Below are 115,343 nucleotides of genomic sequence, written 5' to 3'. Positions count from 1 at the left end.
CAGTTTTTACTTTTCGTTGTTATTAGCATGGTGGTTTATTCAAGACCAATGAGTGACCACCATGAAATTATTAACACCTTGGGAACCAGGTTCTCAATTATTAACAGATTTTGATATTAAATTAGGCAAGCTTGCATCAAGTATAAAAAATAAATCTTGCACAGATATAGAAATAAAAAATGCTTGTCAGACTGCCGACTTGTTAATATCTAATATGATGAGGCAAGACCGAAATGAAAACAGACGTATGCGTAGAACGCAAAACAAAAAAAGAAACGACAAATATCCCAGATAACGTTAAAAACAAAGAGTATGAAGATGATGATATGTTAACTCCTGAAGAGGCTTGTATTGAACTAGGAGGAATTAGCACTAAAACATTATGCGATTGGAATAATAGACATCGTCACAGAAAAATACTCGCACCAATCAAATTTACCAATAAAGTTGTTCGATACGAGTACAAAAATATAAAAGCATTTATTGAAAAATGTAGAAGCACTTATTAACTAAGTTTACGACGTAATAGCGCTACTTGAGTCAAGATACTATTTTCATGTGCCTCAAATGCTTGACGCTTTAGCGCTATCTCTTCCTGCAGTATCTCATCAGAAAAGTCATAATGTTCAGCCATTGGATCTTCACTTTTATCAGAGTGATGTAAACATAGCATGCTAATTTCTTTAGTATCAGAACGTGAAAAGCCTTTTTGACGCATTTGTGCAATTATATTACTTTTAAAAAACTTACGGCACATAGTATTAAATGCTCCGGACTTTCCCTTCACCGTTCCCTCATGCACTACACCCTTCACCGCCCCTTCAGGGCTATATGTTTTAACTAATTTATCCAATGAACGTTTAGAAAACGCTAATTGTGGATCTCTAGGTTGTAGGAAAACATATTCTTTATTGCAATTAACAGTGGAATTTTTCCAAGCTAATTGTTCCTCGAGTAAGCTTTTCATTGCCTTTGTAATTGGCACTCTAAACTCTTTTTGAGTTTTCATTGCACCACGCATACCAATTAAACCAGCTGGATAAGTTATTTCTAAGTTATCTAAATCAACATATTCCCACTTTAAATTGACAACATTGATTGGTCTAACTCCGGTGAGGATCATATATCTAACTGCATTTTTTTGATGCACAGAGGTGCTTGAAGCAACGTTCATCCATAAAGTGGCAATAGACTCAATATCAGTATATCGTTTCGTTGGCATGGGTTTCTGCACCCGTGACGACACATAATCATCAGGAATGCTCGACGCAATATTTCTTCCATTAGAATAAATGGGGGATGCATATTTCCAAAATCGGCGCATCTCAGCAAATAACTCTAATGCATGATTATTTGATTTTGTTTGTATCCAATTATCCAATATTTCTATTAATCGTGAGTATTTCACATCACTAAAAACTTCACGCGATCCGAACGTCAGCTTCAGTTGTTTTACTCTGCAACGATAAGTATAAAAACTATTTTCACTTAACTTTGAGCGTTCGACTTTCCCTGCTAAATCTTTTTCATAAAGATCTAATAGTTGATGAACAGATTCAGCTCTTAGCCCTTCTTCAGCTAATGCTTTCGCTTTCTCTCTTGCTATCGGTAATGATAGTTCTGGCCATTCCCCTAATTTCTGGCCTTTTATATCCATGTGTTTAGGATATTCCGCGTATATGGTAACCTTACCCGCCTTACTAAAATCAATACGCAAGTAGTGCTCTTTTTCATATTTAGAGCGACGTGGTTTATTGATATGCTTTAAAATGGTTTTGACGGCAGTAACACAGATTCTTATGTGTGTACTTGTGTAAGGTGGCTTACACGACTCCCAACGACTAAGAGCGTCTGTATATTCATCATTATCTGGTGTTTTTTGCTTTTGTGTTGCTATATTTGACATTGAAATACTCCGTTATTTCAACACATTAAACTTAAAGCTCACACATTAGGTATTTTAAGAGCAGTAAAAACAGTATGTGTTGCGGTTTTGTGTTACGGATTTGAGTTACTCAATGTAAATCATACTGTATAAAAACACAAGTAACAGACGATAGTAACTAATAGGTGCAAGATATAAGTTACTGATTATTAACTTAATTAAATGTAAATTATTGATATGTCTTTATTAATTACAAAACGCTGTATCAACTGCGATATGTGTGAACCAGAGTGCCCAAATGATGCTATTTCAATGGGGGATGATATTTATGAAATTAATCCTGATCTTTGCACTGAATGTGTAGGACATTACGATAAACCAACTTGCCAATCGGTTTGTCCGATTACCAATACGATCATCACTGATCCTACTCATATTGAATCTCAAGATGAATTATGGGAAAAATTTGTGTTGATCCACCACGCAGATAAGATCTAAATCTTAATCGATGATTTTGTGGGTGATAAATCTAAGAGAGCTATTTTTCTAAAATAACTGTCGCACAAGCATAACGCTGTTCATCAGCAAGTGTTACGTGAACAGAGTTTATCCCCGCTTTCTCTGCCATCTCTTTTGCAACTGCTAAAAAATGCAATGTGGGTTTACCTAACTCATCATTACGCACTTCAAAATGATTAAAAGCCAATCCTAAACGGATACCTGTTCCTAATGCTTTTGCCGCGGCCTCTTTTACTGCAAACCGCTTAGCTAAAAAGCGAATTGGCTGTTTATGGGTTTGATAGATTTCCCATTCCGTTTCAGTAAGGATGCGACGAGCAAGGCGTTCACCAGAACGCCCTATAATATCTTCAATGCGTGATATCTCGACGATATCCATACCTAAGCCAACAATAGCCATTAACGACGCGCTTCTCGCATTAAGCGTTTCATTTCTTCAACCGCTGGTGCTAATCCACTAAATACGGCTCTACCAATAATTGCATGGCCAATATTCAGTTCATAAAGTTCAGGTAATGCAGCAATACGTTGTACATTGTGGTAATGCAAGCCATGTCCTGCATTCACTTTTAAGCCTTTAGATGCGGCATAAGTCACTGCATCACGTATACGCATAAACTCTTTTTCTTGAGCCATTTCATCTTCAGCGTCAGCATAAGCACCAGTGTGGATCTCAATAAAAGGCGCGCCAACACGGTCGGCTGCATTAATTTGTTCATGGTCAGGATCAATAAACAGAGAAACTTTGATACCTGCTAAAGATAAGCGTTTAATGGCATCAGCAACTTTTGCTTCATTGCCAACAACATCTAAACCACCTTCTGTTGTCACTTCTTGGCGTTTTTCAGGTACTAAACAGCAAAAATCGGGCTGAGTTTGACAAGCTATCTCGATCATCTCTTCAGTGACTGCCATTTCCAGATTTAATCTTGTCTGCACTGTTTGGCTTATCAGCATTAAATCGCGATCAGTGATATGACGTCTATCTTCACGTAAATGAATAGTAATACCATCAGCACCAGCTTGTTCTGCAATAAAAGCCGCTTGAACAGGATCGGGATACGTTGTGCCTCGGGCATTACGAAGGGTGGCGATATGGTCAATATTAACACCAAGTAGAATATCAGACATGCTCTTCTCCTGAAAAATAACGTTGCATTACCTTAGTTTACACATTCCATTGAGAAGAAAAAGACAATATTACTATTCTGCCTTCAATGCTTTTTCCTTTGGGGATTTTTTAATGGCAAATTGTCTAAAAAGTTCTCTACTTTTTAATGGTTTTCCGCCTAAGTAAGGCTTCAATGCCATTCGAGTAAACCTTTTTGCCGCTTTTAATGTTTCAACAGTAGGAAATTCTCGACTAGCTAAGGATTTTAATTCAAATCCAGTAAAACTATTATGATCAACCACCAAACTCGCAATAAAACCTTTTTCTTCCCGATAACGATAGGTCATTGAATCGGAAACAGGCTCTCCACTTCCGGCACAATGCAGAAAATCTAAGCCATAGCCAAGCTGTGTTAATAACGCAAGTTCAAAGCGTCTTAGTGCGGCTTCGGGTGTGGTTTCGCTAGCAGCAAGAATTTGCAAGCAGGAGAGGTATTCAAAAAAAAGTACACTGTAAGACGTACCATTTTCTAAAACCCGAGACAATAACTCATTAAGATACAAGCCACTGTATAGTACAGAGCCTGTCAGTGGTAATGCTAAAGAGATAGGTTCAGCATCACGAAGTGTTTTTATTTCTCCTCGCCCACTCCAACGAATGAGCAGAGGAGTAAAAGGTTGTAGCGCCCCTTTTAAGGGTGAACGACGGCCTCGCGCACCTTTTGACAAGATGCGTACTCGCCCTTCATTTTCAGTGAAAAAATCGAGTAATAAACTTGTTTCACTGTAAGGTCGAGCATGGATAACGAATGCACGTTGCCAGCCATCCACTTTAGTTACCTACTTTAAATCGTCCACATAGCCGAGACTACGTAAAGCACGCTCATCATCAGCCCAGCCAGCTTTGACTTTCACCCAAAGTTCTAAGTGAACTTTGTTTTCAAATAAGTCTTCCATATCCATACGGGCTTCAGTGCCAATTTTCTTGATTTTCGCACCTTTATTACCAATAACCATTTTCTTCTGGCCTTCACGCTCAACCAGAATTAATCCGTGGATATCATAACCACCACGCTCATTGGTAACAAATTGCTCAATTTCAACAGTGACAGAATAAGGTAATTCTTCACCCAAAAAGCGCATCAATTTCTCACGAATAATTTCTGAAGCCATAAAGCGCTGAGAGCGATCAGTAATATAATCTTCTGGGAAATGATGCGTAGCTTCTGGTAAACAATTACGCACGATTTTGGCTATCGTATCGACATTCATGTCTTTTTCAGCACTGATTGGTACGACATCAAGAAAATCCATTTGTTGGCTTAAAAAACCAATGTGTGGAAGTAACTTGGTTTTATCAATCACGTTATCCACTTTATTAATTGCTAATAAAACAGGGCAACGTAATGATTTTAATTTGTTCAATACCATTTCGTCGTCAGGCGTCCAGTTGGTGCCCTCAACAACGAAAATAACTAATTCAACATCACCAATCGAGCTGCTTGCTGCGCGGTTCATTAGTCTGTTGATGGCTCGCTTTTCTTCAATATGCAAACCTGGTGTATCCACATAAATTGCTTGGTAAGCACCATCTGTATCAATACCCATAATACGATGGCGCGTAGTTTGCGGTTTACGTGATGTAATAGAAACTTTCTGCCCCAGTAATTGGTTCAGTAGTGTTGATTTTCCCACATTTGGGCGACCGACTATCGCAATAAATCCGCAATAGGTTTGTTCTTCGCTCATTCAAGCTCCAGTTGTATTAATGCCTGTTCAGCAGCGGCCTGTTCAGCTTTACGACGACTCGTACCCATCCCTTTGACAGGTTGTTCGATACCGCTTATCTGACAATGGATCGTAAACTCTTGATCATGGGCTTCACCACGAACCTGTACCACATTATAAGAAGGTAATGGTAAGTGACGGCCTTGCAGATATTCTTGCAAACGAGTTTTAGGATCTTTTTGCTTATCGCCTGGACTGATTTCAGCCAAACGATTTTCATACCAGTTTAAAATGATTTTTTCGATATTTTGAATATCACTATCAAGGAAAATTGCACCAATTAAAGCTTCCACCGTATCCGCTAAAATTGATTCACGACGAAAACCGCCGCTTTTTAATTCCCCAGGGCCTAAACGTAGACATTCGCCCAGTTCAAATTCACGCGCTAATTCAGCGAGCGTGTTTCCACGAACAAGCGTTGCTCTCATTCGACTCATATCCCCTTCATCAACACGAGGGAATCGATGATAGAGTGCGTTAGCAATCACATAGCTTAGAATTGAATCACCTAAAAATTCTAAACGTTCATTATGTTTACTGCTGGCACTACGATGCGTTAAAGCCTGTAGTAATAATTCATTTTGCGTAAAAGTATAGCCCAGTTTTTTTTGTAACTGGTTTACTAATAAAGTATTCATGTGCGATCAATTTCCATAACTTAATTTGAAGCACACGCAACAAATCTGTTTAAGACAACGAGATATTACCGGGTTGGATAACAGAACTGTTGCGTTTGCACTGGCTCCTGTGAATAACAGGAGCCAATCATATTAAAGAAGTGGCATATTCTACACTGAGATAGAAAGGAATGCTGTAGCTATTTTGTCAATAGTTACTTAATGCCACCGATACGACTGAGACGAACACCAGTTGGCCATTCATTCTCTACTTTTTCGAAGCTCATCCAGATTGTTGTTGCTTTACCGACTAAGTTTTTCTCTGGAACAAAGCCCCAGAAGCGACTATCTGAACTACCGTCTCGATTATCCCCCATCATGAAGTAATGACCTTCAGGAACAATCCACGTACCGACTGGTAATCCTGGTTGGATAAACTCGGGCATTGTCATATCACCCGGTATTGTCATAATACGGTGAGAGACTTTATCAATAGTTTCTACCCTTTCCTCTTCACGTAATTGAGTTGCTGTTGAAATAGGCTCCTCAATTGGAATGGATTTCATACCATTAATACGCTGGCCACCTGGTACATTTTGTAATAATAGCGTCCATTCACTTGGGTACGCAGTACCATAAGTTACTGATATTTCGTCATTACAAATGGCTTTATCACAATTTGGATAGATATGAAGTTTTTTCGACATCATATCATAAACAATTTTATCACCTGGCAATCCTATAACACGTTTAATAAAGTCAGTAGAAGGATCACGAGGATACTTAAATACTGCGATATCACCTCGTTTTGGCTTCCCTGTATTAATTAATGTGGTTTGCGTAATTGGATCTTTTAATCCATAAGCAAACTTTTCAACCAAGATAAAATCGCCAACTAACAAGGTTGGCATCATGGAGCGAGAAGGTATTTGAAACGGCTCATACACAAATGAACGCAGAACCAAAACAATAATCAAAACTGGGAATAAGGAGCCTAATGTCTCTGCCCAGCTTGGTTTATTAATTGATTTTGCTAACTCTTGCTGATCCTCGGACCCTTGCGTCATCTCTTGAAGACGCTTTAGTTTTGCTTTTCGGGCTGGCTTGAGCTTAAAGCGCTCAATTCCCCAAAAAACGCCTGTTATTAGCGTTGCCAGCGTTAGGATCAAGGCAAACGTGTTAGCCATGTTTTCTCCTTAAATTATTTATCTTTACCAACATGAAGAATGGCTAAAAACGCTTCTTGTGGTAGCTCTACGTTACCAATCTGCTTCATACGTTTTTTACCATCTTTCTGTTTCTGTAACAGTTTCTTCTTACGGCTAACGTCACCACCATAACATTTGGCTAATACGTTTTTACGTAACTGTTTAACAGTTGAACGAGCAATAATATGGTTGCCAATTGCCGCTTGGATGGCGATATCAAACTGTTGGCGTGGAATAAATTCTTTCATCTTTTCCACCAGCTCACGCCCACGATAAGGTGCATTATCGTTATGTGTAATCAATGCCAAAGCATCAACGCGATCACCATTAATCAAGACATCTACACGTACCATGTTAGAGCCTTGGAAACGAATAAAGTTATAGTCTAAAGAAGCATAACCGCGTGATGTTGATTTTAAGCGGTCAAAGAAATCTAATACCACTTCAGCCATCGGAATTTCATAAGTCAATGAAACCTGATTACCATGATAGACCATATTGGTTTGAACACCGCGTTTTTCGATACATAAAGTAATTACATTACCTAAGTATTCTTGCGGTAATAACATATGACATTCAGCAATAGGTTCTCTGATTTCTTCAATATTATTTAGTGGAGGCAATTTAGATGGGCTATCCACTGATATAATATCGCCGTTAGTCATTTCAACTTCATAAACTACGGTTGGGGCCGTTGTAATCAGATCAAGGTCATATTCACGTTCTAAACGTTCTTGAATAATCTCCATATGAAGGAGACCCAAGAAACCACAACGGAAACCGAAACCTAACGCGGATGAGCTTTCTGGCTCATAAAATAATGACGCATCGTTTAAGCTTAATTTACCTAATGCATCGCGGAATGATTCATAGTCATCAGAGCTAATTGGGAATAACCCCGCATAAACCTGTGGCTTAACTTTCTTAAAACCTGGTAAGGGTTTATCTGCTGGTTTTTGTGCCGCAGTTAAGGTATCCCCAACCGGCGCACCTAAAATATCTTTAATACCGCAAACAACCCAGCCGACTTCACCACAATTTAATGATGTAGTGTCGATTTGTTTTGGCGTAAAAATACCAATACGGTCAATGTTATAAACCTGTCCCGTACTCATTACCTTAATTTTATCGCCCTTGCTGACTTTACCGTTTTTAACGCGGATCAGTGAAACAACCCCAAGGTAGTTATCAAACCAAGAGTCAATAATCAGTGCTTGCAATGGAGCTTCAGGATCACCCTCAGGTGCGGGAATTTCTTTCACAAGGCGTTCGATAACTTCTTTAACACCTATACCTGTTTTTGCGGAACAACGCACCGCATCTGTAGCATCAATCCCCACAATATCTTCAATTTCTTCAGCAACACGCTCAGGCTCTGCTGCTGGTAAATCTATTTTATTTAAAACTGGAACGACGGTAAGATCCATATCCATCGCGGTATAACAGTTTGCTAATGTTTGCGCTTCAACCCCTTGTCCTGCATCAACGACCAATAAGGCGCCTTCACACGCAGCAAGTGAACGAGATACTTCATAAGAGAAGTCAACGTGTCCTGGGGTATCGATAAAGTTAAGCTGATAAACTTCACCGTCATCAGCGGTGTAATTCAAGGTTACGCTTTGCGCTTTGATTGTAATACCACGTTCACGCTCAAGATCCATAGAATCAAGAACCTGCGCAGCCATTTCACGATCTGATAAGCCACCACAAATTTGAATAATTCGATCTGATAACGTCGATTTACCGTGGTCAATATGTGCGATAATGGAAAAGTTACGTATGTTTTTCATTCTGAAATTATTTTTCTCTATTGCTTTGCTCTATAAATCTGGCTTTGGAGTCATTCATGGACACAAAGCGAAAACTCTATATTGCAGGAGTTATTATTGATGACGCATTCTACACACTAGAGACATTATACTCAAAGAAACGTTCATCAAACACAAACATTTATGCTAAGACTTGCATTTATTTGTAATTTTTTGCGGGTAATTTCCAGATATAGAAACGCGTTAATTTAAGATAGATATTATTACAAAAGCAACATGGCAAAAATAATGGGGCAAATGCCCCATCTGTTTAATCAACCCATTATTTTTGAAATTGAACGCTAAGTTCATTCGGTGGAAGCCCTATTTGCAATACAATAGGTTCAAAACCTTCATCTTTACTCCACCAGGTCGCCACTTTTTTAGCAAATAAGAAACCAAGGACACCGCCCATAAGTCCACTGCAAAAAATAGCAAATTCACTGGAAAACCAAAGACCCGCAATGCCTGCAACAATAAATAAGCCAATAAGTGGCGTTAAATACACTAGCATTGCGGAAAGAAGTAGATTATTTTCAGGAATACCCACTTCCACTTTTTGCCCTTCGACTAAAGGTTGTGCGACGGGGAGTTCGAGTTGATGAACTGTCTCAGGCCCTATTTTATTTAATAAATAAGAGCCACATGCAGCCCGAGCTTGGCAACTACCACAGCCAGAAGACGATCCATAGCGTAATAACGCTCTTCCTTCATGCCAATGTATAACTGTTGCCCACTCTTTAACCATAACTTATACCTTTTACTTTTTCGTAAATACAACACTGTTGACTATCTTCTGTGCCGTAGAAAATGGTAATTGACCAATAAAGGTAATTTCATTGCCTTCTTTGTCATAGGTATAAATTGTATTACGACCATACCTCAACATTTTATCGCGTTCGGGCGAATTAACCTGTTGACCACTTTTATTAACATAAATGGAGAAGTCAAATAAACCGTCGCTAAATAAAATAGACTGACTAAACTCGGTTTCAGAAATCTGATGGTGACTACGTTTTACCTCTTTAAAACCCTCAGGCAATTGACTAACCGACCAGTTATAAACCAGAGGTTTAGCTTTTGGTACAAGTAATAAAGGTGGCATATTGACGGTACGTAACGAATTAAGTTCAGTTTCGACTTCACTCCCTTCATTAACTGTGATCACTCGAAATTGTTCAATGATGTCATTATTCTTATCTAATAAATCGACTCTTAACGGCAGATATCTCTCTTCATCAATAAACAAGACATAATCATAACGGTCATTATTTTTCGATAGTACTCGAACAACTCGGCTTGGAATATCACCAATATGCGTTCTACCTGCATCAATAAAATTATAATAATCTGATAATTCATTGAAATCTTGGTAAATGATAGAAGGGATATAATCAACGATATGATCATTTCTTAAGCTAAAAGCATCTAAGCCTGGTTCAAAGTAACTGATTTCATCACCACGTTGAACTATTTCACGGCGAGTACTATCCATTTGCATTAGTTGTGCAAGGGGTTTGCCATCAATAAGAGTATGACGATAGCGAATAGGAACAATACCTTGAGAATTGATATTGATAAAAGATAATTCATAGGTAGAAGTTTGACTTGTATGACCCATCTTTTGCAACAAAGCCTTGACACTACCTATTTGCGGTTGTGCCAAGGCTTGTATCGGCATTGACAGGCTGCCCACCAATAATAAGGTGGATAACCATGATTTTTTCATTACGACTGTTTCATTCCCACACGTTATTTATACATTCACATCTATTATTACTGTGTTACTACAGATTGAGTTTCACCTTGAGCACTAACTGGTGCTTCATTTTGTGGTGCATTATAGATACGACGATCTAACTCATACTGTTGCAACATTAATCCAAGGCGTTGATTACGCTCTTGTAAACGTGTTTGTTGGTCTTTACCTAAAGTATCGTTTTGAAGATTTAGGCTTACTGGTGAACCCGCCCCCATAATAGGTTGAGTATTAAATACTGGCGTATCTACTTGGAAATCTTCAGAACCACTTTTTCCATTATATTGCTGAACACCAACAATAACAGCTAATGAAACACAAGCCGCAACACCGATTTGAGTTAACTGACTTGCCCAAGGACGTAACGTTTGTAAGAAAGAGTGCTGACGCCATTGTGATGGCGCAGGTTGCTGCTCTTGTTGTTGTTCAGGACTTATGCGAACAGGTTCATTCTCTAAAGCGAGCGCAACGCGACTTGCGATATCAAAGTGGACTACTTCACCTACATCACCACGCATTGTGTCACGAATTAAATGGTAGCGTTGCCATGTCTCTTTCATGGAGTCATCACGAGCAATAGCACCCATTAATTCTTTATCAAGAACTTCGCCATCCATAAATGCAGAAAGTTTTTCTTTTTGCATGTAAAAGTACCCTTCAGTCAATGATGGTTCACCCACAATTAAAACTCTTGTATTAATGGTTGAACCTTATTATCAATAGCTTCTCGCGCCCTAAAAATACGTGAACGAACTGTTCCGACAGGGCAATCCATAATGACTGCTATCTCTTCATAGCTTAGTCCGTCAAGTTCCCGAAGTGTAATAGCAACCCTTAAATCTTCAGGTAATGACTCTATGGTGTGAAAAACCACTCTCCGTAACTCTTCAGACAACATTAAATTCTCAGGGTTCGAAATTTCTTTTAGTGCGTTTGGTGATTCGAAATTTTCCACATCACTTGCATCTAAATCATTCGAAGGCGGACGTCGCCCCTGTGCAACCAAATAATTTTTTGCTGTATTCACTGCAATTCGATAAAGCCATGTATAAAAAGCACTATCTCCACGGAAAGAACCGATGGCTCGATAAGCTTTAATAAAGGCTTCTTGCGAAACATCTGGCACATCACCCTGTGGTACATAACGGGAAATCAGGCTTGCTACCTTGTGTTGATAGCGGATAACCAGCAAATTAAACGCTTTCTGGTCACCATTTTGTACCTTTTCAACCAACATTTGGTCCGTTAACTGCTCGCTCATTAGAGATGGACTCTCCCGAAGTCAAGCTTCGCACTATTTTTAAATGACTCCGTCATATTTACTCTCGTTATTCCTTCTCGTTTTTATGAGCTACAAGACTTAGAGCGAAAAAATAGTATGAAGTTCAATTCAATCATTATTTTAAGAGATGAATCACAAAAAAAATATCATGGTGATCACCAACCAAAATGCAATTTGCCAATAAAAAAACGATAACACAATGATATTATTTAAATATATACAATTACTTACAACAATATATATTATCCTAAATAATATATTATTAAATATAGATTTAATAATATAAATAAAAGTCAGTCACCCAAGATTGGAACTTATCGGTATAGTGCCCGTCATTATGACGAATAATAAGTTCATCTATACTGCATTCAACACAGCCTTGGTTTTGTCTTTGAAATGCTAACAAAATTCGATGATAAGGTTTATCTGCGCTGTCTTTAATATTAACGCGTTTTACAACATTCCACTCTTTTTTTTCTGCAATTTCAATAAATTGCTCGCCAATAGAATAAGGCAATACAACACAGAATAAACCATCTTCGGTGATAAGTAATTGCGCACTATCCAATAATCCCTCATGCGTTAAGGTTTTGGTATAACGCGCTTGCTCACGAACATCATTACGACAAGCAATTGCTGGCTCAAAATAAGGAGGATTACTAACAATCAGATCATACTTATTTTGTGCTTGCTCTGCATAATGATGAATATCACTATGATAGATATGAATAAGTGAATGCCATTGTGACTCTTGGGCATTTTCCGTAGCTTGTAATGCCGCCTTTTCATCAAGTTCAATGCCATCAATACACTCAACTTTATTCGCTCGTTGAGCTAGCATTAATGCAATTAAGCCACTCCCAGTACCAATATCAAGTGCTCTTTTTATATTATTAATAGGCGCCCAAGCCCCTAATAAAACACCATCTGTACCCACTTTCATTTCACACTTATCATGAGCAACAAAAAATTGTTTAAATGTAAAACCACCTTTGCGTAATCCCGCTTTTTTCACTTTCTTTTGATTCATCTATAGACTCTATTGATTCGTCTTACTATCTCTTTTTATTACTTATCATTCATGTCATTGAAAAAGAGATATATGGTATGATAACGCTTCTGCAACCCCTATCTTAACATTAAACTATTTGTATACGATGCACGCTTATTTAGATTAAGCCTAAAAACAACAAATACCTTCGTCTATCGGTAATATATAATGTGATAGCGGTAAATCCTCTGGCTTTTAGCGGGGGATAATGTCAAAATCCGCGCCCTAAACAGAGGTATACAATGACAGCCACGACATTTTCCAGTCTTGAACTTGATGAAAGTTTATTGACCGCATTAGAAGAAAAAGGATATCAACGTCCTACTGCAATTCAAGCAGATGCTATTCCAGCAGCAATGGATGGACGTGATATTTTAGGCTCTGCGCCAACAGGCACAGGGAAAACTGCGGCATTTTTACTTCCGGCAATTCAACACTTGCTTGATTATCCACGTAAAAAATCAGGCCCGCCGCGTATTCTTATCCTAACGCCAACACGCGAACTTGCTATGCAAGTTGCCGAGCAGGCAAAAGAATTATGTGCGCACACACATTTAGATATCGCCACAATCACCGGCGGTGTTGCTTATATGAATCACGCTGAGGTTTTTAGCGAGAACCAAGATATCGTTGTTGCAACTACAGGTCGTTTATTACAGTACATCAAAGAAGAAAACTTTGACTGCCGTGCGGTAGAAATGCTGATTTTAGATGAAGCAGACCGCATGTTAGATATGGGTTTTGCTAATGATATCGAAACTATTGCAGGCGAAACTCGCTGGCGCAAACAGACATTACTATTCTCAGCAACACTAGAAGGTAATGCGGTTATTGATTTTGCACAGCGTATCCTCAACGAACCGGTTGAACTAAACGCCGATCCATCTCGCCGCGAACGTAAAAAAATTCAGCAGTTCTATTATCATGCTGATAATCTTGAACATAAAACCGCATTACTTGCTGCATTACTGAAGCAAAACGATGTTAAAAAATCGATTGTCTTTGTTCGTAAAAGAGAGCGAGTAAGAGAGCTTGTCACTGCATTAGAAAAACAAGGTATTAAATGTAGCTACCTTGAAGGTGAAATGGCGCAAACACAGCGTAACGATGCGATCAAACGTTTAGAATCAGGCAAAATGAATGTGCTTGTTGCCACCGACGTTGCTTCTCGTGGACTTGATCTAGATGACATCACACACGTTTTCAACTTTGACTTACCTCGTACTGCCGATGTTTACTTGCATCGTATTGGTCGTACAGGACGTGCGGGTCGTAAAGGTATCGCAATTTCATTAGTTGAAGCTCACGATCACCCATTATTAGGTAAAATTGGCCGTTATGTTCAAGAACCCATTAAATATCGTGTTATTGCTGAACTACGTCCAGAAACCAAAGCACCAAGCCTGAAAGCAACATTCAAACCTTCTAAAAAAGTGCTTGCTAAACGCAAAGCGAAAAAAGAAGAAGAGAAAAAAGCAGTTAAAGAAAAAGTGCGGACTCGCGATCGTAAAAATATTGGTAAACGTCGCAAAGCAGTTGCTAAGCATACAGAAAAAAACGTTGCTCCTACTGCACCAGCAAAAGAAACGAATACTGATAACGAATAATCTGTATTCTTTATGATGTTATAAAAAACCGTAGCTATATAATAGTTACGGTTTTTTGTTATTTTATCTTTCTTCTTATTTTATATAAAAAAAGCCCGATATTTTCATATCGAGCTTATTATTAACTTATTACTTTAGTGAAAATTACAGGCTTTCTGTGAAAGTACGAGTAATAACATCACGTTGTTGTTCTGGGGTCAGTGAGTTAAAACGCACTGCATAACCAGAAACACGAATAGTTAATTGCGGATATTTCTCAGGATTGTTAACAGCATCTTCCAGTGTTTCGCGGCTTAATACGTTAACGTTAAGGTGTTGACCACCTTCTACACGAACAACCGGTTTAGATTCTACAGGTACTTCACGGTATTCGATATTGCCTAACTCTTTACGGTTAATCACTTGGCCTTCTTCAAAGCCTTTTTTAGCACAGATGCAACGAGCTTCGCCGTTTTCATCATCTAACAACCAGAAAGAGTGTAATAAATCGTCGTTATCAGCTTTAGTAATTTGGATACCAGTAATCATTTCGACCTCCAATTTGGGCGCAAAATCAAATTCTAATCTCATATCAGAACTTGGGTATTTGGTCTAACCAATGTTTCTGTCTACTTATATACCAGTATAAATGGTGCCATTCTTTGATAAATATCAATAAAATTCATAAGCACTTTACCTACCAAGGCGCAAAGTGTTGTTTTAAATCAATTATTATTAAAAGCTAACTTGCAATTTTTTTTGTAAATTTTCAAAGAAAAGTTGAGGAATCAATTAATTTTTTATTTTTAGTCCGTAATATTTTCATTCCCCTGATGAAATCGGTAAGCTTAGACACGATAAGATATCAACAAGGATTTTAGGTTATGACTGCACCATTAACTTGGCATGATGTGATAGGCGCTGAAAAAGAAAAGCCTTACTTTCATCAAATTATGTCTCAAGTCGCACAACAAAGAGCCGCAGGTAAAATTATTTATCCTCCTCAAGAAGATATTTTTAATGCTTTTCGTTTTACGCCTTTTGATAATGTAAATGTCGTTATTTTAGGACAAGATCCTTATCACGGCCCCAATCAAGCTCATGGGCTCTCTTTCTCAGTACGACCAGGCGTACCAGCCCCTCCTTCATTAGTCAATATGTATAAAGAGCTTGAAAAAGAATACCCTGATTTTAAACGCCCTAACCATGGCTATTTAGAAAGTTGGGCAAAACAAGGCGTTTTATTGCTTAATACCGTATTGACCGTAGAGAAAGGCCAAGCACATTCTCACGCTAATTATGGTTGGGAAATATTTACAGATGCTGTTATTGAGCAGATTAATCAACGTAGAGAAGGTGTTATTTTCCTACTTTGGGGCGCACATGCTCAGAAAAAAGGCCGTTTTATTGATACAAATAAACACGTTATTTTAAAAGCACCTCATCCATCACCACTTTCTGCTCATAGAGGCTTTTTAGGCTGTGGTCATTTTAAACAGGCTAATGATATTTTACAGCAACAAGGCCGAACACCAATCAATTGGCATCTTGATCCTATTGAATAAAATCACTCTATAAAATATAAAACCGCACAATAACAAGAATATTAAATAATCTTCGTGTTGTGCGGTTTACTTTATCTACATGTAATAGCACATGTGATAACTAATGTTTTATTGATATTATTTAGAAACGATAACCATCGCTGGGCGCAATAAACGACCGTTTAAGGTATATCCTTTTTGCATAACATCGACAACATGATTAGATTCATGCTCAGGGCTATCGATTAAAGTCATCGCTTGGTGAACTTCTGGGTTAAATGCCACATTTTTTTCTTCAACCACTTCAATGCCAAATTTACGAACGGCATCTAAGAATGACTTCAGTGTTAACTCTAACCCTTCAATCATTGGCTTTAATGATTCATTTTCATGATCAGCCGCAGATAACGCACGCTCTAAATTATCAAGTACCGGCAATAACTCATTAGAAAATTTTTCAAGTGCAAATTTATGTGCTTTCTCAATATCCTGTTGAGTACGGCGACGCACATTTTCAACTTCTGCTAAAGCACGAGCCATGGCTTCACGCTCTGTTTTTTGAGATTGCTCTAGTTGTTTTTCAAGAGAATCAATACGCGCTAATGCTTCCACTAACTCCGCTTGAGCATTAAAGTCCGCTTGTGCTTCTTCAGTTGTTACTTGCTCTTGAGACTCATCCATTACAGATCCCATTCCTTCTTTTTCTTTTGAGACTTGCTCTTCATGTACATTTTGTTCTTTACTACTCATGAACATCTCCGCGTAGTTTTAGTATTCATCTTCATATTTAGTTTATTATGGGGATCAATAAACGGGTTTCAAGGAATTGGCGCAAAACGAGGGTAAAAAAATGCCAGATAATACCGTAACGGAAGAAAAACACTTTAAATGTATTGGCATTGTTGGTCATCCACGCCACCCCGAAGCAATTTCAACTCATGAAATGCTCTATCATTGGCTATTGGCTCAAGGCTATGACGTTATTATTGATACACAAGTTGCTCAAGAACTAAAGCTAGAAAATGCACAAACAGGTGATCTAACTCAAGTTGGTAAAGCAGCCGATCTGGTCATTGTTGTTGGTGGCGATGGCAATATGCTTGGGGCTGCACGTGTTTTATCTCGTTATAACATCAAAGTGATTGGTGTTAACCGGGGTAATTTAGGCTTTCTTACTGACCTTGATCCTGATAATGCCTTACAGCAATTAACCAATGTATTGGCTGGGCACTATCGTGAAGAAAAGCGTTTTTTACTTGAAGCACGCGTCTATGCAGAAGGTCAAAGAAATCGCATTGGTACAGCAATCAATGAAGTCGTGCTTCATCCTGGTAAAGTGGCTCATATGATTGAGTTTGAGGTTTATATTGATGATCGTTTTGCTTTCTCTCAACGTTCTGATGGCTTGATTATTGCAACACCAACAGGATCAACAGCCTATTCACTTTCTGCGGGGGGGCCTATTTTAACTCCAAATCTTGATGCTATTGCACTTGTCCCTATGTTTCCACATACCTTATCAGCACGGCCTTTGGTTATCAGCAGTGATAGCCAAATTCGCTTAAAATTCTCACAAACAAATATCGATTATGAAGTCAGTTGTGATAGCCAATTAGTGTTACCAATTAAAGAGGGTGATGAAGTTATTATTAAAAGAAGCCGTCAAAAGCTCAACTTAGTTCATCCGACTGATTATAATTATTTTAATACACTCAGCTCAAAATTGGGTTGGTCAAAAAAAATGTTCTAATTTTTGTGCCTCACTACTTTACTGTATAAAAAACCAGTTTATACTGTATGTAATTACAGATATGTTTTTATACACAGGAGAGGCACTATGCTGACTCAATTAACCATTAGTCATTTTGCCATAGTCCGTGAACTTGAAATCGATTTTTCAGGTGGCATGACCACCATTACAGGCGAAACTGGCGCAGGTAAGTCTATTGCAATTGATGCTCTAGGTTTATGCTTAGGCAACCGTGGTGATGCTAATATGGTGCGCCCAGGTGCAACTAGAGCCGATTTATGTGCACGATTCTCACTCTCTGATACGCCATCAGCACAACATTGGCTTGAAGAACATCATCTTGATAATCATAACGAATGTCTATTAAGAAGGACTATCTCTGCTGATGGGCGTTCTCGTGGTTTTATCAACGGTACTTCCGTACCTCTTTCACAATTAAGAGAGCTTGGTTCCTTACTTATCCAAATTCATGGGCAACATGCTCACCAGCAACTTCTAGAGCCTCGTTATCAAAAACAACTACTAGATATCTATGCCCATGAACCTACTTTATTAAAAAACATGAAGTCGGCTTATCAAACATGGCATCAAAGTTGCCAAAATTTAGCCGCATTTCAACAACTCTCTTTAGAACGAGAAGCAAGGCAGCAACTGGTTGATTACCACTTAAAAGAACTCAATGAATTTCAGCCAGTACAAGGCGAATACCCTGAATTAGATCAAGAATATAAACGTCTTTCTAACTGCGGTCAGTTTTTAACGCTAAGTCAAAATAGTTTGCAAATTTTAAGCGACAACGAAGAGCAAAATATTTTAAGTATGCTCAACGTGGCTAAACATGAAATTACTGAACTAACCTCTATGGAAGGTCAATTCAATTCATTATTAGAGATGCTAGAAGAGGCTACCATTCAGATTAGTGAAGTGAGTGATGAACTTCGTCATTATAGCGATCGCTTAGAGATGGATCCTAATCGCTTATTTGAAGTCGAAAAACGTATGTCTAAGTACATTAGTTTGTCACGCAAACATCGCGTTGCACCTGAAGAACTTTATGATCTTCATCAGCAATTAATTGAAGAAAAAAATGCCTTACTTCGTCAAAATGACGACTGTGATGCCTTAATAGAACAAGTCAAAGCTGACCATTTAATTGCATTAGATGTCGCCAAAAAACTGCATCAAGTTCGCCAACAATATGCAAATGAGTTAAGTCAACTTATTACTAATAGTATGCATCAGTTATCAATGCCACATGGTTATTTTACTGTTGATACCTATTTTGATGACAGTTCACTGCAAATTGATGGTGCCACAAAAGTTGAATTTAATGTCACCACCAATCCAGGACAACCTCATCAAGCGCTTTCTAAAGTGGCTTCTGGTGGTGAGTTATCTCGCATTGCGCTCGCAATCCAAGTGATCACAGCAAAAAAAATGGATACACCAGCACTTATTTTTGATGAAGTTGATGTGGGTATCAGTGGTCCAACAGCAGCGATTGTGGGCAAATTGCTCCGTGAATTAGGTGAGTCAACTCAAGTGATGTGTGTCACTCACTTACCTCAAGTTGCAGGTTGTGGTCATCAACACTATTTCGTTAATAAAGAAACCAATGGTGAAGAGACAGAAACCACAATGAAACTATTATCGAAAAAAGAACGATTACAAGAGCTTGCCCGTTTATTAGCAGGAAGTGAAGTCACCAAAAATACCTTAGCAAATGCGAAAGATTTGTTGGCTGCATAACGATTAACAAACTTTTATTGATATTTAAGGTCATAGGCAGAGCGTGAAAGGTTTTCAATTGCTGCGTTGTCGATTATCATCGTCACTATGACCCTAAAAGGAATGTAATAACCATGCGTTTTAAACTGTTAAAAGTTGCCGCCTTATCTTTAGTCGTAATGACTTCAGGTTGCTCTATGTTCGAGAGACTGGTTTATCACCCAGATATCAATCAGGGAAATTATTTAACACCAGCCGAAGTCGCAAAAGTTCAGCAAGGAATGACACAGCAGCAAGTTCAATTTGCCCTTGGTACGCCAATGCTTAAAGATCCTTTCGGAAGCCAGACTTGGTATTATGTTTTCCGTGAAGAACCTGGTCATCAGAAAGTACGTCAAGAGACGCTCACCCTGACTTTTGATAGCAATGGCATACTGACTAAGATTGATAAGCAAGGCAATATGCCTAACTTCGCAGCACCTGAAACAAAATCGTAATACGATTACTGTGCTAAGAAGGCTTAGTTTTGTATAAGATTGGCAAAAACGAATTGCACCCCATACGTTAAATTTGACGTTGGGGTGTGTTTTTATAAAGAGGAATTGCTTTATAACAGTGTTGTCTTTTTATTGTATCTGACTGTAACCAAATGGCCTATCAACGTAGTATGTGACGCCCCTTTTATTATTGGGCAAACATAATATTAGTCCGCTTTTTGTCGTGCTTTTTCAGCACGCTTACGGCGCATTTCTTTAGGATCAGCAATTAAAGGTCGATAAATTTCAACTCTATCACCGTCTCGCACATTATCGCTTAACTTTGCTGGTCGACTATAAATACCCACTTTATTCTTAGTTAAATCAATATCATTACAAATCGTTAAGATATTTGAAGCAATAATAGCTTGTTCAACAGTATCCCCTAATGTTAGTTCAACAGGGATAAGGTACTGTTTGTCGGGCAACGCATAGGTTACTTCTACCCATATTTTAGTCACGATAAATCTCTTTCGCTCGGTGAGTAAATGCTTGAACCATATTGTTCGTTAAATCCTTAAAAATACGCCCAAAAGCCAACTCAATTAATTTATTAGTGAACTCAAAGTCTAGCTGAAATTCTATCTTACACGCATTATCATCAAGTGCGGTAAACACCCATCCTCCAGTCAATTTACGAAAGGGGCCATCAACAAGACGCATATCAACACGTTCATTAGTCTTTAAAAAGTTATGGGTAGTAAATGTTTTACTAATTCCCGCTTTTGAAACATTTATTGATGCAATCATTTCTTCTGGTGTGCTTTTGATCAGTTTACTTCCAACGCATCCTGGTAGAAAATCAGGATAAGTAAGAACATCATTAACCAGTTTAAACATTTGCTCTGTACTAAAAGGGACGAGAGCAGATCGACTAATCTGAGGCATAGTTATTCCTGTACGACAACACTGTGTGGATCATATCATTGAACAGTGACTAATTAAAAATCTAATGGAATATAGCTTAAGTTTTATGCAATTGAAAAGAAAACAGTCAGTTAAATGATTTCTTTCTATTGCTCATACAGTATAATGTGGAAATTATGACAAAGAAAAAATCACACAAACCTGGTTCTGCGACCATTGCGTTAAACAAACGCGCTCGCCATGAATATTTCATTGAAGATGAGATAGAAGCGGGCTTGGCTCTCCAAGGTTGGGAAGTTAAATCACTGCGTGCAGGAAAAGCCAACATCAGTGATAGCTACGTTGTCATGCGTGACGGTGAAGCTTATCTTTTTGGTGCAACCATTACACCTTTAAATGTTGCATCAACTCATGTGGTTTGTGATCCGACACGTACCCGTAAATTATTATTAAAACAGCGTGAACTTGATAACCTTTATGGTCAAATTAACCGTGATGGTTACACCGTTGTTGCTCTCTCCCTTTATTGGAAAAACGCTTGGTGCAAAATCAAAATTGGCGTTGCAAAGGGTAAGAAAGATCACGATAAACGTGAAACGATTAAAGATCGTGAATGGAAATTAGACAAAGCACGTATTATGAAAAATGCTAACCGCTAAATTGCGTTAAGTACTAGCTATTACAAGTATTTTTCTGATATACTCGCTTTTAACAACTTGGGGCTGATTCTGGATTCGACGGGATTTGCGAAACCCAAGGTGCATGCCGAGGGGCGGTTGGCCTCGTAAAAAGCCGCAAAAAAATAGTCGCAAACGACGAAAACAAACTAGCACTAGCAGCTTAATAACCTGCTCAGAGCCCTCTCTCCCTAGCTTCCGCTCTTAAGACGGGGATCAAGAGAGGTCAAACCCAAAAGAGATCGCGTGGATGCCTAGCTTGGGGTTGAAGCGTTAAATTTAATCAAGCTAGCTTATTCATGGCGTGTCTGTCCGCAGTGGGTAAGTGAAATCAAAGACTAGACTAAGCATGTAGTGCCGCGGATGTAGAAATTTCGGACGCGGGTTCAACTCCCGCCAGCTCCACCACTATCTAACGACCTGATTCTTAACAAGTTTCAGGTCGTTTTTCTTTCTATTATGTCGAAATTGTGCCGCAGGAATGTACCGCATGACGACATTAAAACTCCCCCACTACCTTTACCTACGTGCTAATATACAATGATATGGAAACATGTAAGCAAGCTCAAAGCCAGCTGACCGTTGCAGGTACGAAAGGAATGTCCATAAAATCCACCTGTAGAGAAACACCTATGTACTACCCTTCAGGGCCTTATCTCAGCGGTGTTCTTGCTGGTGGAAAAGGCACCCAAGCAGGTAAAACCCCACCTTATTCAGAACTTCACGTATTTGAAGATGATGAATATGAAACTTGTGTAGGTGCTATAAAAGAAATGGCTAAGAATATGGAAAATGAACCCGCAATGCATGCCGTGTTTTTCTGCGTACCAATACAAAAGAAAGTGTGATTAATTCCCAATTAAAACAGCAAGTCCAAAACATAATGGGCTTGCTATTAGATTCGGACAATATGGGTTTTATACAAATCACAACATAATTACAATTCAAACCTAAGCATAACTAACATTTGTATTATTTATCAAAGAATGATACGTAAAATTGCCATGCAAGCTGAGCAGCCAAAACAGGGGGAACTGCATTCCCTACTTGAGTAAACTGCCTTGAATGTGTTCCGAGAAACTCATAATCATCAGGAAAAGTCTGTAATCTTGCAGATTCCCTAACAGATAGCGTTCTAGGAATCATTGGATGCAAATGTGAACGTCCCCCTCCTGATGCCCCTCCAGCAATAACTGTTTTAGATGGAAGAAGTGGATCAAGTCGATCAACCCTACCCAATTTATCTCTTCCACCTAATGGCAATTTTACATATCGAACAATAGATGAAATTTGATGCTTCCTCGTCACATGGTTAGGCAATAGATTCATATTTCCCTTTAATGCCACACCACAGGGCACCAACTGTTCAGATGGTTCAGGTTCAATAAAAGACTTATTGAGCCGATTACCAACAAGAAACATTCTATTTCGATTTTGGGGTACTAAGTAATTGGCAGCATTTAATATTAATGGCTTTTCTACTGTGTAACCATTTTCAGTTAATAATTCAATTGCCTTATTTAATTGAACTCCGTTATCAACATCTATTAAGCCAACAACATTCTCTACAAGAAAAGCCGCTGGTCGAAACTTTAGAATTAACCTTATGTAATCAAAAAGTAAATTCCCGTTTTTTTCATGAGAAAAACCAACTCTTTTAAAATTCACATCATTTTTACTAAATCGTTGATTCGCTGCAATAGAAAAAGGCTGACATGGTGGTCCTCCAATAAAAACCCCGGGGTAATCAATAGATACCCCTCGTTGCTCTAAAGTCAAACATATATTTTCAAAATTGGAAACGTCCCCATTATCTAATGGGGGACCTATGACTGTCCACTGAGGTCTGTTATATCTTAATGTGCTGCAAAAAATAGGATTAACTTCAACTAAAGCGTCATGAGAGAATCCAGCGGATTCAAACCCTAAATCTAACCCCCCCGCACCAGAAAAAAAACTTACAACCGGAACTTTATGGTTTTTTTTTCTTAAATCATTTAATGTCACATACTTAGCATTTGATAGTTTCTCATTCCCACTTATCTCAATATTACTTTCATAACGTAGGTCATCGTAAGTCCAACCGTGTTGGCATAGTATTTCATCAAGCTTAACACCCGCTTGCTCTGCTTCCCTTAATATGGAATTTTGCTCTAAAGTTTGTTTAAGTGGATTTTTCATACAGTATATTGAGAATTACCTTACTTTAAGTTATGCGTTACTCTGTGGAAGTATACAGTGCTTTAGCTTGTTCATAAACAGCAAAGGCCTCTTCTTTAGAAGAAAAATCCGATTTATTATTTACTTTTAAATAGTTACGATAGAATTGATGTACCGCCTTATGACATGAGGGGCATAGACCAATGATATCTTCCAATAAAGTAAAGTTACCTTGCACTCGTATTGAAGAAGATAATGGCAATTTGTGATGGATTTCGATTAAATTAACTACCCAAGGATACTGAGTTCGCATAGTTTTATGGCACATATCACATTTGGAAGGTTCTTTTGATGCATTCAAATAATGTTGACGTAGCTTACTATTTCTCTCCAATCGTATATGGTTGCTCATCCTCCTTTGACCTTCTTCATACGCAACTACATGGTCATTATCTATATGGTCAATAACATCAATCTCAGATTCTCTTAGGGTTAATAGCTCAAGGTAATCACTTGAAAAATCTGATTTATCTTTCTTCTTCCCTAAAGCAATTATTGCTAAATCAGCGTTATTAGGTATATTCGTGCAAACTATTTCAGGTTTCAATGTTAAATATAGCTTCTCTATTTCATCTAGTTTATACAATACATCAATATATAAATGATTTTTATTCCAAAATAGAAAACTAATTTGACTCATAACTTTCAGCATTTCATTAACTTGCCTGCGTTCATCGCCTTTAGCAATATGACTTGTAGCCCTTATTTTTGAGTAAAAAATAAAATCTTCAAGACCAGTAACATTATTTCCTACTAAAAAAGTGAATACATCATCGACAGTAATCCCCTTTTCAATGAAAGGCACTGTCAAAAGTAGCTTAATTATCGCCAGCATAGGATATGTAGGCGTAGCAGAACTATCATACTGATCAAACACTGGTGATGGATAGTAAAAACGCCGGGCTAGCGTAAGGAAATACAAGTCTGAATCACTAGCCATTTCTCCAAAGGATAAAGATTTTGCAATATCAGTACAATGAAATACTCCATCAACTCTTGATGCAATTAAACCTAATTTAACTACTCGAGCGTAATTACGCCATACTTTATAAGTACTGGGAGAAAATGGTAACTCTGTGGCATTTTGTAGAGGAATCCTTAAAATATCAATAGATGTTTTTGTATCTTTACACCCATTCATTTCAACAAAAACCGAAGCTATTTTTCTAATATTTTCAATTGTAAAATATTCAAGCCTACCTTGATCCCAACGCCACTTATTCATTATATTATCTCCTTTTGTCACATAACTGGATCCTATTGCCAAAATTCAATATAGCAAGAAGAAGATTAAATATTTACCCATCTAGCTAAAAAAGCAGCCATAAATTGATGGATCGGGAGTTGAATTCAAAGAGATAATATATTGATATTGTGATAATAAACCGACTGTGCCACACTATTGTGCCATTAACCTCATCGACATAGATAGAAGAATCAAACAGTTATATTGGGGAGGAGCTTCAAGCCAGCTCCACCAAATTTGGTGGGTCAGTGATAGGACAACGGTTTCAAAAACAAGTAGTTAGCGAAATTGGCAAGACTACACACTGACAACAAAAGGACTTTAAAATGCACGCGAAATGCACGTGCATTTTAAAGTTTAGAAAAGCTCACTTCGGTGGGCTTTTTTAGTTTCAATGACCAAGCAAATACTTTTATCCTCTTCAACTTTTATAGCATATTCATCAATAAATTATTGCTAAACCCTAGCCGCATACATATAAGTTTTACAATTTTTTATTAAGAATGAGAATACAAAAACGAGTGAATTTCTGGAATAAAATTAGTTACTTACTCTTTTACATAAAAGCTATTTAATAACAATGTAATGAGTCTCTGAAATCTATTATTACAAGGTCATTTTTAGTAAAAACTATCATATTTAATTAGCTCTATTAATCCTATATATGACTAGTTTAAAATAATACAAAATACCTATTCTAAAGAGTTTAAGAGGATCATAATGAAAATACTCTTAATTGAAGATCACGAAAAAACGGCCAATTGGGTTAAAAAAGGGCTAGAAGAAGCTGGATATACTATTGATATTACGAATGATGGTCGTGATGGCCTCTATTTAGCATTAGAAAATGATTACAAATTGATTATTCTTGATATCATGCTTCCCGGAATGAACGGTTGGAATATTTTAAAAATATTACGCACATCAAAGTCAGTCCCTGTGATTTGTTTAACAGCAAGAGATGCTATAGATGACCGAGTTAAAGGATTAGAATTAGGTGCAAACGATTATTTAGTAAAACCTTTCTCATTTTCAGAATTATTGGCAAGGGTCAAAAATCAATTAAGAGTTCAACAAAATATTTCAACAATTATTGAAATTGCTGACTTAAAAATCAATTTATCTCGTCATGAAGTGGAGCGTAATAATATACAGATCCCAATGACTCGCCAAGAATATTCTTTATTACTTTTTTTTGCTTTACATATTAATGAGATATTACCTAGGACATTAATTGCAAGCGAGATTTGGGGAATTAACTTTGATAGTGATACTAATATTGTAGATGTTGCTATCCGTCGTTTACGAAAAAAAATTGATGATGGATTTGAAATCAAATTAATCGAAACGGTTAGAGGAATGGGATATAGGCTAAATGGAGTCAATAATGAAAACAAAATCACTGAGATTTAAAATTATCTCTTTATTTATCATATTGATGATTGCAAATGCAGGTTTTATGTCTTTAACGCTTTATCAATCGCTTAAAAATGAATTAATATCTCGTGATAATACCTTACTTGTAAATCGTGCAGACCAATTAGTAAAGTTAATTAATAGTGGAATTGATATCAAAACATTACCTATCTATTTTCAACGTATGATGGATATGCAACAAGATATTATTTATATTACGGATGCTAATAATAAAATTTTAGTTGATACTAATTCAGATATTTTATTTACAGATCATCTAAAAACCACTGATACAAAGAATATAGATTTAAACATGATTACCTCCTGGGAAACAGAATCAGGAGTTCCTGTTTCGGCTATTAACTTTACAATAGAATCACCAATAGGCGTGTTAAATGTTGTGATCGCCAAAGCATCCTTTGTGCGCATCAGTATGCTAAGCGAATATTTAAGTAAAATATTAATTATCTCATTGGCTTCTATTTTATTTATGGGAATATTAAGTTTTTGGTTAATTAAACATGGATTGAGAGATATCCGTTTTCTTAGCCAAATTACGGCTAAAACAGATATACATACTCTTAGTCAAACCATAAATATCTCACAACTTCCCAATGAACTGAAAAGTTTAGGTGACTCATTAAATATAATGAGAAAAAGGTTAAAAAATGATTTTATAAAGTTAACTCAATTAGCAGATGACTTGGCTCATGAACTCAGAACCCCCATTAACGCTATAAAACTTCAAAATGAAATTATGTTACAACGTTCTCGTAGCGTAGAAGAATATGAATCAATTATCATTAGTAATATTGAAGAATTGGATAAACTTGCAAAAATAATTGAAAATGTTTTATTTATCGCTCGTGCTGAAAATAAAAATATCATTTTAAATAGAGAAAGCTTGAATTTATCGGATCTAATTGATGAAATTTATAACCTATTTTCCTTTTATGCAGAAGAAAAACAGATTACCTTATTAAAAGAGCCTACAACATTAACAGTTAGTGCAGATCACTTACTTTTTACTCGCATATTAATGAACCTCATATCAAATGCAATTAAATATTCTCCTGCTAATACACAAGTCGTTACTCAATGTAAAAAAGAAAAAAATCAGTTACTGATTTGTATCAGTAATATTGGTGATGAATTGAATCAACATGAACAAATATTTACTCGTTTTTGGCGTGGTGATAATGCAAGAACAACAGAGGGAAGTGGCTTAGGTTTATCAATTGTACAAGCGATTATGACATTACATGAGGGTAAAGTCAGTTACGAGCGTATTGGAAAACATAATGTATTTATTTTAGCCTTTCCATGCTAATTACGCGATATGACAAAATTGTCATCTTTTTGTCAGCTTTTTTATAAAACATATCTGCATAATTAACTTATCAATCAAATATCTTCTTAATTATGTAGAGGTAACATCATGAAAAAAAACAGGAAAAATAATCTATCAGAAATTACACCTGAATCTGTTTTTATGATGAAACGACGTAATTTACTAAAATTATTAGGCATCGGCGCTACTGGAATAGCGGTTTCATCCACTGTAAAAGCCGATTTATTTTCATGGTTTACTGAAGATAACAAACCAACGACACCAAAATCATCCCGTAAAGAATTACAATTTATTCAACCTGAAGAATATCAATCTTCATTACAATTAACTCATGAAGATAAGGTAATCGGATATAACAATTTCTATGAATTTGGCCTTAATAAATCCGATCCTGCTAAGTATGCACACACAATGAAAACAGAAGAATGGACATTAACTATTGATGGTGAAGTTAATCGCCCACTTACTTTAAACTTAGACGATATTAATCATAAATTTCAATTAGAAGAACGCATCTATCGTATGCGTTGTGTTGAAGCATGGTCGATGGTCATTCCTTGGGTCGGTTTTCCATTAGCGAGCTTACTTTCTTTGGTTGAACCCAATAGTCGTGCAAAATATGTTGCCTTTGAAACGCGTTATGCACCACTGGAGATGCGCGGACAAGATAGTCGCTTCATTGGCGGCGGTTTGCAATACCCGTATGTCGAGGGATTAAGACTCGATGAAGCAATGAATCCACTCACATTATTGGCGACAGGAGTATATGGAAAATCCTTGCCAAACCAAAATGGCGCACCTATTCGCCTTGTTGTTCCGTGGAAATATGGATTTAAGGGGATCAAATCCATTGTCAAAATTCGCTTAACTGAGTCAATCCCACCAACAACGTGGAATCTTTCGGCACCACATGAATATGGTTTTTATGCAAATGTTAATCCAGATGTTAGCCATCCTCGTTGGTCACAAGCAACAGAACGCTTTATAGGCACAGGTGGATTAGGTCAAGTTACAAGACAACCAACACTATTGTTCAATGGCTATGGCGACCAAGTCGCGCATTTATATAAAGATTTAGATTTACGGAGAAATTTCTAATGAAACCAGTATATGGAATAGAAGTTAAATTATTAAAAACCATATTCCATCTTATTGGTTTATTGGCTTTCACTTGGCTTATTTATACAATTTATACGCAAAATTTCAGCGCAGATCCTTCAAAAGATATTCAGCATTTTACTGGAATTACAACGTTACGTTTATTAATTATATTAGCTCTGATCCCTATGGCTGCTTTTTGCTTAAAATTAAACACATTATTTCAAGTAAGAAAACTATTAGGGTTATGGTGTTTTTTTTGGGCTAATTTACATTTAGCAAGTTATCTGCTACTTGAAATAGGTTGGGAAAATATTACTTTCTTTTTTAGCGAAGTTTTTTCCCGTACTTATCTTATTATAGGCGCTTTATGTTGGATAATTTTATTATTGATGGCTATAAGTTCATTTGATTGGTTAAAAAATAAATTTAATCAAGAATGGAAAAGAATACATAGTCTATTTTATCCACTCTTATTATTAGTCTGTATTCATTATTTTTTATCATTAAAATCGCCAACACCAGAGCCTATTATTTATCTAATTATTATTGGATTAACTTACCTTTTTCGCTTTTGGCAACAGAAAAAAAACAAATCAACTAATATATAAAATAATTTACCCACCAATTTAATTCTAATATTATATAAATGAGCTTATTAAAGCCTCATTTAAGAGGCTTTAATAAATTGTAATAAACCATTTACATTATAGTAAACCGTTGTATCAAATACATTTTAAAAATCAATATGATATAGCCATTCACAGCCATTCCGTATTGCTTGATTACCTTCTTTTCGTGCTGAATAAGTCATAAATATCCCTGCACCATATTTTTTATCCGCATTATCATAAGATAAGGAAGAAACCCATTTAACAGGTTGTATAGAAAGTAATAATCTTCGAGCCTATCATTGTTGCTTTTCCTCCCACTCTCACTCGACTAATTGTATTTTCTGTTGAATCAATAATAACGTGAATAAGAGAAGAACATTGCATTGCACGCCCCTGCTCTAATAGAAAATGCGTTTTATGAGGGAAAACATGCTTAACAAGATAGCAGCCTAAAGCGCCACTAGAACTCCCTGTAGCAGATTCTTCATTGATGCCATATAAAGGTGCAAAGTTACGGCAATGAGCTGTAATTTCTTTATCTTGGCTAAGCTCAAAAACATGAAAGCCAATAGTATTAAATTCACGACTTAAGTCTGCAATCGCATCAAAATTCGGTTTTAGCGTATCTAATTGCCCAAATTGTACGGGGATCAAAATATCAGATAATCCTGTTGAAAATATCTCAATAGGTAAGCCTGTTTCTGAAATAACTTCGCAATTTACTCCCAATGCAGCAGCCACTGCATCGATCTTTGGAGCTTGTCGTGAAACAGGCAGTGTTTGCTCCATAACAACATTTTCAGTATCAATTGCTACGCTTAAAATACCTGCCTTCGTTTTTTGTGTGTAATGGCCAGAAGCCAATAAATTGAGTGAAGATAAAGTGAAAAATACCGCTAATGTAGCATGACCACAAAAATCGACTTCTCCTTCAGGAGTGAAAAAATTAACTTCAAAATCAGTCTCATCACCTCGATAGACAAAAGCTGTTTCAGAAAAGCCGACTTCTTTAGCGATAGCTATTTTCTGTTCATCACTTAATTGAGGGGGATTTAGTACTACGCCAGCAGGATTCCCCCCTGTATTATTCCGAGTAAATGAGTTTACAAGGTATACTTTGATCTCGTGCTCTACTGAGCGTATAGCTTCATTCTGCATATATTTTCCGTATTACTTCAAATCGCATTAAGCTTGTGTGTAAAAAAATAGAATTGTCTAGATCTATCTTGTATTACTCCACTTTAAATATATTTTTTTAAGTAGTAGATAAAATTCTCACTAATTAGGACAAACTTCTGACACGCTATCTAAGCCTTGCTGTCTTTGTTCAAATGTGACACTTTTATTATCACCTTCTCGGATAATTTTTAAGATATAAATACTATCAAAATCATTACTTTTCCATTTAGGGATTAATTTAGGATCGCCCCCCACTCGCTTCATAATATCTCGTGCCACTTTAACTAAATTGTCATGCTCCCATGCAATAAAAATAACTGCATTTTCATATTTCTTACTTAACAGGGCTTCACGCAATTCTTTTACTTCTTTAGCATGAAATTGAAGATGAATAGGCAACGAGGTTTTAATAGCAATAGGAGAAATTGTTTGGAGTGAACGCAATGAATTGCCTAATTTACTCTGTTTAGGTGCAGCGGCAAATAATGCATCAGGTTTGCCAAATTGATTTATAAGTACATCAGGTAGGGCTAATGCTCTATTTAATCCCTTACAGGTCAATTGCCCACTATCATTATCAGGTTTTTCACCATGCCTTATAAAGACAAGTGTTTGATCGGAGTACGCCATATGACTAAATCCTAAAATAAATATGCTCAAAAATATAAATACACTGCGCATACAGCGTTGCCTTTAAGTCAATTAAGTATAAGAAATATAGAAAATTAAAACATACCTAATATTAACCATAAACTCACCTATTTGATGCCATTAAGTCTATCATAGACCAAAGTATTTTAGCGGTGAGCGAGTCTTAGATAACGTACATTTAGCCACTCTTATAATTTATTGACCTTTATTCTATCTTCTAAACACCCCAAAATTAATTAACAAATATTAAAATCGAACAAACAATTGTTAACGAAAAATAAAGAATATCTTTAATTTTTTATTACTTTACGTCCAAGTTTATAAAATTGGATTAAACTTAAATACTCAGAACTCTTAGATAAAAAAGAGAGGAAATCTCTTTTTTAAAATAAAAACAATGTGTTAAAAATCAATGCAAGCCTTTTTATCTCCCTTTACTTAGTTTAATGACTAAAGTTCTGCCACTACTTACCGATACTGTTTGTTCTTAAATAAGTTACCAATACTTATTAATTTTTATTTATCCAGGGTTAAGCATGTTCTTTAAAAACTTTAAAATTCGTACAAAGTTAACCATCGCATTTACAACTTTTGTGATGTTAATTATGTTGGGTTCTAGTTTCGCATTAATGGGTTTAAATAGTGCGAATCAAGATATTCATGATGTCGTTGATGATATCTATCCAACCACGGTCAAAGCCAATTTACTGATTAATAATTTCAATGAGTTTATTATATTTCAGCAACTCACTATGCTTGATGAGCAAGAAAGTTTAGCAACTGAACAAGAGAGCAAAAAAGCAGAGATCACCGCTAAAGTTGCGCAATTGCTGAAAGAGTTAGATGAAACTACACACGATGCTGAGTCAAAAAAAATCTTAGCAGAAGTTTATGACATTCGTCAGCAATATATAACCTCTCAAAACTTTGTAATAAAGGCATTTAATGAAAATAACAGACACGCCGCAGTCAATGAACTGATCACAAAAACCTCCGCTATCCAATTAAAATATCGCGATAAAATATTAGAGTTTATCGAATTACAAAATCAAAAAATGGAGGAGGCAGGTGACGCTGTTGAACGTAATTTTATTGAGAAAAGAACATTTTTAATATTATTAACTCTTGTCAGTATTATTGTGGGCAGTATTTTAGGATGGTTTATAACTAAAGGCATTACTCTCCCATTAGAGAAGGCAATAAACTTTGCAAAAGCCATTGCAAATGGTGATTTAACACAAGAAGTGAGTACTGATTATCATGATGAAGTAGGGATATTATTACGGGCCCTCGCTGAAATGAAAAAGCGCCTATTAGAGGTTGTGCAAAATGTACAAAATGGCGCTGAAAATATTTCATCGGCAGCAGAGCAAATTACTGCTGGTAGCCAAAATTTAGCAGCAAGAACAGAAGAACAAGCAACCTCAGTAGAAGAAACGGCAAGCTCAATGGAGCAAATGACGTCAACCGTTAAAAACACAACGGATCATACTCATAATGCAATTAATGTTGCTGAAAAAACTGAAGTCGCCGTACATCACAATGGCAAAATGATGCTTCAGCTAACTGAAAAAATGAGAGCAATTAATAGCTCATCATCTCAAATGACAGATATTATTAACTTAATTGATGCCATTGCATTCCAAACTAATATTCTTGCACTAAATGCTGCTGTTGAAGCCGCCAGAGCAGGTGAACATGGTAAAGGTTTTGCAGTTGTTGCTGGTGAAGTCAGACTACTGGCACAAAAAAGTGCAGATTCCGCTAATAATATACGCACTCTTATCGATAACTCATCAACTCAAACACAGGAAGGGATGGAATTAGTTGAGCAAGCAGGCTCTCAAATCAAAAAAATGATCACCGATGTTGAAGAGATCAGCGCATTATTACGAGAAATTGGGCAAGCAAGTAATGAGCAAAGCGCTGGTATATCACAAATAAACAATGCTATAAGTCAGCTTGATTCGACAACTCAACAGAATGCAGGATTAGTTGAAGAATCTGTCGCAGCCGCAAATTCTCTTAACGACCAAGCCTTAAATCTAACCAAACTCGTTAATTACTTTCAGATTAAGTGCATCTAATTCGTTATTGTATTAGATAGTGTTGTTCAAGGTCACTCAGTGGAAACTGTCGTGACCTTGAAATCATATTTAGATGAAAGAATAACCTTTTATATCAACCAAAAACGTGAGTTAAATGTGCTTTATATTCAGCAATATCATTATCAATTTTTGGCTCTTTAATAACGTCATTGACCATAAAAGTTGGTAATTGAGATAATCCTAAAAATTGTTGTGATTTGTGAAAAGCAAAATAAACACCATCAACACCTCTGCCATCAAAAAAATTGCCAAATTCATTAAAGGCTTCAACAGGAGCATTCCATGTTACGGAGAGCATATATTTTTTACCTTGTAATAGTCCCCCTGTACCGTATTGCTTTTTAGGATCACGACGAGTACGTCCATCATTCTCATATAACTTGCCATGACCAAATGTATACACATCATCCATATATTTTTTTACTTTCCATGGCATCATCATCCACCAGCCAGGCATTTGATAAATAATGGTGTCTGCCCATAGAAATTTTTCTATTTCATCATCAATATCATAGCCTTCTTCTATTTGAGTCTCTTTAACACCATGACCTAATGTGACTAAATGTTCAGTAGCAACATCATGCAATGTGCGGTTTAATTGACCAGCAGAATGACCAAATTTTTGGCCACCATTAATCAGTAAAATATTCATGCTAACTCCTAAATTTTTTCTTGCGATGTGTCTAATGGAGTTAATTTAACAGGAAATAAATAAGTTCGCACACGACAATAAAATTACAAAACAAACAAAAAGCAGAATTATAATCTTTATTTTGACTAAAAAAATCAGTTTTAAAAACAAAAAACCAGAAAAAATCACTTTTACGATTACGTATATTAATAATAGCGATTATTGCTTTTTAGGTAAAAGTCTATTGTTTCTTAGGCTATTTTTTTAATGACTGGCTGTTATAACATTAATAGGAGCACCTTCTAGCCAGATAGGATTGTATTACTATCACATTGAGATAAATTGTAAGAAATAAAGCACATCAATGTGCTAAAAGTTACAGCTTTAATGTATCTGATAGATATTGAGTTAAACTATCAATAAAAACGCGAATGCGCTGGCTCACCACACGATCACTATAATAAACAGCATGAAAAGGTAATGGCATAGATTGTATTTTATCGCTAAATAGTTCAACTAGTTTGCCTTCTTGAATATCTTTATTCACCACAAAATCAGATAAACAAGCTATTCCTTCACCACTCATACATAGTTGCCTTAATGTTTCGCCATTGTTTGCAGATATCCCTTCCGTTACCGTAATGAATACATTTTTTTCGATTTCTAAAGGCCATGTATTTAATGAAACAGGCTCAGTAAATGTTAAACAAGTATGTTCGCTCAACATTTGTGCTGTTGTCGGAAATCCTTTTTGCTCAATATATTTTGGCGAAGCAATAATTTTGCGATGGCTATTAAATAAAGGACGAGCACGTAAACTTGAATCGGTTAAATGACCAACTCGTATAGCCACATCCACTTTACGTTCAATTAAATTAACAAAGGTTTCAGAAGAGACTAATGACAAAATAATATCAGGATAATGTTGGCGAAAAACAGAAATAAAAGGGATCAAAAGATGCAATACCACAGGTGTAGCAGCGTCAATACGCAATAAGCCTTTAGGGGAACGTTGTGTACCATGTAACTCATTTTCAGCGGCTTGCATTTCTTGCAATATCACTTTCATTCGCTGAAAATAAAGTTCACCTTCTGAAGTAAGAGCTATTTGGCGGGTTGTTCTATTCAGTAAATTAACCCCTAATTTATCTTCTAGTTTTTTTACAGTACGACTTACCGCTGAATTAGCGAGATTCAATTTATCTGCAGCTTTTGTAAAACTTTTATGTTCAACGACTTCAACAAATACTCTCGCTTCTTCTGATGTTGCTTTCATATCATAAACCTCGGTAGCATTAAGTAACGCACTGAAATTTAAGAATACGAGTATCTTTTCATTATTGCAATTAAGTTAATAATAGAGAGATATAGTGAGTTACTAGTCATAATCTACTATAAGTAATGTATATATCAAAAAAATAAGCAGGTAATCCTTAATGAGATACCTGCTTAACTCACTGTGGAAAAAATAACATTAAGCCAATTTCTCAATAAATTTAATCTCTAGTGAATCAGTTTTATCTTTTAAATTTTCGATAAATGTTTTCATATGTGCCGTTTCATTATGTTTATCAATGGCACTTTGGTTCTCCCATATTTCAAAGAAAATAAAAGTTCTTGGTTGAGTGGTATCCTTATGAAGTTCATACTGGATACAACCTTCGTCTTGATGACTTGGCTTTATCATCGCCAGACAAGCAGACAAAATATCGCTCTCATAATTTTCTTTTGCCACAATAGTGGCTATTAATCTGATATTGTTCATATAAAATCCTATCGCTCGGCTATGAGATTGTTAAGTACATTGATTAATAAACTCAAATTACTCTAACACAATTCTTATCTCATTCTTCATTCCAATTATTTCCATTTAAGCAAAAGTATTTTCCATTTAAGCAACTGGATCTACCTCAAAGAAATGGTGATTAATCCTTGTCTCTAAGTAAAACTTCTCAATCAAAGTAGTGAACAAATAATCCCTACTTTGTCACGAGTGTCATTACAATAGCTTTTATAATGGCATTCGATTTATACATTAACACGCATTTATCCCAATGAAAAAAAGCAACCTAGCTCACACTTTTGTTCTTTTTTTTATGTGTAACAACATCGCCAATGAAATGTAAACAAATTTACCAATATCAGACAAACTGTTTGTATTTGCAAAATTATTTCAACGGTAATGGATAGCGTCAAATGTTAAATCCTAAAACATCGCTAACATAATCGCTGATTTCTGTTATCAAAACAGGGCTATTTAATGATGAAAATAATCTTTTCACTATTAATACTTCCATAATAATCTCAACGTAATATCACTTATTGTAAGTGAAGCTTATCGCGCTAAAAAATATCCTCCCCCCTCCCTCACACTAAAGAAAACATTTCGCGAGAGATTATTACGTAGTTAAAACAAAAATAATTATCTGCAAACTTATTTTTCAATCATTTTTTCACTTTCAATATTTGTGTGACAATTTTCTAGGTAAAATGAATATCTCATCTAAAAATGAGACTATTACATCAAAATTATTTCATATCTTATCTTTGCTCTATAACAGTTAACTTAAACACTTCAAATAATGTATAGAAAAACCATTAAATAAATATTTTTCTCTTATTACATAGAATTTATTTTATGCTTTTTCAGTCATAAAAAATAAGAAAAATAAATTTTTTTACTTTTAAAAATACGATCAAGATCACTTAAATTATGTCTTTAACTGAAAATCATTAAGAATAACCATTCTCATTTTATATTTATTTCACACATTACATATCCATTATCCCTCTGATTTGTATTACAATTAAATCTAGTGTCAAAGCGAGTCATTGTGCCTATTAAGAGACAAAAAGAAGTCAATCATTGATGAGAAAATCATATTAACATCTACTTAAACAGTTAATATAAAAATATTAATTTTGTATAATTAACATTGTTATATAAAAAAACAAAAAGAAACCAATAATAATAAATTATATTCTTAGACTAAAATAAAAACATCTATAATCATAATAAAAAAACACCGTTCATTATAAATAAAAAAACAATAAAAAAACAACATAAAGAAAACAATTAATATAAAAACAAAAAATAAAAACAAACATAAAAAACCCAAAGAAAAATAAATTTAATAACAAAACACATTATTAGAGAAATAAAACTAACGATAATTTAAATAATAAAAAAAATAAAAACTTTTAATAATTTAAAATTGAAGAAAATAATTTTCAGCCTATTTATTAATAAAATAACCCTCCCGCAAATACATTAATTTAATTTATGCTTTATCAAAGAATAGATAATCATTTCTATCCTAAAAAATAGCATTTTAGACTTAAATTCATCTTTTTATTACATAGCTAAAACCATCAGTATCGTTCTTTTTTTCATCAAAAACCAATTTGATAACAACATTAGCAATCCAATTACATTGATGAACATCAAAAAACACGACAATTAACAAGCAAATAATGAGAAAAAAGGAATTTTTTTATATTTGTCACACAATTGATTTTATTCTATTACATCTCAATAAATATTCCCTACAATAGCCAACCAATCTAGCCTAACAATTTCATGAGTGATAATGTTTTTCATTGTTTAGGCTGGTAACTATCTTTTTTTATTTATGATTTATCGTTTCAGCAAAGTAGAGCATTAATAAAACCTAGTACCCTACACAATTATATGATGACCAATTTATAGGTTTGCCAACGCAGTTATAAACGATAAAAATTGCAAACTTAAGGATAAAAATAATCATGTCCGACTATCTATCATTCTTATTAGGTATTGTGCCTTTAGCGGTTTTGATTTTTATGATCTTAAAAATGAAATCAGCCGTTCACCATGCCGTGCTTGTGTCTTTAGTGATAACGGTTGCGCTGGCCATTTTCCATTGGAACAACACCATTCAATTTGCTTCAGTCTCGGTCCTTTATGGTGCAGTTAAAGGATTGTGGCCAATCATCATCGTCATTCTTGCCGCTATTTATAGTTATAACTTAATGCTAAAGACAGGTGGCATGGATGTACTGAAAGATGTACTCGCGGGTATAAGTGATGATAAGCGCGTGCAAGTTCTGCTTATCTCATGGTGTTTTGGTGGCTTCCTTGAAGCAGTTGCGGGTTATGGTACTGCGGTTGCCATTCCTATCGGCATTTTAATCGCACTTGGATTTGATCCTTTTAAAGCAGCTGTTGCCTCTTTAGTTGCCAATACGGTTCCTACTGCTTTTGGTGCAGTCGGCATTCCTGTTTCAATTTTGGCACAAAACACTGGGCTTGATGTATTAGTGCTAAGTAAAACGATTATCATTCAGTTGGGATTATTTAATATCGTCTTGCCTTTTGTCATCGTTGCCATTGCTGGTGGTGGAATTAAAGCAATTAAAGGTGTCGGATTTATTACTTTAATGTGTGGTATCAGTACACTGATCCCTCAATATATCGTTGCTGCTAATTTAGGTGCTGAATTACCGGCGTTTGCTGGTAGCTTAGTCAGCTTAATTGTGGTTATTTTCCTTGCTAAACGCATGAAAAACAGTGGTGATAAACAACAAAATATCAAAAAGCACACGGGCAAAGAGTTGTTAGTAGCAAGTTCTATTTACTTGTTTACCTTTATTTTTATTTTAGCGTGCTCACCTTTATTCCCTACACTTCAAAGCATGGCGGGTTCAATATCCACAAAGATCCCATTTGTATTAAGTGAGACACAAACGGAATATCAAACCATTGCTTGGTTAAGTACACCAGGTGTATTAATTATTCTCGCCAGCTTTGTAGGCGGCGCCATTCAAGGTGCAAGCGTTTCAACACTTATCTCTGTTCTGGTTAAAACGACGATCCAACTGAAAAACTCTATTATTGCCATCACAGCAATTGTAGCGATGGCAACTGTCATGGATTTCAGTGGCATGATTGGCAGTATCGCCGAAACCTTAGTTGATTTCACAGGTGCAGGATTTATCTTTATTGCGCCAGTAATCGGTGCGTTGGGAACCTTCGTAACCGGTAGTGACACCAACTCTAACGTACTGTTTGGTAAGTTACAAACCAGTGCGGCCGCTAAACTCAATATCGATCCATTTATTCTGGCTGCTGCAAATACCTCTGGTGCTACGGGCGGTAAAATGATTTCACCACAAAGTATCGCCATTGCTGTTTCAGCGACCAAAATGGATGGTCAAAGCAGTGCCATCATGCGTGAAACCTTAAAATACTGTATCGCCTATATCATTATTCTCGGGGCGAAGATCGGTATTATTTATCATCTAATGAACTAATTAATAAGGAGAAGGGAGTGTGTTCATTCCCACTCTTCTCCTCTTATAACAAATCAATAAAAGAATTTTATCTTTAGTAAAAATGACAACATCTGAGCGATGTTTTGGAGTTCGATTAATGAAAGTTAATTTTTATGCGACCTGTCTTGGTGATGTGCTGAAAGCAGATTCAGCTCGAGACACCGTCCTGTTACTTGAAAAATTAGGCTGCGAAGTCTTGTTTCAAGAACGCCAAGGTTGCTGTGGTCAGCCAGCGCTTAATAGCGGTTATGTAAATAACGCAAAACCAGCCATGAAATCGTTAATTGAAACATTGGAAGTGAACGACTATCCCATTATTTCACCCGCAGGCTCCTGTACTTATGCCATTAAAGGCTATCCAACTTACCTTGCTGATGAACCTCAATGGGCATTACGGGCACAAGGTGTTGCCGATCGCCTGATTGATTTAACCAGCTTTATTGTTAACAAACTTGGTGTTGTTGATGTTGGCGCTCGCCTTCCTGGTAAAGCGGTTTATCACCCATCTTGCAGTTTAACCAGAAAATTAGGTGTCGTAAGTGAGCCTTTAACATTATTAAAACATGTTGAAGGTCTTGAAATGTTGCCATTTGCAAACTCAGAAACCTGCTGTGGCTTTGGGGGGACATTCTCCGTGAAGATGTCTGAAATTTCAGGCGAGATGGTGACCGAAAAAGTAAAACATATCATGGATGTGAGCCCTGATTATGTCATTGGTGCCGATACAAGTTGCTTAATCAACATTCAAGGTCGCTTAAGTCGTGAAAAGCGTCCTGTAAAAGTGTTGCATATTGCACAAGTTTTAATGAGCCAATAAGGGAGCTTGCTTATGTCTATCAAAACCAGTGATATAGATTTCAGACCTCGTCTAGAACATGAAATGAAAGACACAATCATGCGTAATGCGGTTGTTATGGCGCAAGAACGTATTGGGGCTAACCGTCAAATCATGGTCAAAGAGCTGGGAGATTGGGAAGAGTGGCGTGATCGCGCTGAACAAATCCGTAACCATGTTCTTGAAAACTTAGATGCTTATCTCTATCAATTATCTGAAAAAGTAACAGAAAACGGAGGTCATGTTTATTTTGCTAAAACAGCAGAAGATGCCTCTCGTTACATTTGTGACGTTGCCAAAAAGAAAAACGCGAAGAAGATCGTAAAATCTAAATCAATGGTCACCGAAGAAATTGGGATGAATAAGGCCTTACAGAATGAAGGCATTGAGATCATCGAAACTGACCTTGGTGAATATATTCTTCAATTAGATAACGATCCACCGTCTCATATCGTGGTTCCTGCGATCCACAAAGATCGTTATCAAATTCGCAAAGTCTTAAATGAAAAACTCAATTATGAAGGCAGTGAAACGCCTGAAGATATGACGCTTTTCATTAGACAACGTATAAGACAAGATTTCCTTTCTGCAGATATTGGCGTTACTGGTTGTAACTTTGCAGTAGCTGAAACAGGCACCGTCTGTTTAGTCACTAACGAAGGTAATGCCAGAATGACCACCACATTACCTAAAACCCATATTGCAGTCATGGGCATGGAACGTGTGGCACCGACATTTGAAGAAGTTGATCCATTAATTACAATGTTATGCCGTAGCGCGGTTGGTTCTCGTTTAACCAGTTATAACACTTGGGTAACTGGCCCACGTGAAGCTGGCAATGTTGATGGTCCTGAAGAATTCCATTTAGTGATTGTCGACAATGGCCGTTCTGAAATTTTAGGCTCACAATTTAAAGATATTTTACGCTGTATCCGTTGTGGTGCTTGTCTTAATACATGCCCTGCTTATCGTAATATTGGTGGACATGCTTATGGTTCAATTTATCCAGGTCCAATTGGTGCGGTCATTTCACCACTGCTAGGGGGCTATAAAGATTTCCATGATCTCCCTTACGCTTGTTCATTATGTAATGCATGTAATGTGGTTTGCCCAGTCAAAATTCCTTTAGCACAACTCATTTTAAAACATCGCCGAGTGATGGCAGAAACAGGTCTTACACCCAAAGCTGAACGTCGAGTCACCGGTATGTTTAACTACCTCAATTCACACCCTGCTCTTTGGAAAGTGGGTATGAATGTTGGTGCGAAAATGGCGGGATTAATGATCAAAAATGGTTCTACACCAATCAAAATCAGTGTTCTTAACGATTGGATGGAATCGCGCGATCTCCCTGAACCGGATGGTTATAGCTTCCGTAGTTGGTTTAAACGCCATAAAGCAGAAGGAAAAAAATAACATGTTAAACGAACAAAACCGTAATGAATTTCTGCAAACTATTGCTGAAAAATTAGGGCGTCCTATCGCTCATAAACCACAGCCACAACCTACACCGGTAAATAATTTAGCAAAAACACGGTTAACTAATTTAACTCAAGATGAATTGTGCAAAGAATTTACCGATTTTGCACAAACTCAAATGGTGAAATGTGTTGTTAGTAAACCAGAAGAGCTTATCAATAGCTTAATTGATCTCTGTGAAAGTTATGATTGTAAAGGCTCAGTGGTAATAAGTGGTGATGATCGCCTAGATGCACTAGGTGTGACAAAAGCGATTAGTGAAAAATACGAAACCTATATTTGGAACCCAGAACTTGGTCATGAAAATATTATTCATGCTGAACGCTCTCAAATTGGAATTGTCTTTGCTGAAGCGGGCCTAACTGAATCAGGAGGGATTGTCTTATTTTCTTCACCAGAAAAAGGACGTGCCGTTAGCTTACTACCTGAAACATCAATTGTTATTCTACGTAAAAGTGATATTTTGCCTCGTGTGGCTCAAATTGCTGAGCGTTTACATAAGATGGCTCAAGAAGGTGTAAGAATGCCGTCTTGTATCAATTTAATTGGTGGTGCAAGTTCTACTGCTGATATTGAGTTGATTAAAGTGTGGGGGGTTCATGGCCCTGTTCATGCGGCTTATTTAATTATTGAAGATTGCTAATTCAAGATAAAATAACGTTAAAACGATAACAAAATAACTAACAGTCTGAGTCAATCATCGACTCCTAAATCAAACCCAAAAGATAAGTTAATGGCTTTTGGGTTTTCTCTATTGTTTACCAATTAATTATTTAATAAAACTTTTGCTCTCCATTGATTCAATTTTATTTCACATGCGAGTAAAACATCTCCTGCCCCCGTTCCCCCCATTAGTAACGCAGATTGTCGTTGGCATTCAGCGCTTCTAAATTGAATAAAATGCTGTTGAGAACTGGCTAATGCATCAATGGCACTTTTCGCTGCAATAGAATCAGTATCTTCAAGATCACTCTTACTTTTGTCATAAATGACATTCATTTGCTGTTCTGCCAGTTTTAACTCATCCAATAAACAAGCTTGCACTGCTGTTCTTGGCTCGTTTGCAGTCACTTCATAACATTTTGCTAAAGGATCGTATTTGTTTTGTGCCAAAGAAAAAAAACTAACTGTCAGTAAGCTACAGAAGATCATAAATAAACTTATCTTCACACGAACTCCTTATAGATATTTATAATAAAATTTATGCTCAACATAATGTATAAAATAGCCAATATTACATCTATTAGTGTGAACAGTATCATTTTAATGATATATCGCATATTACTTGATAACTTTAAATTTCAATCAAGTAATTATAAAAAAACATTATTAATGCCTTTTAAATTTAAACCTGTTTTTTTTCTTAGTATAGCAATAGAAAATCCACTTTTTTTGCAGTAATCTCATACCATTCTTATTGGCAATTTTTAACTAAAAACGACCAGTGGTATCACCAATATGCTCTACAAATTCACTCCCATTATTCTTCTCATCATTTCCAACGTTTTTATGACATTTGCTTGGTATGGACACCTAAAATATGGCAATAAACCCCTTATTGTTGTCATTATTTTAAGCTGGTTGATTGCCTTTGTTGAATACTGTTTTGCTGTACCCGCAAATCGCATTGGTCATAATTATTACAGTGCGGCAGAATTAAAAACCATACAAGAAGTGATCACATTAACTATTTTCGCTATTTTTTCTGTCACTTATTTAGGAGAAAATTTTACATTAAATCACTTTATTGGTTTTCTTTTAATTGGTGCAGGTGCTTTATTTATCTTTAAAGGTCCTTTTTAGAAAAACCAATTAATAGATATTGTTAGCTCATCTTTTCAGCATATTATCTACGCTTATTTATTATCGCCTTATCAAAACTGATAAGGCTTTTTTATTCAAAACTTAACTTTTTGATTACTTTTAATACTATTTATAGTGTGGTTTTTACGGAGGGTTAAATAACACCATCACTTACCATTAAGTTATATAGTCTATTTAGATAATTTTTCCAAAATAATAGTCTGTTTTTTAATAAATACGCTCTACATATAGAAATATTTCTCTTGAAAAATATTTTTCATTCAGCGCATAATGATTGCTCTAAGAGAAGCATCGTTTCTCTGTCTTTTTTGCTTCTCTTAAACTACCGAACACTTAGAACGTGCGTTTTGTCACTTTAACGTCAGATAAAATGGTATCTGGTATGAGCAAACATTCTAACGATTTTATTTATATGCAGGATAACCCCTGTATGCATTGTGGTGCTTGTTGCGCCTATTTTAGAGTTTCGTTCTATTGGGCTGAAATGGTAAGTGGTGGAGGCGTGGTTCCTGATGAACTAACAGAGCCATTAACGCCTTTTCTCTCTTGCATGAAAGGAACAAATTCTAAAAAACCACGCTGTGACAAACTGATTGGTGAGGTGGGAGAGTGTGTAAGCTGCTCTATCTACGAGCAACGCCCTTCTCCTTGCCGTGAGTTCCAACAATCTTGGGTAAATGGCATCCATAATGAAGCTTGCGATCGTGCGAGAGCGGCTTATGGTTTACCGCCATTAACTCACATCACATTACCTCACAGCGCGTAAGACATCAGAGGGGTTAATCCCCTCCTGATCATTTAATACTACCCAATATGCATTTTTTATAAAAAACAAAATAATAGAACAAAAAAGCATTATTAAATAACACGTTAGTTTGACTTTATTTTTAAATAACCTAGTATATAAGAGAATTAATTAATAACTCTTATTTAGTGAGGTTTTTTATTTAAAAGAAGCAACAAACTTGGGGGGCATTATGATCAGTAGCTCTTTTTTTATCCTTTTCCTTTCTTTTATCTGTTCTACTGCTGTCGTTAGTATGTTACTCGGTGGCTTAGAGGAATAATTATGAATATTTCTGATGAAAATATTCTTTCCCAGAAATAATGCCCATACTTTACATAAAATCAGTATGGACATTATTTTTTAAATTTTATATTTTTTACTGTTGTTATTTTTATTCTATTTTTTATAAAAAACTAAACATCTCAATTTTTCCTCACTTACCTATTTAGTAAGTAAAATGCCCGGTTATTTTCCATGAAAATAAGACATCCTCAGCAACTTGCCCAAATCCAATATTATGCATAACGAGATAGCGTTGATTGTCCCAACTTTTTTTATTTACTACAATGCCAATATGAGGCCGCCCATTATCTAGGCGCCAACTAATAATATCGCCTGGTACATAATCTTCTGCATTTTTTGTAATCGGCTTTACTTTTCCTTTTCGTGTAAAAAAGACTTCTAAATTGGGAACTCTACGGTGATCAATGTTCGTATCAGGCTTATTCAATCCCCACAGTCTTTTACTTGGGTAAGCAGAAAAATGTGCTTTAATGTCTTCATGCAGTAATTTTTGTAGATCGATATCAATTCCACGATAACTACGAATAATAACGTCGCTACAAACTCCTTTATAAGCAGGAACATCACCATTTGGGTAATCTATTTTGCGATAATCTGAGTCATAAATTACGGCTCTTGGTAAATCAGTGGCATATTCCACCAGCTTTTTATTTTGCTCTGCCGTTATTGCTTTGGCACTTGAAAAAGGAATAATCAATAAAAGCAAAAAGCTGAGTACCGTTATTCTCATTATATAATCTCCATGAAAAGTTAAATCCATTATCTTTAAAGAAGGGATTGGATGATCTGTTTATACTGATAAAACACAGTATAAAAATATAAGTGGAATCTTAATTAATTTTTAAATATAACATAAAAAACCGAGCGACTTTTTACAGTTAGCTCGGCTGATAATAAAATAAAAGAGAAAGAGATCTAATTAAGAGAAATTGTTAGTTCAACACAATATGGCTTTTGCGTCGTAAACTGGCAAAAAGCATATAAATCGCCGTCACTAATAACACCACAAAGAAGAAGTTCATAATGCCATTATTGGCAGCTTGAGCCATAAACATTCCTGCGCCTAAAGGCCCAATGGCAGAACCAATGCTATAACTTAATAACATTACTTGTGTGATTGCGACAATATAACTTGCATTAACATGATCACACGCCAATGTAATAGCGATAGGATAAAGTGCAAAAGAAGACATTCCCAATAACGCTAGTGCAATAATAAGCACCATATAATCGCTAGAAAGATAAGTCAGTCCCATGGCAAAAACGCCCACTAAACACATCATCGCTAATAACAGTGTCTTACTTATCATCACAGACAATTTGCTAATAATAGGCTGAACCACCATTCCTCCTAAAATAATTGCTGCCATCAACACACCTATTTGGTCTGTTGTAAATTGCCCTTGATTTAAAGCCAATGGCATCATGCCATAAATACTGCCCATCACCACACCAGAGACCATACAGCCCACTAAAGCCGCTTTATTTAATCGGCTCATCTGCTTGAGTGACAAACTTTTATGATCATGTCCTTGTGGTTGCCCTTGTTTAAAAAGCAGAGGCGGTAATACGGCGATTAATAACAAAACTAATATCGCCATAAACGGGATAGCGCCTTGCGTACCAATTGCACCAATTGCCAATTGTCCTAATGTTGTGCCACCATAAAGCGAGGTCATATAAAAACCTAAGCGTTTAGCTCGCTCTTTAGGATTATCGCCAATTAATAGCCATGACTCGACAACAACAAATATCCCTGCGACCGCCATACCACCAATAAAACGGAAAATTATCCATGCTGATAAATAAGGCATGAAAGGCAACACACCGACAGTCACTGCCAGTAATAATAAAAATACAACGAAAGAAAGACGATGCCCTATTCTTGCAATAATAGGTTCTATCATGACTGAACCTATTAATAATCCGATAAAATAAATACTTGCTAACCAACTGGCATAGAGTGTATCCATTCCAAAACTGCTCATAGACAGCGGAATTAAACTCATTAAATAGCCTGACGCGATAGCAAATACCGTTAACCCAGCCACAGGTACTAATGTACTGTCGCCTTTGCGTACCAAAGTAGTGTGCTGTTTCACTACCCTCGTCTCCACAATCAAAACGGTTGATGATGCGCTGTTTTCTCGATGCCAGATAGAGGCGGTTCTTTTATCTAGGAAAGATAAAAGAAACAAAGGTGAAAACAGTGGATGGCGTCCCTAAATTTAGGAGACGCGAATATAACGCTTAAACTGCCATAAATAAAATTATAAAATCTAATGCCAACAAACAATTTTATTTATATCACTCACAATTATCGTCTTTTCCTACAAAAAATAAATAGCTTGATTAAAATATTTATTTTAATAAAAAGATAAACCTTTTTTATTAAAATCATTACGGATAAATACGTATTCAGTAAAATAAGAAATACTTATAGCTATCCTATTATCGCCCTATAGGATAGCTAAAAATAAAGAGATACTTTTGTTTATTCTGCACTTTTTTCTAAAGCAATATTTATGGCATCAGGGATTGAACCACCATGGCCTTTACCTTCAAATAGATAAAATTTACACTGTTTTCCTTCATCCAATAAATATTGGCATAACTGGCGTTGCGTTAACCAACTACTACGTTCTTGATAATTCTTTTGTTGTTCTTCACTTAATTTACTTAAATCTGGTTTTTCTTCTTTTTCACCTAGCGTTATTGTAATAGAAATATCATCAGGAATAGCTTGCCATTGCTCTTTTTTTACCCACTCACCGTTTCCCCACCATAAAGAAGGGCTTGCTGCTATATAACGTTGAAACGTTTCTGGATGATTAAATAAAACATATAGCGTAAATACACCGCCAAAAGAGTGACCAAAAAGAGATTGCTGGGTAACTGAAATATTCTCTTTCGCGAGTTGTTCAAACGCATAAGGCCTGACTTGCATTAGGATAAAATGATAAAAACTCTCTGCATTTCCGCCTTGATTAAATGCCTCTCCTTTTACACTCGGCGTATAGTCATGCGTTCTCTCTGTAATAAAATAAGCTTTATCACCCACATACCCCACACTAATAATTGCAGGTAGCGGTTTATTTTTCTGCTTTATAGCTTCGTTTATCATCAATGGAAACTGCGCATTTCCATCAACACTATAAATTAGCGCTGCCTTAGTGGTATTTTTAGGAATAGCAAGAAAGAGACGATATTGTTTTCCTTCATATGCCACTTCTTTTTGTGTGATTTGATAATAAGATTGTGCTTGTTCTTCAATTTTAGGCACTTCTTGGTTAGGTCTAGCTTGAGCAACCGCAGATAACATAATCATTCCACATAACATTAGTATTCGCATAAATCAGATACTCTGTCAGTAATATAAAAAGGTGAACAGTTAAACTGAAAATAATAGAAAGTGATAAAAAATAAACCCCATATAAAATACGGGGTTTATTTCAATTTAGGCTCAATTAGAAACTATATTTAATGTTCGCCCAATAACGACGTCCTTCATCAACTACCCAGTTACCGCCTTTATCATTTACAGCAGGCCCTGTTTCATCTGTAATATTTAATACTGCGAAGTTAAACATGGTATTTTTATTAAAGTTGTAAGTCATCCCTAAATCAAAGGTTGTGTACCCACTACGATAACGTGCACCTGAATGGCTATTTCGTTGTGCTGCCCAAATTTGTTTGCCCGTATAAGCGGTATTGGCATAAAAACTAGTCGCTTCATCAAACTGCCAATCCACGCGCGCGTTGGCACTGTGTTTAGGCGTCATATCTAGTGGATATCCTTTTAATGACTCACCAGAAGCTAGCTTTTCGTCATCACTTTTACGTTCTGAATCAATATAGGTGTAGTTCGCATTAATATGCCAGCTTTCAGCAATAGGGAAACCAATCGCGGTTTCAATTCCTTTAATATTCGCCTTTCCTACATTGTCATACTGATATAAATCTAATCCAGTGATTGGATCTTTCTCAGCAGTTTTGTAATTCGTTAACTTATCTTTAAAATCCGTATTAAAGAAAGTCACACTTGCAGTAACACCATCGCCGTTATCATAACCAATACCAATTTCTTGACTAACTGAAGTTTCAGGTTTTAAATCACGATTACCATCCATAATTGCATGGCCTTTATCGGTTGAGGTGCCATATTCTGGGCTGATTTCACGCAGGCTTGGCGCTTTAAAGGCTTTCGCTACACCACCTTTTAAAGTCAATTCATCTGTTAAATGATAAACGGCATAGGCTCTTGGGTTCCAGTGATTACCGTAATACTCGTGATCATCAAGACGCACACCTCCCGTCAATGCTAAATCATCCGTAACGCTATATTCATCTTCAATAAATAACGCTTTTTGATCAGCCGTAATGGTCGATTGTTTTATATCTTTGCCACCAAGAGATGATTCATCTTTTAAACGTGAATATTGATATTGACCACCAAAGGTCATCACATTTGAAGGTAAAAACGCGGTAAATTTTGCATCAAAAACGGTATTAGTGATCTCAGGGCGACGAGCTTCGTAATATTTATAGCTATTTCCCGTCGCCTTATCAACGGCTTCGGTTTTTTGAATACGTTTAGTTTGTTCTTGATAAACACTTAATTCAGAGTGAAGAATATCAAACTGATTTTTATAAGTTAATGCCCAATGGTTACGATCATTATTGGTTTCTAACATCTTGTTTTTATCAAGACGCCCACCACGATTGGTAAATTCACTCATGGATTTACCTGGTGTCGTTGTGCGTTGTAACGTATTACGACCTGCTTCTAATAAAATGGTTTGATTATCAGTCGGTGTGAATGCCAATTTTGCCGTAATATTTTTATTGTCATTACGACCTTGCCCATAAGTGATTTTATCTTCTGCACGTAAGTAGCTACTGCCATAAAGCTGTAGGCCTAATTTATCTTCAATTAAAGGCCCCGAAAGATAAAAATCACCATTAATAGAATCACCTGCATCACGGTTATGTTGCAATGTACCGCCAAGTGCAACAGAGCCATGCCACTCTTTTGTTACTGGTTTAGTGATGATATTGATAACACCACCCATTGCATCTGAACCATACAGAGATGACATGGGTCCACGAATCACTTCTATTCGTTCAATCGCATCTGCGGGTGGAATAAAGCCACCTTCATAACCACCACTCCCATTTGGGCGCGACTCGCGGCTATTTTGACGGCGACCATCAACAAGAATAAGTGTGTATTCACCCGGCAAACCACGCATCGTGATTTCTTGTTTGTTGGCATTACCGTTAATGCTAACACCTTCAACACCTTTTACGGCATCGGCTAAATCATGAACCGGTTTTTTTGCGAGTTGTTCTTTGCTAATCACGGTGATACTTGCTGGTGCATCTGTAATTTGTTGAGCAAACCCTGATGCTGATACAACAAGTTTCTCTTCTTTATTTTCTTGTGCATACAGCGGGTAAGAGGCAGATAAAATACAGGCTGTTAAAACACCCATTTTAAAGTTCATAGTGGTTCCCTGAATTGATAACAGTTATAGTAATGAGAATGATTAATATTAACTTAATCAAATATTCATGAGAATGATTTTCTTTTCATATTTGGTGTTTTTTTTTAATCTGTATCAAAGTAAATCAGCACCATTTTCGCTAGACCTCTTTGTAAACAATTCAAACATAAAAAAAGCAGAAGGTATTAACCCTCTGCTTTCTTCTTTTGTAGGATATTTATAGATTTAACGGATCAACAAATCATCACACTGTTATTACCAGAACACAGCATAAAGCACACATAATATGACCATGATGGCATAGGAAGCGATGTTAAATCCGCTTTGTGTTTTAAAGGTTTTATCTGTTAATGTAATCGCCCCTACGCTGTCATCTGTTTTCGTTGAGGTTAAGCTCACTAAACCAATCACGACGGTTGTAAACATAAAGGTGTACATCATTTGATCAAGGAATGGCATACCTAAAGGCATTAATTTTAGGAATAGAGCAAACGGTATAGATAAGACCACACCAATAATCGCACCTTTTGCGTTTGTTTTTTTCCAGAATAAGCCTAATAGGAATACAGCTAAAATACCTGGACTTACTAAGCCAGTATATTCTTGAATATATTGGAATGCCTGATCGATACCACCCAATAATGGTGCGATAAAACAAGCAATAATCAGAGCAATAACCGCACTGATACGCCCCACATTCACTAAACGCGTTTCAGAAGCTTTAGGCCCGACATATTCTTTATAAATATCCATCGTGAAGATAGTCGCGATAGAGTTAAGCATAGAGGCCAAAGATGAAACTATTGCAGCAGCAAGTGCAGCAAAAACAACACCTTTTGCACCTACTGGTAAGAACTGAGTTAACCAAGGATAGGCTTTATCTGCTTGTGACAACGTTGGAATATGCGCTTGTGCCATTGTCCCTAAGCCCGCCATTAATTCAGGGTTAGTTGTAATAACAAATGCAGCAATTCCCGGAACAACCACAAGAACAGGAACAATTAATTTTAAGAATGCAGCAAACACGAGTCCTTTTTGTGCTTCATTGATAGATTTAGCAGCTAAGGCACGCTGAATAATATATTGATTAAAGCCCCAATAATAAAGGTTAGCAACCCATAAACCACCAATTAGCACAGCGATACCCGGTAAGTTCATAAACTGCGGGTTATCTTTTTCTAAGATCATTTTAAAGTGATCTGGCGCGGCTTGTGTCATTTTGCTTAAGCCTTCCATGATCCCGCCATCACCACCGATATAGCTGACCGCTAATACCGAGGTAAATAAACCACCAAGGATAAGGAAGAACACTTGTACTACGTCTGTCCATGCAACAGCAGAAAGTCCACCATAAAGTGAATAGATAACCGCAAATAATGCTAAACCAATAATGGCATACATCATTGGTACACCTAAGATGGTTTCTAATGCCAATGAACCTAAATAAAGTACCGATGTTAAGTTAACAAAGATAAACAATGCCAACCAGAACACGGCAAGAATGGTTTTTAAGTTACGGCTTTTAAAGCGATTCTCGACAAATTCTGGAATGGTATAAATACCTTTTTCGATAAAGACAGGTAAAAAGTATTTAGCAACAATAATTAATGTCAGCGCTGCCATCCATTCATAAGAGGCGATAGCAAGACCAATGGAGAAACCAGAACCTGACATACCAATAAATTGTTCTGCTGAAATATTCGCGGCAATAAGCGAAGAACCAATTGCCCACCAAGGAAGGGTTTTACCTGCTAAGAAATAATCCTTTGTTCCTTTTTTCTCACCATCCTTTGAACGAGAAACCCACAATCCTAGACTAATAATGATGACGACATAGAGGGCAAAAATTGCATAGTCTATTGTGCTTAATCCAACACCTTCTGTATGCATAATATTTTCCTTTCAGACCCATAGAGAGAGTAGATTTTCAATGTAAACGTTTTCACAATCTTTTTCCGTTACTCCGTTCACAAATTTATCGCTTATGTTACGTAAATGGATCACAAAATAAGAAAACAAACGATTACCATGGCGAACAAAGCAGAATTTAAGCTTAAAATACAATGATAGCTTTATTTAATAAATTTCAGACTCTCAAATAATCGTTGAAAAAGGCCTTAAAATGATAACGATTACACAGGTTAATTAAGTTTGACCTCTTAATGTGAAAACCATTAAGAGGATAGACTAGATTAAAAAGTAAATAAGGTTATTTAGAGAGGTGACTAAGATTAAAAACAGAATTACGTTGAACTAATGTGGGTGAAAAAATACGTTGTTTTTGTTCGAGGATTTCACCTTTAGAAAGCCTGATAGCAAGTGTTGCGGCTTGCTCTGCCATCATTTGTACAGGATAACGCACCGTGGTTAAACGAGGGTGAATATAGCGTGCAATTAAGACATCATCAAAGCCAATAACTGAGATTTTTTCAGGTACAGGGATTTCATTTTCATCAAGAACAGATAAAGCCCCAGCGGCCATAAAATCGTTGTAAGTCACTACTGCTGTAAAATCAATTGATTTTGTTAGCAAATGCATCATGGCTTTTTCTCCCCCTTCACCTTCCGGCTCGCCATACTCAATATAGCTTTCAGGCAATGAGATATTATTAGCTTCTAATGCAGCTTTATAACCAGCAAGGCGCTGAGTTGTATCTTCAATATGATGAGTAGATGAAATATACGCGATTTTAGTATGACCTTGACGAATAAGATGCTCGGTTGCCATCCATGCCCCTTTATAATTATCTAAAGCGACACAACGTTCGGCAATTTCAGGAATAAAACGGTTAATCAATACCATGCTTTTAACTTCATGCGCATAAGCCAGTAACTCTTCATCAGAGAGGGCTTTTGAATGAATAACAAGGCCATCGCAGCGGCTATTAATCAATAACTCAATAGCTTGTCGCTCATCTTGAGCATCATGATAACCATTACAGACTAAGATGTGTTTCCCTGATTGTCTTGCAACGTTATCAACCGCTTTAACGAGTGTACCAAAAAAGGGATCAGAAACGTCATGCACTAAAACCCCCAAAGTTTGCGTACTTTGACTAACCAACGCCCTTGCTGCCGCATTAGGTCGATAGCCCAGTTTTTGCATCGCTGCATTAACGGTTTCGATAGATGTTTGACTTGCTTTCGGCGAGTTATTTATGACTCTAGATACCGTCGCGACAGAAACACCCGCTTCTTTCGCTACATCTTTGATAGTCGCCATATCCACTCCTTATGGATCACCTTTATTCATGGTTAAGAAATAACGAGCCGTTAATCTACAAACAAAGAAAAAAGAGAATAATAGAATTTAAGTGGCTTGATTATCAGCGAAGAAGTGAAATTTAAAAAGTAAAAAGATCAAATAAATAGTGAAAAGGAAAGCGTTTACACTTTCCTTTTGTTATTACGAGTAAAACTTATAGATTGTTTGGCTATTCCACGCTGTATTGGCAGGTAAAACACCTTGGTTTTCATGCCATTCAGGATGATTAGGGCCATCTGGAAAATATTGTGTTTCTAATGCCAATCCTGAGTAATTACCGTAATGGCGACTCTTTCCTCTTGTTCCTGCCAGAAAGTTACCTGTATAGAATTGGACAGAAGGCATGGTTGTAAAAACATCCATTTTAAGTTCGCCTTCAGGGGCAATAACGGTCGCAACGGGCTTTTTATCCTCAATCGTTTTTTTATCTAAAATAAATGCATGATCGTAACCATTTGCGGCTTTTTGACATTCATCTGCCATAAAATCAAGGCCAACACGTTTTAATTTACAAAAATCAAACCCAGTTCCAGCTACGCTTGCAAACTCACCCGTAGGAATATTGCCTTTACCATTTTTTAAATAATGAGTCGCACAAATTTTTAAATCATGCTCAAGCGCGGTACGCTCAGTATGTTCGCCCGCAAGGTTGAAATATGCATGATTAGTTAAACTTAATGGCGTAGTTTTATCACTCATCGCCTGATAATCAATACATACTTCATTATTATCTGTCAGTGTATAGGTCACACTTACTTTTACCGTACCGGGAAAACCTTGGTCACCATCACTAGAAATTAGTGAAAAAGTGACAGATTGCGAAGATTGCGCCGTGATCCCCCAGCGAAGATGGCTAAAGTTTTGCTTACCGCCATGTAAGGTATTTTTACCCTCATTAGCACTAATTTTATATTCTTGCCCCTCTAATACAAACTTAGCCCCTGCAATACGATTAGCAAAACGCCCAACCGTTGCGCCAAAATACGCGGTTTGTTGTTTATGGGCATTCATATCCGCAGAGCCTAATAACACATCCCGACGATATCCATTAACCGGTACAATACAGGTTAACCAAGTTGCTCCAATATCCATTAAAGAGATAGACATACCAAAACGATTTTTAAGCACGACCACTTGTGCAGGTTTTCCATCTGATGCAGGTTGTGCTGTCATTTGTTCAGGTTCAAGAAAGCGAAGCTCATTAGTCGCCATTATTTTGCCTCCGAATAGCCCGCTCCTTGGCTTGCAGAGCAGACATAGATAGTTTCTTTTAATCCCGTTTTAGCTTCGTATTGCGCCTTAACAGAGTCAACGACTTTATCAACTAAATCTGGTGTCACTAATGCTACGACACAACCACCAAATCCACCACCCGTCATTCTTACGCCACCACAATCACCAATCACCGATTTCACGATTTCAACCAATGAATCAACCTCTTTAACTGTGATTTCAAAATCATCGCGCATTGAGAGATGTGATTGCATCATTAACTTACTCAATGTACTTAAATCACCATGGCGTAAGGCTTCTGCAGCATCTAATGTACGATCATTTTCAGTGATAACATGACGTGCCCGACGATAAACTACTTCGCTCATTAATGATTTTTTTGCAACTAAATCATCTAATGTGGCATCTCTTAATGCAGCCACATTTAGAATACGAGCAGCTTCTTCACACTGTTGACGACGGGTATTGTACTCACTATCCACTAAACCACGCTTTTTATTGGTATTGATAATCATCACAACCATATTTTCGGGCATTGTTACCGCTGACGTTTCTAATGAGCGACAATCGATTAATAGTGCATGATTTTCTTCACCACAAGCCGAAATAAGCTGATCCATAATGCCACAATTACAACCAACAAATTGGTTTTCTGCTTTTTGGCCATTTAATGCAATCTCTTTTTGGCTAATAGGTAATTGATAAAGTGTTTTAAGCGTTTGGCCAATGGCAACTTCTAATGCAGCAGAAGAACTTAACCCAGCACCTTGAGGGACATTTCCGGATATCGCAATATCCATACCATGAAAAGAGTAGTTATCTTTTTGTAGAAAATGAATAACACCACGAACGTAATTAGCCCACATTTTATTAGGTAAAAACTCAATGGTATTATCGAGGCTAAATTCATCAACATCATTTTGGTAATCAACCGCAATGACACGGATAGTATTATCTTCTCGTCTTGCCGCTGCAACGACCATTTGATAATTAATTGCACAAGGTAAAACAAAACCATCATTATAATCAGTATGTTCGCCAATAAGATTTACCCTACCTGGCGCTTGAATAAAATGTGTAGGCGCGTAACCAAAAATAGTTGAAAATGAACGAGTCACATTATTAATAAGTGCCTGCATAATAAATCCTTAGCTTAAAATTAAGTAATAGAAACCCCATCACATCATTATGTAAATAATGAGATGTTTGATTTAATTTATTTCGTGCTCAATAAAAAGCAGATTAATTAAAATACCTTGCTATATCGCAGATCATTAATGTTGCTCTTTATAATGAATATCACTTACTTGACGTAAATTATTCGCGGCTTGTTCTGGCGTTAGATCTCTTTGTGATTCTGCCAGCATTTCATATCCCACCATAAATTTACGTACAGTGGCTGAACGTAATAGTGGCGGATAGTAAAGCGCATGTAATTGCCAGTGATCGATATTTCTCTCATCTTTAAAAGAAGGCGCAAAATGCCATCCCATTGAATAAGGGAAAGAACAATGGAATAAATTATCATAACGGCTGGTTAATTTTTTCATTGCAATAGCAAGATCATCTCGTTGAGCACTATTTAATTCACTCATTCTTCGAATATGCACTTTAGGTAACAACATCGTTTCATAAGGCCAAGAAGCCCAATAAGGCACTACTGCCAGCCAATGTTCTGTTTCAACTACGGTACGACTTGCATCTTTACATTCAGCATCAACATAATCGATTAATAGATTGCGTCCATATTTTTCAAAATAAGATTTTAATTGCGTATCTTTTCGCGCTAATTCATTAGGCAAGAAATCACTCGCCCAAATCTGTCCATGAGGATGAGGTTGAGAGCATCCCATCGTTTCGCCTTTATTCTCGAAGACTTGAACCCAAAGGTATTCTTTACTGAGCTCTTTTATTTGGTTATCCCAAGTATCAACAATTTTACGTAAGCTACTGACGGGCAATTCAGGGATCGTTTTTCCATGATCAGGCGAGAAACAGACAACTCGACTAATACCTCTTACTGCTTGAGTTTGAAATAAAGGGTTTGATGAAGGCTCAACATCATATTCATCTTGCAACAACGCAGAATGGTCATTATTAAAGACATACGTTCCTGTGTAATCGGGATTCTTATCACCGGAAACACGGATGTTATTTGGACACAAATAACAATGCGGATCATAAGAGGGAAGTGTCGCAATCTGAGGCTTTTCATCTTTACCATTCCAAGGTCGTTTCGCTCTATGTGGTGAAACTAAAATCCACTGACCCGTTAGCGGATTATAACGACGATGAGGATGTTCAACAGGATCAAAAATCAGTTTCGACATAACCTTCTCTCTTATTTATTCAAGATTATCTGAATACTTACTTTAAATCTTATTTCAGATAACCATTTGGGTTTTGTAACTGCCAACGCCAAGCATCCGCAGCCATATCATCAATTGAACGAATAGCTTTCCAATGTAAATCTTTCTCTGCTTTTGCTGGGCTTGACCAACATTCTGCAATATCACCAGGACGACGAGCTTGTAATTGATAAGGAATAGGTTTACCGCTAGCTTTACGAAATGCTTCAATCATTTCAATCACACTAGTACCATTACCTGTTCCCAAATTATAAATATGTAAGCCCGCTTTTTTACCTAATTCATTTAATGCTGCGATATGACCATCAGCCAGATCCATAACGTGGATATAATCGCGAACACCTGTACCGTCTTTTGTTGGGTAATCATTACCAAAAACAGCGACTTGTTCACGACGACCAATTGCCACTTGAGAAATATAAGGGGTTAAGTTATTTGGAATACCTTTAGGATCTTCGCCCATCGTACCTGATGGATGCGCGCCTACTGGATTAAAATAACGCAGCAAACTAATAGACCAACTTTCATCAGCAACAAATAAGTCAGATAAAATACGCTCAACCATATATTTACTGGTGCCATAAGGGTTAGTTGTCCCTCCTACTGGCGAATCTTCAGTAATAGGAACCGTTTGAGGATCACCATAAACGGTTGCAGATGAGCTAAAAATAATGCTTTTTACGCCCGCATCACGCATACAACGCACTAGCACCAATGTGCCATTAACATTGTTATCGTAATACTCGATTGGCTTCTGAACAGATTCACCGACCGCTTTCAATCCCGCGAAATGAATAACAGACTGAATAGAATGCTTCGCAAAAATTGATGCTAGTAGCTGGCCATCACGAATATCACCGTTATAAAACAGAGGGCGTTTACCTGTTAAGGCTTCAACACGATTAAGTACTTCTTCATTCGCATTGCTAAGGTTATCTAAAACAATCGGTGTCATTCCCGCTTCGATCATTTGTACGCAAGTATGACTACCGATATATCCCATACCACCCGTTACTAATATTTCCACATTCACCTCTTTTGATTCAATTCAAAGGAAAAGCGCAAGACGGTTTCTGTTCACTGACATAGAGTTTAGCAAGATCAACAAAATCATTTCGTGATCAAACCGACATTTAGTGTAAACGTTTACACTCTTTTGATACGCTTTAAATTTTAATACAACATCTTAATTTAGGATTGCATTACAGTAAGTTAATAAAATACATAATACATTCCACCTATTTATCTCTAAAATAAACACCCACTTAAAGTAAACGGTTACATTTCAATTAATCAGTGAATTACATGATAAGACTGACATTCAATGGGTTTTATCATACCTTATTAACTTCTCCGCTAATATGTTTAAGCGGAGTAAGAACACTCCCCTTTAAATAATTCGGAGAAAAACGGGTCAACGGCTACATACAATAGTCACCATTAATAAACACATTGAATATATACGCTAAATAATTCAAGGTGTAGCTAGGCGACAAGTAAATGAGTCGCTAGGAGCATACAGTAGTATGTGAGACTAGTGCGAATGAACGCAGTCAACAACGCTGTGATTTGAAGTATGACGAGTATCGAGTATGGAGAACATAATGAAACCGACTGTCTTGCTCTACCAAGATCTGCCCGAAAAACTGTACAACAAACTATCTGATTTTGCTGATATCAGACAATTTAAAACGCTCTCTTTAGACTCTAATGACTTCCGTTTAGCACTTGCTAATGCCTCTGGATTACTCGGTGCAGGTGGCAATATCGATGAAAATTTTATTAACCAAGCACCTCATTTAAAAGCCGTTTCAACGGTTTCTGTAGGCTATGATAATGTTGACGTTAATGCACTCACCAAACGTAATATTAAACTAATGCATACTCCAACTGTATTAACAGACACTGTTGCAGATACCATGATGGGGTTAGTCCTTGCTGTAGCAAGACGTATTCCTGAACTTGCTGATAATGTTAAACAAGGTTTATGGGTTAAAAGTATTACACCTGATTGGTACGGCACTGATGTTCATCATAAAACTATGGGTATTATTGGCATGGGGCGAATAGGCAAAGCCTTAGCTCAGCGCGCGCACTTTGGTTTTAATATGAATATTCTTTATCACTCACGAACGGAACATACAGAAGCAAACAATAAATTTGCAGCAAAGCATTGCTCTTTAGAGGCCTTATTACAGCAATCTGATTTCGTTTGTATCACGTTGCCATTAACACCAGAAACGCATCATTTAATGGGGAAAAAACAATTTTTGATGATGAAATCTGATGCTTATTTAATTAATGCAGGGCGCGGAGCTGTAGTGGACGAATTGGCACTAATCAGTGCATTAGAACAAAAAGAGATCGCAGGTGCTGGACTGGATGTTTTTGAAAAAGAGCCTTTATCTTCATCTTCACCTTTATTAACAATGAAGAATGTGGTTGCTGTTCCGCATATCGGCTCTGCAACAAAAGAGACTCGCTATGCGATGGCGGAATGTGCCGTAGATAATCTGATTGCAGCGCTAAGTAATCAAGTAAAAGAAAACTGCGTCAATTTTTAAAATAGTCATTTAAAGTATAAAAAAGGTAATGAAAATCTATCATTACCTTTTTTATTAGTTGTTCAATTTAATTTAAGCAGGATCAACGTGAGCCATTACACTCAAGATCTGTTTATTTTGCAAAACATTATTACGTGCATTAACAACAATTTCGTGACTTTCATTGACTGTGAGATCACCTCTGATTTCAAGATGTACATCTACAAGTAAATAATCACCAGAACGACGCGTCTTTAAATCATGAACACCTTGTACACCCGGTGTTGAAACCAGTACCTGTTTGATCTCTTCCAGCGTTTCTTCATCAGCGCCTCTGTCCATTAAATCTTGTAGAGCTTGATAAGTAAAACGCCATCCCATACGACCAACAAATAATCCGACAATTAATGCAGCTAATGGGTCAAAAAATTTAAATCCAGCCAAACTTCCGATAATACCAATCGCAACAACTAATGAAGAAGCAGCATCAGAACGTGCATGCCAAGCATTTGCGACTAACATATTTGAGTCGACTTTCTTTGCAACAGCAAGCATATAGCGAAATAATCCTTCTTTAGCCGCTAATGCAAGTAAAGCCACATATAAAGCAACACTATGAACTTCTGGAATAGTAGATGGATCTAAAATTTTATGAATGGCTGAAAACACCATCCCTAAACCCACAATTAATAAAATAACCCCAAGAATAAGTGATGCCACGTTTTCATAACGAAAATGCCCATAAGGATGGTCTGCATCCGGTTTTTTCTGACTACCTTTATTGGCAATTAAAACAACAAAGTCAGCAATAAGATCAGAAAGTGAGTGAATACCATCAGCAATTAAACCTTGAGAATGTGAGAAAAAGCCCACTGTAATTTGCCAAATGGATAAAATGATATTGACAAAAACACTCACTAACGTACTTTTTTTAGCTGCCTTAAATTTTTCAGACTGCTTATTATCAGCCCGAGCCAACTCAATATCATCAATGTGATTATGTGTCATAATAATAATCTTATTTGGTTTTAAATAGCCTACTCTATTGCCATAGATAAATAGAGTTCCACAGGTTATTTCAGGTTCCATAACTCATTGGTGAGAATAAAGGACGACTCTGAATAACAATCCAGTTTAGGGACTAAGATTGCTGTCCAAACATCATATTGAGATGTCATTACCTATTAATATGCCATATTTAAATCTTTCTGTCTCTTATTTTTACTAATAAAATCTTATAGATACAAAACAATAATATAATTGATAATCATTCTTTTATGCATTTTCTATTTTTAATGAGAAAAAGAAAATTTAGTTTTTAATACGACTTTATTAATTGCTTTCCTGTCAACAAGTTAAGGTGTATAACTTATTTTGATTATATTTCTAATATTATTTTAGACTATTTTTAATTTTTAATGCTTAATACTATAAAGTAGTAAATAATCATTCTCACTCTTATTTAAAACACAGATCACAGCTATTTTTTACTATTAGGAGATAATAGTAATTATTTTAAACTAACGCTAAGTGAGGTTTGTAATGTATAAGAAAATCCTAGTTCCCATTGATATTTTAGAAGATGAACTTTCTCAGGAACTAATCACTCACATTGAACAAATAGCAAAGGTGGGTAAACCTGAGATCCACTTCCTCACCGTTATACCTAATGCTGAACTTTTCTTTGGTATCGAATTTGCCGCTATTCCTGAAAAATTCAAAGATTCGTCAGAGCGTACTCGCCTTGCTTTTGTTGCACTACAAGAAATGATCAAAGATGCAAAAATTCCTGATGAGCAAATTATATGTAATGTGGGTGTTGGTAATGCAAAAGATGAAATTTTAGAATATGCTCGCCACATTGATGCTGATTTAATTGCGATTGCCTCACATAGACCTAATGTTTCCTCTTATTTATTAGGTTCAACAGCATCATCAATTGTACGCCATGCCAAAATGTCAGTTTTAGTTATACGTTAATATTTAGTTTTTAAATCGCAACAAAGCCCTTTGTCTTAACAACAAAGGGCTTTTTAGTAAATGAAGATCTATCCTAAATAGGGCTGACTGTTATTTTTTAACAGAATCTTGAGTAGTCTCAGCCGCTGACCAAATACGATATTTCACATCAACATCTTTTGGCGCATAAACAACAATAGGTAATTTGCTGTTATAACGGATGAAAGCATCTGATCCTATATTAGCCTGTACAAAGGCATCTTTTTTCGTATTGTCAGCGCATCCCATCATTGTAGACATTGGGCCATTTAAATCACCAACAACATAATAGCTATAACCCCAACCTTCTAAATTCTTTTCATCTAAATCCGCACCAAACCACTGATGATTGCAATCTACTTTAAGTTCTTTACCGATGATTAATTCAACCTGATAATTGCTTTCATTATCTTTTTTCTCTAACTCAATAACATGACGAACTTGATTTTCTTGAGCCTTAGGATAAGGCGCAACTTTATCTAAACTGTCAGTAGCTTGTGCACACGCAGATAAAGACATTGCTGCTACTAAAGATAATATTACTTTGTTCATCACTCTCTCCATTTTTACAGCGAACACTTCGCCGTTAATAAAATTAGTCAGATGTTTTTATTGCTCGTTATCTGAATACTAATATTTTTAGTGCTTGAATGCTAACATCTTAGTAAATAGTACTATGAGCGGATAATTCTGAATGTTTTAAAAAGAAAAATCACGTTTTTTCATGAAATGTAAATTTGTGATACATCGCCGTGCAGATAAGCTATCTATGATTATACTGAAATAGAGACCCAATTTCTTTTCATAGGAGGTTATATGTTCTCAGATCAACAATCCCTTGTTTCTCAATTAAGAAATAGTGATCCCCGCTTTGAAGCTCTCTACGATAAACATCATCGACTCGACCAAGAAATTGCTAAATTAGAAGGCCCTAACGGAGCTGGCTATAATGATGAAGTTGCCAAACTAAAAAAAGAAAAACTTCATCTCAAAGATGAAATGCAAAAAATACTTCAACGAAGTGAAAAATAAGGCTCTTTTTAAGCGATGATTTATTATCATCGCTTTTTATGATTAAAAACAAAGATACCACATCATAAAGATGCATAATTAATGTATCTTTTGTTTTTTTAAGGGCTCACTCACTATGTCATCAATACATGGTCATGAAGTTTTGCAAATGATCCTTTCTTCAGAAATGACATTCACTAAATTATCACTAATTGATGCTATCCATAAACAATTCGGCGATGACTCACGTTTTCATACTTGCTCAGCTGAAAATATGACAGCGACTGAATTAGTTGATTTCTTAGAAAGGAAAGGTAAATTTATTCCTGCAGAGGGGGGATTTACAACAAGTGAAAATAAAATTTGTCATCATTGATAGACATACAGTGTTAAAGTTAGATTGCCAGTGATTTCCTTTTCTATGTCATTGGCTTTTTATATAAACAAGTAAAAAGCCAATTCGTTCTGGCAATCGTTATTGCTTTATTTACTACATTTTATTCATCGTCTATTTGTAACCAACCATCATCTTCCCAAACACTTTGAATAAGTTCCATTATGTGTTCATGCTTAGTTTCATCTTTTATGCCCGTAACTTGAATCGAGTTCATGCTACTAAAGGCGATACGAAACTGCATATCTGGATATTCTGGAGTGATCTTTTTTCTCAGTTCGTGTTCTAAGAGCGGAAATAAGGAGTCAGTTATCTTAGATTGTTTATTAAATAAAATTTCCACACGCATTGGTTTCACCATTTAAAGGCAAATAAACTGTATATAAATACAGTAGTATATTCTAAGAAAAAAGAAAAGTCTTTTTGATAAAAATTTTTATCATTATGCATTGCATAATATTTTAGCGTCTCTATCGACTCAATGATAACATGTATAATAAATACAACATATTACTAAGAGAGAAAGACATGTCAGGAAAAAGAATAAATCGTGAGAAAAAAACTATTCAAAAAATGGTTCACCTTTATGCTCATTCGCACCCTGAAACTGACTCAGATTATTATCAACAATTAATCGATTACGCCTACAACCGGTTAGATAAATGTCGTTATGGTGAAGATAAACCGGCCTGTAAACAATGCCCTATTCATTGTTATCAACCCGCTAAGCGAGAAACAATGAAACAAATCATGCGTTGGGCTGGTCCACGAATGTTAATTTATCATCCAATTTTAGCAATACGTCACCTTATTGATGATAAAAAACCTGTTCCACCACTTCCTGAAAAAAAGCGTACTATTCGTTAAACTAAAAAGTAAAATCAGATTTCTTCAAACGGTATAAAACATGCTCAGCTAGAGGATGTGTTTTATCTAATGATGGATGAAGGAAATGATCAGATTGATGCATACCAAGTTTCTGCATTACACCTTGAGATGGAAGGTTTGAAACTGCAGTAAAAGCAACAACCTCTTCTAACCCCAATGTCTCAAAAGCAAATTTAAATACAGCTAAAGCCGCTTCATAGGTATAACCTTTTCGCCAAAACTTTTTCGCAATTCGCCAACCAATTTCTACGCAGGGATTAAATGGTAAAGGCGCTACCGGAATATTTAACCCAACAAAACCAATAAATTCTTGAGTCTCTTTTAATTCAACAGCCCACATTCCCCATCCATTTTGTTGAATAAATTTTTCACGGATAATCTCAACCATATTATCACTTTCTAATCGAGATAAAGTGCAAGGAAAATAACGCATCACTTCAGGTGAAGAGTTGATTTCAGAAAAAAATGGCGCTTTATCGCTTTCACGCCATTCTCTTAGGTGTAGCCTGGGAGTCTCTAAATTCATCGTTATTCTCTGTTTATATAAAATTAAGACAATAGCGATAAAATAGGATAAGTAACGAACAATGAAAAGAAAAATGGTACTTTATTTTTTGTTTTCTTTTAGTTGATTTTCTACTGGAGCAACAACTTTATCTTTATTTGCATTAGAGCTTTCTTTTATTGAAACAACGCGTTGTTGAGCTACTGATTTTGCTTGATGTTCAACTTGCTCTGATTGCCCAGTAAAAATACCACCACGCTTAATAGACATACTGCCACAACGACTAGTACCACGTAACTCGCCATGTTCTAAGATATCTAAATTATTTGCAGCGCAGATACCTTTTACAAAACCATCAATAATAATATCAGGTGCAGTTAATTCACCTTCAACTTGCCCCGCATGCATAACACGAATAACGCCATCTTTAACATTAATATTACCGGCAACTTTACCCCAAATTTGAATATCGCCGTCAACATTAATATCGCCTTGGAATACTGTTCCTTTCGCAATAATCGTGTATAGTTTTTGCTCTGGCATCGGTTTTTTCTCTTCTATTACTACTGGTGCAACAGGCTCTGCTGCTTTTGGTGTTTCAGTTTTACGACTAAACATAGCGGCCTTTTTTAACCTCAACGTTATAGAATAAATAATAATGCTAAAAATTAGGATTAGAATAATCAAAAATTCACCCGCCATCTGATAACGCCAAAAGGCAATTAAGGCAAGAGTCCAAATTATCCATATCCCACTGAATATAATATTTCGCAGTGTTCGCTTATTATCCATAATTAGCTATATCCTTTTACCTCCCTGACAATAAATACACTTATGCATTCACCATTCTAATAAACAAACGGCAAGCATAATGCCGGCAATAAGCCTATTATTACCTTTTAGTTTTTTGATTTGTTCCTTGAACGAAATAAAATTTAGCTTAATTAAATTAGGAGATAAAACACACTATTTTAATAATCTACGCGTAATGTAAATAAATCGTAATAATTATCAGCTTATTTGGATAAATATTTTTCATTAAAAATTAACATTTAACACCTAAATCCATATTTTCACAAAAGTTCATTCAAAAAAATTCAATATCTCAAATTAACTCTATCTAAAATTTATCAAAAAAAATACGAGACATTGATCACACAAACAATAAAAACAAACGGTAAAAACAAAGCAAATAAACAAATAATAAATTTTTTGTGTACTATTTTATGGTTTATGGCTTGTTTTATATTATATAGAAACAGCGTTATAGTAACAGTGGTTAATATAACTTAATATTATTATTTATTTTTTCAATTTTGATCTTCTTTATAGTTATGTTCCTCGCTTGATTTTTTAAAATTTATTTAACAAATATTTTTCATAATTACTACGAATTAGCATTTATAATAAATTTTGCATTTTAAATGCATTTATTATTTTTTTACACTGTAAAGAAATAATCAAAATCAACTAATTGTTATATATGGGTTTTATTTAAATTTATAAAAAGCGTAAATTATTAATTACATTAATACTCATACTATTACTGAGAGCCTCAAAGAAAAAATTTATCTATATTTAATTTCTTTTTGCAATTTATAAGGAATGTCATTAAATTAACAAAATGACTTATCTTAAATTAACAAAACAAAATGCAATGCCTAATATCTAAAAAAAACCACATCAAATTAAAGAAAATAGTCTCTTTTTTATTTTTAATAACATTCAATAATAAAGAAGTGTTTTTATAAATATTCTGATATTTATCTTTATAAAAATGCAGTGATACTTATATAATATTTTTTGGGCGAAAAATGAATACAATACAGTGTGACAAAACCGAGCAATATAATTGTACTATTCAAAAAAAATCTTATTTTTATCCACAATATCAAATATTAGAAAATGAACAAAAAGCGATCTTTCTTATAAGAAAGAATGCACTTATATTACAAAATTGTACTGACACAGTGACAATTAACGAAAACCAAGTTCTTTTTCTACAACAAGGTAGTTATACAATAAAAACTCAAGGCGCAGAGCCTAGCGATATTATTTATATCCCTATTTCTGATGACTTCTTAAGAAACTTCATGTCTAAGCATAACGATATCTTGTGCCAAATAGAAAGAGATGAAGAGTTTTCTCGAGCCTTTATTTGTTTTCAAAACTCACCTCTCATTCAGTTTTGTAGTAATGGCTTTGAATATCTTACTGCTCAATCTTGTCCTGAAACTTTCACTCAATTACGCATTGAAGAGCTTTTAGTTCTATTGCTTTCAACTGAACAAGGTTCTGACTTAATGGCGTTATTTCGTCAACTTAGCCATCGTCAAGTTGATCGCTTAAAGATTTTTATGGAAAAAAATCATTTAAAAAATTGGAAGCTCAAACAATTTGCTCGAGAGTTTGGAATGGGATTAACAACGTTTAAAGAGCTTTTTAGTCATGTTTATGGTACTTCACCAAGAACATGGATCTGTGAAAGACGAATTATTTACGCACACCAACTACTGCTGACCACAGAAATGAGTATTGTTGATATCTCAATGGAATCAGGTTTTTCAAGCCAATCATACTTTACACAAAGCTATCATCGTCGTTTTAATATGACGCCAAGTAAAGCGAGAAATATCAGATCAAAATTATAAAAAATCCGACCGAATATCATAATATCTAAAAGCAATTTATAGTTAGAATACTTGAAATCTATTCTTATACGTGAATTGTATATCGTGATAAAAGAAAATATATATAGTACCAAAGCCCATTATTATGGCTATTTAGCCCTATTAAAAAAGATAATGGCATCAAATAATGAAGAAACTGTAGATAACTTGTTTGATCTACAGTTTTCTTTCCGCTCGAATAAAAACACTATTACTACATGTGATATTAATGAACAACAAATAAAAATACTAGCTCGGGTTTTATGCCGTGAAAGCTTAGACAGTTTATTACAGTCCACTTGGTTTTTACGAAAGAAATACTGCTTTGTTGTTATATCTAAAGAAGATATACGTGATGTTATTAATTTCGCAAATCATTTTCATGCAGAGCAACCATATTCAACAATAACACCGGCTGATTGGGATAAATCGTTAAAAGCAACGGTCAATATCAATGAGCATATGCGCTTAATTCAAGCTGTAATAAAACCACTTTTTATGTGGTGGGTTCAACACATTACACCTCAGCTTTTCACGCTTTATGACACAAAAAGAGAGCTTGAGCTTCAAATTAAGCAGTGTGAAAATATTAAGTTATTTGAAGAAAAACAACTATCAAATAAAAGTGATTCTTTTTTATCTTTAAATGATATAAATATTAAACTTAATGCGGATAAAGCCAGACTAATTGTTATTGATGACTTATTACAGAGTAATATCCAGTTTCTCCTCGATAATTGGAAAAATGAACCTGTCTTTAATGTTGAAATTAATAATACTTTAGATTACATCCAAAAAATAACACCGAATTCTGAATTAATAAAACCATTATGGAAGATTTTAAACAGTATTCCAGAACATCCTGAAAATTGTCAAAAATTAAAAGATTGGTTACTAGAAAGAGAACTTTGCTTAAAGAACGATGAGTATTTATGGCGATAATAAAATTTCAGCTCTTCTCTAAATAAAAAGAAAAGAGCTGATGCTAACTTTTAATTATTCTATTTAATATCTAAAATCTCAATTGTTACAATAGACATGGATTCTGGAGGTACTTGCCCAGGTACACCATTTTTCCCATAACCGCCACTTGGTTTTATATAAATTTTGGCTTTACCATTGATACCCGCTTTTGCAATAAAGGTATTCAGTGGTAATGGCAGTTGACGGTAAGGTAAGATAAGTGGCTTAGATTTATCATAATTAAGAGTTACAGTACCGTCAGTCAATGATTCATGCATTGTAAATACAACTGTTTTACCTGTAATTGAAGCCACTGGTTTACCCTGTTTTAAGATTTTAAAATAGGTATTATCGTCATATTGTACGTAATTTTGTTTTTGGATCTCAGATAAAATGGATTTATTACGCTGGGCATTATCTTTTCCAATGATCGAATAAGCATAAGCAAGTTGCCCAGCAATCATTTGCCCTTCACCCGCCATTTTCTCAAGCTGCTCTTTTAGCGTTTTATTCTCTTTTAAAATATTATTAGTGTCTGTATTAACTTTCGCTAATTCAGCATCTTTTGCTTTAATTTGCTCATTTAATTTAGCAATAGATTCTGTTTGCTGTTGCTTTAATGTGCTGATTTTTTGTGTGTTTTCTGTATTCTGTTTTTCTAATTGTACTTTTGCTTCAGCTAATTGAGCACTCAATTTATCCGTCGTATTTTGCTTTTCAGCGAGTTGTTTTTCTAGTAATGCTAAAGCTTTCTCACTCTCTGTTTTGCTCGTGGTAACTTGAGCTAAGACGATATTATTCTCTTTAAATTGTGTATCTAATGTTTGATATTTCTCAGATAGCTCAGTTTGCGCTTTTTCTAATTTGGCTATCAGATTATTTTTATCAGCAATTAAATTATCAACAGCTTTTTCACCGGCAGATAAACTCTTCTTCAAATCAGCTAATTCAGTGACTTTATTATCTAACTGTGATTTTAATTCTGGGATCGCTTTTAATTTCTCATCCACTTGCTCTTTTTGCTGTTGAACAGCTAAAAGCGATTTATTAAGTTGAGTTTGTTCCTGATTACTTTTTTCAACTTGTATTTTTAGTTGTGCTATTTCTTTGCGTTGTTCCTCAACAAGTTTGCTATTAGCATCTTGTTGCTTTTCTGCTTCTGCTACTTTTAATGCAAGTTCTTTAGATAAATCTTCACGTTCTGATGTGATCTTCAATAATGTACTTTGCAATTTATCTATTTCTTTTTTCGCAGAGTCATCTTTTAGCAATAGTTGAGCCTGTGTAAATTGAGTCTGCACATCTTCTTTCTCTTTCTTTATTATTGCTAATTGATTTTGTACATCTGTGAGTTGTTTAGTTAATTTTTCTTGTTCCGTTGTTATTGTTGATAACGAATTTTCTAATGTTGCTATCTCTTTATTTTTTACTGCTTCTAAATTAGCTAATTCTTGTTCTTTTTGCTTATTATTACCAACTAGCAATTGCTGAGATTCAACATACTGAGCTTGTATCGTTTCTTTTTCTTGTTCAATTTTAGCGAGTAATATCTGCTTTTCATTTAATTGGCTAATTAATTTTTCTTGCTCTAGTTTTATACTCTCAAGTGAACGTTGTAATTTATCAATCTCTTTTTTCGCGCTATCATCTTTTAACAGAGTTTGAGCCTGCTGATACTGAGATTGTAATTGTTCTTTTTCTTGCTCAAGCTGAGTATATTTTGCCTCTAAGGTTTTAAGTATTCCCGCTTGGTTTTCAAAATTTTGTTGCTGTTTTGCTAACTCTGTATTTTTTACTGTTGTTGCCTGTAATACGTTCTCTTTTTCAGATAATTGTTTAACTAGTAAATCACGCTCTTTTTGTATTGTTTCTAAATCACTTTGTAGCTTAGCAACCGCCTGTTTTAACGTGTCATCAGTAAGTAGGTTGTTCGCTATAGCTAACTTTTCTTCTGTTTCAGCCAGCGTCAATTCAAGTTGTTTAATTTGGTTATTTGCATTTTGAAGTTTTTCCAAATGCTCTTTTGTTATAGCTGCCTGCTCAGTGTATTTTTGATACAACGATTGATATTTATTTCTCGTATCTGCTAAACGATTTAATAGCTCTTTATTAAAAAGCGGTTGTTTATGATCGAGTACAGAACGATTGAACTGATATGCAAAGTGAAAAGGGATAGCCGTAACAGAATAAAATGTTCCTGGAATAATATCTAACAAGAAATTGTCATTACGTTGAGGCTTTGTATAACTTTCTTTTGAATAAAGAGCCAACGGGTTATAAACCGTTGCATTATTTCTGTAGCTATAACGATTAAGATCCTCTGGTGTAAATTGTGGTTTTATAGGAACAAATGAAAGCAACGGAGTTAAATAACGAGTGTAATCACTCTCTAATTTTGAATAATTAGTGGGTAACACAAGGCAATTTTCTGCCAACGTAATATCAGGCGTCTTAATAGGTTCGACTGTTTGATTATCTGTTTTAGCTGGCGTAGAAGGTTTAACTTGTCGCTCTGGTTTTGTTTGTTGAGTCGCTGTTGTGGTGAGGTTTACTCTACGATTAGCCTGACCAGTTCTCGTTGACGATGAAGTTATAGCAGATGTTTTAGGCTCAATTTTAATTGGCTCTTGCGTTTCAAAATAACGGTCAAAATCTTCAATAACAGAATTAAACTCATTATTGGCAAACGATAGCGTTGGAAACAGCATAAAAGCGAGACAAACACTCTGCTTTAATTTCATAGTAATTATTCACCTAATTTTTTTAATGTCGAATTAACTGACATAATCGACAAATAGCGAACTTTTGCACATAAAACTTCTGTTTTTGATTCAATGCTCATTTTTAATAAATCTAAGCTATCTTTACTTGCTGTACTTTGAACACTACGGTACATCGCATTGATTTCGCTAATTTCTTTAAATGCGCTCATCATAGATTTATAGTCAGATGGAGAAAAAGTTTTCAAAGAATCAAGTTGTTTGATACAAGCACTTTGAGGTGCTATCCCCAATTTTCCTGCATCTACACCACTATCTACAGACTCTGATGAGGGTGCCATAGAAAGCGGTTGTGCAACTGCCACTGGCTGAGTTTGTACTACTGGCTGTGTAGTTTGTGCTGGCGCAGGCGTTTCAACTGGACGAGAATAATCAGTCCACGTACACCCAGATAATGTGAGAACGCTGGTTGCCATAAATACAGCAAGGACATTCTTTTTATTTTGTAATAAGGACATCATTTTTCCTTAATTCCGATCAGACTTAAATAAGAGCATATGAGTTGTCGCATTTTAAGCCATTTTATTATAATTTTCTATTACCTACTGCATACTAAATAAATAAGCTAGCGCCCTTAATTTCAATGAGTTCTCATATCAATTCATTTTTTTACTTAAAACACTACTTGCATCACACTAAACACATCAATTTTTGAATATTGGATTTATTTAGTAAAGACGTTGTCATATAAACTATATCGTTTTTATATTATTAAGATAATACCAGATAATAATAAAAATAATAATACGAATTTTATCATTTAGTTACGCAACTTACGTGTAAAAATATTCTTGTATTCTGTTGCTGTTTTTGAATACAAAGATAAAATCAAAAAATGAATATCTAATATAAGAGTTGATATTCATTTTATCCTTCCAATAGGAGAACTAAGATGAGTCATTTTAAAATTGGTATCGTTGTCGGTAGTTTAAGAAAAGATTCGTTTAATAAACAAACAGCACATGCCTTAATTAAGTTATTTCCTCAAGAATTTACCTGTCAGTTCATTGATATTAGTACTCTTCCTCTCTATAACCAAGATGATGACAGCAATACCCCCGCCTCTGTTATCGATTTTAAACAGCAAATAAAAGCGTGCCAAGGCATCATATTCATCACACCGGAATACAACCGCTCAATACCCGGTGTGCTTAAAAATGCGATTGACCAAGCCTCTCGCCCTTATGGAACAAATGCTTGGAATGAAATTCCAGCCGGTATTATTGGCGTTTCAACCGGCAATATTAGTACCGCAATAGCTCAACAGCATTTACGTAATTCATTAGCCTTCTTGAATATGCCAACACTAAATCAACCAGAATGTTATCTAAAATGGTATGACGGAATGGTTGAGAATGGGAAGTTTTCAGAGAAAACAGCAACTTTTATACAAAGCTGGGTTGATGCCTACATTGCTTTTGTGAAGCAAAATAATCATTAATCAAACTCCAAAGAGCTTTATATAAAAAATATAAGCTCTTTTTTTATTACCAGAGCTAATGTAATTTATTGGGTTATAATATCCCCGCTGACAAATAAAAAATTTAATCTTTCATAGACAACAAATAACGACATCCCTTGCTGATTTCAATATTAAGCAACGTGAGACAAAAATAGATTATCTTTAAAAGATATATTCTTATTATTACAACTAAGAATTGTTTACTATACAACCAGTAATAAAGCCATTAAAAGAGAACTAAATTTAACATCAATTTTAATCATTTATCTTATTCATTATAATGTCAGAGGATATCAATAAAGCCTTAATCTACAGCTACATATAAAATTTACTATTTGATAATTATTTTTAATGTTTTATATTAGGTTAAAACACTAGACATAATGTGCGATACTTCTCTAAATAATATGCTTCTATAATTGTGATAAACAAAAAAATTACCTATATTACTCACCTATTAAATACTGGCAGGTAAACCATGGATAAAAATTTAAAAGAAATTGAATGCGAAATTGCCGCTCTAAAAATTGTTATCAAATCCTTACTTTCCACGCTAAGTGATAAACAACGAAGAGATATGTTGGCCAATATATCTGTAGTACTTGAGGATACATCGAACAAATATCCTCAACTCAATGAAATTATTAACTTAACTGAACAATATGTGAAGAAGCTTACTCAACCTTAATGAAAATGATATTTACTATTGCTATAAAATTTACCCCTTAGTTTTATAGGGTATTCTGTGATTTTCTACCCATTAATACAATGCTAAGTTAAATTTACTGAATATCTGTTTTTCAAATCTCAAATATCCTCATATTTACTGTTTTAATATACAACATGATAAAATCGTATATTCTTTATCAAGTTAATTTTTTCTTGGATTTTATTAAGTAATTAATTAATATAAAAAACAATTTATCACAAGGCAATAAACTGTCGTTCTTTTGAGGATCTTATGGAAAAAAAAGTTGTCAATATAGCGTATGAAATTGCGGCAGTGAAAGTAATTTTAAAAGCCTTGTTATTGACTTTGACAGATAAACAAAAAGAAAGAGTAATCCATGATATAAATAAGACCGTCAATGAGGCTTATCTCAATCATCCTCAATATCAAGATGTTATAAGCAAGACAGAACAATATATAAAAAAAATACTCTAAATATTGATTCTGTATTCTTTAGCACCCTCTCTTATTATTTATAATAAGAGAGGGGATGTATATCTTTATATTTAAAAAATCAAATCGCTTCAAGCTATAATATAATCACTGATTGACTATAAGAATTGAAATAGAAAGTACTTTTTTATTAATTGAATATAAATGAAATAATACTATTACTTATAGCTCACTTAATTTGGGTATAATTTTCTATTTCTCATGGAAAAAGTCATGAACTATGCTGTTTCAATACTCAATAAATGACTAAATTAAGCTTTATATTTATTATGTTCATGCGTCTAACGAGTAAAACTTACCACCTTAGACACATACACTATGCATTTTTTATATCAACGATGAACAAAATTGAATTTTTGTACAGATAACTGTAATTCTTCGGTTTGCCTTTCTAATGAAATGGCCGCTGCTGAAACTTGTTCAACTAAAGAGGCATTCTGTTGCGTTACACCATCCATTTGAGTAATAGCTACACTCACTTGACCAATACCTTTACTTTGCTCTTCAGATGCAATCGTGATCTCTTTCATTATTGACGTTACCTGTTTAACTCCCGTCAAAATATCTTCCATCATTTTTTCCATATTACTCACTAATCTTGCACCTTTTTTTACGCGTGTTGTAGAATCAGCAATAAGGGCTTCAATCTCTTTCGCAGCTTTAGCACTATCTCCTGCTAAATTTCGCACTTCATTGGCGACAACCATAAACCCTCGACCATGAGCTCCTGCTCTTGCCGCTTCTACTGACGCATTTAAAGCGAGTATATTCGTTTGAAAGGCAATGTTATTAATAACATTGATAATATCTGCAATCTGACTTGAACTATTAGAGATCCCATCCATCGTTGTTACAACAGATTCAGCTAATTCATTGCCTTTTTCAACAGTCACTGATGCAACTTCAGCCAATTCTCTCGCTTGATAAGCATGTTCCATATTCTGGTTAACAGCTGCGGTTATCTCTTCCATACTTGCTGCTGTTTGCTCTAATGCCTTTGCTTGCTCTTCTGTACGAGAAGCTAAATCGTTATTCCCTCTGGCAATTTCAGATGCACCACGATAAATATTATCACTTCCCATTCTGATCGTGCTTACCGCGTCATGTAAACTATTTTGCATATCATTTAATAATGGTATTAATCGCCCAGCACAGTTATTACCAAAAGGCTCTAGTGGCTGACTCAGATCACCTTTTGTAATTTTCACAAAATGTTGACGAATGCTTTCTAGTGGTTTTTGTAACATTACCACTAAATAACGATCAGTGAGGATCAGGATACATCCCCCTAAAATGGCGCTAATAATAATAACAATTTGTGTCACTTCAATAAGCTCATTCACTTCTTTAATCGTACTATCAATTTTTATATTTGCGACATTATTAAAGTTTTCACTCACATTACCTAATTCACGACTCAATGCTGGTGTTACATTTTTTGCATGATGTTCATATTGCTCTATGGTGCCATTGAGTGCTAATTCCATCTGCTTTTTTACGCCTTGCTCAAAAAGCGCTTGCCATATATCCATTAACTCTTTTGATACTTTTGCATCCATTGGCCCAGGAGAAACAGATTTCATATACGCAATCTGTTTTTCCATATTTTCCATCGCCAGCTGTGCTTGTGTAAAATCGACGTCTTTACCTTTTGCTTTTTCCTCAACAAGACGATTTAATCGAGAAGTGAATCGAAAATACTGATCATTTCCCATGCTAAGAGCAGCCATTTGCTTAATTATTTTATTATCAGATTGATTACCTTCAGATATTTTTGATAGTGACCATGCGCTATAAAAACTAACACTGCCAAATAACACACATAAAGTCCCCAATATGATTATCATCATCAGACGAATAGTAATGTTACGAAGTTTCTGCATCGAATTTCTCAACTAACAAGATAAAGTAAGCCCAATAGGGCGTAATGTACTCTTATCGACACTTTTTCAATTTATTTTAATTTTTTACTAAAGTTTTTTATAATTTGATTTTTTATTTTATATACATAAAAAGAGTTATGCGCAGGAAGCAAAAATGTTACTTATATATCATTTTTTATAATTCCAGATAAAAAACAAAAAATCATTTAAAATCATAACGTTGATATAATGATTACGATAAAAATAAATAAGAAGCATTAAAGAGAGAAAAGAATAATTGAGGGGAAAAATAAGGTTTGGAATATTCTTAAATTAGCTAAATAAACATAAATGTTGAGTGGACAATATTGAGAGAGTATTTGAGGAAAAGAGTTTTTGGAGCGGGCGAAGGGAATCGAACCCTCGTATAGAGCTTGGGAAGCTCTCGTTCTACCATTGAACTACGCCCGCAGTTGTTTTTTCCGATTATACGCTCCCCTAATCTAACAGCAATCCCCTTCTTATTTAAGTGATTATTTAATCATCATGAAAAATATAATCTATTAATAATAAACATAAAAAAGCTACCTATCGGTGGCTTTCAATTAATTGCGATTCTTTAATTAGAATAACAATTATTTATTAGGACGCATTGCTGGGAATAAAATGACATCACGGATAGTATGACTATCAGTAAATAACATTACCATACGGTCAATACCAATACCTAAACCTGCTGTTGGCGGTAATCCATGTTCTAATGCCGTAATATAGTCATGGTCAAAGAACATCGCTTCTGCATCACCCGCTTCTTTTTGACGAACTTGATCTTCAAAACGTTCAGCTTGGTCTTGTGCATCATTAAGTTCTGAGAAACCATTACCAATTTCACGACCACCAATAAAGAATTCGAAGCGGTCAGTGATAAATGGATTATCGTCGTTACGACGAGCTAATGGTGAAACTTCTGCCGGATATTCAATGATAAAAGTTGGCTGAATTAAGTGACTTTCTGCAACTTCTTCAAAAATTTCACACTGAACACGGCCTAAGCCCCAGCTTTTCTCAATCTTAATACCAATAGATTGAGCAATAGCAACTGCCTTATCCATATCATCAAGATCAGCCATTACCGTTTCTGGACGATATTTGCAGATAGCTTCTTTCATGGTTAATTTGGCAAATGGTTTGCCAAAATCAAACTCTTGGTCGCCGTATTTCACTAACGAAGAACCCAATACATTTTCAGTTAATGTACGGAATAATTCTTCCGTTAATTCAATTAAGTCACGGTAATCTGCATACGCCATATAGAGTTCCATCATAGTGAACTCTGGGTTATGGCGTGGTGATACACCTTCATTACGGAAATTACGGTTGATTTCGAATACGCGATCAAAGCCACCCACAACTAAACGCTTTAAATATAGTTCAGGTGCAATACGCAGATACATATCAATATCTAACGCATTATGGTGAGTAATAAACGGACGCGCACTTGCTCCACCAGGAATGGTTTGCATCATCGGCGTTTCAACTTCCATAAAGCCTTTGTTCACCATAAATTGACGAATACCCGCCATAACTTGTGAACGAATTTGGAAAGTTTTACGTGATTCCTCGTTAGAAATTAGATCTAAATAACGCTGACGATAACGCATTTCTTGGTCAGCTAAACCGTGGAATTTATCCGGTAATGGGCGCAATGCTTTAGTTAATAAACGTACTTCTGTACAGTGAACACTTAATTCACCAGTTTTCGTTTTGAAAACTCGCCCACGAGCACCTAAGATATCGCCAAGATCCCATTTTTTAAATTGCTCGTTGTAGATACCTTCTGGCAAATCATCACGAGAAACATAAAGCTGGATGCGCCCCCCCATGTCTTGCAATGTAGCGAAAGATGCCTTGCCCATAATGCGGCGAGTCATCATACGACCTGCAATAGCAACTTCCACATTCGCTGCTTCTAACTCTTCTGCACTCATTGCATCATACTTTTGATGTAATTCGTTAGACAGAGAATCTCTGCGGAAATCATTTGGGAATGCGTTACCATTATCACGTAAAGCGGATAATTTTTCGCGACGTGTTTGCAGTTCGTTATTTAAATCAGGTGCCTGCTCCGCACCTTGTTGCTGTTGCGACATGTTTTTCCTCACAGGCCCGCTTTTAAGCTAGCTTCAATAAATTTATCAAGATCACCGTCTAATACTGCTTGTGTATTACGCGTTTCCACACCAGTACGTAAATCTTTAATACGTGAATCATCAAGAACATAAGAACGAATTTGACTACCCCAGCCAATATCGGACTTGTTATCTTCCATTACTTGCTTGTCTGCATTTTTCTTCTGCATTTCCAGCTCGTATAACTTCGCTTTCATCTGCTTCATTGCCTGATCTTTGTTCTTATGCTGAGAGCGATCGTTTTGGCATTGAGTGACAAGACCTGTAGGAACGTGGGTAATACGAACCGCAGATTCTGTTTTGTTGACGTGCTGTCCACCCGCACCTGAAGCACGATAAACGTCAATACGTAAATCAGCTGGGTTGATTTCAATATCAATATTGTCATCAACTTCAGGGTAAATAAAGGCAGAGCTAAATGAGGTATGGCGACGGCCGCCGGAGTCAAATGGGCTTTTACGAACTAGGCGATGAACGCCTGTTTCTGTACGTAACCAACCATAAGCGTACTCACCAATAATTTTGATAGTCGCTGATTTTAATCCTGCAACATCACCGTCAGATTCTTCAATAATTTCAGTTTTAAAGCCTCTTGATTCAGCCCAACGTAAGTACATACGCATCAGCATACTTGCCCAATCTTGTGCTTCTGTACCACCAGAGCCAGCTTGTAAATCAAGGTAGCAATCCGCACTGTCATATTCACCAGAGAACATGCGACGGAATTCTAATTGCTCAAGCTTTTTATTTAACACATCTAATTCAGCAATGGCTTCGTTAAATGTCTCTTCATCATCAGCTTCAACCGCTAATTCAAGTAAACCAGAAACGTCTTCTAATCCTTGGTCTAATTGGTCGATAGTTTCTACGATAGCCTCAAGAGATGAACGCTCTTTTCCCAATGCTTGCGCCCTTTCTGGCTCATTCCACACATCAGGTTGTTCTAATTCAGCGTTAACTTCTTCTAAACGCTCTTTCTTGGCATCATAGTCAAAGATACCCCCTGAGAACATGTGTTCTTTCAGAGACTTCTTCAATTTGGTGTTTTACTGGGTTGATTTCAAACATGCTTTTTCGTCTTTATGTTGTTTTCAAAAACAATTGGAATAAATTTTGAACCGCATATTGTAACGGATATATCCACGGGTTTATAGCATTTATATACAATTGTCTACTCAATAGTTGTTGTCATAACAACGTTTTACTTTATATCACAATAAATTGCTTAAATTATTCGTATTAACAAGGCCAAATGTGCTCAACAAGCAGTTGCGCATTTCTTTGCCCTCTAAATTCATTCACATCTAATCGATAAGCTAACTCAACGGTTTTAATACTGTTATCAGGCCAAATATTGATATCAACATTAAATGCTATAGCATCAATCATAAGATGACTATTTACTGGCTGAAGCATCATTTTTAAATGCTTACTGCCTACAATACGCTGTTGCAATAACGTAAATTTGCCATCAAATAATGGCTCAGGAAAAGCTTGCCCCCATGGGCCTGCTTCTCTTAGCATTTCAGCGATAGGTAGCGATAATTGATTTTCCGTTAGTTCACCATCAGATAAAATAACACCTTGCAACTGCTCGTCAGAAACCAATTCAGACATTAAAGAGGAAAAATGACGCTGAAATAGCGGGAATTTATCTTCTTCAAGTGAAAGTCCTGCCGCCATTGCATGCCCACCAAATTTGAGCATCAGACCTGGGTTTAATGTATTTAATCGCTCTAACGCATCCCTGAGATGTACCCCACTGATTGAACGACCTGAGCCTTTTAATAGACCATCCCCGCTAGGGGCAAAAGCAATAACAGGGCGATGTAATTTTTCTTTAATGCGAGACGCTAAAATCCCCACAACACCTTGATGCCATTCAGGATGATAAATTGCTAAACCATTCGGCAAGTCATGTTGAGTGCCCATAAATTGACGGAAAATAGTGGAGGCTTCTTCTTGCATACCCGCTTCAATTTCACGACGAGTTTGATTTAAGCCATCAAGTTCATTAGCAATTTCACGCGCAGAGCCAATATTATCGGTTAAAAGTAAAGCGACACCCACAGACATATCATCAAGACGCCCAGCTGCGTTTAAGCGAGGCCCTAAAGAAAAACCTAAGTCACTACTAACCAATTGAGAGAGCTCTTTACGAGAAACTTCCGTAAGTGCCTTTATCCCTACGCAACAACGACCCGCTCTAATTCGGCGTAATCCTTCATAAACAAAAATACGATTATTTTCATCTAGAGGAACAACATCTGCCACAGTACCTAGCGCTACTAAATCGAGAAAATCCGCCATATTGGGGCGAGGCAAGTTTTGTTGCTCAAACCAACCTTGTTTTTCTAATTCAGCTCTTAATGCCGTCATTAAATAGAACGTAACACCAACGCCCGCTAATGCTTTAGATAAAAAAGGACAATCAGAAAGATTAGGGTTAATAATCGCATCAGCAGCAGGTAATGTTTGTCCCGGCAAATGGTGATCTGTTACTAGAACTCGAATACCGTATTCATGGGCAGTTTCCACCCCTTCAAAAGAGGAAATACCATTATCAACAGTAATAATGAGATCAACCCCTTTTTTTGCAACATCATGAACAACTTGAGGGCTTAAGCCATAACCATCATCAAAGCGATTAGGAATATGATAGCTTACTTGCTTAAATCCCATTTGGCGTAATGCTTTGATAGCCAATGCTGTACTGGTTGCACCATCAGCATCAAAATCACCAACAATCACGATACGAGATTGCTGTTTTAAAGCCTCTATGAGTAATGAAATTGCCGTTTTAATTCCTGTTAATGCTTGGTAATGAAGTAAGCCTTTTAACGATCGTTCTAGTTGAACTTCGGATGTTATTCCACGATTAGCATAAATCTGTCGTAATAAAGGATCTAAGTTATCCGGCAATTGAGTTGCCTGTGCAATTCGACGACGTAGTGTCGGTTCAATAGTGACCATAAAACGTGATTACTTCTCTTTTTTATCTAATAATTCAATAAGGTTTTGAGCAGAAATATATCCACCATAAATACTCGCATTAGGTAACACAATAGCAGGTGTGCCTTGAATTCCTATCATGGTGCCTAATTTAAAATGTTCATTAATATTGATTTTTTTACATTCATCAATGGGAATAATTTTGTCACCTTTAAATGCACTGTCTAACGATTTATTAGGGAAACCGCTACACCACACCGCATTCATTTCTTTACTCACAATATTATTGCCAACACCATTACGAGGAAATGCTAAATAACGGACCGTTATCCCCTGTTTATTCAGCTCAGGGACTTCTTGGTGAAGTTTTTGACAGTAAGGACAACTAATATCAGTAAAAATGGTGATCACATGGCGTTCATTACGCGCTTTATAAACGATCATTTCATTTTTAAGTGAATCTACTTTTTTCATAATAACTTGATTGGCAATACTAACAGGCTCACCGCTGCTGATATTATAAATAGGGCCTGCTGTTAGATATTTACCATCGTCAGTAATGTAAAAAATACCTTTATCTGATAACACCGCATTTAATCCAACAATCGGGGTTGGTTGAATGCTTTCTGCTTTAATTTGCATTTTAGCCAATTGCGCTTCAATAGAAGCATTGTCAGCAAGCACAGGCATTGACACCATGCTTAATAGTATTGGCAACCAGCGTAATTTCTTTTTCATTTAAATTCCTATTTAATGCCAGCGTGTTGATGGCTATCCCCTTGGATGATGTTGCTGATGAAGCACTTTCAAGCGCTCTGTTGCAACATGGGTATAAATCTGTGTTGTAGAGAGGTCACTGTGCCCCAATAACATCTGTACAACACGCAAGTCTGCTCCATGATTTAAAAGATGTGTTGCAAATGCATGGCGCAACACATGGGGTGATAACTTTTCAGTATCAATTCCAGCAATCACAGCATAATGTTTTATCCGATGCCAGAAAGTTTGTCGTGTCATTTTCTGCCCTCTTAGGCTAGGAAAAACAATATCGTCTGTTTTTCCTTGCATTAAAGTGGGTCTTCCATATTGCAGATATTGTTCTAACCAGTAAATAGCCTCTTCCCCTAAAGGGACAAGTCGTTCCTTATCGCCCTTACCGATCACTCTTAATACACCTTGCCGTAAGCTGATATCAGAAAGAGATAACCCCACTAATTCAGACACACGAAGCCCACAGGCATAAAGCACTTCAAGCATTGCTTTATCACGTAATTCTAATGGTTCATCAATACAAGGGGCATTGAGTAAATCATCAACTTGTTGCTCGCTTAAATCTTTTGGTAAACGCTTAGGAAGCTTAGGGGTTGAAAGTAATGCGCTAGGATCGTCTAAACGTAATTTTTCACGATATAAATATTGGAATAACCGACGCATTGTACTGAGTAATCGGGCTGCACTGCTGGCTTTATAACCTTCATCTAAACGCGTCGCGAGAAAAGATTGCAAATCCAAAGTAGAGACTGACAACCAATCTAATTGATGATGTGCAAGCCATTGCCCTAATGCTTGCAAGTCTAAGCGATAAGAGCTAAGCGTATTTGCGGATAAGCCTTGCTCTAACCAAATATTGTCGAGAAATTGTTCAATGATAATATCTGTATCTTCATTGATCTGAGTTGTCTTTTTTATCGATAATTTGGTTTGTGACACAGTCTGACTCTCCCTCTCTTTAGCTTATCGCCTTTACATTATGCCTTATAAAAAAATTTTTCTGGTACAATAGTGACCTTTATTGGCAAAAATATCCTAGAAATCTTTATGAAAATTGGTCTATTTTACGGTTCCAGTACCTGTTACACCGAAATGGCAGCAGAAAAAATTCGTGATATTCTCGGTGAAGAGTTCGTTGATCTTCATAATGTTCAAGAGTGTGATATCACGCTTATGGAGCAATATGACATCCTTATTTTAGGTATTCCCACTTGGGATTTTGGCGAGATCCAAGAAGATTGGCTCAATATTTGGGAAACATTGCCAACATTAAATTTAAAAAATAAACTTATTGCCATGTATGGAATGGGTGACCAAGTCGATTACAGCGAATGGTTTCTTGATGCGCTGGGTATGCTCTATCATCATTTATTACCAAGTGGTGTTAAATTTATTGGTTTCTGGCCTGTCGATGGATATGAATTTATCAGCCCCAAACCTTTATCAGATGATGGCAAACATTTTGTTGGTCTTGCATTAGATGACGTCAACCAGTTTGAAGAGACTGATGAACGTTTATCACAATGGTGTATGCAAATTCTACGTGAAATAGAAGAAAACTTATAAATTTAATATCCAGATATTAAATATCTGGATATTGCATTAATAACTGAGAGAAGTTACGCCACTCATTTTCAGTCATACTATCAAATGCAACCCATAACGTGATTTGCTTTTTATTTAGAATAGAAGTCAATGTTATTCGAGTGCCAAAACGGCTTATCCAAGGACGTTTCGTTATTTGCCATTCATGTAGTTTCCATTGAATTCGATTGCCATTTAGTAAAATAAAATCTCCTTTGATACGGCTAATATTCTTTTGTGTGAAATACCAACTGCTTATCAGGAGAAGTAACAATGGCACCCAAACATAAATAAAATCAGGTGGCCATGGATACAACAGTAAAGCTATCACAAAGGCAACATAAGCAACCGTTGAGAAGAGTTGAGTGAACCATGATACTGTGAGGTGCGATTTCCATAAAATCACGAGTTATATTCACTCCTGCTATAATTCTATATAGATAGAAATAAGTTAAAGATAATAAAAAACCAACCTATTTATAATGTAACTTCCTTCTTAACCTTGCAAATAGTTTATCTTATATTTTAGCTTGATTATTAATTGTTAATTTTTCTATTTAATCTGTGTTTAAAAAACATAATTTAATAATAAGTACTTAATTTTTATTCTTTTTTAATTGCTGTTTTAATAAAATAAGCATACCCGATCGACTAAATATCCAGAAGATAATCGTGAAAAAAAATCATTTAAACGATAAATTATAGAGATAACACGCATTTTTATCGCAAACCTGTTTTTTATTTCATCACATTTTAGAACATGAATAATATTATTTTTTATATGAAAATAAAAAAACGCCTTTATGAGATAATAAAAGCGTCATTTATAATCAACAAAAAATTATTATTTAGCCTATCGCTGATTTTATACGTTTTTTTTATTAATATTTATCAACGATTTCTGCCATTCTAGCTTTATTGCGATCTTGAATTAATTTCACCATATAATAGAGCTCATCATCATCAGGGCGTCCATGATTCATTAACCAGTTAAATAAATCAGGATCTGCACACTCTAGTAAACGAACAAAAAGTGCTTTATCGTTATCAGATAGCGTATCGTACTCATTCTCGAAAAAAGGCATGATAGAAATATCTAGTTCACGCATTCCACGACGACATGCCCAGTTAATTCGTGCTTTATTCTCTATATCGATAGTCATACTCTGCTCTTTACATTGTTCAAATCAAGAAATACCACTATTTCTTCCTAGTATTGATGATAGTCTTATCGCAAAATTTTTAACATCAAAATGATCACAGTTTGCATGTTTAGTCTCATAGACAACCTATTGAACACACATTCATTTGTTATTTATCAAGTTCATTTTCTGTGCGTTAAAAATAATAATGACTTGCATTGTCTTGTCACTCTTTTACCATAACTGATGTATCTGATTAATTTAATAGCTGGTGACATCATGACTCAAAATTCTATTCAGGCTAAACGCCCTCATGCAGCAATCAATTTGCCATTAACACTGGTTTCTTTAGATGAATGGTCACTGATAACAGCAACAGGTGCTGACAGTGAAAAGTATCTACAAGGTCAATTAACAACGGATATTGCAGCACTTCCAACAACGACACATACATTGGCTGCACACTGTGAAGCAAAAGGTAAAATGTGGAGCACACTTCGCTTATTCCACCAGCAAGAAGGTTTTGCTTATATTCTGCGTAAAAATGTCGCACAAAAACAACTTGCCGAATTAAAAAAATATGCCGTATTCTCAAAAGTAACCCTAGCTGAAAATACAGATAGCGTTTTATTAGGATTAGCTGGACAAGGTGCAGCTCTTGCATTAGCTGATTACTTTCCAAATATCCCTCGTAAAGCAAACGAAGTCGTTAATCATGATAATACTTATATTCTTCAACTGCCTTTACCTACCGAACGCTTTTTAATCGTAACTGATGAAGAAACAGCAAAAAATCTTGTAGCAACATTAAAAGCAGAAACCAGTAATAGTGAGCAATGGTTAGCTTTAGATATTGAGGCTGGATATCCTATTATTGATACTCCAAATATTGAGCAATTCTTACCTCAAGCAACAAACCTACAAGCATTGCCACTGAGCATCTGCTTTAAAAAAGGATGTTATACAGGGCAAGAGATGGTCTCTCGTGCGAAATTTAGAGGTGCCAATAAACGTGCAATGTATCTGTTATCAGGTGGTGGTACTGAGTTACCTGAGATCGGAGGTAGCATTGAGTGGCAATTGGGTGAAGATAAATGGCGTAAAACGGGCACTGTATTAAGCGCTGTACGTATGGCTGATAATACTATTTTGGCTGAAGTTGTTATGAATAACGATATGGAGTTCGATAGTGTATTTCGAGTTCAAGGCGATAGCACCAGTCGTTTATCCATTAAACCACTGCCTTATTCTTTAGAAGAAGAGTAATTCTTATTTATCATAACCAATACGGATTTTTATGACACAATTACCTAAAGGCGCATTTGGCCCCTTCTCTGATACGATTAACTTTATTATGGAGTTAGATAAACTTAAACGTGTTTATCGTAAAAATAATGTATTAGACAATAGCCGTTCTGAAAATACAGCAGAACATAGCTGGCATTTTGCGGTTGCTGCAATGAGTTTCCAACCTTATGCGGGCGATATTGATATGGGGCGTGCTATTCAATTAGCTTTAGTCCACGATATCGTTGAAATCGACGCTGGCGACGTTATGGTGTATGACGTTGCGGCACGTGAAGCTATCAAAGAACACGAGCAAAAAGCGGCAAGACGCATTTTTGCTTTATTACCCTCCCCACAAAGTGAATATTTCCTCAATTTATGGTTGGAATATGATGCTGCTGAAACACCCGAGTCTCAGTTTGCTAATATTCTTGATCGCACCATGCCAATGCTGATGAATTTACATAATGAAGGTCAAAGTTGGGTAGAAAATAATATCCGCTTAGAACAAGTATTAGCGCGCAATCTGTTTATTGAAAAACAGTGGCCAGAATTTTGGCAATATCTCTACCCTCAATTATTAGAGGCGCAGAAAAAAGGCTGGTTGAAGTAACAACAAAAAAATACCGATGGCTAACTTAACCATCGGTATTTAATTTAGGAATATTGTTAGATTAAAGCTTATTCATAATCACTAATTGGCGCACATGAACAATGTAAATGGCGGTCGCCATACACATCATCCAGACGTTTAACCGCAGGCCAATATTTGTTTTGTTTCGTTGCTTCACTTGGGAATACAGCACACTCTCGGCTATAACCGTGTGACCACTCTTGCACTAATTCATATTGTGTATGAGGTGCATTAACTAATGGATTGTCATCAATTGGCCATACACCTTTATCTACCTGTGCAATTTCAGCCCGAATAGAAAGCAGAGCTTCAATAAAGCGATCAATTTCCACTTTGCTTTCTGATTCTGTCGGCTCAATCATCAATGTACCCGCAACAGGGAATGACATGGTTGGAGCGTGAAATCCATAGTCAATTAAACGCTTAGCCACATCCATTTCACTGATACCGTAATTCGCTTTTAATGGACGAATATCGATAATACATTCATGTGCGACATAACCATCAGCGCCAGCATAAAGAATGTCATAGTCATTTTTCAGGCGTTGCGCGATATAATTCGCATTTAAGATTGCCACTTGGCTTGCTTGTTTAAGCCCTTGAGACCCCATCATACGAATATACATCCAACTAATGGGGAGTATTGAAGCGCTACCAAATTGGGCTGCAGAAACCGCGCCTTGTGTGGTGACATTCTCCATTTCAACAACAGAATGTCCCGGTACAAATGGTGCTAAGTGTGATTTCACACCAATAGGTCCCATACCTGGGCCACCACCGCCATGAGGAATACAGAAAGTTTTATGTAAGTTTAAGTGAGAAACATCAGAGCCAATAAAGCCCGGTGTTGTGATCCCCACTTGCGCATTCATATTGGCACCATCAAGATAAACTTGTCCGCCATATTGATGAATGATTTCACAAACTTCACGAATACCTTCTTCATAAACACCATGCGTTGATGGGTATGTCACCATTACACAAGAGAGTTCAGCTTGATGTTTTTCTGCTTTAGCTTTTAAGTCTGCAATATCAATATTGCCGTTATCATCACATCCCACCACCACTACCGTCATTCCTGCCATATGAGCAGAAGCAGGGTTAGTACCATGAGCTGAACTTGGGATCAAACAGATATGTCGCGTTCCTTCACCACGACTTTGGTGATAACGACGAATAGCTAATAAACCTGCATATTCACCTTGAGCACCCGAGTTTGGTTGCATACACATTGCATCATAACCGGTTAATGCAGCAAGCCAATTAGCCAATTGCCCAATCATGACCTGATAACCTTTCGCTTGATAAGCTGGGCAGAATGGATGTAGCTCTGTAAATTCAGGCCATGTAATAGGGATCATTTCAGCTGCAGCATTAAGTTTCATCGTACATGATCCTAATGGGATCATCGCTTGATTCAATGCTAAGTCTTTATTTTCCAAACGATGCATATAGCGCATCATTTCTGTTTCACTGTGATACTGATGAAAGTTTTCATGTGTCAGCACAGTGTCTTTACGTTGCATAGATGCGGGAATAGATGCTGAAGATGAAGCGACTTGTTTATCAAGTGTATCAATATCACCCACCAATGCTTTACCACTGATAATTTCAACTAGCTTTAATACATCTTCACGAGTTGTAATCTCGCTTAATGTGACACCAACGGCACCCACAATATCAGTGCGCAAGTTAATTTCAGCGTCTTTTGCACGTTGTAATACAGCGGCTTTATCTGCAGTTTCAACTGTTAAGGTATCAAACCAAGTTTGATGGCGTAAGGCCATGCCATTTTGCTGTAAACCCGCCGCCAAAATATCCGTTAAACGATGAATACGTTGAGCGATAGTTTTTAATCCTTCTGGCCCATGATAAACCGCATACATAGCAGCAATGTTGGCAAGCAAAACTTGAGATGTACAGATATTGGAGTTGGCTTTTTCACGACGAATATGCTGTTCACGCGTTTGCATTGCCATGCGTAATGCCCGATTACCCGCAGCATCACGAGATACCCCAATAATACGCCCTGGCATTGCTCGTTTATATTCATCACGACAAGCAAAGAATGCTGCATGAGGGCCACCATATCCCATCGGTACACCAAACCGTTGTGCTGAACCTAATACGATATCAGCGCCTTGATGACCCGGTGCTGTTAATACCACCAGCGCCATTAAATCGGCAGCAACACTAGTAATGATTTTGCGTTCTTTCAGTTCAGCCAATAACTTACTGTAATCATGAACTTCACCCGTTGTGCCGACTTGTTGTAATAGCACACCAAAAACACCTTCAAGTTCCAATACTTTCTCAGCTTTATCAACAACAACATCAAAGCCAAAGGTATCTGCACGAGTTCTGACAACATCTAAGGTTTGAGGATGAATATCATCAGCGACAAAGAAACGATCTGCATTTTTTAGTTTGCTTACACGTTTTGCCATCGCCATTGCTTCAGCTGCAGCCGTTGCTTCATCTAGCAATGATGCAGAGGCGAGATCCATTCCTGTATAATCGATTGTCACCTGTTGGAAATTCAGTAATGATTCTAAACGACCTTGAGATACTTCTGGCTGATACGGTGTATAAGCGGTATACCAACCCGGATTTTCTAATAAATTACGCAAAATCACAGGCGGTAATACAGAAGGCGCGTACCCCATTCCAATATAAGAAGTAAAGCGTTTATTTTGGCTAGCGATCGCTTTCAATTCAGCTAAGGCTTCTTGCTCTGTTGCCCCAGCACCCACATTCGGTGGTGTTTCTAATTGAATATTATCTGGAACAATTTTTTGAGTTAATTCATTTAATGAGGAGACGCCAACAGCACTGAGCATCTCTTTAATCTGTTCTGGTGATGAACCAATATGGCGACGAATAAATTCATCGCGATACTCTAACTGATTTAAAGTCTGTGTCATTGCAAGTAATTTCCTGAATTCACTATGATATGGATAGGTAAATAGCACACGGCTTAAAGCGCGTTAAGACAGCATTACGATAACAAGCTAACAAATGAAAACGCCCCGACATTAATTTGACGGGGCGCTTCGGTTTACTCTTCGCTATCTACCAATTCTTGATAACCAGCAGCATCAAGTAGGTCATCTAATTCACTTTCATTATTTGCTTTAATGCGAAATAGCCAACCTTCTCCGTAAGGCGCGCTGTTTACCAGCTCTGGAGAACCATCTAACTCTTCATTTACTGCGATAATTTCACCCGATAATGGTGAATAGATATCTGATGCAGCTTTTACTGATTCCGCGACTGCACAATCATCACCTGCTGCCACTTCTCTACCCACTTCAGGTAGATCAACAAACACCATGTCACCTAATAATTCCTGTGCATGTTCAGTAATACCGATAGTGTATTCACCATTACCTTCTGAACGGATCCACTCATGAGACTGCGCGTATTTTAATTCACTAGGTATTTGACTCATTGACCTTACTCTCCATTTAAAATAATTGTGCGTGTTATACCAATGCTTTACCTGAACGAACAAAGCCAGGTTTTACCACTTCTACTGGCATCTCACGATTACGCATTAATACAATTGCGCTATCTTTTATACCTGCGGGAACTCTTGCTAATGCAATACTAAAGCCTAATGTGGGCGAGAAAGTACCACTTGTAATCACACCTTCTCTTAATTCCCCCAAATCATCAGTAAAGTGTACGGCAGTACCTGCACGCAACACACCTTTCTCTCGCATGACAAGGCCGACAAGTTTATCTGTGCCTGTTGCGCGTAATTTTTCTAATGCTTCACGACCAATAAATTGACGATCTTCAGGTGCCCATGCAATCGTCCAGCCCATATTCGCTTCAAGTGGATTAATAGTTTCATCCATCTCTTGGCTATATAAGTTCATTCCCGCTTCTAAACGTAATGTATCTCTTGCGCCTAATCCGGCAGGTTTAACACCCACCGCTAATAATTTTTTCCAAAAATCGACGGCTTGCTCTTTTGGCATTGCAATTTCATAACCAGCTTCACCGGTATAACCTGTTGTTGCGATAAACAAGTCATCAAGCTCTACGCCATAAAAAGGCTTCATAGCTGAAACAACTTGGCGTTGCTGTTCAGTTAATAAACGTTGAACCTTTTCTTGTGCATGAGGGCCTTGAACCGCGATTAATGCCAAATCGTCACGAACAGTGATATCAACGACATAATCTGAAGCATGATGCTCAATCCATGCCAGATCCTTTTCACGAGTAGCGGAGTTCACCACAAGGCGATAGAAAGAATCATCAAAGTAATAGACGATAAGATCATCAATTACACCACCTGATGCATTAAGCATACCGGTATAAAGCGCCTTACCTTTTTCGGTGAGTTTAGCGACATCATTCGCTAATAAATAACGTAGGAAATCTTTAACTTGCGAGCCATGTAAGTCAACAATGGTCATATGAGAAACATCAAACATACCTGCATCACGGCGTACATTGTGATGTTCATCTATTTGAGAGCCATAATGCAGTGGCATCATCCAACCATGAAAATCGACCATACGAGCACCGCAGGCTACGTGCTCATCATACAACGGAGTCTGTTTTGCCATTCTTCCCTCTTTCTACTTTTACTTTAGATTATTCAGAGAACGCAATTTGTTAAATATAAAATTAAACTTGATTAGAAATCAGCGTATTAATCACGAGTTTAAGTTTATTTTTAAACAGAGATTTAACAAATACGAGCAATTAACGTACAACGCAAACGATACCATCTTCTTGAACTTAGCATTGTCAGAAAAAATAAACCATAAGTTAAAATAGGGTATTGTGTTTCTCAATCATAATAGAGAGATATGAGTATGCAGAACTAATGATTGCAATTATGCGTATCAGCGCTCATTTTTAGCGAGGAATTCCTATAAAAAAGGAATTAGTGCAAAGAATAGACTGAAAAAATAGATTTTTTTAGTTCTATCTCTTCAGTCAGATATAAATAAAAGTAATGTGAAATAAGAGAGGAATTAGATTTTTTCAACTGAAGTGAAATTTTTATCACTTAACCATTCAGGTAAATCAGAAAGTCCCATTGCTTGTTCAAGTAACTTTGGTTTTACGCCCGGTAAACTATCTGCTAACGAAAGACCGATATCTCTAACCAGCTTTTTAACTGGATTGTTGCCAGCAAAAAGTTCACGAAATCCCTGCATACTTGCCAACATAATAGCAGCAGCATGTTTGCGACGACGCTCAAATCGTCTCAAGTAGAGATATTCACCAAAATCTTTACCTTCTGCTTTTAAGCGACGGATCTCACCGATTAACTCAGCAACATCCATAAAGCCAAGGTTAACGCCTTGTCCAGCTAAAGGATGGATAGTATGTGCCGCATCGCCTAATAATGCTAAACGAGGCGCTGCAAATTGGCGTGCATAACGACCTGTTAATGGTATGGTCATACGATCACTGATTAATTCACATTGGCCTAAACGCATATCAAAAGTCACACCTAATGTGCGCTCAAACAGTTTTTTTTCTGCGTTTTTATAACTTTCAGCGAGGTTGTTTGGTAAAGACCAAACGATAGAACAAGTATAAGGATCAGAAAGAGGCAAGAATGCCAAAATACCTTCGCCATGAAAGACTTGACGTGCAACATTATCGTGGGGGTGTTCAGTACGAATAGTCGCGACTAATGCATGGTGTTCATAATCCCAAAAAGTCAGAGGAATATCTGCATGTTTGCGTAACCATGAATTAGCACCATCGGCTCCGACAACTAATCTTGCCGTCAACATTTCACCATCATTAAGGGTAATAAATGCATCATTTTCCCCCCAAACAACACGTTCAATTTGTGTCGATGAATAGAAGGTTATATCACTGTGGCCTTCACATTTTTGCCAAAGCACTTCTCGAATAAGATTATTTTCGATAATAGAGCCTAAATGGCTGAACCCTTCTTTTTGTGCCGAAAATTCAATACGACCAAAACTATCTTGATCCCAAACTTCCATACCTTGATAAGGTGCAGTTCGTAATGCTTGTAAACTTTCCCAAACACCTAATTTTTTTAGCAACATTTCACTGGCTGTATTAATAGCAGATACCCGTAATGAAAAATCATCTTGCGGGTGAAAATGTTTTGTTACTGGGTGATTTTCTATTATCGCTATCCGTAATCCACACCCGTGTAATCCGCAGGCTAATGCAAGCCCCACCATTCCACCACCAGCAATAACAACATCAAATGATTTCATAATAAAAGTATCCTAAAAAGCGATTATATTTAGTCTGTCCAGCCAAGTGTTTGATGCGCCAATTTATCTCTCATCATTGGGAGCAACTCCATCGTCATTAACCCTAAGTTGCGAGAAACAATCAGTGGCACACAACGATTTGCAAACACTTTCACCAACCCATCAGTAATAGAGATTGTTTTTTCTCTATCTTGTTGGCGAAGCCGTTGATATTGAGAGAGCACTCGATAACTACCAATATCAGCATTGGCATTAATCGCTTGAGTGATCGTATTGGCGAGTGCCATAACATCACGTAAACCGAGGTTAAAACCTTGCCCTGCAATAGGATGAAGTGTTTGCGAAGCATTGCCAACTAACGCTAAACGATGACCAATAATTTGATTGGCTTTTTGTAGTGCTAAAGGGTAGCAATTGCGTTTACCAATATGTTCTATTTTTCCTAAACGCCAGCCAAAGTCACGCTGTAAATGTGCAACGGTTGTTTCATCATCCCACTGTGAAATTTCATCCCATTTTTCAATCGGATGACACCACACTAATGAGCTGCGCCCTTCACTCATCGGTAACATGGCTAATGGGCCAAATTCAGTAAAACGCTCGAAGGCTTTTCCCTCTGGGTCTATTTCTGTTTTGACATTAGCAATTACAGCGACTTGATGATAAGGCTCACGTTGCCATTGAATATGGCATTGGTGGCCTATAGGCGAATTTGTACCATCTGCTGCAATCAGTAAATCACCTGTTACTTGCGTACCATTATCAAGCGTTACCTCAACGCAGTCGATATTACGCTGAACTTGTTCAACTTTAGCAGGGCAATAAAGCGTGATATTAGATTGCTTTTTTAGCTTGGCAAAGAGTAGCCGCCCTGCATCATGCAACTCAATCACATAACCCAGAGCTGAAATATCATAGTCTTGTGCATCAATATTAACAAAACCACAATGACCTTTATCAGAAACATGAACATGATTAATGGGAGTGACAAAAGGTTTTAATGTTGACCAAAGCCCGATTTGCTCTAACCGTTTCGCTGTTCCATGAGCCAATGCGATCGCTCTTGCATCAAACCCCGGATGCCCATTCTCAGGCTCTTTTGCTTCAATTAACGAAATTGAAATCTTACCTTTATTTAATGCAGAGAGTGCAAGTGCTAATGTCGCACCGGCCATTCCACCACCCACAATAATCACATTCATGCTGATTTTAGCCTTAAATTTTTCCTGCCATCAGAGCTTCAATTTCATCAGGATCTTTAACGACAGATGCCGTTAAGTTCTCATTACCTGTTTCAGTGATAACAATGTCATCTTCAATACGAATACCAATCCCACGATACTCTTGTGGCACATCGGCATCTGGCGCGATATATAACCCCGGTTCGATAGTCAGCACCATGCCTGGTTCTAAAATACGGTCACGGTCTGTGCCATAATGTCCAACATCATGAACATCAAGACCTAACCAATGGCTTAAGCTATGCATAAAGAAACGCTGATAAGCTTTTGTTTCAATAAGATGCTCGATTTCACCGTGCATAATGCCTAGTTTAACCAATCCTTCGACCATGATATACACGACATGCTCAGTGACTTCTTTGATGCTTGTACCAGGTTTATACAATTCCAAAGACACATTGATGGATTTTAAGACAATGTCATAAATTTCACGTTGTTGACGGCTAAATTTACCATTGACAGGGAAAGTACGGGTGATATCACCAGCATAACCTTCATATTCACAGCCTGCGTCAATGAGTACTAAATCCCCATCACGCATTTTGGTTTCGTTTTCGGTGTAGTGCAAAATACAACCATTTTCACCGCTGCCGACAATACTGTTATAGGAAGGAAAACGCGCACCATGAGAGACAAACTCATGTTCAATCTCACCTTGAAGTTGATATTCATACATACCAGGCTGACATTTTTGCATCGCACGCGTATGTGCTAATGCAGTAATTTTTCCGGCTTTACGCAGTAATTCAAGTTCAAAATCAGATTTAAATAGGCGTTGCTCATGAACAATTGGACGCCAATCAATAATAATTTGTGGTGCTTTTAAATTACGACGAGAACCTTTTCTTAAGGTTTCTAATGCATTAAAGACTATCTCATCAGCAAACGCATATTCACCTTGAGCATGATAAACAACATCTAACCCGTTTAATAATTGGTAAAGTTGTTCATTAACATCTTCATAAGGTAGCGCCTTATCAACGCCCAATTTTTCAGGTGCAGCTTCTTGCCCAAGGCGACGACCAAACCAAATTTCAGCGGTTAAATCTCTAACACGATTAAAAAGCACACTATGATTATGTGTTTCATCACTTTTAATCAGCACAAGAATAGCTTCAGGCTCACTAAAACCCGTTAGATAAAGGAAATCACTATGTTGACGATAAGGATACTCACTATCGGCATTACGTTGCGCTGGTGGTGCAGCGAAAAAGATAGCTGCACTCGCAGGCTTCATTTGAGCTAATAATGCCTGACGACGGGATAAAAATTCTTGCTTATTCATACCCACTCCTGTCTTTCATTTATCTTTATGGTTATCTAATTAATGATGAAATTAATGTAGTACACGTTGCTCATTTTGTTCGTTATTGTCTTTGTCTTTTGGTGCGACAAAAGTGATATAACAAAGTTGAACGGATACTTTTACATATTCACTGACTTCTTCAAGTGCATCTTCAAGTTCTTCTTGGTTTTCGTCTTCTTCGTAACCTAGCGCACCTATATTACGCAAATCAGTAATCACTTCAGTCAATTCTTTATGATCAGACAACTTAGGTTGAGCAACTCCCAATCCTAAAAGAAAATGATTAACCCAACCCGCAAGCGCATCAGCTCTTGAAAAAACCGATTCCGACTCGTCAGGCACTAACATAAAGAAGTTAAACACACTGTCATCAAGCTGTTCATAGGTGATGTGATAAAGCTCTTCAAGCGGCTCTGATAGCGTTTTAGGAAAGGCTAAACCTTCATTAGTCAGATCGTGCAATAAGGTTTTCCAACTGCTATCGCGCACTGCACCGCAAATAAATCCTGTAATCAAACCATGCATTTCAGCCGCAGTTAAAGGTACTGTATGTTGCTGTAATAATGCATCAATAGTTTGATAATTTGGTAATGTGTTCTGTTTTGACATAAGAATAAACGTCGCATTTAGGGGAATAGTTCAAGATATGCTACCATCAATAGAAGTCGCTGTACCAGTTAAGCCATGTTAATCATTGGAATTTTTGCAGTAATAGCGTTTAATACAGTGTTATAACCGTATACACTACTAAACACGTAGCACAGATTTTATGTCAGGAAGGAATCATGTCCGCACAACCCGTTGATCTTCAAATTTTTGGGCGCTCATTACGTGTCAATTGCCCACCAGAACAAAGAGATGCTTTACTGGCTTCTGCTGCTGAACTGGAACAACGATTACAAGATCTCAAAGAACGCAGTGGTGTTTCCAACACAGAGCACTTAATTTTTATCGTGGCATTAAATATGAGTCATGAGTTGGCAGAAGAAAAGTTAAAAACCAGAGACTATGCCTACAACATGGAAGAAAAGATAAAAATGCTACAACAATCCATTGAACAAGCTTTACACGATCAAGGCAAGCACCATGATCGCACTTTTTCAACTGCGAAGTAGATTTGTTCAGAAAGCATGCGTATACCATGAAATTCACAGATAATAGGTTGCTTTCTACAATTAAAATAATACAATAGTTCATAGATAAGGTGCTTAACGCACCCACCAAATTTCTCTGAGATGTTTGCCAGCGGGCCAGTCCCCTGAGCCGATATTCGAAACACATAGAACGTGGTGATCTGTTGCTTGTGAGCATACCCGATTCGTTCAGGCAGCCTAATGGTAGCAACACTATGTTCACCTTGGACCATGGGTTCAAGGGTTACAGCTTGCGGCGGCATCTTGGAGACCCTACTAAAGTTCTAAACATTAAGTATTTTATAACTACTTAGTGTTTAGAACTTTTTTTATGCTTCTATTCTCATATCTTCAACCTCTTCGCTTTCTTACCTCTAAAGTGTGATAAATTGATAAAAATGATGATTCCCACTTAACACTAAGCACTTATTGATGGATTAATGAATGACGCATACTTCACTTTTTCAACAAAGAGATGAAATCCGCAAAACTATTCGCCAAAAACGACGTTTACTGACATTAGACGAACAACAACAGGCTGCTGATAAATTATGTGAGCAAGTTCTTACTCATCCTAAAATCAAGCCAGCGCAGACGATTGCACTATTTCTTTCTTTTGATGGTGAAATTGATACATCACCTTTGATCTCTCAACTATGGGCATTAAATAAACAGATTTGCTTACCTGTATTACACCCATTTCATCGTCATCACCTCCTTTTTTTACGCTACACACCTTCTACTGTATTAGTCAAAAATCGCTTTAATATTTCTGAACCCCCTTTAAATGTGAATATGGTTATTCCTATCTCTAATATTGATATTATTTTTACACCATTAGTGGCTTTTGATACCCAAGGCCAACGATTAGGTATGGGCGGTGGTTTTTACGATAGAACACTAGAAAACTGGCAACAAAAATCATTTTACCCAATGGGGCTTGCTCATACTTTCCAACAAGTTGATTATCTTCCTGTTGCTAATTGGGATGTTCCATTACCTGAAATTATTACACCTAATAAAAAATGGAGCTTCAATAACTAACTTATATATATATTAATTTTTATTTTCCACCATCTTTGTTTTTTTATATCATTATCTTACATTATTAGTTTAAATCTCTATTTTTAACCAAACTATATCTAAGATGAAAAATAGAGAAAACACAAAGATTATAAAAAGTATCAATATAATTCTGAATCTATCGGGAAAACAATTAAACAATGAAAATTTAACTAATAATGAATGTAATAACACTATTTCATCATTAGAAAAAACCTACGCTTTTAAACTAAGAAAAAAAAGCATTCATCATGTTTTTAAAAAACAATTAAATCATCCAATTATATTTTTAGACAATTTAGAAAACATATTTATTATTTTAAAATATAATGATCATGAGTTTCTGATTTATAACCTACAAACTGACCAAATGGAAACATGGAACAAAGAAACATTAATAAAAAACAGTGCACATCACTATTATTATCTAGATTTTTTAACAAAGCATTTTTTTGATATTTCTTGGTTTATTCCTACTTTTATGAAATATCGTTCATTCTTTCAAAGTGTTTTATTTTACTCGTTGATTCTTCAGCTGCTAGCACTTGCATCTCCTCTAGTCATACAAATAATTATGGACAAAGTTATTATACATCGAGCTTTGTCCACACTTGATGTATTAGTAATAGGTCTTATTTTTGTAGCTATTTCAAGCTCTGTACTTCAGGGAATAAGAGAATATATTTATCATCATACTGCTAATAAAATTGATATGTTACTGAGTTTAAAATTGACTCATCATTTATTCAAGTTACCTATTAGTTACTTTAAATCTCGCCAAACAGGTATTATTGTCACCCGTGTAAAAGAACTTGATATTATTCGAGAATTTATTACAAAGACCTTATTAATGTTATTAGTTGACTTCTCATTTATTTTTATTTTTCTGTTTGTTATGGCATATTTGTCATTAAAGTTAACATTAATATTTCTTACCACCATTCCACTCTATTTTATATTAGCTAAATTAATTGCACCAAAAATAGAAAACACAGTACAACAACTTTATCAATGCTCGGCAACAAATAGTGCTTTTTTAACAGAAACACTAGGAGGCATAGAAACAATAAAAAGTCTTTCATTAGAACCGCGTTTTACACAACAGTGGAATACGCAAATTCATCAACTAACTAATGAAAATTTAAAATTGCAAAAAATTGATAACCTATCGCAATACATTGTTTCATTTTTACAAAAAATAACGATAGCCACTCTTTTATGTCTTGGTGCTTCTGAAGTGATTTCACTCTCAATGACCATAGGTCAGCTAATAGCATTTAATATGTTGTTAACTCATTGTTTGCAACCTTTAAGTTCCGCAATAGAAGTTTGGGGAAAGTATATAAGAACAAAAACGGCTGTTTATAATTTACAAGACATTCTTAATCTTCCAATAGAGCAAGAAAAAGCACATAAGAAAATTATATTACAAGGTGAAGTGAGTTTTGAGAATGTAAGTTTTTACTATCAACATGATGCTCCCGCCATTTTAAAGCAAATTTCTCTTGTGATTAAAAAGCATGAAACTATTGGCATAGTTGGAACTTCTGGATCAGGAAAAAGCACATTAGCACGCATGATCGCAGGACTTTATATACCACAATTAGGACTAGTTAAGCTTGATGGAATTCCTGTTTGCGAAATTCCTCCCACAGTATTACGTCAACAAATAGGATTTGTATTACAAGAGAATTTTTTATTTCATTTAACCGTTTTTGATAATATCCGATTAACCCAACCATCAGCCTCATTAGATGAAGTTATTCATGTTGCTAAATTAGCAGGTGCTCATGAATTTATTTTAAAGCTTCCTTTGGGATACGATACCTTAATTGCTGAAAATGGCAGATCTTTATCTGGGGGACAACGCCAACGTATAGCAATTGCCAGAGCCTTACTATCATCACCTAAGATTTTAATTTTTGATGAAGCCACTAGTGCATTAGATGGCGAGTCTCAAGCCATAATTGAAAAAAATCTTCCTCTTATAACACAAAATAAAACCGTCATTATGATAGCTCATCGCCTTTCAACAATAAAAAACTGTGACCGCATTATTGTATTAGAAAATGGTCAGATAATTGAAGAAGGAAAACATAATGAATTGATTAAAAAAGATAGTTCTTATAAAAAACTTTGGCTACATCAACAAGGATAAAAATAATGAAATCAAAAATCAAACAACTCATTAATCATTATTTTAAAGCTAAAAAAGAGCCTAAAAACTATGATTTTTATCCTAATCATATTGCAGTGCTTGAAAAACCACCAACACCTTATAGCCGTATTATTGCGATAATAATTTCATTAAGCGTTATTATATTTATACTCTGGGCATATATAGGCAAATTGGATGTACTCTCATCAGCAATGGGAAAATTAGTTGTTTCAGGTTACTCTCAACAAATTCAAATTTATGAACATAGTCGCTTAACAGCAATCCATGTAAAAAATGGCCAACAGGTTTCCAAAGGAGAAGCTTTATTAACACTTGATATTTTAGGTGTTGATGAAGAGATCAATAATCTAAAAAATAAAATAGAGAATCTATTATTATTAAAAATTCGTTATCAAGCATTAAGTCAAATTACTTTACCTGATACATTCCCTCAATTTAATTCATTAAATGAGAAAAACAAAGAATCAATTCTATTAAGTTATAAAAAAGAAAAAGATGAATTTGATGCCAGTATCAATAATATTAATGCTGAAATAGAAACTAACAATAAAAATAAACTCCTGACTCATCAGGAAATTGAATCATTAAATAAATTAAAGAAGAATATTGAAAATCGCTTTAATATAAAAAAGACACTTTATGATAAGAAAATCATTAGTACTATGGAATTTTTAGAAAATCAACATGAACTACTAGAAATTAATCGTTCTCTTAAGAGGAAATCATCAGAGTTAATTATTTTATCCAGTCAAGAAAAAAAACATATTAAAGAACGCGACAGATTAGAAAAACAAAAATATCTAGAGTGGTATGACAAATTTAAACAATATGAAAGTGAAGTTTTTCTTTATCAGCAAAATCTTTATCATGCTCAGAAACGTCAGCAATTAAAAATTGTACGTTCTCCTGTTACAGGTACTGTCCAAGAGCTCTCTGTTCATACTCTAGGAGCTGTATTACAACCTTCACAAGCAGTAATGGTAATAGTACCAGATAATCAACATAATATTGCAGAGGTAAATATTCTCAATAAAGATATTGGTTTTATCTATCCTGGACAAAAAGCGGTAATTAAAATTGATGCCTTTCCTTATACCCGTTATGGCACCATTGAAGGAACTATTATCAATATAGCAAAAGATTCCGTACAGCATGAACAATTAGGCTTAGTTTATCCAGTCCTTATTGAACTAGATAAACAAGCTATTGGTGAAGATGAAGAGCAATATCAGCTTGCCACAGGGATGTCTTTAGTCGCTGATGTAATTATTGAAAAACGTCGAGTGATTGATTATTTACTCAGCCCAATAGAAGTTTATCGTCATGAAGCATTAAGGGAAAAATAATAGAGAGATATCTATGAATAATATAGCTAAAAATCATCTTCCTCTTCATCCTTCAATTATTGATGGGCTAATTTATTTTTCAAAAGAAAATAAAAACTCATTAAAAAAAGAGCAGCTTATTCATTTTTTAGGTGATATTAATCATCTTTCTGAGTTAAATATTATTGAAGCTGCTCAACAGCTAAATTTAAAATGCCAATTCTCTCACCTTAATAATAAAGATGAAAGTATCATTGATACACTTATTGAAATAAATGGATATTGGTATATTCTAAAGAAAAGAACAAATGATAAATTAATTATTATTGATCCAAGTACTAACACAGAAAAAATTCATCATATTAATAAAAACATCACTTTTCCAACGCTTCTAATTATTAATAAGATTCTTACAAATAAACTAAGCAAGTTTAGTTTAATGTGGTGTATTCCTTCTTTATTAAAACAAAAAAAATCATTATATTTAATTTTTATTTTATCTTGTTTTATTCAATTATTTTCTTTAGTAAATCCAATCATTTTTGAAAAAGTCATTGATAAGGTATTAACAGGAAGAAGCTTATCTAATTTACAAGTTTTAGGTTGGGTGCTTGTACTTATTGCAGTTATAGAGCCTATATATCTTTTAGTACGGGATAAACTTTATGCTTTTGTTTCTTGCACCCTAAGTGCGGAATTTTCTGGTAAAATTTATAATCATCTCATTCGATTACCAAATCAGTTTTTTAATCAACGTCAATCTGGACAAATTATCTCTCGTATTCAAGAGCTTGCCCATATTCGCCAATTTATTACTGGCTCAGCACTGATGATGGTGCTGGATTTTATTTTTATTATCGTGTTTATTTCTGTAATGTTTGCTTACTCAGTTTTATTAACTTGGATAACCATAGCAGCATTAGTACTTTATTTTTTACTCTGGCTGATACTTGGCCCAATGATCCGTTATTGGGTTGAACAAGAGTACCAAGCGAATGCCGATAATACGAGCTTATTAACTGAAGCCATCAATGGTATAGAAACCATTAAAATAACAGCAACAGAAAACCAATTTATTGAAAAATGGCAATATAAGCTCACCAACCATATTCTTAAGCGTTTTTCTGCTGCCAAAAAAGCGTTACTTGCTCAGCAATTAATTGGCGCTGTTCATAAAATTACTATGGCAATTATCTTGTGGCATGGTGTGAACTTAATTATGAAGGCACAGTTAAGTGTGGGAGAATTAGTGGCTTTTAATATGTTTGCCGCTCATATTACACAACCTATTTTACGTTTAGCTCAACTCTGGCAAGATGTTCAACAAACTAGCATCTCAATACGTCGTATTGGCGAGATCCTCAATACTCCCACAGAGTATCAACATCAAGGGCTTGCCACTGTACCGCATATTAAAGGAAATATAGAATTTTCTCATGTACGCTTTCGGTATACAGACAATACTCCAGATGTGATTGAACAACTTTCTTTCGCTATTCCTGCAGGAAAGTTTATTGGTATTACAGGACCATCAGGTTCAGGGAAAAGTACCATCACACGTTTAATTCAACGTTTTTATACCCCACAACAAGGGCAAATTTATATAGATGGCATGGATCTTGCGATTGCCGATCCCCTTGCTTTACGCCAATCGATTAGTGTCGTTTTACAAGATAATTTTTTATTTAGTGGCACTATTATGGAAAATATTCGTTTATCAAAACCTGATTGTAACGAAGAAGATATTATTGAAGCGACCAAATTAGCAGGGGCTTTTAATTTTATTACTCAACTCCCTAATGGGTTTAATACGCAAGTAGGAGAAAGAGGAAGTAATTTATCAGGGGGGCAGCGTCAGCGCATTGCTCTAGCAAGGGCACTTTTACCTAATCCGCGCATTCTTATTTTAGATGAGGCAACATCCGCATTAGATTATGGCTCAGAAGCTGAAATCTTAGCAACCTTTCCTGCTATTTGTAAAAATAGAACGGTAATTTGTATCGCTCATCGACTTAATTCCATTTCTATTTCAGATTATATTTATGTCATTGATAAAGGTCGTATATTAGAAGAAGGTACACATACAGATTTATTAAATAATAAAACACTTTATCAGCAATTGTGGCAACAACAGACACAGCAATAAACCATAGTAAGTGATGAATCATAAAAATAAAGGCTCAAATTATTGAGCCTTTATACTTAATATTAAAATCGTTTATTTAGTACAACATACGAGCACGAATTGTACCTGGTAACTCTTTTAGTTTCTGCAACACTAACTCAGCTTGAGCTTTAGTTTGTGTTGTAATATCAATCACAACATAACCTACATTACCTGATGTACGTAAATACTGTGCGGCTACATTAATATTTTCTTCAGTAAACACTTTATTGATGCTATTCATCATACCTGGGCGGTTTTCATGAATATGCAGTAAACGGTTTACATCATCACCGTGGCTTGGCAGTGATACTTCTGGGAAGTTAACCGCAGATAACGTAGAGCCATTATCTGAATATTTCGCTAATTTACCTGCAACTTCATAACCAATATTTTCTTGCGCTTCTTGTGTTGAACCACCGATATGAGGCGTTAATATCACGTTATCGAATTTAATAAGTTCAGAGACAAACGGATCGTTAGGATCGTTATTTGCACCTGGCTCAGATGGGAACACGTCAACGGCAGCACCAGATAAATGTTTTGATTCTAACGCTTGCGCTAAAGCAGGAATATCAACCACAGTACCTCGAGAAGCATTGATAAGAATTGAACCTGGTTTCATGCGCTGAATTTCTTCATGACCAATCATATTCTTTGTTGATGGTGTTTCTGGTACATGTAAGCTGACAATGTCACACATATTCAATAGTTCAGACAGATGACGAATTTGCGTTGCATTACCCAGTGGCAGTTTATTTTCAATATCATAAAAATAAACATCTAAACCCACACTTTCAGCCAAAATACCTAACTGTGTACCAATATGACCATAACCAATAATACCTAGTTTTTTACCGCGCGCTTCAAAACAACCTTTGGCTTGCTTATCCCAAACACCACGGTGGGCTTTCGCGTTTGCTTCCGGAATACGGCGCAGTAATAACAGTAATTCACCTAGCACCATCTCAGCCACGGAACGAGTATTTGAGAAAGGAGCGTTAAAAACAGGAATACCGCGACGAGCAGCAGCATCTAAATCAACCTGATTGGTCCCAATACAGAAGCATCCTACAGCAACTAATTTTTCAGCGGCTGCAAAAATTTCTTCTGTTAAATGAGTACGGGAACGAAGACCAACAAAACGTGCATCACGGATAGCTTCTTTTAATTCTTCGTCCGATAATGCGCCTTTGTGATATTCAATGTTGGTATAACCCGCAGCTCTTAAATTTTCTACTGCACTTTGGTGCACACCTTCAAGGAGTAGAAACTTTATCTTTTCTTTTTCCAAAGATACTTTGACCATTTACCCTGCCCTATCGTTGTTACATTTAATGAAAAACAAAATCCTGTCTCAACAACATAACAAAAATAGAGTTTGTGGCAATACAACCGATTGCAGTGATGACAGAATAAGCGATAAAGAAAGCGATTTTCTACCGAGTAAAATGATTTTGACTTTGAAAAAGGCAGGATTTTAAAGAGAGATATAACTATGGTGTGATATATATCACTGAATTTGCAGTTTCTAAAATAATTTTAAAAAGAGGTCGCCATTGCCACCTCTTTTTAATCATCTTACTTAATCGTTTTAACGCCTTCAGACGTTCCCATTAAAACGACATTTGCACCACGATTAGCAAATAATCCTACTGTAACCACACCTGGAATACTGTTAATTTTATTTTCCAGTTCAATAGGGTTAAGAATTGTTAAGTTATGAACGTCTAAAATAACGTTTCCATTATCTGTTACCACGTTTTCACGATATTCAGGCAAGCCACCCAGTTTAACCAACTCACGAGCGACATAAGAGCGCGCCATTGGAATAACTTCAACAGGTAGAGGGAATTTACCTAATACATCGACTTGTTTAGATTCATCAACGATACAGATAAATGTTTTTGCCACACCTGCAATAATTTTTTCTCGCGTTAATGCAGCACCGCCACCTTTGATCATTTGCATATGGTGGTTGATTTCATCAGCACCATCAACATAGATATCTAAAGAATCGACTTCATTACAGTCGAAAACAGGAATGCCGTAACTTTTTAATTTTGCAGTTGATGCTTCTGAACTTGAAACAGTGCCTTCGATTTGACCTTTCATTGTTGCTAATGCATCAATAAAGTGAGAAGCCGTGGAACCAGTACCGACACCCACAATCGTGCCTGGTTTTACATATTCAAGCGCTGCCCAACCTACTGCTTTTTTCAATTCATCCTGAGTCATTTAAAAAACCTTATTTATCACATTAATGGATTAAGAATAGCATATTGCATTCAAAACTAGCACCGGACACATCAAAAACTGAGAAGCAACATTTTAACTCATTACAACCAAAAATATGGCATAGTAAGCAATAGAATATAAAATCGAAGAGAGTCTGTTAATGAAACGCCCTGATTATCGAGCATTACAAGCCCTTGATGCCGTCATTCGAGAACGTGGTTTTGAAAGAGCCGCGCAAAAGTTATGTATTACACAATCTGCCGTTTCTCAGCGTATCAAACAGTTAGAAAATTTATTTGGACAGCCGCTATTAGTCAGAACTGTTCCACCTCAACCCACTGAGCAAGGACAAAAATTATTAGCGCTATTGCATCAAGTAGAATTGCTTGAAGAGCAATGGTTAGGTGATGAAAATAGCGGCTCTACACCTCTTTTACTCTCTTTGGCGGTGAATGCGGATAGTTTGGCAACGTGGTTATTACCCGCTTTGCACCCTGTCTTAACGCAACTGCCTATTCGTCTTAATATTCAAGTAGAGGATGAAACTCGTACTCAAGAACGATTAAGGCGAGGTGAAGTCGTTGGTGCCATCAGTATTCAACCACAAGCACTACCAAGTTGCCTTGTCGATCAATTAGGCGCTCTTGATTATCTATTTGTGGCCTCACCTGATTTTGCCCAGCGTTATTTTGCAAATGGTGTAACTAAGTCGTCGTTATTAAAAGCGCCAGCAGTCGCATTTGACCATCTTGATGATATGCATCAGGCATTTTTACAACAAAATTTCGGTTTATCTCCAGGTAGTGTGCCGTGTCATATCGTGAACTCCTCTGAAGCCTTTGTGCAATTAGCTAAACAAGGTTCGACATGTTGCATGATCCCACATCTACAAATTGCTAATGAACTAAAAAGTGGAGAGTTGGTTGATTTAACACCGGGACTTTGCCAACGACGTATGCTCTATTGGCACCGCTTTGCACCAGAAAGTAGAACAATGAGAAAAGTAACAGATGCACTAATTGATTTTGGCCGTAAGGTTTTAAAACAAGGTGAAGAGTAATACATTATTTTATCTTGTTACCATAAAGAATAGGCTTCATATTGAAGCCTATTCTATTTTATCGCAGTACAATTATTTAGTGCGTTTTAATTCAAAAACCACATCCACATAATCTTTAAACTCAATACTTTGTTGTTGATAAGTTTCTTGTACGGCGGCAGGTGCTTGTGCTTTCAATGTCATTGCATCCATACGCACTTGTGCGATTGGATAAGGCGTTGCCTCTGGTGCTCGATAACTTACACTATAGACTGCCCCTAAATCAGCGCCAAAACCTTTTGCAACTGAACTTGCTTGATCAATCGCGTTTTTAATCGCCACTTCACGTGCTTTCGCTTTATATTGTTCTGGATTATTAACACCAAATTCAACGTTATTAATCTCATTTAAACCCGCCGCTAATGCGCCATCAAGTAGCGTATTAAGCTGTTCTAATTTCTTAATTTTAACATTAACAGTACGTGTTGCTGTATAACCATTAATCACCGAACGCTCTGCTTTTTTATCATACTCATAGTTTGGTTGAGTACGAATATTAGCAGCATCGATATCTTCCTTCACAACACCATTTTCTTTTAAGAAGGCAAAATATTTTGCAACACGCTCATCAACTTGTTTCTTAGCCTGAGCAGCATCTTTTGCTCTTTCGCTAACCTGAATATTTAATGTCGCCATATCAGGAGCTGCTTTAATTGTCGCATTACCCGATGTTGTAATATGTGGTCCTTCTGGCTCCGATGCAGCTAGTGCAATGGAAGGTAATCCCAACGTAAACACGGATGCTAATACAATCGCTTTTAATTTCACAAAAACCCCCTGACAAAATAAATTTTAATGCCCTGTTTTTAGGACTAAGAAGAACATTAGCATATATGATGTAAAGTTCTTTAAGATTAAAAGAGAGTTTTCCATCCTTGAGCCGCTAATTGCACAGCAATAAACCACATTACACATCCTACAAACAAATTAATGATACGTTGAGAGCGTGTTTTGCTTAATATTGGAGAAAACCAAGCCGCAAGTAGTGATAATGCGAAAAACCAACTTATAGAGGCAAATACTGCACCAATTGTAAACCAAGGGCGAAGATCTGTGGTTAATTGTCCACCAATACTGCCTATCACAACAAAAGTATCTAAATAAACATGAGGATTAAGCCAAGTTACAGCAATTAATGTCACAATCACACGCCAACGGCTTTTTACCTGATTTTCACTTTGTGATAGTTCAATATCTTTTGAAAAAGCTGTTTTAAATGCATTCCAACCATACCAAAGTAAAAATGCCACGCCTCCCCATGTGATCAATAATAAAAGCGTTTCTGATTGACTAAGTAATGCACTGCCACCAAAAACACCCGCTGTTATTAATACAACATCACTTAAAGCGCATAAAAATGCACTCATTAAATGAAATTGTTTTTTACTCCCTTGCTGTAAAACAAAAGCATTCTGAGCACCTATAGGTAAAATCATGGCAGCACTTAATAAAAAACCCTGAAAAAAAGTTGTAAACATGCAAAATACCTTAATAATTATTCGTTAGATATTAGCTGAATAATAGAGGGGTTTTGATATTAGAGGAAATGAATCATTCTTATCGGTAATAAGAAAAACTAATGGCGATAAAGACAAAAAAAGCCACGTTATTAACGTGGCTTTATGTCATCAATTTACTGTAAAACTACTCGGTTTTAGCTGTTGTATTTTGTGTTTGATGCATATAAACATCCATTTGTGGGAATGGAATACCAATATTATTTGCATCTAATGCGCGTTTAAAATTTTCCATTAAATCCCAATAAACCGGCCATGCATCAGCATTCGTTGTCCAAACTCGTACCACAAAATTTAATGAAGATGGCGCCATTTCATGTAAACGGATCGTCACGTCTTGTTCATGTTGAATACGTTTGTCTTTTGCAACAACGTCACCCAATACTTGTTTTACTTTATCAATATCAGCATCATAAGCGACACCAACAATAATTTGAGTACGGCGATTAGGCTCGCGACTTAAGTTGATCACTTCACTACTGATAATTTTACTATTTGGGATAACAATAATTTTGTCATCTGCTGAGCGTAATGTTGTAGAAAAAATCTGCACATCTTTCACAGTACCTTCTACAGAGCCAATCATCACATATTCATCCGTACGAATTGGACGGAAAATAACAATTAATACACCAGCAGCAAAGTTAGACAGCGAACCTTGTAATGCTAAACCGACGGCTAAACCGGCAGCACCTAGCACTGCGATAACAGACGCTGTTTGAACCCCTAATCGTCCTAATACTGCAATTAAGGTAAAAGCAACAACGGTATAACGAACTAGGACAGACAAAAACGTCACAACAGTAGCATCAATATGGCGCAATGTTAAAACTCTGGCGACACCTTTACCAATCATTTTTGCCACAAAAAGACCGACAAATAGTATCAAAAATGCAGCAATAATATTTACCGCATACTGGATAAAGAGATCCTGATTTGCGACAAACCAACCTGTTGCTTCATCTAAACTAGCGGGTAAATCATTCATTAGACCACCTTTTAAACTTAAAAACGTAATGAAAAGAATAGTAATTCAATAGTATATTGTGGCAGATTTATTCAAGAAATATATAGGATTTGTTAATTTCTTCTATTATCCAGAATAAATAACCGATATTTTTGTAACATAGTAGCAAAATCATCTAAACCACAAAAAGAGATGCTTTCATTATCGTAATAGCTCATGCCCTCTTCCATTTCATCTGTCTCAAAATGCAAGGTATTGGCTCTTACCATCACTTCTTCGTCATCAATAGAAAGACTGTATTCTTTACCGATAAGTTCCCACTGTCTTTCACTGCCTTTAATACCTTCCATTTCTTCAATAATTTGATCTATCAGACTAATATCGCCTTGAATTTCATCATTCAACCAATAGCCTATTGCTTCATGATCCATCGAAAAACGGGCTAGTATACCGCCAGTGAGATCTCGCTGAAATTCATAATCCATGGTGTACGCCCCTTATAAAGCTCTCGCTTTTTTAATAAAAAATATCTTATTCTTATTATGACAAAAATAACAAAAAACGGGAGGCATTTGCCTCCCGTTTGTTCACATAAAATACTTTAAAGCAATAAATTAACCGTTATACCGTTGTTTGGAAAATAACTTGATCCGCTTTATCCGTATATTGCTCTAGTTGATCAAAGTTTAGATAACGATAAGTATCTTCTGCAGTTTCATCCACTTTACTCATGAAATCCAAATACTCTTGTGGCTCAGGTAAACGACCTAGTAATGAAGCCACTGCCGCAAGCTCCGCAGAAGCAAGATACACATTTGCACCTGTACCTAAGCGGTTAGGGAAGTTACGTGTCGAAGTTGAAACAACTGTTGCACCATCAGCCACTCGCGCTTGGTTACCCATACAGAGTGAACAACCTGGTACTTCGATACGCGCGCCACTTTTACCAAAGACGCTATAATAGCCTTCTTCCGTTAATTGTGCCGCATCCATTTTTGTTGGTGGCGCAACCCACAAACGTGTTGGTAATTGACCTTTGTGTTGATCAAGCAGTTTACCCGCAGCACGGAAGTGACCAATGTTAGTCATACAAGAACCAATGAACACTTCATCAATTTTGCTGTTTGCCACTTCAGATAGTAGGCGAGCATCATCTGGATCGTTAGGCGCACATAGAATTGGCTCTTTGATCTCATTTAAATCAATTTCGATCACTGCGGCATATTCTGCATCAGCATCCGCTTCAAGTAATTGCGGATCTTTCAGCCAGTTCTCCATCGAAGTGATGCGACGTTCAATCGTACGACGATCACCATAACCTTCAGCAATCATCCATTTCAGTAAGATGATATTAGATTGCAGGTACTCAATAATAGGCGCTTTATCCAGTTTAATAGTACAACCCGCCGCTGAACGTTCAGCTGATGCATCAGCAAGCTCAAAAGCTTGTTCTACTTTCAGTTCTGGTAAACCTTCAATCTCAAGAATACGACCAGAGAAAATGTTTTTCTTACCTTTTTTCTCAACTGTCAGTAAACCATCTTGGATCGCATAATAAGGAATAGCATGAACCAAATCACGCAGTGTCACACCCGGTTGCATTTCACCTTTAAAACGTACCAGAACAGATTCTGGCATATCTAATGGCATAACCCCAGTTGCTGCTGCAAAAGCCACTAGACCAGAGCCTGCTGGGAATGAGATACCAATAGGGAAACGAGTATGCGAGTCACCACCCGTACCAACAGTATCAGGTAATAACATACGGTTTAACCATGAGTGGATAATACCATCGCCCGGACGCAGTGAAATACCACCACGATTCATAATAAAGTCAGGCAAAGTGTGATGTGTTGTAACGTCTACCGGTTTTGGATAAGCAGCAGTATGACAGAATGATTGCATCACTAAATCAGCAGAGAAACCAAGGCAAGCTAAGTCTTTTAGCTCATCACGAGTCATTGGACCCGTTGTGTCTTGTGAACCTACTGAAGTCATTTTAGGCTCACAATATTCGCCAGGACGAATACCTGTACGACCACAAGCACGACCAACCATTTTCTGAGCTAATGAGAAACCACGGTTGCTTTCTTCAACAGATTTAGCATGGCGGAATAGCGTGCTAACTGGTAAGCCTAGTGATTCACGCGCTTTTGACGTTAACCCACGACCAATGATCAATGGAATACGACCACCAGCACGAACTTCATCAATTAATACTTCTGTTTTCAGCTCAAAGGTTTCTAGTAACTCATTCGTTTCATGGTTACGAATTTCACCTTTATATGGGTAAATATCAATAACATCACCCATATTTAATTTAGAAACATCAACTTCGATAGGCAATGCACCTGCATCTTCCATTGTGTTAAAGAAGATAGGTGCAATTTTACCACCGAGAACAACCCCGCCACCGCGTTTATTAGGAACGAATGGAATATCATCCCCCATAAACCAAAGTACAGAGTTTGTCGCTGATTTGCGAGAAGAACCCGTCCCTACAACGTCACCAACATAAGCCAGTGGGAAGCCTTTTTTATTTAATGCTTCGATTTGTTTGATAGGACCAACACTACCCGGTTGATCAGGTTCAATTCCTTCGCGCGCATTTTTTAACATGGCTAAAGCATGTAATGGGATATCTGGGCGGGACCAAGCATCTGGAGCTGGAGATAAGTCATCGGTATTGGTTTCACCAGTGACTTTAAATACGGTAACAGTAATTTTTTCTGCTAATTCCGGGCGCTCAGTAAACCACTGCGCATCAGCCCAAGATTGCATAATCTGTTTAGCATAAACGTTGCCTGATTTGGCTTTTTCTTCAACATCATAGAAGTTATCGAACATCAGTAATGTGTGAGAAAGCGCTTTGGCTGCAATTGGGGCTAATTTATCGTTATCCAGAGATTCAATTAAAGCATGAATATTATAGCCACCTTGCATGGTACCTAATAATTCAACGGCTTTTTCTGGCGAGATAAGAGGTGATGTGGTTTCGCCTTTCGCGAGGGCAGTTAAAAAACCCGCCTTAACATAGGCAGCTTCATCAACTCCAGGTGGAACACGGTTAACAATTAAATCAAGAAGAAATTCTTCTTCACCTTTAGGGGGATTTTTTAATAGCTCAACAAGTGCGGCTGTTTGTGTTGCATCGAGAGGTTTTGGAACGACACCTTCAGCTGCACGCTCTGCTACGTGCTTACGGTATTCTTCTAGCACGACTGTCTCCTCGCTTCTTTGTCATTTTGTATAACCCGGCTGTCTGCACCTTATTAATAAAGTGCCAGGTCAGAGGATCTTTTGCTCGCATAAAACATAAGAGGTTGTGAAATTATGCCCAGCTAAGGGCTATCAGCATAGCAAATCTTCAACACGATGTTAATTCGTTCACATAAAAGTAACATTAATCAGATTCAAATATCCACTTATTCAGATTAAAACACTTAAACAAAATATATAACAGAGACTTTTAACCAAGATTTTGGTTAATAACCACACTTTTTATAGTTTTTTTCATACCCAAATTAGTACTAAAGTAAAATTTGCGGTCAAATAAACATCAATTACACAAAATAACCAGCATCACACAACCGAAGACAATCAAGCATTCAATAAAAAATATAAAAAATATAAAAAAAGAGCCAAGTTCCATAAAGAACTTAGCTCTTATCATTTAAACTACTTTAGTAAACTGTTTTCAGTAAAAAAGTTACTTATTTTTTCTTTTTCGCTTTTGGATTTGGCAGGTCAGTGATACTACCTTCAAATACTTCCGCAGCCATACCAATTGATTCGTATAACGTTGGGTGAGCGTGGATAGTTAATGCGATATCTTCAGCATCACAACCCATTTCGATTGCTAGGCCAATTTCACCTAATAGTTCACCACCATTAGAACCAACAATTGCACCACCGATAACACGGTTAGTTTCTTTGTCGAAAATCAGTTTAGTCATACCATCTGCACAATCTGATGCGATTGCACGGCCTGATGCAGCCCATGGGAAAGAAGCCACTTCATAGCTAACACCTTTCTCTTTCGCTTCTTTTTCTGTCATACCAACCCATGCAACTTCTGGTTCAGTATAAGCGATTGATGGAATAACTTTAGGATCGAAGTAATGTTTTTTACCAGAGATAACTTCTGCTGCAACGTGACCTTCATGAACACCTTTGTGAGCCAGCATTGGTTGACCAACAATGTCTCCGATAGCAAAGATGTGAGGTACATTAGTACGCATTTGCTTATCAACATGGATAAAGCCACGATCATCAACTTCGATGCCCGCTTTACCTGCGTCTAATAATTTACCGTTAGGCACACGACCGATAGCAACTAATACTGCATCGTAACGTTGTGGTTCTGCTGGCGCTTTTTTGCCTTCCATTGTTACGTAGATACCATCTTCTTTTGCTTCAACCGCAGTTACTTTGGTTTCTAGCATCAGGTTAAATTTCTTGCTGATACGTTTGGTAAATACTTTAACCACGTCTTTGTCAGCAGCAGGAATAACCTGATCAAACATTTCAACTACGTCAATCTGAGAACCCAGAGAGTGATAAACCGTTCCCATTTCCAGACCAATGATACCGCCACCCATAACCAGTAAACGCTCTGGTACGGTTTTCAGTTGCAGTGCATCTGTTGAATCCCATACTCGTGGGTCTTCATGTGGAATGAATGGTAATTCGATTGGACGTGAGCCGGCAGCAACGATTGCATTTTCAAAAGTGATGGTAGTTGTACCTTCACCACCTTCAACAGACAATGTGTGAGAACCTGTGAATCGTGCTTCGCCATTAACAACAGTCACTTTACGGCCTTTAGCCATGCCCGCTAAGCCACCGGTTAATTGAGAAATAACTTTGTCTTTCCAGATGCGAATTTTGTCGATATCTGTTTTTGGTGCATCAAAAACAACACCGTGTTCAGATAATGCTTTCGCTTCTTCGATAACTTTAGCAACGTGGAGTAACGCTTTAGAAGGGATACAACCCACGTTCAGACAAACACCACCTAAAGTAGAGTGACGTTCAACTAAAACTGTTTCTAAACCTAAGTCAGCGCAACGGAACGCCGCGGAATAACCCGCAGGGCCTGCACCGAGAACCACTACCTGTGCTTTAATTTCAGTACTCATCGTGACCTCATTATTTATTTGTCCGGCGAGTCAGACGAAAATCCATATTTAACACCGAGACTTACATACCGCATGCAGTTTACAGAAATGTTAATAAACTGAAAAGCGCTCTAACATGACGGATCTCACAACCTAAGATGTATGACTGTAAAATCCATCACTGTAATCAGAGAAACCGGCGCTAAGCACCGGTTTAAATAATTACATTACCAAACGACGTAAATCGCTCATGTACTGATTAATCAGAGTGATGAATCGAGCACCGTCAGCACCATCGATCACACGGTGATCGAAAGATAGTGACATTGGTAGAATCAAGCGTGGTACGAATTCTTTACCATTCCATACTGGTTTCATAGAAGAACGGGAAAGTCCCATAATCGCAACTTCTGGTGCGTTAACGATCGGTGCAAAACCGGTAGTACCGATACCACCAAGGCTAGAAATAGTGAAACATCCGCCTTGCATATCTGCAGCTGTCAGTTTACCTGCACGTGCTTTCTTAGAAACTTCAGCTAACTCATAAGACAGTTCGATAATGCCTTTTTTGTTAACATCTTTGAAAACAGGAACAACTAAACCGTTAGGTGTATCTACAGCAATACCAATATTGATGTATTTTTTCAGGATCAGTTTCTGTCCATCTTCAGAGATAGAGCTGTTAAAGCGTGGCATATCGGCCAGTGCTTTTGCTGCTGCTTTCATCACGAAGACTAACGGAGTGATCTTAACATCCAGTTTTTTCTTCTCTGCTTCTTTATTTTGCTGTTTACGGAATTCTTCAACCTCAGTGATATCTGCTTCATCGAACAGATTTACGTGAGGGATCATCACCCAGTTACGGCTTAAGTTAGCACCAGAGATTTTCTGGATACGGCTTAATTCAACTTCTTCAATTTCACCGAACTTACTGAAGTCAACTTTCGGCCAAGGTAACATGCCTGGTAATCCGCCACCTGCATTCGCTGGTGCAGATTCAGCACGTTTAATTAACTCTTTCACGTAAGACTGGACGTCTTCACGTAAGATACGGCCTTTACGACCAGTACCTTTCACTTTCGCTAAATTCACACCAAATTCACGCGCCAAGCGACGAATAACCGGTGTTGCATGAACGTAAGCATCATTTTCAACGAATTCTTCTTTCGCCGCTGGTGCAGTCGCTTGTGCTTTAGCAGGTGCTGCCGGTGCAGAACTTGCTGGTGCTGGTGCAGTTGCCGCTGGTGCTTGAGCAACAGGTGCTGCACCTGCAACTTCAAACATCATGATCAGTGAGCCAGTTTTCACTTTGTCGCCCACCGCAATTTTGATCTCTTTAACCACACCTGCAAATGGTGCTGGAACTTCCATAGAAGCTTTGTCACCTTCAACGGTGATCAGTGATTGTTCTTCGGAGATGGAATCACCGACTTTAACCATCACTTCAGTCACTTCAACTTCGTCATCACCGATATCTGGTACATTCACTTCTTTCACAGCAGATGTTGCTGGTGCAGATGCTGCTGGAGCTGGTGCTGCCTGAGCAACAGGTGCGCTACCTGCAACTTCAAACACCATGATAAGAGAGCCTGTGCTCACTTTATCACCCGTTGCGATTTTGATTTCTTTCACTACACCAGCAAATGGAGCTGGAACTTCCATAGAAGCTTTATCACCTTCTACAGTGATCAGTGATTGTTCTTCAGCAACGCTATCACCCACTTTTACCATCACCTCGGTAACTTCAACTTCGTCACCGCCGATATCAGGTACATGAACTTCTTTTAATTCAGCTGTCGCA

At 36.4% G+C, this 115,343-nt stretch carries 105 protein-coding genes, 1 tRNA gene and 2 other RNA genes; 41 read left to right on the top strand and 67 right to left on the bottom strand.

Annotated elements, in window-relative coordinates:
- Positions 1 to 233 precede the first annotated feature (233 nt).
- Positions 234 to 509 (top strand): hypothetical protein, encoded by a 276-nt coding sequence (locus tag GWI59_RS12845; RefSeq protein WP_006533557.1) that lies wholly within the window; start codon positions 234 to 236, stop codon positions 507 to 509.
- On the opposite strand, the gene GWI59_RS12840 is transcribed toward GWI59_RS12845, so the two are convergent.
- Entirely contained in the window at positions 506 to 1,906 is a 1,401-nt protein-coding gene (locus GWI59_RS12840) for a tyrosine-type recombinase/integrase (RefSeq protein ID WP_004250508.1), read from the bottom strand. The two genes, GWI59_RS12845 and GWI59_RS12840, sit on opposite strands and share 4 nt — an antisense overlap.
- Positions 1,907 to 2,122: 216 nt before the next feature.
- On the opposite strand from GWI59_RS12840, the gene GWI59_RS12835 reads away from it, so the two are divergent.
- Positions 2,123 to 2,383 (top strand): YfhL family 4Fe-4S dicluster ferredoxin, encoded by a 261-nt coding sequence (locus tag GWI59_RS12835; protein ID WP_161706902.1) that lies wholly within the window; start codon positions 2,123 to 2,125, stop codon positions 2,381 to 2,383.
- Positions 2,384 to 2,423: 40 nt separating this feature from the next.
- On the opposite strand, the gene acpS is transcribed toward GWI59_RS12835, so the two are convergent.
- From acpS to trmN, 12 genes are all read right to left on the bottom strand, one after another.
- Positions 2,424 to 2,804: a holo-ACP synthase gene (gene acpS / locus GWI59_RS12830; protein WP_072063257.1), complete on the bottom strand. Its 381-nt coding sequence runs from the start codon at positions 2,802 to 2,804 to the stop codon at positions 2,424 to 2,426.
- Positions 2,804 to 3,535 carry a pyridoxine 5'-phosphate synthase gene (gene pdxJ, locus GWI59_RS12825; protein ID WP_006533563.1) on the bottom strand — a complete coding sequence of 244 codons (732 nt, stop codon included), beginning with the start codon at positions 3,533 to 3,535 and terminating at the stop codon, positions 2,804 to 2,806. The genes acpS and pdxJ overlap by 1 nt, the downstream gene beginning before the upstream one ends.
- 72 nt (positions 3,536 to 3,607) lie before the next feature.
- A complete protein-coding gene (gene recO / locus GWI59_RS12820) occupies positions 3,608 to 4,345 on the bottom strand; it encodes a DNA repair protein RecO (protein ID WP_006533564.1) in 738 nt (245 codons plus the stop codon).
- A gap of 9 nt (positions 4,346 to 4,354) precedes the next feature.
- On the bottom strand, positions 4,355 to 5,263 hold the full coding sequence (gene era, locus GWI59_RS12815; RefSeq protein ID WP_072063259.1) for a GTPase Era: 909 nt from the start codon (positions 5,261 to 5,263) through the stop codon (positions 4,355 to 4,357).
- The gene (gene rnc, locus GWI59_RS12810) at positions 5,260 to 5,940 is read right to left on the bottom strand and encodes a ribonuclease III (RefSeq protein ID WP_072063260.1); all 681 of its coding nucleotides are present in this window, start codon (positions 5,938 to 5,940) and stop codon (positions 5,260 to 5,262) included. The genes era and rnc overlap by 4 nt, the downstream gene beginning before the upstream one ends.
- 194 nt (positions 5,941 to 6,134) lie before the next feature.
- Positions 6,135 to 7,106 carry a signal peptidase I gene (gene lepB, locus GWI59_RS12805; protein WP_006533568.1) on the bottom strand — a complete coding sequence of 324 codons (972 nt, stop codon included), beginning with the start codon at positions 7,104 to 7,106 and terminating at the stop codon, positions 6,135 to 6,137.
- Between the two features lie 14 nt (positions 7,107 to 7,120).
- On the bottom strand, positions 7,121 to 8,917 hold the full coding sequence (gene lepA / locus GWI59_RS12800; RefSeq protein WP_072063262.1) for a translation elongation factor 4: 1,797 nt from the start codon (positions 8,915 to 8,917) through the stop codon (positions 7,121 to 7,123).
- 301 nt (positions 8,918 to 9,218) lie between these two features.
- Entirely contained in the window at positions 9,219 to 9,683 is a 465-nt protein-coding gene (gene rseC / locus GWI59_RS12795; RefSeq protein ID WP_006533571.1) for a SoxR-reducing system protein RseC, read from the bottom strand.
- A gap of 12 nt (positions 9,684 to 9,695) precedes the next feature.
- Positions 9,696 to 10,664: a sigma-E factor regulatory protein RseB gene (gene rseB, locus GWI59_RS12790; RefSeq protein ID WP_072063263.1), complete on the bottom strand. Its 969-nt coding sequence runs from the start codon at positions 10,662 to 10,664 to the stop codon at positions 9,696 to 9,698.
- A gap of 47 nt (positions 10,665 to 10,711) precedes the next feature.
- Entirely contained in the window at positions 10,712 to 11,338 is a 627-nt protein-coding gene (gene rseA / locus GWI59_RS12785; RefSeq protein ID WP_202608224.1) for an anti-sigma-E factor RseA, read from the bottom strand.
- 38 nt (positions 11,339 to 11,376) lie between these two features.
- Positions 11,377 to 11,955 carry an RNA polymerase sigma factor RpoE gene (rpoE, locus tag GWI59_RS12780; protein WP_006533574.1) on the bottom strand — a complete coding sequence of 193 codons (579 nt, stop codon included), beginning with the start codon at positions 11,953 to 11,955 and terminating at the stop codon, positions 11,377 to 11,379.
- Positions 11,956 to 12,250: 295 nt separating this feature from the next.
- Positions 12,251 to 13,006 (bottom strand): tRNA(1)(Val) (adenine(37)-N(6))-methyltransferase TrmN, encoded by a 756-nt coding sequence (gene trmN, locus GWI59_RS12775; protein ID WP_109399838.1) that lies wholly within the window; start codon positions 13,004 to 13,006, stop codon positions 12,251 to 12,253.
- A 263-nt stretch (positions 13,007 to 13,269) separates the two neighbouring features.
- On the opposite strand from trmN, the gene srmB reads away from it, so the two are divergent.
- A complete protein-coding gene (srmB, locus tag GWI59_RS12770) occupies positions 13,270 to 14,634 on the top strand; it encodes an ATP-dependent RNA helicase SrmB (protein WP_072063266.1) in 1,365 nt (454 codons plus the stop codon).
- Between the two features lie 144 nt (positions 14,635 to 14,778).
- On the opposite strand, the gene grcA is transcribed toward srmB, so the two are convergent.
- A complete protein-coding gene (gene grcA / locus GWI59_RS12765; RefSeq protein WP_023581591.1) occupies positions 14,779 to 15,162 on the bottom strand; it encodes an autonomous glycyl radical cofactor GrcA in 384 nt (127 codons plus the stop codon).
- A gap of 335 nt (positions 15,163 to 15,497) precedes the next feature.
- Between grcA and ung the strand changes: the two genes are divergently transcribed.
- Entirely contained in the window at positions 15,498 to 16,178 is a 681-nt protein-coding gene (ung, locus tag GWI59_RS12760; protein WP_006533579.1) for a uracil-DNA glycosylase, read from the top strand.
- A gap of 117 nt (positions 16,179 to 16,295) precedes the next feature.
- Here ung and grpE read toward each other — a convergent pair whose 3' ends face one another.
- Entirely contained in the window at positions 16,296 to 16,907 is a 612-nt protein-coding gene (gene grpE / locus GWI59_RS12755) for a nucleotide exchange factor GrpE (RefSeq protein WP_109399836.1), read from the bottom strand.
- Positions 16,908 to 17,007: 100 nt separating this feature from the next.
- Between grpE and nadK the strand changes: the two genes are divergently transcribed.
- The 3 genes from nadK (at position 17,008) to bamE (ending at position 20,132) form a co-directional block, all read left to right on the top strand.
- Positions 17,008 to 17,907: an NAD(+) kinase gene (nadK, locus tag GWI59_RS12750; RefSeq protein ID WP_109847741.1), complete on the top strand. Its 900-nt coding sequence runs from the start codon at positions 17,008 to 17,010 to the stop codon at positions 17,905 to 17,907.
- Positions 17,908 to 17,994: 87 nt separating this feature from the next.
- The gene (gene recN, locus GWI59_RS12745; RefSeq protein ID WP_109399834.1) at positions 17,995 to 19,656 is read left to right on the top strand and encodes a DNA repair protein RecN; all 1,662 of its coding nucleotides are present in this window, start codon (positions 17,995 to 17,997) and stop codon (positions 19,654 to 19,656) included.
- A 113-nt stretch (positions 19,657 to 19,769) separates the two neighbouring features.
- Positions 19,770 to 20,132, top strand: a complete 363-nt coding sequence (gene bamE, locus GWI59_RS12740; protein WP_006533585.1) for an outer membrane protein assembly factor BamE — start codon at positions 19,770 to 19,772, stop codon at positions 20,130 to 20,132.
- 206 nt (positions 20,133 to 20,338) lie between these two features.
- On the opposite strand, the gene GWI59_RS12735 is transcribed toward bamE, so the two are convergent.
- The gene (locus GWI59_RS12735; RefSeq protein WP_369961909.1) at positions 20,339 to 20,635 is read right to left on the bottom strand and encodes an RnfH family protein; all 297 of its coding nucleotides are present in this window, start codon (positions 20,633 to 20,635) and stop codon (positions 20,339 to 20,341) included.
- A complete protein-coding gene (locus GWI59_RS12730) occupies positions 20,625 to 21,059 on the bottom strand; it encodes an SRPBCC family protein (RefSeq protein ID WP_006533588.1) in 435 nt (144 codons plus the stop codon). Before GWI59_RS12730 ends, GWI59_RS12735 begins: the two co-directional genes overlap by 11 nt.
- Before the next feature lie 155 nt (positions 21,060 to 21,214).
- On the opposite strand from GWI59_RS12730, the gene smpB reads away from it, so the two are divergent.
- From smpB to GWI59_RS12715, 3 genes are all read left to right on the top strand, one after another.
- The gene (gene smpB / locus GWI59_RS12725; protein ID WP_069367807.1) at positions 21,215 to 21,697 is read left to right on the top strand and encodes an SsrA-binding protein SmpB; all 483 of its coding nucleotides are present in this window, start codon (positions 21,215 to 21,217) and stop codon (positions 21,695 to 21,697) included.
- Between the two features lie 59 nt (positions 21,698 to 21,756).
- Positions 21,757 to 22,123: a transfer-messenger RNA gene (gene ssrA / locus GWI59_RS12720) on the top strand.
- Between the two features lie 137 nt (positions 22,124 to 22,260).
- Positions 22,261 to 22,563 (top strand): hypothetical protein, encoded by a 303-nt coding sequence (locus GWI59_RS12715; protein ID WP_161724817.1) that lies wholly within the window; start codon positions 22,261 to 22,263, stop codon positions 22,561 to 22,563.
- A 124-nt stretch (positions 22,564 to 22,687) separates the two neighbouring features.
- Here the strand turns inward: GWI59_RS12715 and GWI59_RS17560 are convergent, their stop codons facing one another.
- Positions 22,688 to 23,896 (bottom strand): DNA cytosine methyltransferase, encoded by a 1,209-nt coding sequence (locus GWI59_RS17560; RefSeq protein ID WP_161724814.1) that lies wholly within the window; start codon positions 23,894 to 23,896, stop codon positions 22,688 to 22,690.
- 37 nt (positions 23,897 to 23,933) lie between these two features.
- Entirely contained in the window at positions 23,934 to 25,160 is a 1,227-nt protein-coding gene (locus tag GWI59_RS12705) for an HNH endonuclease (RefSeq protein ID WP_161724810.1), read from the bottom strand.
- A 741-nt stretch (positions 25,161 to 25,901) separates the two neighbouring features.
- Between GWI59_RS12705 and hprR the strand changes: the two genes are divergently transcribed.
- The 4 genes from hprR to GWI59_RS12685 all read left to right on the top strand — a co-directional run bounded on the left by hprR (position 25,902) and on the right by GWI59_RS12685 (position 29,657).
- On the top strand, positions 25,902 to 26,594 hold the full coding sequence (hprR, locus tag GWI59_RS12700; RefSeq protein WP_072063303.1) for a response regulator transcription factor HprR: 693 nt from the start codon (positions 25,902 to 25,904) through the stop codon (positions 26,592 to 26,594).
- Positions 26,569 to 27,927 carry a heavy metal sensor histidine kinase gene (locus GWI59_RS12695; RefSeq protein ID WP_109847747.1) on the top strand — a complete coding sequence of 453 codons (1,359 nt, stop codon included), beginning with the start codon at positions 26,569 to 26,571 and terminating at the stop codon, positions 27,925 to 27,927. The genes hprR and GWI59_RS12695 overlap by 26 nt, the downstream gene beginning before the upstream one ends.
- A 108-nt stretch (positions 27,928 to 28,035) precedes the next feature.
- Positions 28,036 to 29,046, top strand: coding sequence for a protein-methionine-sulfoxide reductase catalytic subunit MsrP (gene msrP, locus GWI59_RS12690; protein ID WP_109847748.1), 1,011 nt, complete (start codon positions 28,036 to 28,038; stop codon positions 29,044 to 29,046).
- The gene (locus tag GWI59_RS12685) at positions 29,046 to 29,657 is read left to right on the top strand and encodes a protein-methionine-sulfoxide reductase heme-binding subunit MsrQ (protein ID WP_109847749.1); all 612 of its coding nucleotides are present in this window, start codon (positions 29,046 to 29,048) and stop codon (positions 29,655 to 29,657) included. Before msrP ends, GWI59_RS12685 begins: the two co-directional genes overlap by 1 nt.
- Positions 29,658 to 29,918: 261 nt before the next feature.
- Here GWI59_RS12685 and GWI59_RS12680 read toward each other — a convergent pair whose 3' ends face one another.
- Both GWI59_RS12680 and GWI59_RS12675 read right to left on the bottom strand, forming a co-directional pair.
- Positions 29,919 to 30,818, bottom strand: a complete 900-nt coding sequence (locus GWI59_RS12680; RefSeq protein ID WP_109847750.1) for a PhzF family phenazine biosynthesis protein — start codon at positions 30,816 to 30,818, stop codon at positions 29,919 to 29,921.
- A gap of 120 nt (positions 30,819 to 30,938) precedes the next feature.
- A complete protein-coding gene (locus GWI59_RS12675; protein WP_161671275.1) occupies positions 30,939 to 31,520 on the bottom strand; it encodes a histidine phosphatase family protein in 582 nt (193 codons plus the stop codon).
- A gap of 506 nt (positions 31,521 to 32,026) precedes the next feature.
- Between GWI59_RS12675 and GWI59_RS12670 the strand changes: the two genes are divergently transcribed.
- Positions 32,027 to 33,577, top strand: coding sequence for a methyl-accepting chemotaxis protein (locus GWI59_RS12670; protein WP_161669665.1), 1,551 nt, complete (start codon positions 32,027 to 32,029; stop codon positions 33,575 to 33,577).
- Between the two features lie 94 nt (positions 33,578 to 33,671).
- On the opposite strand, the gene GWI59_RS12665 is transcribed toward GWI59_RS12670, so the two are convergent.
- The 3 genes from GWI59_RS12665 to GWI59_RS12655 form a co-directional block, all read right to left on the bottom strand.
- The gene (locus GWI59_RS12665; RefSeq protein WP_072063310.1) at positions 33,672 to 34,250 is read right to left on the bottom strand and encodes an NAD(P)H-dependent oxidoreductase; all 579 of its coding nucleotides are present in this window, start codon (positions 34,248 to 34,250) and stop codon (positions 33,672 to 33,674) included.
- A gap of 355 nt (positions 34,251 to 34,605) precedes the next feature.
- Positions 34,606 to 35,505, bottom strand: coding sequence for a LysR substrate-binding domain-containing protein (locus GWI59_RS12660; RefSeq protein WP_161671276.1), 900 nt, complete (start codon positions 35,503 to 35,505; stop codon positions 34,606 to 34,608).
- Between the two features lie 198 nt (positions 35,506 to 35,703).
- The gene (locus GWI59_RS12655; protein WP_006533613.1) at positions 35,704 to 35,994 is read right to left on the bottom strand and encodes a putative quinol monooxygenase; all 291 of its coding nucleotides are present in this window, start codon (positions 35,992 to 35,994) and stop codon (positions 35,704 to 35,706) included.
- A gap of 2,000 nt (positions 35,995 to 37,994) precedes the next feature.
- Between GWI59_RS12655 and GWI59_RS12650 the strand changes: the two genes are divergently transcribed.
- The 4 genes from GWI59_RS12650 to GWI59_RS12635 all read left to right on the top strand — a co-directional run bounded on the left by GWI59_RS12650 (position 37,995) and on the right by GWI59_RS12635 (position 42,499).
- The gene (locus tag GWI59_RS12650; protein ID WP_161724807.1) at positions 37,995 to 39,521 is read left to right on the top strand and encodes an L-lactate permease; all 1,527 of its coding nucleotides are present in this window, start codon (positions 37,995 to 37,997) and stop codon (positions 39,519 to 39,521) included.
- A gap of 118 nt (positions 39,522 to 39,639) precedes the next feature.
- Complete coding sequence (locus tag GWI59_RS12645; RefSeq protein WP_072063314.1) at positions 39,640 to 40,359, top strand: (Fe-S)-binding protein; 720 nt, start codon at positions 39,640 to 39,642, stop codon at positions 40,357 to 40,359.
- Between the two features lie 12 nt (positions 40,360 to 40,371).
- The gene (locus GWI59_RS12640) at positions 40,372 to 41,793 is read left to right on the top strand and encodes a LutB/LldF family L-lactate oxidation iron-sulfur protein (protein ID WP_072063315.1); all 1,422 of its coding nucleotides are present in this window, start codon (positions 40,372 to 40,374) and stop codon (positions 41,791 to 41,793) included.
- A gap of 1 nt (position 41,794) precedes the next feature.
- Positions 41,795 to 42,499, top strand: a complete 705-nt coding sequence (locus GWI59_RS12635) for a LutC/YkgG family protein (protein WP_109399817.1) — start codon at positions 41,795 to 41,797, stop codon at positions 42,497 to 42,499.
- Positions 42,500 to 42,621: 122 nt separating this feature from the next.
- Here GWI59_RS12635 and umoC read toward each other — a convergent pair whose 3' ends face one another.
- A complete protein-coding gene (gene umoC, locus GWI59_RS12630) occupies positions 42,622 to 43,026 on the bottom strand; it encodes a lysozyme inhibitor LprI family protein (protein ID WP_109847756.1) in 405 nt (134 codons plus the stop codon).
- Between the two features lie 288 nt (positions 43,027 to 43,314).
- Here umoC and GWI59_RS12625 point away from each other — a divergent pair, with 288 nt between their 5' ends.
- The gene (locus tag GWI59_RS12625) at positions 43,315 to 43,659 is read left to right on the top strand and encodes a DMT family protein (RefSeq protein WP_006533623.1); all 345 of its coding nucleotides are present in this window, start codon (positions 43,315 to 43,317) and stop codon (positions 43,657 to 43,659) included.
- Between the two features lie 403 nt (positions 43,660 to 44,062).
- Positions 44,063 to 44,446, top strand: a complete 384-nt coding sequence (locus GWI59_RS12620; protein WP_072063318.1) for a YkgJ family cysteine cluster protein — start codon at positions 44,063 to 44,065, stop codon at positions 44,444 to 44,446.
- Positions 44,447 to 44,912: 466 nt separating this feature from the next.
- On the opposite strand, the gene GWI59_RS12615 is transcribed toward GWI59_RS12620, so the two are convergent.
- The 10 genes from GWI59_RS12615 to galE form a co-directional block, all read right to left on the bottom strand.
- Positions 44,913 to 45,500, bottom strand: coding sequence for a DUF1287 domain-containing protein (locus tag GWI59_RS12615; protein ID WP_354384688.1), 588 nt, complete (start codon positions 45,498 to 45,500; stop codon positions 44,913 to 44,915).
- A gap of 202 nt (positions 45,501 to 45,702) precedes the next feature.
- On the bottom strand, positions 45,703 to 46,872 hold the full coding sequence (locus GWI59_RS12610; protein ID WP_109399814.1) for an MFS transporter: 1,170 nt from the start codon (positions 46,870 to 46,872) through the stop codon (positions 45,703 to 45,705).
- A 392-nt stretch (positions 46,873 to 47,264) separates the two neighbouring features.
- Positions 47,265 to 48,122: an alpha/beta hydrolase gene (locus tag GWI59_RS12605; protein ID WP_229096483.1), complete on the bottom strand. Its 858-nt coding sequence runs from the start codon at positions 48,120 to 48,122 to the stop codon at positions 47,265 to 47,267.
- Positions 48,123 to 48,237: 115 nt separating this feature from the next.
- A complete protein-coding gene (locus tag GWI59_RS12600) occupies positions 48,238 to 50,277 on the bottom strand; it encodes an IreA family TonB-dependent siderophore receptor (RefSeq protein WP_161724804.1) in 2,040 nt (679 codons plus the stop codon).
- Positions 50,278 to 50,532: 255 nt separating this feature from the next.
- On the bottom strand, positions 50,533 to 52,167 hold the full coding sequence (locus tag GWI59_RS12595) for a sodium/sugar symporter (protein WP_072063323.1): 1,635 nt from the start codon (positions 52,165 to 52,167) through the stop codon (positions 50,533 to 50,535).
- Between the two features lie 319 nt (positions 52,168 to 52,486).
- Positions 52,487 to 53,500, bottom strand: a complete 1,014-nt coding sequence (locus GWI59_RS12590; RefSeq protein WP_072063324.1) for a substrate-binding domain-containing protein — start codon at positions 53,498 to 53,500, stop codon at positions 52,487 to 52,489.
- Between the two features lie 183 nt (positions 53,501 to 53,683).
- The gene (gene galM, locus GWI59_RS12585) at positions 53,684 to 54,754 is read right to left on the bottom strand and encodes a galactose-1-epimerase (protein WP_072063325.1); all 1,071 of its coding nucleotides are present in this window, start codon (positions 54,752 to 54,754) and stop codon (positions 53,684 to 53,686) included.
- Positions 54,754 to 55,914, bottom strand: coding sequence for a galactokinase (gene galK / locus GWI59_RS12580; protein WP_006533639.1), 1,161 nt, complete (start codon positions 55,912 to 55,914; stop codon positions 54,754 to 54,756). Before galK ends, galM begins: the two co-directional genes overlap by 1 nt.
- A 135-nt stretch (positions 55,915 to 56,049) precedes the next feature.
- On the bottom strand, positions 56,050 to 57,105 hold the full coding sequence (locus GWI59_RS12575; RefSeq protein ID WP_072063326.1) for a UDP-glucose--hexose-1-phosphate uridylyltransferase: 1,056 nt from the start codon (positions 57,103 to 57,105) through the stop codon (positions 56,050 to 56,052).
- A gap of 49 nt (positions 57,106 to 57,154) precedes the next feature.
- Positions 57,155 to 58,171, bottom strand: a complete 1,017-nt coding sequence (gene galE / locus GWI59_RS12570) for a UDP-glucose 4-epimerase GalE (RefSeq protein ID WP_072063327.1) — start codon at positions 58,169 to 58,171, stop codon at positions 57,155 to 57,157.
- 577 nt (positions 58,172 to 58,748) lie between these two features.
- On the opposite strand from galE, the gene ghrB reads away from it, so the two are divergent.
- Complete coding sequence (ghrB, locus tag GWI59_RS12565) at positions 58,749 to 59,708, top strand: glyoxylate/hydroxypyruvate reductase GhrB (protein ID WP_072063328.1); 960 nt, start codon at positions 58,749 to 58,751, stop codon at positions 59,706 to 59,708.
- A 72-nt stretch (positions 59,709 to 59,780) separates the two neighbouring features.
- Here ghrB and GWI59_RS12560 read toward each other — a convergent pair whose 3' ends face one another.
- Entirely contained in the window at positions 59,781 to 60,695 is a 915-nt protein-coding gene (locus tag GWI59_RS12560; protein WP_072063491.1) for a cation diffusion facilitator family transporter, read from the bottom strand.
- Between the two features lie 534 nt (positions 60,696 to 61,229).
- Here GWI59_RS12560 and GWI59_RS12555 point away from each other — a divergent pair.
- On the top strand, positions 61,230 to 61,667 hold the full coding sequence (locus tag GWI59_RS12555; protein ID WP_006533647.1) for a universal stress protein: 438 nt from the start codon (positions 61,230 to 61,232) through the stop codon (positions 61,665 to 61,667).
- Positions 61,668 to 61,757: 90 nt separating this feature from the next.
- Here the strand turns inward: GWI59_RS12555 and eco are convergent, their stop codons facing one another.
- Positions 61,758 to 62,249, bottom strand: coding sequence for a serine protease inhibitor ecotin (gene eco / locus GWI59_RS12550; RefSeq protein WP_255311068.1), 492 nt, complete (start codon positions 62,247 to 62,249; stop codon positions 61,758 to 61,760).
- Between the two features lie 252 nt (positions 62,250 to 62,501).
- Between eco and GWI59_RS12545 the strand changes: the two genes are divergently transcribed.
- Both GWI59_RS12545 and GWI59_RS12540 read left to right on the top strand, forming a co-directional pair.
- Entirely contained in the window at positions 62,502 to 62,717 is a 216-nt protein-coding gene (locus GWI59_RS12545; RefSeq protein ID WP_006533649.1) for a DUF465 domain-containing protein, read from the top strand.
- 115 nt (positions 62,718 to 62,832) lie between these two features.
- A complete protein-coding gene (locus tag GWI59_RS12540; protein ID WP_006533650.1) occupies positions 62,833 to 63,072 on the top strand; it encodes a YecH family metal-binding protein in 240 nt (79 codons plus the stop codon).
- 121 nt (positions 63,073 to 63,193) lie between these two features.
- On the opposite strand, the gene GWI59_RS12535 is transcribed toward GWI59_RS12540, so the two are convergent.
- Positions 63,194 to 63,439, bottom strand: a complete 246-nt coding sequence (locus tag GWI59_RS12535; protein WP_072063330.1) for a DinI-like family protein — start codon at positions 63,437 to 63,439, stop codon at positions 63,194 to 63,196.
- A 179-nt stretch (positions 63,440 to 63,618) separates the two neighbouring features.
- Here GWI59_RS12535 and GWI59_RS12530 point away from each other — a divergent pair, with 179 nt between their 5' ends.
- Positions 63,619 to 63,957, top strand: coding sequence for a nitrous oxide-stimulated promoter family protein (locus GWI59_RS12530; RefSeq protein ID WP_161724801.1), 339 nt, complete (start codon positions 63,619 to 63,621; stop codon positions 63,955 to 63,957).
- Between the two features lies 1 nt (position 63,958).
- Here the strand turns inward: GWI59_RS12530 and GWI59_RS12525 are convergent, their stop codons facing one another.
- The gene (locus tag GWI59_RS12525) at positions 63,959 to 64,504 is read right to left on the bottom strand and encodes a GNAT family N-acetyltransferase (protein WP_161724798.1); all 546 of its coding nucleotides are present in this window, start codon (positions 64,502 to 64,504) and stop codon (positions 63,959 to 63,961) included.
- An 81-nt stretch (positions 64,505 to 64,585) separates the two neighbouring features.
- On the bottom strand, positions 64,586 to 65,101 hold the full coding sequence (locus tag GWI59_RS12520) for a bactofilin family protein (protein ID WP_229096485.1): 516 nt from the start codon (positions 65,099 to 65,101) through the stop codon (positions 64,586 to 64,588).
- A gap of 1,196 nt (positions 65,102 to 66,297) precedes the next feature.
- Here GWI59_RS12520 and GWI59_RS12515 point away from each other — a divergent pair.
- Together GWI59_RS12515 and GWI59_RS12510 are read left to right on the top strand one after the other, a co-directional pair.
- Positions 66,298 to 67,134 (top strand): helix-turn-helix transcriptional regulator, encoded by an 837-nt coding sequence (locus GWI59_RS12515; RefSeq protein WP_109847766.1) that lies wholly within the window; start codon positions 66,298 to 66,300, stop codon positions 67,132 to 67,134.
- Between the two features lie 84 nt (positions 67,135 to 67,218).
- Positions 67,219 to 68,094, top strand: coding sequence for a T3SS regulon anti-activator ExsD domain-containing protein (locus tag GWI59_RS12510; protein WP_161724795.1), 876 nt, complete (start codon positions 67,219 to 67,221; stop codon positions 68,092 to 68,094).
- A 59-nt stretch (positions 68,095 to 68,153) separates the two neighbouring features.
- Here the strand turns inward: GWI59_RS12510 and GWI59_RS12505 are convergent, their stop codons facing one another.
- Positions 68,154 to 70,856, bottom strand: a complete 2,703-nt coding sequence (locus tag GWI59_RS12505; protein ID WP_161724792.1) for a sugar transporter — start codon at positions 70,854 to 70,856, stop codon at positions 68,154 to 68,156.
- A 5-nt stretch (positions 70,857 to 70,861) separates the two neighbouring features.
- Entirely contained in the window at positions 70,862 to 71,356 is a 495-nt protein-coding gene (locus tag GWI59_RS12500; protein WP_006533661.1) for a hypothetical protein, read from the bottom strand.
- A 431-nt stretch (positions 71,357 to 71,787) separates the two neighbouring features.
- Between GWI59_RS12500 and GWI59_RS12495 the strand changes: the two genes are divergently transcribed.
- From GWI59_RS12495 to GWI59_RS12485, 3 genes are all read left to right on the top strand, one after another.
- On the top strand, positions 71,788 to 72,336 hold the full coding sequence (locus GWI59_RS12495; RefSeq protein WP_006533662.1) for an NADPH-dependent FMN reductase: 549 nt from the start codon (positions 71,788 to 71,790) through the stop codon (positions 72,334 to 72,336).
- A gap of 499 nt (positions 72,337 to 72,835) precedes the next feature.
- Entirely contained in the window at positions 72,836 to 73,045 is a 210-nt protein-coding gene (locus GWI59_RS12490; protein ID WP_006533663.1) for a sigma-S stabilization anti-adapter protein IraP, read from the top strand.
- A gap of 273 nt (positions 73,046 to 73,318) precedes the next feature.
- On the top strand, positions 73,319 to 73,522 hold the full coding sequence (locus GWI59_RS12485) for a hypothetical protein (protein ID WP_109847769.1): 204 nt from the start codon (positions 73,319 to 73,321) through the stop codon (positions 73,520 to 73,522).
- A gap of 350 nt (positions 73,523 to 73,872) precedes the next feature.
- Here GWI59_RS12485 and GWI59_RS12480 read toward each other — a convergent pair whose 3' ends face one another.
- The 7 genes from GWI59_RS12480 to xerD all read right to left on the bottom strand — a co-directional run bounded on the left by GWI59_RS12480 (position 73,873) and on the right by xerD (position 82,253).
- Positions 73,873 to 75,423 (bottom strand): methyl-accepting chemotaxis protein, encoded by a 1,551-nt coding sequence (locus GWI59_RS12480; RefSeq protein ID WP_161671282.1) that lies wholly within the window; start codon positions 75,421 to 75,423, stop codon positions 73,873 to 73,875.
- A 376-nt stretch (positions 75,424 to 75,799) separates the two neighbouring features.
- Positions 75,800 to 75,873, bottom strand: a tRNA-Gly gene (locus GWI59_RS12475).
- Between the two features lie 164 nt (positions 75,874 to 76,037).
- Positions 76,038 to 77,552: a lysine--tRNA ligase gene (gene lysS / locus GWI59_RS12470; protein ID WP_109399796.1), complete on the bottom strand. Its 1,515-nt coding sequence runs from the start codon at positions 77,550 to 77,552 to the stop codon at positions 76,038 to 76,040.
- Positions 77,553 to 77,560: 8 nt separating this feature from the next.
- A protein-coding gene (gene prfB, locus GWI59_RS12465) for a peptide chain release factor 2 (RefSeq protein ID WP_109399795.1) occupies positions 77,561 to 78,659 on the bottom strand; the annotation gives its coding sequence in 2 pieces (ribosomal slippage) (positions 77,561 to 78,583 and positions 78,585 to 78,659; 1,098 coding nt in all).
- A 171-nt stretch (positions 78,660 to 78,830) separates the two neighbouring features.
- Entirely contained in the window at positions 78,831 to 80,564 is a 1,734-nt protein-coding gene (gene recJ, locus GWI59_RS12460) for a single-stranded-DNA-specific exonuclease RecJ (RefSeq protein WP_109847771.1), read from the bottom strand.
- Positions 80,565 to 80,573: 9 nt separating this feature from the next.
- The gene (gene dsbC, locus GWI59_RS12455) at positions 80,574 to 81,281 is read right to left on the bottom strand and encodes a bifunctional protein-disulfide isomerase/oxidoreductase DsbC (protein WP_109847772.1); all 708 of its coding nucleotides are present in this window, start codon (positions 81,279 to 81,281) and stop codon (positions 80,574 to 80,576) included.
- Positions 81,282 to 81,314: 33 nt separating this feature from the next.
- Positions 81,315 to 82,253: a site-specific tyrosine recombinase XerD gene (gene xerD, locus GWI59_RS12450; RefSeq protein ID WP_006533672.1), complete on the bottom strand. Its 939-nt coding sequence runs from the start codon at positions 82,251 to 82,253 to the stop codon at positions 81,315 to 81,317.
- Positions 82,254 to 82,361: 108 nt separating this feature from the next.
- On the opposite strand from xerD, the gene fldB reads away from it, so the two are divergent.
- Positions 82,362 to 82,880, top strand: coding sequence for a flavodoxin FldB (gene fldB / locus GWI59_RS12445; RefSeq protein WP_072063492.1), 519 nt, complete (start codon positions 82,362 to 82,364; stop codon positions 82,878 to 82,880).
- Between the two features lie 16 nt (positions 82,881 to 82,896).
- Here fldB and GWI59_RS12440 read toward each other — a convergent pair whose 3' ends face one another.
- Together GWI59_RS12440 and sdhE are read right to left on the bottom strand one after the other, a co-directional pair.
- Entirely contained in the window at positions 82,897 to 83,304 is a 408-nt protein-coding gene (locus GWI59_RS12440) for a protein YgfX (RefSeq protein WP_109847773.1), read from the bottom strand.
- A gap of 475 nt (positions 83,305 to 83,779) precedes the next feature.
- Complete coding sequence (sdhE, locus tag GWI59_RS12435) at positions 83,780 to 84,055, bottom strand: FAD assembly factor SdhE (protein ID WP_072063493.1); 276 nt, start codon at positions 84,053 to 84,055, stop codon at positions 83,780 to 83,782.
- A gap of 264 nt (positions 84,056 to 84,319) precedes the next feature.
- Between sdhE and ygfZ the strand changes: the two genes are divergently transcribed.
- Both ygfZ and GWI59_RS12425 read left to right on the top strand, forming a co-directional pair.
- Positions 84,320 to 85,306 carry a tRNA-modifying protein YgfZ gene (ygfZ, locus tag GWI59_RS12430; RefSeq protein ID WP_161669506.1) on the top strand — a complete coding sequence of 329 codons (987 nt, stop codon included), beginning with the start codon at positions 84,320 to 84,322 and terminating at the stop codon, positions 85,304 to 85,306.
- 31 nt (positions 85,307 to 85,337) lie between these two features.
- Positions 85,338 to 85,940 (top strand): HD domain-containing protein, encoded by a 603-nt coding sequence (locus tag GWI59_RS12425; protein ID WP_109399790.1) that lies wholly within the window; start codon positions 85,338 to 85,340, stop codon positions 85,938 to 85,940.
- Between the two features lie 68 nt (positions 85,941 to 86,008).
- On the opposite strand, the gene gcvP is transcribed toward GWI59_RS12425, so the two are convergent.
- The 7 genes from gcvP to GWI59_RS12390 all read right to left on the bottom strand — a co-directional run bounded on the left by gcvP (position 86,009) and on the right by GWI59_RS12390 (position 95,347).
- Positions 86,009 to 88,885 (bottom strand): aminomethyl-transferring glycine dehydrogenase, encoded by a 2,877-nt coding sequence (gene gcvP, locus GWI59_RS12420; RefSeq protein WP_109847775.1) that lies wholly within the window; start codon positions 88,883 to 88,885, stop codon positions 86,009 to 86,011.
- Between the two features lie 134 nt (positions 88,886 to 89,019).
- Positions 89,020 to 89,412: a glycine cleavage system protein GcvH gene (gene gcvH / locus GWI59_RS12415; protein ID WP_006533681.1), complete on the bottom strand. Its 393-nt coding sequence runs from the start codon at positions 89,410 to 89,412 to the stop codon at positions 89,020 to 89,022.
- Between the two features lie 34 nt (positions 89,413 to 89,446).
- Positions 89,447 to 90,541 (bottom strand): glycine cleavage system aminomethyltransferase GcvT, encoded by a 1,095-nt coding sequence (gene gcvT, locus GWI59_RS12410; RefSeq protein WP_072063348.1) that lies wholly within the window; start codon positions 90,539 to 90,541, stop codon positions 89,447 to 89,449.
- A gap of 414 nt (positions 90,542 to 90,955) precedes the next feature.
- Positions 90,956 to 92,191, bottom strand: coding sequence for an FAD-dependent 2-octaprenylphenol hydroxylase (ubiI, locus tag GWI59_RS12405; protein ID WP_115065517.1), 1,236 nt, complete (start codon positions 92,189 to 92,191; stop codon positions 90,956 to 90,958).
- A 29-nt stretch (positions 92,192 to 92,220) separates the two neighbouring features.
- Positions 92,221 to 93,393 (bottom strand): 2-octaprenyl-6-methoxyphenyl hydroxylase, encoded by a 1,173-nt coding sequence (gene ubiH / locus GWI59_RS12400; RefSeq protein WP_109847777.1) that lies wholly within the window; start codon positions 93,391 to 93,393, stop codon positions 92,221 to 92,223.
- 13 nt (positions 93,394 to 93,406) lie between these two features.
- A complete protein-coding gene (pepP, locus tag GWI59_RS12395; RefSeq protein ID WP_115065518.1) occupies positions 93,407 to 94,717 on the bottom strand; it encodes a Xaa-Pro aminopeptidase in 1,311 nt (436 codons plus the stop codon).
- Between the two features lie 51 nt (positions 94,718 to 94,768).
- The gene (locus GWI59_RS12390) at positions 94,769 to 95,347 is read right to left on the bottom strand and encodes a YecA/YgfB family protein (RefSeq protein ID WP_109847779.1); all 579 of its coding nucleotides are present in this window, start codon (positions 95,345 to 95,347) and stop codon (positions 94,769 to 94,771) included.
- Between the two features lie 176 nt (positions 95,348 to 95,523).
- On the opposite strand from GWI59_RS12390, the gene zapA reads away from it, so the two are divergent.
- From zapA to GWI59_RS12360, 6 genes are all read left to right on the top strand, one after another.
- Positions 95,524 to 95,853 carry a cell division protein ZapA gene (gene zapA / locus GWI59_RS12385; protein ID WP_023581530.1) on the top strand — a complete coding sequence of 110 codons (330 nt, stop codon included), beginning with the start codon at positions 95,524 to 95,526 and terminating at the stop codon, positions 95,851 to 95,853.
- Between the two features lie 109 nt (positions 95,854 to 95,962).
- Positions 95,963 to 96,146, top strand: a non-coding RNA gene (gene ssrS / locus GWI59_RS12380) — 6S RNA.
- Positions 96,147 to 96,315: 169 nt separating this feature from the next.
- Positions 96,316 to 96,915: a 5-formyltetrahydrofolate cyclo-ligase gene (locus GWI59_RS12375; protein ID WP_072063354.1), complete on the top strand. Its 600-nt coding sequence runs from the start codon at positions 96,316 to 96,318 to the stop codon at positions 96,913 to 96,915.
- Positions 96,916 to 97,018: 103 nt separating this feature from the next.
- Positions 97,019 to 99,091 (top strand): peptidase domain-containing ABC transporter, encoded by a 2,073-nt coding sequence (locus tag GWI59_RS12370; protein ID WP_161724788.1) that lies wholly within the window; start codon positions 97,019 to 97,021, stop codon positions 99,089 to 99,091.
- 5 nt (positions 99,092 to 99,096) lie between these two features.
- The gene (locus tag GWI59_RS12365; RefSeq protein WP_202608844.1) at positions 99,097 to 100,458 is read left to right on the top strand and encodes an HlyD family type I secretion periplasmic adaptor subunit; all 1,362 of its coding nucleotides are present in this window, start codon (positions 99,097 to 99,099) and stop codon (positions 100,456 to 100,458) included.
- Between the two features lie 13 nt (positions 100,459 to 100,471).
- On the top strand, positions 100,472 to 102,583 hold the full coding sequence (locus tag GWI59_RS12360; RefSeq protein ID WP_161724785.1) for a type I secretion system permease/ATPase: 2,112 nt from the start codon (positions 100,472 to 100,474) through the stop codon (positions 102,581 to 102,583).
- 76 nt (positions 102,584 to 102,659) lie between these two features.
- Here GWI59_RS12360 and serA read toward each other — a convergent pair whose 3' ends face one another.
- Both serA and rpiA read right to left on the bottom strand, forming a co-directional pair.
- Positions 102,660 to 103,910 (bottom strand): phosphoglycerate dehydrogenase, encoded by a 1,251-nt coding sequence (serA, locus tag GWI59_RS12355; protein ID WP_006533704.1) that lies wholly within the window; start codon positions 103,908 to 103,910, stop codon positions 102,660 to 102,662.
- 272 nt (positions 103,911 to 104,182) lie between these two features.
- Complete coding sequence (gene rpiA / locus GWI59_RS12350; RefSeq protein WP_072063358.1) at positions 104,183 to 104,839, bottom strand: ribose-5-phosphate isomerase RpiA; 657 nt, start codon at positions 104,837 to 104,839, stop codon at positions 104,183 to 104,185.
- Positions 104,840 to 104,999: 160 nt separating this feature from the next.
- Here rpiA and GWI59_RS12345 point away from each other — a divergent pair, with 160 nt between their 5' ends.
- Positions 105,000 to 105,899 carry a LysR family transcriptional regulator ArgP gene (locus tag GWI59_RS12345; protein ID WP_109407438.1) on the top strand — a complete coding sequence of 300 codons (900 nt, stop codon included), beginning with the start codon at positions 105,000 to 105,002 and terminating at the stop codon, positions 105,897 to 105,899.
- 72 nt (positions 105,900 to 105,971) lie between these two features.
- On the opposite strand, the gene GWI59_RS12340 is transcribed toward GWI59_RS12345, so the two are convergent.
- The 7 genes from GWI59_RS12340 to aceF form a co-directional block, all read right to left on the bottom strand.
- On the bottom strand, positions 105,972 to 106,706 hold the full coding sequence (locus GWI59_RS12340) for an oxidative stress defense protein (protein WP_006533709.1): 735 nt from the start codon (positions 106,704 to 106,706) through the stop codon (positions 105,972 to 105,974).
- A gap of 86 nt (positions 106,707 to 106,792) precedes the next feature.
- On the bottom strand, positions 106,793 to 107,416 hold the full coding sequence (argO, locus tag GWI59_RS12335; RefSeq protein WP_072063360.1) for an arginine exporter ArgO: 624 nt from the start codon (positions 107,414 to 107,416) through the stop codon (positions 106,793 to 106,795).
- Positions 107,417 to 107,582: 166 nt separating this feature from the next.
- Positions 107,583 to 108,443: a small-conductance mechanosensitive channel MscS gene (gene mscS / locus GWI59_RS12330; protein ID WP_006533711.1), complete on the bottom strand. Its 861-nt coding sequence runs from the start codon at positions 108,441 to 108,443 to the stop codon at positions 107,583 to 107,585.
- Between the two features lie 92 nt (positions 108,444 to 108,535).
- Entirely contained in the window at positions 108,536 to 108,907 is a 372-nt protein-coding gene (locus GWI59_RS12325) for a YacL family protein (protein WP_006533712.1), read from the bottom strand.
- Positions 108,908 to 109,043: 136 nt separating this feature from the next.
- The gene (acnB, locus tag GWI59_RS12320) at positions 109,044 to 111,641 is read right to left on the bottom strand and encodes a bifunctional aconitate hydratase 2/2-methylisocitrate dehydratase (protein ID WP_161724783.1); all 2,598 of its coding nucleotides are present in this window, start codon (positions 111,639 to 111,641) and stop codon (positions 109,044 to 109,046) included.
- Positions 111,642 to 112,135: 494 nt separating this feature from the next.
- Positions 112,136 to 113,563 (bottom strand): dihydrolipoyl dehydrogenase, encoded by a 1,428-nt coding sequence (gene lpdA, locus GWI59_RS12315; protein WP_072063363.1) that lies wholly within the window; start codon positions 113,561 to 113,563, stop codon positions 112,136 to 112,138.
- A gap of 201 nt (positions 113,564 to 113,764) precedes the next feature.
- A partial coding sequence (gene aceF, locus GWI59_RS12310; RefSeq protein WP_161707196.1) for a pyruvate dehydrogenase complex dihydrolipoyllysine-residue acetyltransferase occupies positions 113,765 to 115,343 on the bottom strand: 1,579 nt, incomplete at its 5' end.

Source organism: Proteus sp. G2673 (genome assembly GCF_009915125.1).
Taxonomy (GTDB): Bacteria; Pseudomonadota; Gammaproteobacteria; order Enterobacterales; family Enterobacteriaceae; genus Proteus; species Proteus penneri.
This window is presented reverse-complemented; position numbering and strand designations above follow the sequence as displayed.

Bases quoted from the DNA above. Each gene is read 5' to 3' on its own strand.
- trmN (WP_109399838.1), bottom strand. From the start codon at position 13,006: ATGAATCAAAAGAAAGTGAAAAAAGCGGGATTACGCAAAGGTGGTTTT.
- srmB (WP_072063266.1), top strand. From the start codon at position 13,270: ATGACAGCCACGACATTTTCCAGTCTTGAACTTGATGAAAGTTTATTG.
- GWI59_RS12575 (WP_072063326.1), bottom strand. From the start codon at position 57,105: ATGTCGAAACTGATTTTTGATCCTGTTGAACATCCTCATCGTCGTTAT.
- mscS (WP_006533711.1), bottom strand. From the start codon at position 108,443: ATGAATGATTTACCCGCTAGTTTAGATGAAGCAACAGGTTGGTTTGTC.
- pdxJ (WP_006533563.1), bottom strand. From the start codon at position 3,535: ATGTCTGATATTCTACTTGGTGTTAATATTGACCATATCGCCACCCTT.
- GWI59_RS12695 (WP_109847747.1), top strand. From the start codon at position 26,569: ATGAAAACAAAATCACTGAGATTTAAAATTATCTCTTTATTTATCATA.
- argO (WP_072063360.1), bottom strand. From the start codon at position 107,416: ATGTTTACAACTTTTTTTCAGGGTTTTTTATTAAGTGCTGCCATGATT.
- eco (WP_255311068.1), bottom strand. From the start codon at position 62,249: ATGGAGAGAGTGATGAACAAAGTAATATTATCTTTAGTAGCAGCAATG.
- GWI59_RS12595 (WP_072063323.1), bottom strand. From the start codon at position 52,167: ATGCATACAGAAGGTGTTGGATTAAGCACAATAGACTATGCAATTTTT.
- GWI59_RS12625 (WP_006533623.1), top strand. From the start codon at position 43,315: ATGCTCTACAAATTCACTCCCATTATTCTTCTCATCATTTCCAACGTT.
- GWI59_RS12615 (WP_354384688.1), bottom strand. From the start codon at position 45,500: ATGAGAATAACGGTACTCAGCTTTTTGCTTTTATTGATTATTCCTTTT.
- GWI59_RS12515 (WP_109847766.1), top strand. From the start codon at position 66,298: ATGAATACAATACAGTGTGACAAAACCGAGCAATATAATTGTACTATT.
- GWI59_RS12535 (WP_072063330.1), bottom strand. From the start codon at position 63,439: ATGCGTGTGGAAATTTTATTTAATAAACAATCTAAGATAACTGACTCC.
- GWI59_RS12845 (WP_006533557.1), top strand. From the start codon at position 234: ATGAAAACAGACGTATGCGTAGAACGCAAAACAAAAAAAGAAACGACA.
- GWI59_RS12490 (WP_006533663.1), top strand. From the start codon at position 72,836: ATGGATAAAAATTTAAAAGAAATTGAATGCGAAATTGCCGCTCTAAAA.
- GWI59_RS12620 (WP_072063318.1), top strand. From the start codon at position 44,063: ATGAGCAAACATTCTAACGATTTTATTTATATGCAGGATAACCCCTGT.
- GWI59_RS12505 (WP_161724792.1), bottom strand. From the start codon at position 70,856: ATGAAATTAAAGCAGAGTGTTTGTCTCGCTTTTATGCTGTTTCCAACG.
- grpE (WP_109399836.1), bottom strand. From the start codon at position 16,907: ATGAGTAGTAAAGAACAAAATGTACATGAAGAGCAAGTCTCAAAAGAA.
- GWI59_RS12500 (WP_006533661.1), bottom strand. From the start codon at position 71,356: ATGATGTCCTTATTACAAAATAAAAAGAATGTCCTTGCTGTATTTATG.
- galK (WP_006533639.1), bottom strand. From the start codon at position 55,914: ATGCAGGCACTTATTAATAATGTGACTCGTTCATTTTCAACTATTTTT.
- GWI59_RS12360 (WP_161724785.1), top strand. From the start codon at position 100,472: ATGAATAATATAGCTAAAAATCATCTTCCTCTTCATCCTTCAATTATT.
- GWI59_RS12370 (WP_161724788.1), top strand. From the start codon at position 97,019: ATGAAAAATAGAGAAAACACAAAGATTATAAAAAGTATCAATATAATT.
- GWI59_RS12665 (WP_072063310.1), bottom strand. From the start codon at position 34,250: ATGAATATTTTACTGATTAATGGTGGCCAAAAATTTGGTCATTCTGCT.
- acpS (WP_072063257.1), bottom strand. From the start codon at position 2,804: ATGGCTATTGTTGGCTTAGGTATGGATATCGTCGAGATATCACGCATT.
- GWI59_RS12345 (WP_109407438.1), top strand. From the start codon at position 105,000: ATGAAACGCCCTGATTATCGAGCATTACAAGCCCTTGATGCCGTCATT.
- recN (WP_109399834.1), top strand. From the start codon at position 17,995: ATGCTGACTCAATTAACCATTAGTCATTTTGCCATAGTCCGTGAACTT.
- dsbC (WP_109847772.1), bottom strand. From the start codon at position 81,281: ATGAAAAAGAAATTACGCTGGTTGCCAATACTATTAAGCATGGTGTCA.
- GWI59_RS12390 (WP_109847779.1), bottom strand. From the start codon at position 95,347: ATGTCAAAACAGAACACATTACCAAATTATCAAACTATTGATGCATTA.
- GWI59_RS12425 (WP_109399790.1), top strand. From the start codon at position 85,338: ATGACACAATTACCTAAAGGCGCATTTGGCCCCTTCTCTGATACGATT.
- rseC (WP_006533571.1), bottom strand. From the start codon at position 9,683: ATGGTTAAAGAGTGGGCAACAGTTATACATTGGCATGAAGGAAGAGCG.
- galM (WP_072063325.1), bottom strand. From the start codon at position 54,754: ATGGCGACTAATGAGCTTCGCTTTCTTGAACCTGAACAAATGACAGCA.
- zapA (WP_023581530.1), top strand. From the start codon at position 95,524: ATGTCCGCACAACCCGTTGATCTTCAAATTTTTGGGCGCTCATTACGT.
- rseA (WP_202608224.1), bottom strand. From the start codon at position 11,338: ATGCAAAAAGAAAAACTTTCTGCATTTATGGATGGCGAAGTTCTTGAT.
- GWI59_RS12645 (WP_072063314.1), top strand. From the start codon at position 39,640: ATGAAAGTTAATTTTTATGCGACCTGTCTTGGTGATGTGCTGAAAGCA.
- era (WP_072063259.1), bottom strand. From the start codon at position 5,263: ATGAGCGAAGAACAAACCTATTGCGGATTTATTGCGATAGTCGGTCGC.
- rpiA (WP_072063358.1), bottom strand. From the start codon at position 104,839: ATGACTCAGGATGAATTGAAAAAAGCAGTAGGTTGGGCAGCGCTTGAA.
- nadK (WP_109847741.1), top strand. From the start codon at position 17,008: ATGCCAGATAATACCGTAACGGAAGAAAAACACTTTAAATGTATTGGC.
- GWI59_RS12705 (WP_161724810.1), bottom strand. From the start codon at position 25,160: ATGAATAAGTGGCGTTGGGATCAAGGTAGGCTTGAATATTTTACAATT.
- GWI59_RS12840 (WP_004250508.1), bottom strand. From the start codon at position 1,906: ATGTCAAATATAGCAACACAAAAGCAAAAAACACCAGATAATGATGAA.
- gcvH (WP_006533681.1), bottom strand. From the start codon at position 89,412: ATGAGTCAAATACCTAGTGAATTAAAATACGCGCAGTCTCATGAGTGG.
- GWI59_RS12600 (WP_161724804.1), bottom strand. From the start codon at position 50,277: ATGAACTTTAAAATGGGTGTTTTAACAGCCTGTATTTTATCTGCCTCT.
- GWI59_RS12730 (WP_006533588.1), bottom strand. From the start codon at position 21,059: ATGCCTCAGATTAGTCGATCTGCTCTCGTCCCTTTTAGTACAGAGCAA.
- recJ (WP_109847771.1), bottom strand. From the start codon at position 80,564: ATGGTCACTATTGAACCGACACTACGTCGTCGAATTGCACAGGCAACT.
- rpoE (WP_006533574.1), bottom strand. From the start codon at position 11,955: ATGAGCGAGCAGTTAACGGACCAAATGTTGGTTGAAAAGGTACAAAAT.
- gcvT (WP_072063348.1), bottom strand. From the start codon at position 90,541: ATGGCAAAACAGACTCCGTTGTATGATGAGCACGTAGCCTGCGGTGCT.
- GWI59_RS12480 (WP_161671282.1), bottom strand. From the start codon at position 75,423: ATGCAGAAACTTCGTAACATTACTATTCGTCTGATGATGATAATCATA.
- GWI59_RS12680 (WP_109847750.1), bottom strand. From the start codon at position 30,818: ATGCAGAATGAAGCTATACGCTCAGTAGAGCACGAGATCAAAGTATAC.
- GWI59_RS12365 (WP_202608844.1), top strand. From the start codon at position 99,097: ATGAAATCAAAAATCAAACAACTCATTAATCATTATTTTAAAGCTAAA.
- rseB (WP_072063263.1), bottom strand. From the start codon at position 10,664: ATGAAAAAATCATGGTTATCCACCTTATTATTGGTGGGCAGCCTGTCA.
- msrP (WP_109847748.1), top strand. From the start codon at position 28,036: ATGAAAAAAAACAGGAAAAATAATCTATCAGAAATTACACCTGAATCT.
- GWI59_RS12650 (WP_161724807.1), top strand. From the start codon at position 37,995: ATGTCCGACTATCTATCATTCTTATTAGGTATTGTGCCTTTAGCGGTT.
- lpdA (WP_072063363.1), bottom strand. From the start codon at position 113,563: ATGAGTACTGAAATTAAAGCACAGGTAGTGGTTCTCGGTGCAGGCCCT.
- GWI59_RS12605 (WP_229096483.1), bottom strand. From the start codon at position 48,122: ATGCGAATACTAATGTTATGTGGAATGATTATGTTATCTGCGGTTGCT.
- lysS (WP_109399796.1), bottom strand. From the start codon at position 77,552: ATGTCGCAACAGCAACAAGGTGCGGAGCAGGCACCTGATTTAAATAAC.
- smpB (WP_069367807.1), top strand. From the start codon at position 21,215: ATGACAAAGAAAAAATCACACAAACCTGGTTCTGCGACCATTGCGTTA.
- GWI59_RS12660 (WP_161671276.1), bottom strand. From the start codon at position 35,505: ATGAAAGCAACATCAGAAGAAGCGAGAGTATTTGTTGAAGTCGTTGAA.
- gcvP (WP_109847775.1), bottom strand. From the start codon at position 88,885: ATGACACAGACTTTAAATCAGTTAGAGTATCGCGATGAATTTATTCGT.
- ubiI (WP_115065517.1), bottom strand. From the start codon at position 92,191: ATGAAATCATTTGATGTTGTTATTGCTGGTGGTGGAATGGTGGGGCTT.
- grcA (WP_023581591.1), bottom strand. From the start codon at position 15,162: ATGATTACTGGTATCCAAATTACTAAAGCTGATAACGACGATTTATTA.
- GWI59_RS12540 (WP_006533650.1), top strand. From the start codon at position 62,833: ATGTCATCAATACATGGTCATGAAGTTTTGCAAATGATCCTTTCTTCA.
- GWI59_RS12715 (WP_161724817.1), top strand. From the start codon at position 22,261: ATGGAAACATGTAAGCAAGCTCAAAGCCAGCTGACCGTTGCAGGTACG.
- GWI59_RS12555 (WP_006533647.1), top strand. From the start codon at position 61,230: ATGTATAAGAAAATCCTAGTTCCCATTGATATTTTAGAAGATGAACTT.
- GWI59_RS12655 (WP_006533613.1), bottom strand. From the start codon at position 35,994: ATGAACAATATCAGATTAATAGCCACTATTGTGGCAAAAGAAAATTAT.
- GWI59_RS12635 (WP_109399817.1), top strand. From the start codon at position 41,795: ATGTTAAACGAACAAAACCGTAATGAATTTCTGCAAACTATTGCTGAA.
- GWI59_RS12325 (WP_006533712.1), bottom strand. From the start codon at position 108,907: ATGGATTATGAATTTCAGCGAGATCTCACTGGCGGTATACTAGCCCGT.
- GWI59_RS12520 (WP_229096485.1), bottom strand. From the start codon at position 65,101: ATGTTTAGTCGTAAAACTGAAACACCAAAAGCAGCAGAGCCTGTTGCA.
- GWI59_RS12495 (WP_006533662.1), top strand. From the start codon at position 71,788: ATGAGTCATTTTAAAATTGGTATCGTTGTCGGTAGTTTAAGAAAAGAT.
- lepB (WP_006533568.1), bottom strand. From the start codon at position 7,106: ATGGCTAACACGTTTGCCTTGATCCTAACGCTGGCAACGCTAATAACA.
- fldB (WP_072063492.1), top strand. From the start codon at position 82,362: ATGAAAATTGGTCTATTTTACGGTTCCAGTACCTGTTACACCGAAATG.
- ubiH (WP_109847777.1), bottom strand. From the start codon at position 93,393: ATGAATGTGATTATTGTGGGTGGTGGAATGGCCGGTGCGACATTAGCA.
- bamE (WP_006533585.1), top strand. From the start codon at position 19,770: ATGCGTTTTAAACTGTTAAAAGTTGCCGCCTTATCTTTAGTCGTAATG.
- GWI59_RS17560 (WP_161724814.1), bottom strand. From the start codon at position 23,896: ATGAAAAATCCACTTAAACAAACTTTAGAGCAAAATTCCATATTAAGG.
- hprR (WP_072063303.1), top strand. From the start codon at position 25,902: ATGAAAATACTCTTAATTGAAGATCACGAAAAAACGGCCAATTGGGTT.
- GWI59_RS12560 (WP_072063491.1), bottom strand. From the start codon at position 60,695: ATGACACATAATCACATTGATGATATTGAGTTGGCTCGGGCTGATAAT.
- lepA (WP_072063262.1), bottom strand. From the start codon at position 8,917: ATGAAAAACATACGTAACTTTTCCATTATCGCACATATTGACCACGGT.
- GWI59_RS12590 (WP_072063324.1), bottom strand. From the start codon at position 53,500: ATGGCGACTATCAAAGATGTAGCGAAAGAAGCGGGTGTTTCTGTCGCG.
- GWI59_RS12670 (WP_161669665.1), top strand. From the start codon at position 32,027: ATGTTCTTTAAAAACTTTAAAATTCGTACAAAGTTAACCATCGCATTT.
- GWI59_RS12685 (WP_109847749.1), top strand. From the start codon at position 29,046: ATGAAACCAGTATATGGAATAGAAGTTAAATTATTAAAAACCATATTC.
- GWI59_RS12485 (WP_109847769.1), top strand. From the start codon at position 73,319: ATGGAAAAAAAAGTTGTCAATATAGCGTATGAAATTGCGGCAGTGAAA.
- GWI59_RS12525 (WP_161724798.1), bottom strand. From the start codon at position 64,504: ATGAATTTAGAGACTCCCAGGCTACACCTAAGAGAATGGCGTGAAAGC.
- pepP (WP_115065518.1), bottom strand. From the start codon at position 94,717: ATGAATAAGCAAGAATTTTTATCCCGTCGTCAGGCATTATTAGCTCAA.
- ung (WP_006533579.1), top strand. From the start codon at position 15,498: ATGACTGCACCATTAACTTGGCATGATGTGATAGGCGCTGAAAAAGAA.
- GWI59_RS12545 (WP_006533649.1), top strand. From the start codon at position 62,502: ATGTTCTCAGATCAACAATCCCTTGTTTCTCAATTAAGAAATAGTGAT.
- GWI59_RS12530 (WP_161724801.1), top strand. From the start codon at position 63,619: ATGTCAGGAAAAAGAATAAATCGTGAGAAAAAAACTATTCAAAAAATG.
- serA (WP_006533704.1), bottom strand. From the start codon at position 103,910: ATGGTCAAAGTATCTTTGGAAAAAGAAAAGATAAAGTTTCTACTCCTT.
- GWI59_RS12640 (WP_072063315.1), top strand. From the start codon at position 40,372: ATGTCTATCAAAACCAGTGATATAGATTTCAGACCTCGTCTAGAACAT.
- GWI59_RS12375 (WP_072063354.1), top strand. From the start codon at position 96,316: ATGACGCATACTTCACTTTTTCAACAAAGAGATGAAATCCGCAAAACT.
- GWI59_RS12835 (WP_161706902.1), top strand. From the start codon at position 2,123: ATGTCTTTATTAATTACAAAACGCTGTATCAACTGCGATATGTGTGAA.
- rnc (WP_072063260.1), bottom strand. From the start codon at position 5,940: ATGAATACTTTATTAGTAAACCAGTTACAAAAAAAACTGGGCTATACT.
- ghrB (WP_072063328.1), top strand. From the start codon at position 58,749: ATGAAACCGACTGTCTTGCTCTACCAAGATCTGCCCGAAAAACTGTAC.
- GWI59_RS12675 (WP_161671275.1), bottom strand. From the start codon at position 31,520: ATGCGCAGTGTATTTATATTTTTGAGCATATTTATTTTAGGATTTAGT.
- ygfZ (WP_161669506.1), top strand. From the start codon at position 84,320: ATGACTCAAAATTCTATTCAGGCTAAACGCCCTCATGCAGCAATCAAT.